74 protein-coding genes and 1 pseudogene are annotated in these 86,191 nt (G+C 58.7%); 36 read left to right on the top strand and 39 right to left on the bottom strand.

Going from position 1 to position 86,191, the window contains the following annotated elements; all coding sequences use genetic code 11:
* The 10 genes and pseudogenes from GH784_RS22365 to GH784_RS22325 form a co-directional block, all read right to left on the bottom strand.
* Positions 1-4,957: DEAD/DEAH box helicase family protein (locus GH784_RS22365; RefSeq protein WP_153793811.1), on the bottom strand; the 4,957-nt coding region annotated here is incomplete at its 3' end.
* 101 nt (positions 4,958-5,058) lie between these two features.
* A complete protein-coding gene (locus GH784_RS22360; protein ID WP_153793810.1) occupies positions 5,059-5,460 on the bottom strand; it encodes a DUF3085 domain-containing protein in 402 nt (133 codons plus the stop codon).
* A 13-nt stretch (positions 5,461-5,473) separates the two neighbouring features.
* Entirely contained in the window at positions 5,474-6,082 is a 609-nt protein-coding gene (locus tag GH784_RS22355) for a DUF1419 domain-containing protein (protein WP_153793809.1), read from the bottom strand.
* A gap of 141 nt (positions 6,083-6,223) precedes the next feature.
* Entirely contained in the window at positions 6,224-7,186 is a 963-nt protein-coding gene (locus tag GH784_RS22350; protein ID WP_153793808.1) for a DUF3991 and toprim domain-containing protein, read from the bottom strand.
* 211 nt (positions 7,187-7,397) lie between these two features.
* Positions 7,398-7,574, bottom strand: coding sequence for a hypothetical protein (locus GH784_RS27220; RefSeq protein ID WP_165422072.1), 177 nt, complete (start codon positions 7,572-7,574; stop codon positions 7,398-7,400).
* A gap of 473 nt (positions 7,575-8,047) precedes the next feature.
* A complete protein-coding gene (locus tag GH784_RS22345) occupies positions 8,048-8,692 on the bottom strand; it encodes an SOS response-associated peptidase (protein WP_153793807.1) in 645 nt (214 codons plus the stop codon).
* Between the two features lie 42 nt (positions 8,693-8,734).
* Positions 8,735-9,400, bottom strand: coding sequence for an SOS response-associated peptidase family protein (locus GH784_RS22340; RefSeq protein ID WP_323131490.1), 666 nt, complete (start codon positions 9,398-9,400; stop codon positions 8,735-8,737).
* A 10-nt stretch (positions 9,401-9,410) separates the two neighbouring features.
* Positions 9,411-12,677, bottom strand: a complete 3,267-nt coding sequence (locus GH784_RS22335) for an error-prone DNA polymerase (RefSeq protein WP_153793806.1) — start codon at positions 12,675-12,677, stop codon at positions 9,411-9,413.
* Positions 12,674-14,189 (bottom strand): annotated as a pseudogene (locus GH784_RS22330) (Y-family DNA polymerase). Before GH784_RS22330 ends, GH784_RS22335 begins: the two are co-directional and overlap by 4 nt.
* On the bottom strand, positions 14,107-14,865 hold the full coding sequence (locus GH784_RS22325) for an ImuA family protein (protein ID WP_153793805.1): 759 nt from the start codon (positions 14,863-14,865) through the stop codon (positions 14,107-14,109). The pseudogene GH784_RS22330 and the gene GH784_RS22325 overlap by 83 nt, the downstream one beginning before the upstream one ends.
* Before the next feature lie 242 nt (positions 14,866-15,107).
* Here GH784_RS22325 and GH784_RS22320 point away from each other — a divergent pair, with 242 nt between their 5' ends.
* On the top strand, positions 15,108-15,893 hold the full coding sequence (locus GH784_RS22320; protein ID WP_153793804.1) for a tetratricopeptide repeat protein: 786 nt from the start codon (positions 15,108-15,110) through the stop codon (positions 15,891-15,893).
* A 131-nt stretch (positions 15,894-16,024) separates the two neighbouring features.
* On the opposite strand, the gene GH784_RS22315 is transcribed toward GH784_RS22320, so the two are convergent.
* Positions 16,025-16,333: a hypothetical protein gene (locus tag GH784_RS22315; protein ID WP_153793803.1), complete on the bottom strand. Its 309-nt coding sequence runs from the start codon at positions 16,331-16,333 to the stop codon at positions 16,025-16,027.
* A gap of 35 nt (positions 16,334-16,368) precedes the next feature.
* Positions 16,369-17,235 (bottom strand): hypothetical protein, encoded by an 867-nt coding sequence (locus GH784_RS22310; protein ID WP_153793802.1) that lies wholly within the window; start codon positions 17,233-17,235, stop codon positions 16,369-16,371.
* A 273-nt stretch (positions 17,236-17,508) separates the two neighbouring features.
* On the opposite strand from GH784_RS22310, the gene ligD (GH784_RS22305) reads away from it, so the two are divergent.
* A complete protein-coding gene (ligD, locus tag GH784_RS22305; RefSeq protein WP_153793801.1) occupies positions 17,509-20,187 on the top strand; it encodes a DNA ligase D in 2,679 nt (892 codons plus the stop codon).
* On the opposite strand, the gene GH784_RS22300 is transcribed toward ligD (GH784_RS22305), so the two are convergent.
* The 6 genes from GH784_RS22300 to ku (GH784_RS22275) form a co-directional block, all read right to left on the bottom strand.
* Positions 20,175-20,450, bottom strand: a complete 276-nt coding sequence (locus GH784_RS22300; protein ID WP_153793800.1) for a hypothetical protein — start codon at positions 20,448-20,450, stop codon at positions 20,175-20,177. The two genes, ligD (GH784_RS22305) and GH784_RS22300, sit on opposite strands and share 13 nt — an antisense overlap.
* A 10-nt stretch (positions 20,451-20,460) precedes the next feature.
* Positions 20,461-20,760, bottom strand: coding sequence for a DUF982 domain-containing protein (locus tag GH784_RS22295; RefSeq protein WP_153793799.1), 300 nt, complete (start codon positions 20,758-20,760; stop codon positions 20,461-20,463).
* Between the two features lie 73 nt (positions 20,761-20,833).
* Positions 20,834-21,310 (bottom strand): Hsp20 family protein, encoded by a 477-nt coding sequence (locus tag GH784_RS22290; RefSeq protein WP_153793798.1) that lies wholly within the window; start codon positions 21,308-21,310, stop codon positions 20,834-20,836.
* Positions 21,311-21,485: 175 nt separating this feature from the next.
* The gene (ligD, locus tag GH784_RS22285; protein ID WP_153793797.1) at positions 21,486-22,517 is read right to left on the bottom strand and encodes a non-homologous end-joining DNA ligase; all 1,032 of its coding nucleotides are present in this window, start codon (positions 22,515-22,517) and stop codon (positions 21,486-21,488) included.
* The gene (gene ku / locus GH784_RS22280; protein WP_153793796.1) at positions 22,514-23,326 is read right to left on the bottom strand and encodes a non-homologous end joining protein Ku; all 813 of its coding nucleotides are present in this window, start codon (positions 23,324-23,326) and stop codon (positions 22,514-22,516) included. Before ku (GH784_RS22280) ends, ligD (GH784_RS22285) begins: the two co-directional genes overlap by 4 nt.
* Before the next feature lie 12 nt (positions 23,327-23,338).
* Positions 23,339-24,238 (bottom strand): non-homologous end joining protein Ku, encoded by a 900-nt coding sequence (ku, locus tag GH784_RS22275; protein WP_153793795.1) that lies wholly within the window; start codon positions 24,236-24,238, stop codon positions 23,339-23,341.
* Between the two features lie 199 nt (positions 24,239-24,437).
* Here ku (GH784_RS22275) and GH784_RS22270 point away from each other — a divergent pair, with 199 nt between their 5' ends.
* From GH784_RS22270 to GH784_RS22240, 7 genes are all read left to right on the top strand, one after another.
* A complete protein-coding gene (locus tag GH784_RS22270) occupies positions 24,438-24,614 on the top strand; it encodes a hypothetical protein (protein WP_010974312.1) in 177 nt (58 codons plus the stop codon).
* Between the two features lie 11 nt (positions 24,615-24,625).
* Complete coding sequence (gene xth / locus GH784_RS22265; protein ID WP_323131489.1) at positions 24,626-25,402, top strand: exodeoxyribonuclease III; 777 nt, start codon at positions 24,626-24,628, stop codon at positions 25,400-25,402.
* Positions 25,403-25,485: 83 nt separating this feature from the next.
* A complete protein-coding gene (locus tag GH784_RS22260; protein ID WP_153793793.1) occupies positions 25,486-25,722 on the top strand; it encodes a hypothetical protein in 237 nt (78 codons plus the stop codon).
* A gap of 15 nt (positions 25,723-25,737) precedes the next feature.
* Positions 25,738-25,983: a hypothetical protein gene (locus GH784_RS27215; RefSeq protein WP_194842990.1), complete on the top strand. Its 246-nt coding sequence runs from the start codon at positions 25,738-25,740 to the stop codon at positions 25,981-25,983.
* 3 nt (positions 25,984-25,986) lie between these two features.
* Positions 25,987-26,253 carry a hypothetical protein gene (locus tag GH784_RS22250; protein ID WP_153793792.1) on the top strand — a complete coding sequence of 89 codons (267 nt, stop codon included), beginning with the start codon at positions 25,987-25,989 and terminating at the stop codon, positions 26,251-26,253.
* 172 nt (positions 26,254-26,425) lie between these two features.
* Positions 26,426-27,166 carry a DUF6088 family protein gene (locus GH784_RS22245; RefSeq protein ID WP_153793815.1) on the top strand — a complete coding sequence of 247 codons (741 nt, stop codon included), beginning with the start codon at positions 26,426-26,428 and terminating at the stop codon, positions 27,164-27,166.
* A complete protein-coding gene (locus GH784_RS22240) occupies positions 27,147-28,253 on the top strand; it encodes a nucleotidyl transferase AbiEii/AbiGii toxin family protein (RefSeq protein WP_153793791.1) in 1,107 nt (368 codons plus the stop codon). The genes GH784_RS22245 and GH784_RS22240 overlap by 20 nt, the downstream gene beginning before the upstream one ends.
* A 117-nt stretch (positions 28,254-28,370) precedes the next feature.
* On the opposite strand, the gene GH784_RS22235 is transcribed toward GH784_RS22240, so the two are convergent.
* Positions 28,371-28,757, bottom strand: coding sequence for a limonene-1,2-epoxide hydrolase (locus tag GH784_RS22235; RefSeq protein ID WP_153793790.1), 387 nt, complete (start codon positions 28,755-28,757; stop codon positions 28,371-28,373).
* Positions 28,758-28,913: 156 nt separating this feature from the next.
* Here GH784_RS22235 and GH784_RS22230 point away from each other — a divergent pair, with 156 nt between their 5' ends.
* Entirely contained in the window at positions 28,914-29,831 is a 918-nt protein-coding gene (locus GH784_RS22230) for an AraC family transcriptional regulator (protein ID WP_153793789.1), read from the top strand.
* Here GH784_RS22230 and GH784_RS22225 read toward each other — a convergent pair.
* Positions 29,788-30,456, bottom strand: coding sequence for a glutathione S-transferase family protein (locus GH784_RS22225; protein ID WP_153793788.1), 669 nt, complete (start codon positions 30,454-30,456; stop codon positions 29,788-29,790). The genes GH784_RS22230 and GH784_RS22225 overlap by 44 nt on opposite strands.
* 29 nt (positions 30,457-30,485) lie before the next feature.
* Positions 30,486-31,244 (bottom strand): SDR family NAD(P)-dependent oxidoreductase, encoded by a 759-nt coding sequence (locus tag GH784_RS22220; RefSeq protein WP_153793787.1) that lies wholly within the window; start codon positions 31,242-31,244, stop codon positions 30,486-30,488.
* Between the two features lie 167 nt (positions 31,245-31,411).
* On the opposite strand from GH784_RS22220, the gene GH784_RS22215 reads away from it, so the two are divergent.
* The 7 genes from GH784_RS22215 (at position 31,412) to GH784_RS22180 (ending at position 43,599) form a co-directional block, all read left to right on the top strand.
* Positions 31,412-32,308 carry an AraC family transcriptional regulator gene (locus GH784_RS22215; RefSeq protein ID WP_003585094.1) on the top strand — a complete coding sequence of 299 codons (897 nt, stop codon included), beginning with the start codon at positions 31,412-31,414 and terminating at the stop codon, positions 32,306-32,308.
* A gap of 311 nt (positions 32,309-32,619) precedes the next feature.
* Positions 32,620-34,200, top strand: coding sequence for an ATPase domain-containing protein (locus tag GH784_RS22210; RefSeq protein ID WP_153793786.1), 1,581 nt, complete (start codon positions 32,620-32,622; stop codon positions 34,198-34,200).
* Between the two features lies 1 nt (position 34,201).
* Positions 34,202-36,265: a hybrid sensor histidine kinase/response regulator gene (locus tag GH784_RS22205; RefSeq protein WP_323131488.1), complete on the top strand. Its 2,064-nt coding sequence runs from the start codon at positions 34,202-34,204 to the stop codon at positions 36,263-36,265.
* Positions 36,266-36,707: 442 nt separating this feature from the next.
* On the top strand, positions 36,708-39,440 hold the full coding sequence (locus tag GH784_RS27305) for a GAF domain-containing hybrid sensor histidine kinase/response regulator (protein WP_210251786.1): 2,733 nt from the start codon (positions 36,708-36,710) through the stop codon (positions 39,438-39,440).
* Positions 39,410-39,736 (top strand): response regulator, encoded by a 327-nt coding sequence (locus GH784_RS27300; RefSeq protein WP_210251785.1) that lies wholly within the window; start codon positions 39,410-39,412, stop codon positions 39,734-39,736. The genes GH784_RS27305 and GH784_RS27300 overlap by 31 nt, the downstream gene beginning before the upstream one ends.
* 368 nt (positions 39,737-40,104) lie before the next feature.
* Positions 40,105-41,115, top strand: a complete 1,011-nt coding sequence (locus GH784_RS22185) for an AAA family ATPase (protein ID WP_153793785.1) — start codon at positions 40,105-40,107, stop codon at positions 41,113-41,115.
* 3 nt (positions 41,116-41,118) lie between these two features.
* Positions 41,119-43,599 carry a S8 family peptidase gene (locus GH784_RS22180; RefSeq protein WP_153793784.1) on the top strand — a complete coding sequence of 827 codons (2,481 nt, stop codon included), beginning with the start codon at positions 41,119-41,121 and terminating at the stop codon, positions 43,597-43,599.
* A gap of 212 nt (positions 43,600-43,811) precedes the next feature.
* Here GH784_RS22180 and GH784_RS22175 read toward each other — a convergent pair whose 3' ends face one another.
* Positions 43,812-44,837, bottom strand: a complete 1,026-nt coding sequence (locus GH784_RS22175; protein WP_174073215.1) for a DUF2971 domain-containing protein — start codon at positions 44,835-44,837, stop codon at positions 43,812-43,814.
* Between the two features lie 104 nt (positions 44,838-44,941).
* On the opposite strand from GH784_RS22175, the gene GH784_RS22170 reads away from it, so the two are divergent.
* Together GH784_RS22170 and GH784_RS22165 are read left to right on the top strand one after the other, a co-directional pair.
* Positions 44,942-48,238, top strand: a complete 3,297-nt coding sequence (locus GH784_RS22170) for a DEAD/DEAH box helicase (protein WP_153793782.1) — start codon at positions 44,942-44,944, stop codon at positions 48,236-48,238.
* Positions 48,239-48,329: 91 nt separating this feature from the next.
* Positions 48,330-49,859 carry an LA2681 family HEPN domain-containing protein gene (locus GH784_RS22165; RefSeq protein ID WP_153793781.1) on the top strand — a complete coding sequence of 510 codons (1,530 nt, stop codon included), beginning with the start codon at positions 48,330-48,332 and terminating at the stop codon, positions 49,857-49,859.
* Positions 49,860-50,026: 167 nt separating this feature from the next.
* Here GH784_RS22165 and GH784_RS22160 read toward each other — a convergent pair whose 3' ends face one another.
* The 5 genes from GH784_RS22160 to GH784_RS22140 all read right to left on the bottom strand — a co-directional run bounded on the left by GH784_RS22160 (position 50,027) and on the right by GH784_RS22140 (position 58,034).
* Positions 50,027-51,232, bottom strand: coding sequence for an XRE family transcriptional regulator (locus GH784_RS22160; protein ID WP_153793780.1), 1,206 nt, complete (start codon positions 51,230-51,232; stop codon positions 50,027-50,029).
* On the bottom strand, positions 51,225-51,920 hold the full coding sequence (locus tag GH784_RS22155) for a hypothetical protein (protein ID WP_153793779.1): 696 nt from the start codon (positions 51,918-51,920) through the stop codon (positions 51,225-51,227). The genes GH784_RS22160 and GH784_RS22155 overlap by 8 nt, the downstream gene beginning before the upstream one ends.
* Positions 51,921-52,089: 169 nt before the next feature.
* Positions 52,090-53,688 carry a hypothetical protein gene (locus GH784_RS22150; RefSeq protein ID WP_153793778.1) on the bottom strand — a complete coding sequence of 533 codons (1,599 nt, stop codon included), beginning with the start codon at positions 53,686-53,688 and terminating at the stop codon, positions 52,090-52,092.
* Positions 53,679-56,645: an AAA family ATPase gene (locus GH784_RS22145; protein WP_153793777.1), complete on the bottom strand. Its 2,967-nt coding sequence runs from the start codon at positions 56,643-56,645 to the stop codon at positions 53,679-53,681. The genes GH784_RS22150 and GH784_RS22145 overlap by 10 nt, the downstream gene beginning before the upstream one ends.
* A gap of 249 nt (positions 56,646-56,894) precedes the next feature.
* The gene (locus GH784_RS22140; protein ID WP_174073234.1) at positions 56,895-58,034 is read right to left on the bottom strand and encodes an RHE_PE00001 family protein; all 1,140 of its coding nucleotides are present in this window, start codon (positions 58,032-58,034) and stop codon (positions 56,895-56,897) included.
* Between the two features lie 512 nt (positions 58,035-58,546).
* Between GH784_RS22140 and GH784_RS22135 the strand changes: the two genes are divergently transcribed.
* Positions 58,547-59,464, top strand: coding sequence for a recombinase family protein (locus tag GH784_RS22135; protein WP_153793775.1), 918 nt, complete (start codon positions 58,547-58,549; stop codon positions 59,462-59,464).
* Here GH784_RS22135 and GH784_RS22130 read toward each other — a convergent pair.
* From GH784_RS22130 to GH784_RS22110, 5 genes are all read right to left on the bottom strand, one after another.
* Complete coding sequence (locus GH784_RS22130) at positions 59,451-60,506, bottom strand: TniQ family protein (RefSeq protein WP_153793774.1); 1,056 nt, start codon at positions 60,504-60,506, stop codon at positions 59,451-59,453. The two genes, GH784_RS22135 and GH784_RS22130, sit on opposite strands and share 14 nt — an antisense overlap.
* Positions 60,507-60,654: 148 nt before the next feature.
* Complete coding sequence (locus GH784_RS22125) at positions 60,655-61,428, bottom strand: TniB family NTP-binding protein (RefSeq protein ID WP_246670477.1); 774 nt, start codon at positions 61,426-61,428, stop codon at positions 60,655-60,657.
* Positions 61,425-63,062: a Mu transposase C-terminal domain-containing protein gene (locus tag GH784_RS22120; RefSeq protein ID WP_153793773.1), complete on the bottom strand. Its 1,638-nt coding sequence runs from the start codon at positions 63,060-63,062 to the stop codon at positions 61,425-61,427. The genes GH784_RS22125 and GH784_RS22120 overlap by 4 nt, the downstream gene beginning before the upstream one ends.
* A gap of 151 nt (positions 63,063-63,213) precedes the next feature.
* The gene (locus tag GH784_RS22115; protein WP_153793772.1) at positions 63,214-63,834 is read right to left on the bottom strand and encodes a nitroreductase family protein; all 621 of its coding nucleotides are present in this window, start codon (positions 63,832-63,834) and stop codon (positions 63,214-63,216) included.
* 96 nt (positions 63,835-63,930) lie between these two features.
* Positions 63,931-64,743 (bottom strand): oxidoreductase, encoded by an 813-nt coding sequence (locus GH784_RS22110; protein WP_153793813.1) that lies wholly within the window; start codon positions 64,741-64,743, stop codon positions 63,931-63,933.
* Positions 64,744-64,829: 86 nt separating this feature from the next.
* Between GH784_RS22110 and GH784_RS22105 the strand changes: the two genes are divergently transcribed.
* The 3 genes from GH784_RS22105 to GH784_RS22095 all read left to right on the top strand — a co-directional run bounded on the left by GH784_RS22105 (position 64,830) and on the right by GH784_RS22095 (position 66,902).
* The gene (locus GH784_RS22105) at positions 64,830-65,252 is read left to right on the top strand and encodes a winged helix-turn-helix transcriptional regulator (protein ID WP_153793771.1); all 423 of its coding nucleotides are present in this window, start codon (positions 64,830-64,832) and stop codon (positions 65,250-65,252) included.
* A 208-nt stretch (positions 65,253-65,460) separates the two neighbouring features.
* On the top strand, positions 65,461-65,748 hold the full coding sequence (locus GH784_RS22100) for a DUF7673 family protein (protein ID WP_153793770.1): 288 nt from the start codon (positions 65,461-65,463) through the stop codon (positions 65,746-65,748).
* Positions 65,748-66,902 (top strand): site-specific integrase, encoded by a 1,155-nt coding sequence (locus GH784_RS22095; protein WP_153793769.1) that lies wholly within the window; start codon positions 65,748-65,750, stop codon positions 66,900-66,902. The genes GH784_RS22100 and GH784_RS22095 overlap by 1 nt, the downstream gene beginning before the upstream one ends.
* A gap of 2 nt (positions 66,903-66,904) precedes the next feature.
* Here GH784_RS22095 and GH784_RS22090 read toward each other — a convergent pair whose 3' ends face one another.
* The 4 genes from GH784_RS22090 to GH784_RS22075 form a co-directional block, all read right to left on the bottom strand.
* Positions 66,905-68,023: a hypothetical protein gene (locus GH784_RS22090; RefSeq protein WP_153793768.1), complete on the bottom strand. Its 1,119-nt coding sequence runs from the start codon at positions 68,021-68,023 to the stop codon at positions 66,905-66,907.
* Positions 67,935-68,948, bottom strand: coding sequence for a KAP family P-loop NTPase fold protein (locus GH784_RS22085; protein ID WP_153793767.1), 1,014 nt, complete (start codon positions 68,946-68,948; stop codon positions 67,935-67,937). Before GH784_RS22085 ends, GH784_RS22090 begins: the two co-directional genes overlap by 89 nt.
* Positions 68,903-69,148 carry a P-loop NTPase fold protein gene (locus tag GH784_RS27630; protein WP_153793766.1) on the bottom strand — a complete coding sequence of 82 codons (246 nt, stop codon included), beginning with the start codon at positions 69,146-69,148 and terminating at the stop codon, positions 68,903-68,905. The genes GH784_RS22085 and GH784_RS27630 overlap by 46 nt, the downstream gene beginning before the upstream one ends.
* 732 nt (positions 69,149-69,880) lie before the next feature.
* Positions 69,881-70,696: a restriction endonuclease gene (locus tag GH784_RS22075; protein ID WP_153793765.1), complete on the bottom strand. Its 816-nt coding sequence runs from the start codon at positions 70,694-70,696 to the stop codon at positions 69,881-69,883.
* Between the two features lie 263 nt (positions 70,697-70,959).
* Here GH784_RS22075 and GH784_RS22070 point away from each other — a divergent pair, with 263 nt between their 5' ends.
* Entirely contained in the window at positions 70,960-71,490 is a 531-nt protein-coding gene (locus GH784_RS22070) for an esterase/lipase family protein (RefSeq protein WP_246670476.1), read from the top strand.
* A 244-nt stretch (positions 71,491-71,734) separates the two neighbouring features.
* On the opposite strand, the gene repC is transcribed toward GH784_RS22070, so the two are convergent.
* The 3 genes from repC to repA all read right to left on the bottom strand — a co-directional run bounded on the left by repC (position 71,735) and on the right by repA (position 75,406).
* On the bottom strand, positions 71,735-72,979 hold the full coding sequence (repC, locus tag GH784_RS22065) for a plasmid replication protein RepC (RefSeq protein WP_153793764.1): 1,245 nt from the start codon (positions 72,977-72,979) through the stop codon (positions 71,735-71,737).
* Positions 72,980-73,135: 156 nt separating this feature from the next.
* Positions 73,136-74,131 (bottom strand): plasmid partitioning protein RepB, encoded by a 996-nt coding sequence (gene repB / locus GH784_RS22060; RefSeq protein WP_153793763.1) that lies wholly within the window; start codon positions 74,129-74,131, stop codon positions 73,136-73,138.
* An 84-nt stretch (positions 74,132-74,215) separates the two neighbouring features.
* Positions 74,216-75,406, bottom strand: a complete 1,191-nt coding sequence (repA, locus tag GH784_RS22055) for a plasmid partitioning protein RepA (RefSeq protein WP_153793762.1) — start codon at positions 75,404-75,406, stop codon at positions 74,216-74,218.
* 376 nt (positions 75,407-75,782) lie between these two features.
* Between repA and traI the strand changes: the two genes are divergently transcribed.
* The 12 genes from traI to trbI are packed head-to-tail and all read left to right on the top strand — an operon-like array spanning position 75,783 to position 86,092.
* Complete coding sequence (gene traI, locus GH784_RS22050; protein ID WP_153793761.1) at positions 75,783-76,421, top strand: acyl-homoserine-lactone synthase; 639 nt, start codon at positions 75,783-75,785, stop codon at positions 76,419-76,421.
* The gene (gene trbB, locus GH784_RS22045) at positions 76,418-77,389 is read left to right on the top strand and encodes a P-type conjugative transfer ATPase TrbB (protein ID WP_323131487.1); all 972 of its coding nucleotides are present in this window, start codon (positions 76,418-76,420) and stop codon (positions 77,387-77,389) included. Before traI ends, trbB begins: the two co-directional genes overlap by 4 nt.
* On the top strand, positions 77,379-77,789 hold the full coding sequence (gene trbC / locus GH784_RS22040) for a conjugal transfer pilin TrbC (RefSeq protein WP_153793760.1): 411 nt from the start codon (positions 77,379-77,381) through the stop codon (positions 77,787-77,789). Before trbB ends, trbC begins: the two co-directional genes overlap by 11 nt.
* Positions 77,782-78,081: a conjugal transfer protein TrbD gene (locus tag GH784_RS22035; RefSeq protein ID WP_046634572.1), complete on the top strand. Its 300-nt coding sequence runs from the start codon at positions 77,782-77,784 to the stop codon at positions 78,079-78,081. The genes trbC and GH784_RS22035 overlap by 8 nt, the downstream gene beginning before the upstream one ends.
* 11 nt (positions 78,082-78,092) lie before the next feature.
* Positions 78,093-80,555, top strand: a complete 2,463-nt coding sequence (locus GH784_RS22030; protein WP_153793759.1) for a conjugal transfer protein TrbE — start codon at positions 78,093-78,095, stop codon at positions 80,553-80,555.
* Entirely contained in the window at positions 80,527-81,336 is an 810-nt protein-coding gene (gene trbJ / locus GH784_RS22025; protein ID WP_153793758.1) for a P-type conjugative transfer protein TrbJ, read from the top strand. Before GH784_RS22030 ends, trbJ begins: the two co-directional genes overlap by 29 nt.
* A 20-nt stretch (positions 81,337-81,356) precedes the next feature.
* Entirely contained in the window at positions 81,357-81,566 is a 210-nt protein-coding gene (trbK, locus tag GH784_RS22020; RefSeq protein WP_153793757.1) for an entry exclusion protein TrbK, read from the top strand.
* On the top strand, positions 81,560-82,750 hold the full coding sequence (gene trbL / locus GH784_RS22015) for a P-type conjugative transfer protein TrbL (RefSeq protein WP_153793756.1): 1,191 nt from the start codon (positions 81,560-81,562) through the stop codon (positions 82,748-82,750). Before trbK ends, trbL begins: the two co-directional genes overlap by 7 nt.
* A gap of 15 nt (positions 82,751-82,765) precedes the next feature.
* Positions 82,766-83,428 carry a conjugal transfer protein TrbF gene (locus tag GH784_RS22010; protein WP_153793755.1) on the top strand — a complete coding sequence of 221 codons (663 nt, stop codon included), beginning with the start codon at positions 82,766-82,768 and terminating at the stop codon, positions 83,426-83,428.
* A gap of 50 nt (positions 83,429-83,478) precedes the next feature.
* Positions 83,479-84,297: a P-type conjugative transfer protein TrbG gene (gene trbG, locus GH784_RS22005; protein WP_194842991.1), complete on the top strand. Its 819-nt coding sequence runs from the start codon at positions 83,479-83,481 to the stop codon at positions 84,295-84,297.
* Positions 84,297-84,779 (top strand): conjugal transfer protein TrbH, encoded by a 483-nt coding sequence (gene trbH, locus GH784_RS22000; RefSeq protein WP_153793753.1) that lies wholly within the window; start codon positions 84,297-84,299, stop codon positions 84,777-84,779. Before trbG ends, trbH begins: the two co-directional genes overlap by 1 nt.
* An 11-nt stretch (positions 84,780-84,790) precedes the next feature.
* Positions 84,791-86,092, top strand: a complete 1,302-nt coding sequence (trbI, locus tag GH784_RS21995) for an IncP-type conjugal transfer protein TrbI (protein WP_153793752.1) — start codon at positions 84,791-84,793, stop codon at positions 86,090-86,092.
* Positions 86,093-86,191 lie beyond the last annotated feature (99 nt).

Below are 86,191 nucleotides of genomic sequence, written 5' to 3'. Positions count from 1 at the left end.
CTTCCAGACGCCGGCGATACTGCCGCTGTTCGTCGTCGAAGCCTTCAAGAGCATGCTCCAAACGCGAGATGGCGCCGAGCGGCGTAACCGTGATCGCCAGATCGATCTCGTAGTCTGCGCCGGTTCGCTGGAGGAGGGTCTCGTAACGATAGCCGTCGCCCTTGCCGAACCGCTCACCCTCATAGACCAGATCGAAGCCGCCGATCGTCGCCAGATGCACCTCACCTTCTTGCCGCAACTGCAGGAGCGTAAGGATCTCCTTCATCAGTGCGCGCCCGGCATCCTTGCGCTCGGCAAATTCCTGACCGAGCAACATCATCTTGAAGGAATCGCCGCCTGTCGGCTTAAGCCGCACCATGTCTTGGCCGACCTCACCGACGCGCCGGGTTGAGACCTCGATCTCACGCTCGGCATCGCGAATCTGCCGACGGACCGCATACTGATCGTCTTCATGGGCAGCCCGCAGCCGCTCGAGGCGGGCAATATCGGCCTCCAAGCCAGCCTTCTGCATAAGCCGCTCGTCGCCAGAGGCGATCGCCTTCGCCATGGCGAACTGATTGGCAGCACCTTCACCGACATCCTCCAGTCGCCGGATCGAGGTATCCCCAGAGAGGGCGGCAGCAATGAACCGGGCCTTGCGCTCGTTGTTCTGCCACATCGAAGCGTCAAGTGAACCTTGCGTGGCATAGGCGAAGATGTCGACCTCGTCATGCTGATTGCCCTGGCGCACGATCCGCCCCTCCCGCTGCTCGATCTGCGACGGCAGCCACGGGACGTCGAGATGGTGCAGCGCCTTGAGCCGAAGCTGCGCGTTCACGCCAGTGCCCATAGTCTCCGACGAGCCGATCAGGAAGCGGACCTTTCCGGCGCGGACATCGCCGAAGAGACGCTGCTTGGCCTCGGTTTTCTTGTAGTCCTGCATGAAGGCGATTTGCGACGCCGGCACACCAAGCCGGATCAGCTCGTCGCGGATGAAGCGATAGGCGGAGAAGCCTCGTGATTTCTCGACATTGATCGTGCCGAGGTCGGAAAAAATCATCTGGGCAGCGCCCGCCAGCTCAAAGTCCTTTCCGTCAGGACGCCGATAGATGGCGCCACCGGTCTCCTTCCAAATTCGGTAGGCATTGCGAACCAGCAGATTGAGCTTGTTGTCCTCTTCGTTATCGGCCGCAGGCATGACGAAACGAAGATCGATGGCCGCATGGCGCCCATCGGTGATGACCGAGAGCAGGATGTCGTCGCCCGGCTTGGCCGGTCCCTCCCTCTGTTCGATCGCCTTGATGCGCGAGTCGAGCACCTGCTGATAGGTCTTGAACAGAGCCGTCGGCTTGGCCGTCAAGATCTGGCGGCGGCCGGTCGAGACGTTGGGCACCCTCACATATTGACGAAGATCCTCCGGCATCACGACATCGGCAAACGAGCGGAACATGGCGATCAGTTCCGGGACATTGACGAAGGAAGCGAACCGCGACACTGGCTTGTATTTCCCTGAGGGCTGGATTTCGAGTTCGGTGGTGGTATCGCCGAAGCAGGACGCCCAGGCATCGAATTCGTGCAGCCCGCGCTCGGCAAGTGCGGTATGGCCGAGCAGGCGCTGGATCGAGAACATCTCGCCGAGCGTATTGGTGATCGGGGTTCCCGACGCGAGCACCAGCGCCCGGCCGGGGTTCTTCGTCTCGATATAGCGGGATTTGACATAGAGATCCCAGGCGCGCTGCGATCCATTCGGATCGATGCCCTTCAGCGTCGACATGTTGGTGGCGAAGGAAAGCTTGCGGAACTCCTGCGCCTCGTCGACGACGATCTGGTCCACGCCGATCTCCGAGATGGTGAGAAGATCGTCCTTGCGCGTCGCGAGCCCTTCGAGCCGCTCCTGCAATCCCTCCTTCAGACGCTCGAGGCGCTTGCGCGAGACGCGGTCCTCGCTGTCGACCTTGGTCAGCAGGTCCTCGTAGAGCTGCAACTCATCCTGGATCATCTCCTGTTCAAAGGCCGCCGGCACGGCGATGAAGCGAAACGCAGAATGCGTGATGATGATCGCATCCCAGGTCGTGGTGGCAGCGCGCGACAGGAAGCGAGCCCGCTTGTCCTTGGTGAAGTTGGTTTCGTCGGCGACGAGGATCCTCGCGTTCGGGTAAAGCGCCAGGAATTCGCGTGCGGCCTGGGCCAGGCAATGGCCGGGCACGACAAGCATCGCTTTGGCGATCAGGCCGAGCCTCCGCTGTTCCATGATGGCCGCCGCCATGGTCATCGTCTTGCCGGCGCCCACGGCGTGCGCCAGATAGGTCGAGCCATCGGCGATGATCCGCCAGATGCCGCGTTTCTGGTGCCCATACAAAATAAAGGCGCCAGAGGCGCCGGGAAGTTTGAGATGGGAGCCGTCGAATTTGCGCGGCGCAATATTGTTGAAGCGGTCATTATAATCCCGCGCCAGCCGGTCGGTGCGATCCGGATCGGTCCACACCCAATCCTGGAAAGCCTGCTTGATCCGCTGCAGCTTGTCGCGGGCAGCTTCGGTATCGACGACATTCAATACACGCCGCTCGCCATCGACATCCTTGAAGATGTCGAAGATTTGCGGAACACGGCTGTTGAGCGCATCGGCGAGGAGCTCGCCGGCATGCCGGCGGCTGGTGCCCCATTCCGATGTGCCCGCTGCGGAGTAACCAAGCTGGCGCGCTTCCACAGTCCAGGAGCCGAGTTCCGGCATGTGATGAATCCGGATATCCGCCTCCATCCTCTCTTTCACAAAGGCAACGACATCGGCCGCCGGGATCCATGGGGCGCCGAGACGGGCGGTAATGTCGGACGGACGAAGATCGGCCGGCTGGACATCCTCAAGCGCGCGCACGTTCCGCTCGTAGATCGGATCAAGCTCCGCCGCCGCCTGCGCGGCAATGAGCTTGGTGCGAACCGAGCCGGAAAGGTAGGCGTCCGAGGTCTGCCATCTGCCGCTGACCGGATCCTGAAACACCTCATCGCCGAGGGCGTCGATAACAGTCGCCACGTCAAGATGCAGCAGCTCGGCGATATGATCGAGATCGACATGACCACGCTCGTTGAGGACGACCGCCAGCGCGTCGGCCGCATTGGTGATGACGGGCGACATCGGCGGAGCGATCACACGGCTGCTGAATATCGGACCGGGCTTTGCCGTGTCGGTCTCGATGTCATAGTCCTCGATCGACGCAACCAGCCAGCAATCCGGATCATCGCGGAACGGCGACAGGTTCGGCTGGCGATGGGTTTCCTTGATCTCACCGGTCCCCGGATCCTCCTGGACCGACACGGTTGTGTGGTTGATCGGGCCGAAGTCGCGGACGAAGGCCGACCAGGCAATGCGCAGACGCACTTGTAGATCGCGCCACGGCCGGTCGGTCTCTTGCGCCTTCAACACCTCGCGCACCGCGTCGCGGATTGGGATGAGCTTCGAGATGATCCGGATATGCTTTTCCGGGATGCCATCGCCGGAGCGGCCCTTGCGCACGACGACGGGCACGGCCGAACCGTCGAGCATCTGCATCAGGCCCTTGGCGCGGTCGACGAAGAAACTGCCTTCGCGAACCGGGCTATCGTTCCGCCGGAGATCGACGATCTCGGCAAGTTCGTCCTCCAGATCGATATCGACGGGAGTCGGCTCGCCGTCATAGAGGTCAGTCGGCAGGAGATTGATTGCTGAGGTGAGGGCCGCGTCGAGATCGTCTCCGGCGCGGGGCCGGCATGTATAGGTCTCGCCGAACGGTCCAGAGGTCGTCGCATGGGTGCCGAGGACGAAATCGGGGTGCCGGGCAAACCACCAGTTGACGCGGATCGGACCTTCGTCATCCGTGGCCGGTATGACCTCATCGACATCGAGCCATAAGTGATCGCCTTCCGGTTCACCGGGCTTACGCTTGCGGAAGAACAGGATGTCGACGACGACATCCGTGCCGGCGTCCCGGCGAAAGCTGCCTTCGGGCAGCCGGATGGCGGCGATCAGGTCAGCCGACTTGGCGATATGCTCCCGCGCCGTCGTATCGGCCTTGTCCATCGTACCATGAGAGGTCACGAAAGCGGCGAGCGCGCCGGGCTTCAGAAGGTCGATCGACCGGGCGATGAAGTAGTCGTGCAATCGCAGGCCGAGTGACCGATAGTTTCGGTCTGAGCGGACGGTGCGATCGGAGAAGGGCGGATTGCCGATGGCGAGATCGTAGACCGATGAAAGGTCCGTGCGGGAAAAGTCGCGCTCGATAATCAGTGCTTTCGGCTGCAGCAGCTTGACAATCCGCGCGGTGACCGGATCGAGCTCGATCCCGGTCACATAAGCGGTGTCGCGATACGTCTTCGGCATAAGCGCGGGGAAGAGGCCTGTACCGATGCCTGGCTCCAGCACCCGGCCGCCGCGCCAGCCAAGCCTCTCGATACCCGCCCAGATCGCCCGGATGATGAATTCCGGGGTGAAGTGGGCATATTGGGTGCAGCGGGCAAGCGACGCATAATCGGCCTCGGAGACGGCGGTCTCGAGCGAGGAGCCGATCTCATCCCAGCCCTGCCGGAAATCGTTTTCACCCGGCCGTCGGAATACGCCGTTGGCCAGCTCGCCGGCGCCGAAGCCGGTGAAACGGATCAGCTCCGCCTGCTCCTCTGGCGTCGCCGGCTGGTCCTGCCTGGAGATATCATTGGCGACGAGGATCGCCGCAACGTTGGCGCGGGCACGATCCTTCCAGGAGGAAGGTAAGCCGCGGTCACCCTCGAGATAGAAGTTTTCCCGAAGCCTCTCGGCTCGGGAGGGTGCGGCCGCCTTCGGAAGTACGGTTGCCGGCGTTGGCGCCGGCGGCGTGGGATCCGGATCGTCGTCATTGGCAGGTACAATGACCGCCTCGGGCGCGAAGCTCCCAAAGGCCGTGACGCCCAGGCCAAAGCCGGACGAAAGTGCGGTATTGCCGAACATGTCGAGCGTGAAGGGATCGTTGCTCATGATAAAAATCTCCTTTTGGAAGCGCGCGTCATCGTTCCGCCGTGACGATTGGCGGCGAAGGGACACTGGTTGAGGTTGGGAATCCCGCTGAGGCGGGAGCGTTACGACCACTCGATGATGAAGAGTTCCATCGAGTCTTCGTCAAAGGTGATACCGAGATGCCTGGCATTGGGGGCGGCGGCGATCATTGCTTCCAGCTGCACGGCGTCGATGAACTCGACACCGTCATCTCCGCCAAAGGTCTTCCGCTTCACCTCGAACCAGTCGCCGTTCGTGCGGGGATCGCATTCGAGTGCATAAGCAACGAACGGCTTTTCTCCATCCGGCAAATTGCCGTTCGAGCAAAGGTAGACACCGTGATCGCCCACGAGCCATACACCCGGCAGCTCGTCGCGACCGGGGTGGAGGCCGTAATGGGGATTGCGATAGCCGCCGTTCGCTTCGGCGTCGGCGCGGCCACGGGCGATCACCGCCCGCACGGATTCAATCGGAAAGGAAAGCATGGAAATTTCCTCCTCACGCTGCGACTGCAGTATCAGGGAGATGGCGCAGTTGGACGGGCAACTTGATGGCGATCTCGTCGTCGGTCAGGTCGTCGAGCAGCTTCAACCTGGCCGATCCAGCCCCGGTGTAGAGAGCGATGACGCGCTCGCCCGGCAGAAATTGCGGCGTGGTTTCATCCGAGTAGCCCCGATAGGCGTCCGCCGTGGCACTCCAGATATGCTCAAGACGTTCATCCCGCGTCATCGCTCGCACCGGCCGCGTCTCCCGCTCGATGATCGCCAGCCGCATGTCTTCCACCGAACGACCGTCGGAGAGATCACAATATCCATGGAAGTGGCGGATGATCCCGTCGATCCGCAACGTGAAGAAAACCGATGTGACGGATTGCGTCAGGAATTCGCGCATTGCGAACATCGAGCCCCGGATCCACAATGGCGGGAGGATCTCGAACATATAATCATGCTCACGCTCGGTGATTTCGAACCATTCACCAGCATAAAGCGCGCTCGCGTCATCGTCGAAACGTTGAGGACGCTGTGCATGCCGATCGAACAGCCGGAACATCTGATGGCGCTCAGCGATGCTCTGGTAGACTTTACGGATTGCGGAAGGGGTGCTCATTGACGGCTCCTCTGGCCCTGTCCGAACCGAAGCGCGGTGGTGCCTGCTGGCTCACCATCCTCTTCAGTCCTTCATGACCCCTCCCCTCACGCCGCCTCTCCGTCCGGGCGGGTCAAGGGCCGCTCTTGAGCGGGCGAAGCTTCACCCTTGACGCGGCCGGCGGGTATGCGGCAGGCCCTGGCTTGTTTCCATTCTTCTCTCCCTCCTTTCTTTTTCCCGCGCTTTCAGCGCTTCATTCCAGTCCTCCGCCAGCGGCTTCAGGCGCAACCAGTCGCAGCCGACCTCATCGGCAATGGCACGGAGGCGGCCGGCAAAGGTCTCGCCCTGGCTATTGGCGTCGGTGGCAGCGACCAGAACAGTACCGGGACGCGCGGCCAGTGTGCGGACGGCGGCGTCCGTGGTTGGCGACCACCCACCGCCGGTGCTGAGATAGAGGCTGCCCTCGCGAAGCCCCTCGAATGCCGCAAGGCTCATGGCGTCGATCGCCGCTTCAGTGACGCAAAGACGCTTGGCGTCGGTAGAGCCAAAGCGAAAGAGAATTTTAGAACCGCCTGCCGAAAAGCCGCGCCAATCGGGACCGCGCTCCTCCCAGCCAGTAACAACACCATCGTCATTGACATGCGCGGCCCACATGCTGCCATAAGGGCCTTCCCGAAGGACATCACTTTGGATGGCCTCCCGGATGATCGTTGCCGGTAGGCAGCGCTCGCTGCGCAGATAGCGCCAGGTCATTGATCCCTGCCACGGCCTACGTCGTGTTGCCCAGCGTTCAGAGATGGAACTGCTGTGAGCGGTCTTTCCGGCCGGTCGAGACCAGGCAGGATCCCTGGCGACGATGCCGACAAGAGCGGCCACCCGGTCGAGTGCCTCGACGAAGCTCACGCCGTCCAGATGCTCCGCGAGACCGAAGACGTCGCCTTTCGCATCCGACAGTGGATCGAACCATCCCCGCCCCCCATGGATAACGATGACGATTTCCGCACCGCGTCTGTACTTCAACGCTTTGCGGGTGCTTTCCTTGACGTCGATGGCAAAACCGGCCTGTTCCAGCACTGCTGCGCACGGGACGCGGTCCCGAAGTTCCTCCAGTTTCTGTTTTTCCATTATTTTTCTCGGCGCTTGGCGCCGCCCTTCTCTCCAGATTCATGTCTCCCGCAGTTTGCGGGACCGTTTGCGGCGGTCCGCGAAGAGCAAAGGAGGCAAGGGCGCGGCTGGCAATCTGCAGATTTGCACCCGCTCCAGATGACATACCAGCAGCGGCGAAGCGTCCCTTGCCGCCTGCCGCTCGCAAGCGGCACCCAGGAGGTGAAGGGTCTCAATGAGACCCACCCGGAACGTACTCATGCACGATCTCCAGATCGTCTTCGTCATCGAGTTCGTCGCTCGGCAGAACGCCGAACTCGTCGCCGGACCTGAACAGCGTGACTGGAACCATCAGGGTGCGGGAAAGCTGGAAGGCGTGGTTCTGCGCAAGCGAAAGATCGGTGTTCATCTGAGGCTCCATCTTTGGAGCGGGCCATTCCCGCTCGATGGCAACCGTCAGTGTCCGGAACCGGTCGCGATCACCGTGGAGGCGCAGCCGGAGCGGCCGCAGCTTGCTAGCGGACCCCGTCAGCGGGTTGATCGACGGAGATCCGGGGCTGGACCAGGAAGCCATCCATCAAGAGCGGGTTTGGCAAGCCTCCATAGGTCACCTCCGAGAAACAATGATAATGCTGATGCGGATCTTATCGTCGTCCCTATCCCTCGGCTGTTTGTTCAGCCTTCAATCAGGTCCGAGGACGAACTCGCCTGCTGGGACCGTGTCCGACGTGATTTGACGATAGCTCGACCACTCGTGTGACTATGATCGAGGACGCATGGACCCATCGTGATGCCCGGGCGACCTATGGAAAGTTCTCGCGCACACCTTGATGATTGACATCGCATGATGACAATCCCAGGATCGACAGGAAGAAGCTGCCACTAAAGCAGCAGGGGCGCCTCGGATGCAGCCTTCTTCTTCGCCCATAGCTCCGTTGTCCGCTCCATCGTCACCAACTCGGACGGAAATGTCCGCTTCTGGAATGCGAGCGCATCATCGAAGCTGCCATGGAGCCACTGGTCGTACTCATCTGGATGTAACAAGACGGGCATCCGGTTGTGCACGGGCTGGATCGCCTCATTGGCGTCCGTCATGACACCGGAATAGACCGGACCCCATTCGTCGCTAATGCGCCACAGCCCTGCCCAGGCAAAAATCGGCTGGTCCTTCAGGGAAAACCAGGTCCGTGTCATCCTACCCTTTTCACCCTCAGCTTCGGCAAAACCCGTTACGGGGATCAGACAACGCCATTGCGGTTTACGTGCCAGGCCGATCCACATGCCTTTCGAAAGGTCCGCGATGTTATTGACAGGCTTTGGCTTCGCTTCCGGTTTCATACCTTTCAGGCGTAGCGGAAAACCCCAGACCATCGAGCGGAGCTCGCGAACACCTTCGTTTTCCGTCACCACCATCCCGGGCGTGCCAGGATAGACTTCCTCGGGAGCGTTCGATTGCATAGGGTTCGGCACGCGAAAATGCGCAGCCACTTCCGCGGCGGAAAGACGGACGGTGTACAAATTGCACATATGACAGGCCTTTCAACAGGAAACTCCAACACGAAACCTAGGTTACATAAGCATGTTGTCCCGACGCGGTGAAGCCTTGGAGGGCGAAACGCCGCTTTGCCAGCGATCGCGCGTATGCAGGATTTCGAAGTCATCGGATGACGGTGGATCACGAAACTGGAAGGCGATGACGTCTTCAATCGAACCATGAAGCCAACGATCGTATTCGTCTGGCTCGAGCAGAACCGGCATGCGGTCGTTGAACGGCCTGATCTTCTCATTGGCGGTCATGGTCATGCCTGCGAACACAGGGCCGAAGTCCGGGGTATTCTTGCAGAACCCCGCCCACGCCATCAATGGTTGGCGGTTTTTCGAAAACCACGATCGGGTTTTTGCCCCTTTGACACCGTCGGGATTTGCGAAGTGCGTCAGAGGGATCAGGCAACGATATCTGGGATGCACGACGATGCGGTCCCAGAGCGGGTTGGTGAGATCGGCGACCAGACCTATTCTGCTCGGGGGCTCGCCCTCACGTCGCATGTCCCGGGTCTGCCGCGGAAAGCCCCACGGGATTGACTTCAACAGCCTCAACCCATCTTTCTCAAGAACGATCAGTCCGGGGGTGCCTTCGATAGTTTCGCTCGGCACCTCGATCGCCGGCGCCATGTCGACCGCGAATTGCGCGACAATCTCGTCCAGGCTTTTGGTGACTGCAAACAGGCGTGACACACCGGTCTCCTCAGTGGAAGTTTCTGGATTTGATCTTCAGATTATCGATGTGCAGGTCTGGAATATAGATATCCCTGACTTGCGTAGCGGGCTTCGGATTATCACGCGGATCCGGCCCTCCTCCGTGCTTGACCTGGTCGCCGCGACCATGGGGCAGGGGGAAGTCACCGAGTCCGCCGTCACGGTTCCCAACGCTTGCCAGGTCAGTCGAGAAATCGAACAGGCGCTGGGCAACGAGGTGAACGACCTCACCTTCCCGCTGGATGCGGCCGTTGATCGCCATCATGCTCGCCGTCATAAGGACCCGCCGCTGGCGCTCGAACAGCGATGGCCAGACCACCGCATTGACGATACCCGTCTCGTCTTCCAGCGTGAGAAACATCACGCCCTTCGCCGATCCCGGCCGCTGTCGCACGAGAACCAGGCCGGCGGTCCAAAGCCATTTTCCGTCGCGCTGTCCCATCGCCTCGGCGCAGGTGACGATGCCTTTGCGGTCGAGGTCTTTTCGGAGAAACGAAACCGGATGGGCTCGCAGCGTAAGACCGGTGTGTGAGTAGTCCTCGACGACCTCCCTGCCCTCGGTCATGGATTTCAACGCGACTTCGGGCTCCTGCATCTCGGCGATCACCTTGGCTTCGCGCTCAGCGGCCGCCGCCCAAAGCTCCAAGGGTTCATTACGGAGCGCCTTGATATCCCAGAGTGCCTGACGTCGTTCCAGTTGCAGCGATGGCAGGAAAGCATCCGCTTCGGCAAGCTTGACCAGCGAGGACGGTGAAACACCGGAGCGTCGCCACATGTCGTCGGCCGAGACAAATGGATGCTCTGCGCGCGCCAGGATAATTCGTGCGGCGTCGTTGGTGGACAATCCCTTCACGACACGCATTCCGAGACGAACAGCAAACCGGTCGGAATTGCCGATCCGCTCCATCGTGCAGTCCCAGCGGGAGCGGTTTACACATACAGGTCGAACTTCGACATCGTGGTTTCGAGCGTCCTGGACAATCTGGGCAACACTGTAGAAGCCCATGGGCTGACTGTTGAGCAAGGCTGCACAAAAAACGTCTGGGTGGTGGCATTTCACCCATGAACTCGCATAGGCGATCAACGCGAAGCTGGCGGCATGACTTTCGGGAAAGCCATAGGAGCCGAAGCCTTCGAGTTGGGTGAAGGTTCTTTCCGCAAACTCCCGGCTGTAGCCGTTCTTGACCATGCCCTCGACGAGCTTGTCCTTGAACTTGCTGACTCCGCCGGTGAACTTGAACGTTGCCATGGCGCGCCTGAGTTGGTCCGCCTCACCGGCAGTAAAACCCGCGCAGGTCATCGCAACCTTCATCGCGCTCTCCTGAAACAGGGGAACGCCGAGCGTTTTGCCGAGAACGGCTTCAAGCTCGGGGGTCGGATACTCAACCTTCTCCTTGCCCTCCCGCCGCCTCAGATACGGATGCACCATGTCGCCCTGGATGGGGCCAGGCCGAACGATGGCGACCTGCACGACGAGGTCATAAAATGTCCGGGGTTTTAGCCGCGGCAACATCGCCATCTGGGCGCGGCTTTCGATCTGGAACGTGCCGAGCGTATCGGCCTTGCGGATCATCGCGTAGGTCGCCGGGTCCTCCTGTTCGACATCGGACAGGCCCATCGGAATGTTCTTGTGTTCCTTCAGCAGTTCGAACGATTTCGCCATGCAGGTCAGCATGCCGAGTGCCAGGACGTCGACCTTCATGAATTTGAGGGCCTCGATGTCGTCCTTGTCCCATTCCACCACCTGGCGATCCTTCATGGTCGCCGGTTCGATCGGTACCAGATCGTCCAACCTGTCCTGGGTCAGAACGAAACCGCCCGGATGCTGACCGAGATGCCGGGGCGCGCCCATCAGCTGGGAGCTGAGATCCAGCGCCAGCTTCAAGCGGTAATCCCCGATGTTCATGTTGTTGTCCTTGAGTTGCTTCTCACCGACACCTTCCGACCATCCCCAGACGCCGGAGGAAAGCTGTGTAATCAGGTCTTCCGGCAACCCTAAGGCTTTACCGACATCACGCAGCGCGCCTTTGGCACGGTAGCGGGTGACGGTGGAACAGAGGGCGGAGCGGGAGCGTCCGTAAGTCTCGTAGATCCATTGAATAACTTCTTCGCGGCGGGCGTGTTCGAAATCAACGTCGATATCCGGAGGCTCGTCGCGCTCCATCGAGACGAACCGCTCGAATAGCAGGTCGCCCGTCTCCGGGTTAATGCTGGTGATGCCGAGGCAGTAACAAACGGCCGAGTTTGCCGCAGACCCCCTGCCCTGGCAGAGAATGCCTTGCGAGCGGGCAAACCGGACGATGCTGTAGACGGTGAGGAAGTACGGTGCGTATCTCATCACCCTGATCAGCTCAAGCTCGTGCAGGATTGCCTTGCGGACCTTGTCCGGGATTCCCTCCGGGTATCGGGTGGCAGCCCCTTCCCAGGCAAACTTGGTCAGCGACTGCTGGGCATCAAGGCCTGGCACGAGCGCCTCTTCCGGATACTGATATTGCAACTCGCTCATGTCGAACCGACAGCGCTCGACGATTTCGCGCGTTCGAGCCAGCGCTTCCGGATATTCCGAAAAAAGCCGGTGCATTTCTTCCGTTGCTTTCAAGAACCGATCGGCATGCCGCTCGCGATCGAAGCCGACGCTGTCTATGGTGGTGCGGTTGCGAATGCAGGTGACGATGTCCTGCAGCTGCCGGCGGCTGGGATCATGAAACTGCACATCATTGGTGACGACCGTTTTGACCTTGTGTCTCACCGCCATGTTGGAAAGATTGTGAAGCCGCAGGCGATCGTTCGGACGACGGCGCAGGCATAGCGAAACGTAGGCCCTGTCGCCGAACATCGCGGCGATCTTCCTGAGCTGGCCCGCGGTGGTCTCATCGGCCTCATCCGGGACAAGGACGGCAATCAGGCCAGCGCTATAGGCTTCGACATCAGACAGATCGAGGATGCACTTGCCTTTACCTCCCCGGCTTTTGCCGAGAGACAGCAGCCGCGTCAGTCTCGAATAGGCTGACCGATCGGTCGGGTAGACCAGGATCGACATGCCGTCGGAAAGATCTAGACGGCAGCCCACGACCAGCCTCACGCCTGTGGATTTTGCCGCCTCCCATGCCCGCACGATCCCGGCAAGCGAGTTGCGATCGACCACTCCAAGGGCGTCGATGCCGAGGGCTGCTGCGGTGGCGAACAGTTCCTCCGCGGAACTGGCACCGCGCAGGAACGAGAAATGCGTGGTGACCTGAAGTTCAGCATATCTCATCCGAACACCCCATGCAGAAACCAAAGGTGCGACCCTGTGTCGGCATCCACGCCGTCACCGGCGCGATAAACCCAGTAGCGTTCCCCTGCCTCGTCCTCGACGACAAAATAGTCGCGAACGGCGGCATGTTCTTTCGGACGAAGCCACCATTCGCCGAATATCCGCTCCGGTCCGTCTGCCCGCTTCACACGGCGGCGCTTGCCGCGCCAGGTGAACACGGCGGGCGGCTGGTCGGGGAGCAGAGCGGTTACGTCGATCCGTTCGGGGTTTGCCAGTAGCCGCGACGGCCTTGGCCATTTCGCGGCCCATGTCGCTCTGGTTTCGTCGGCCGTCGGCCCAATCCGCTTCACCGACCGCTCGGGAACGTCGGAGGCGACGGGCGTCACGCGGTAAAGCCGCTGGCCACGATTGCCGAGAATGTCGACAAGCGGTGTGACGTCGACCACGGTTTCTTCGATCAGAGAGGATGCAGCCTGTCGCTCCTCGAGTGGTTCTGCCATGATGGCGGACAAGCACCAGCCGCTCTATGCCGAAGCCCGGATCGATTTTCTCGATCCGGTCGCAGAGAAGCTTTGACAGCCGGGCGGGGTCACGTACCGGTTTTGCCAGTCCGGCTCGAATGCACTGCCGCGTGTTGTCGACACGGTAGATGACAAGATCGGAACGCCTGACGCCGAGGCCGCGTGTCTCCAGCTTGACCGTGAGTTCGCCGACCAGTCGACGCACATATTTGGCGATCGTCTCGGCCGCGCCGATCGGCTCCTGGAAGTTCTTCGCTGCCTCGACCAACTCCGGAGTGCGCAGCGGTTCGATCGGTTCTGCCATTCGCCCAAACAGTTGATCCAGCCGCCGGCCAACTTCGGGCCCATATCTGAGCGTCAAGGGTGCGCGCGGCATGGCAGAGAGTTCACCGACGGTCTCGACGCCCATCACCCGCAGTCCGTGGATTGTGTCAGCTGGAAGACGCAGACAGTGGATCGGCAAGTCGGTCACCGCTTTCGCAACGCCGCCGACCGGGACGACCGTCGTTTCAGCCGGCGTCACGCGGGTGATCGCATGCGCTGCTCCCCAGGTATCGGCGACGGCAGCACGTGCGGTCAGGCCTCGTCCTCTCAACCCGTTGACCAACCCGGAGATCAGCAGATCTTCGCCGCCTTGCAAGTGGTCGGCCCCTTCCGTGTCCAAGACGATACCGTCCGCGCCATCGACGGTGACGACCGGGCTATATTGCCGGAGCGCCCATAGCGCGAGGCGCTCGATGGCTGCAGCGTCGGCACTAGGATCAGCATCGACCATTGTGAGGTTGGCGACTACGGCCTGGGCTTTGCTCGCGGGCATGCCGACCTTGAGTCCCAGTTTTCGCGCGGCGGTGTCGGCAGCCGAGATCCACCGCTTCGACCCTGACCTGGAGATGACGACGAGCGGCTGGTCAGCTGGCACGGCTCCCTCTCCATGTCGACGTATCCGGTCTGTTGGCAGAGTGGGGAAGTAAACACACACGACCCTTGGCATCACAGGCTCCTAATTCGAACTCAGCACACTCGCCTGCTTTCACACGCATCAATTCCAGCAGCCATCGGGCCCGACCGACCCCTGCCACTGGCAGCTGCTCCGACGGAAGCACGCTCACTCTCCATCGTGTCGTTGACGCGGTCGGATTGCCGAAGTCCGACGCTTCCGTTTGCCGCCGCCATCTGCGGACGACGAGCCCCATGGTCCCTGTTTTTTCGCAAGCCAACTGCAGCCGCCGGGATGCGACCATCGGCAATCGAACCAGTTCACCGACCACCGCTGCTAAACCACCGAAGGAGAGCCCTTCTTCCATAGACGCCAGGACGTCCTCCTCCTTATCGCCTTCGCAGAAAATCACGCGGTCGGGATGCAAGCCTGCCTGGGCGATGGCGGGGAAAAACAGGTCAGGTCTCGTCAGGCACCAGAGGACCTTGCCTTTAGAGCGTGCGGCAATGCCAGCAGCAAACAATGCTGCAGCCGCGCCATCGACCGTGCCGGCTCCGCCGCCTGCTATCTCGTGAAGAGCGCCGTACGATAGCCCACCACCCGGCAATCGCTCGTCCATCTCGCGGACGCCGAATGGCAGTACGACGGCCTTCTTCGCCGTACTGCCTTCCAGGTGGGAAATACGGTCTCTGAGTTCCTCGATGACCCGAGGATTATGGGCGCGCGACATCGTTCACAGACCTCCTCAGGTTCGCGTTGCATGGACTTCATGTCCCCGAAAAATTGGTGACGTTCCTCTTTTGTTCCGTCGCTTGCAAAGAGTCAAGAGATTCAAAAATGGCAATTTGGCCCAAACTTACACACCGGAAAAAATGCCGAGACGAATCAAGACTCTAACTATTTTGACTTTCGCAATTGTTTTTACGGTGTGATGATCGGCCCGGTACCCCTCTGAATTAACGTCGGATCATAATGCTCTTTCGATCCTTTGCCGCATTTGCCATCGCCGCAGTTTGCCTCGTGATCGTCGCAAGCGGTTCTCATTCGCAGCCAATGCCGCCAGTTGCGACGATGTCCAAGCCAGAGCTTCGGCGGCTCTGCCGTGCGGGAAGTGCAGAAGCGTCCGTGCTGCCTGAAGCCGACGCAAATTCGATCCTTCAAGATTATGAGCAGTCACGGGCGGCCTGCGACCGGCTGGTGGAGGCCTCAGGCCTTCAGGGCGACGCACTGGTTGACGCGCTACTCGACCGCGCGGACTTTGAGGCGCCAGGGCAAGACGACAAATACGAACGGGCCTTGGCCGACTATGCCCGCGCGATCGAGCTATCCCCCGGCTCCGCTGATGCTTACTGGCGGCGAGGCAAGGCAAACCTTCTCTATGCGCGTAATCTCCCGACTGCCTTAAAGGATCTCGATGAGGCCATTCGCATCGACACATCCCAAGCGGAGTTCTTTGTTACCCGTGCCTCGATCCTAAGCTGGCTTGGGGAGCCGGCACGGGCCCTGGTCGATCTTAATCAAGCGCTTGGGCACGATCCTCATTCGGTACATGCGTTGACCAACCGCGGCCTTGCTTACTTCAACGATGGCGACACCTCTCGGGCCATTGTTGACTTCGACGCCGCCATAAAACTTTCTCCGAATGATTCAGGACTCTATGGCTTTCGCGCCGCAGCCCGGCGGGCGTCCGGCAACAACACGGGGGCAAAGGCGGATGATGCGAAGATGACTGAGCTGATGTTTAAACAAGCTCAGTAAGGACAAGTGCGGCGGCTCTTGCCGCCCGCCTTTATTATTACGTGTGACCTCGAAAAAGCATCACGTGACTGCCAGATCAAAGACGATAACGGTCGCGCGGACGGTGCGCTGCCCGGAGTCTTCCGTCCTTCTCACCCCTTCGAAACTCTCATTGCCCCGACATCGCCGAAAATGCGTTGAACGGCCGCGATTTGATCCGCAGCGATGTCGACAGAGACCTCAATGTCGCCGTCGAGGGCGCCGTCATGGCGGGTCCCATCGGCGTGCGAGGCGTCTCCGCCGGATGCGCGCGAACCGGATGTGTTTTCACTCGTGGCCGGCTGTACGAAGATGTCGGGCCGCGATACGCCCTGCTGTTGAACGAGATGCTCGACCGCCAGGTCGGCCGCCTCACGCGTTGAGAAACTCGCGCGGATGGTAACGGTGCTGTCGTCTGCCATGATAATCTCCTTTGGCTTTGATGAAAGTGAAACTCTCAGGGTGCGCCGTTGTTGCGAAGTTTTCTGTCTTCTCCCCGGCGAGCGGCCCGCCGGACTGGTCGAAGCTCTTCTAAAGTCGGCTGCCACCACTCAGCGCCTTCCGCGTGTGCTACCTTCGCAGGCCATGTGCGTACGAGTTCGTCCAACCTCGGCTTGCGCCACAGCCCCCAGACGTGATCTTCCGTGACGCCCGGATAGAATTCTGCCATCGCCTCTGGATCGACAAGTTCCCCGGTGATCTCAGTGAAGATTACCAGGCCATATTGAATGCCGACGACACGGTCCAAAGGAGGAAGGTCTTCGCTTGCGAGAGGGTATCGCCGCCTTTTCCGCTCAGCCGAGCGTCGTTTCGACTTCGCCTCCTCTTCCGAGCCTTTCCGGGCTTCAGCTCGACGCCGCCGTTCCTCAGGCTCATTCCTTCTCGCCGCCCCCTCGATTGCCGGCCAGTGGCTGCGAAGCTCTTCATATGAACGGTAGGGGACATGCCAGATCTTCTGGTCACCATCCCACCGCGAATAGGGGATCTCGCGCAGTTCGTCGACGACCGTGCGCGAATAAGGTGTCCTGATCAGGAAGCCCGCTTTTCCGAGTACAAGATAGCAGCTCTCGATCGGGTCGAACTCGAATGCATCCCTGCCCTTTGCGTCGGCGAACACATCAGCCTCTGCTTCGAGTTCGGCAAGCCACCGCCCAACACGTCGTGCGGCAGTCTTGCCTGGCACGAACCATGCCTTCCGGGTGTCGCTCCATCGCGCCCTGGGGAAACGCGCCCGAAATTGCTCGACAGTCATGCGGTCGAACGGAAAGGACACCGTCTCTCCTGGCGCGGCTTCGACATTCTCCGTTGTTTGCTCGTCGCTCATGCTGTGGAAACGGCTATGTTGACCGACAGTTTCAATCTTCCACGAAAAGGCTCAGCCGCATACGGTGTTGGTTGGAACTAAATTACGGCTGGACTCTTCTCAGTGTCGAGGTTCCAGGCCGTGTCAACCGGACGTGGCAGGGATGACGAACGCGGTGGTTTTTCCAGTTTCTCATCGCGGCCAACGAAACGGCAGTCGAGCGTCCAACCTGTCCGGCCGGGCCTCATCCCGCTTTCATTGGAGGCGGGAGGCGGAGTTGTACCGGGGACTGCCATGGCCAGCGACAAGCTTTCGACCTACAAGCAGAAACGCGATTTCCAGAAGACGCAGGAGCCGAGCGGCGCAGCGAAGCTGAAGGCGTCCAACCGCAGGCGCTTCGTAATTCAGAAACATGACGCAACGCGGCTGCATTACGACTTGCGGCTCGAACTCGATAGCGTCTTCAAATCTTGGGCTGTCACCAAGGGACCTTCGCTTGATCCGCACGACAAGCGCTTGGCCGTCGAGGTCGAAGACCATCCGTTGGACTATGGCGACTTCGAGGGGACTATTCCGAAAGGCCAATATGGCGGCGGAACTGTCATGCTCTGGGATCGCGGCTATTGGGAGCCGGAAGGCAACAAGACGCCGGAGCAGGCTCTCGCCAAAGGGGATTTCAAGTTCACGCTGGAGGGAGAGCGGCTGCATGGCAGCTTCGTGCTGGTGCGGATGCGCAATGACCGCGACGGGAGCAAGCGGACGAATTGGCTGCTGATCAAGCATCACGACGATTTCTCGGTCGAGGAAAACGGCGCGGCCGTGCTTGAGGAAAACGCCACATCTGTGGCCTCGGGCCGAACCATGGATGCGATCGCCGCCGGCAAGGGCAGGAAGCCAAAACCGTTCATGGTGCAGAGCGGCGACGTTCAGGCGGATGCCGTTTGGGATAGCAATCACGGGCTGGCGGCGGAGGAACGTGCCGCGGACACGAAGACAAAGCGCAAGCCGGCGCCGAAAAAGCCGGCAAAGTCCGCGATGCCGGAGTTCATACCGCCGCAGCTTTGCGAAACGCTGGAACGCCCGCCCTCAGCCAATGGCTGGATCCACGAGATCAAATTTGACGGCTACCGCATCCAGGCGCGCATCGAAGACGGCGAGGTGACGCTGAAGACCCGCAAGGGCCTGGACTGGACGGGCAAATATCCGGCGATTGCGACATCGGCCTCAAACTTGCCTGACGCCATCATCGACGGCGAGATCTGCGCCCTCGACGAAAACGGCGCGCCGGACTTCGCAGCACTTCAGGCGGCGCTGTCGGAAGGCAAGACCGACGAACTGGTCTATTTCGCGTTCGACCTGTTGTTCGAGGGCGGTGACGACCTGCGGCAACTGCCGCTCACCGAGCGGAAGGAACGCCTGCAGACACTACTTGATGATGCCGGTGAGGATCCACGCTTGCGTTTCGTCGAACATTTCGAAACCGGTGGCGACGCGGTCCTGAAATCGGCTTGCAAACTGTCGCTTGAAGGCATTGTCTCGAAACAGGCCGACGCGCCCTATCAATCGGGCCGCACCGACACCTGGGCGAAATCCAAGTGCCGCGCTGGCCATGAGGTCGTGATTGGCGCCTATGCCAAGACCAACGGCAAGTTTCGTTCCCTGTTGGTCGGTGTCTTCCGGGGTGATCACTTCGTCTATGTCGGCCGGGTCGGGACGGGCTACGGTGCCAAAACGGTCGATACGATCTTGCCGAGGCTCAAGAAACTGGAAACCTCAAAGTCGCCCTTTACCGGGATCGGCGCCCCAAAGAAGGTTCCCAACGTGGTCTGGGTCAAACCCGAACTGGTCGCCGAAATCCAGTTCGCCGGCTGGACTGCGGATGGCCTCGTCCGCCAGGCGGCGTTCAAGGGATTGCGCGAGGACAAGCCTGCACACGAAGTCGAGGCAGAAAAGCCGGCATCGCCGGCAAAGACTGATACCCCGACGCCGGCCAAGTCAAAGCCATCAAGGCCGGCACGCGGCAAAAACGCCAAGGCCGAGGTGATGGGCGTGATGATATCCAGCCCGGACAAGGCGCTCTGGCCCGATGCCAACGACGGAGAGCCGGTGACGAAGGAAGATCTTGCCCGCTATCACGAAGCCGTTGGTCCATGGCTGATCGACCATATCAAGGGACGGCCATGCTCGATCATCCGTGCGCCGGATGGCATCGGCGGCGAGCAGTTTTTTCAGCGACATGCAATGCCGGGAACCTCGAACCTGCTCGAACTGGTCAAGGTGTTTGGAGACAAGAAGCCGTATCTGCAGATTGATCGGGTGGAGGGCCTTGCCGCCATTGCCCAGATCGGCGGCGTCGAGCTGCATCCGTGGAATTGCGAACCGCGCCAGCCGGAGGTGCCAGGCCGCCTTGTCTTCGACCTCGATCCCGGTCCAGACGTGCCCTTCTCGACCGTGGTCGAAGCCGCCCGGGAAATGCGCGACCGGCTTGAGGAACTTGGCCTTGTCAGCTTCTGCAAGACCACTGGCGGCAAGGGCCTGCACGTCGTCACGCCGCTCGCGGTAGCGAAGGGCAAGAAGCTGTCCTGGCCCGAGGCAAAGGGTTTTGCACACGATGTCTGCCAACAAATGGCACGCGAGAACGCGGACCTCTACCTTATCAAGATGGCCAAGAACCAACGCAATGGCCGCATCTTCCTCGACTACCTGCGCAATGACCGGATGGCGACGGCGGTTGCACCCTTGTCACCACGCGCAAGGCCCGGCGCCACCGTGTCGATGCCTCTCACGTGGAGCCAGGTGAAGACCGATCTCGACCCGAAACGCTTCACCATCCGCACCGTGCCAGCGCTCCTCCAGAAGACCAGCGCCTGGCAGGATTATTGCGATGGCCAGCGTTCGTTGGAGCAGGCCATCAAACGATTGGCGAAGTCGATGAAACAGGCGGCCAGAGATCGCTGTCGTCAGAAGCCATAGCGCTGGTCAAGTTCTCGAAGGGCAGCCTGAAGCTCATCGATGGAAACCGGCTTCGGCGTTCCGGGAATATGGCGGAACGCCGGCGTCGAATCCAACGCGTAGTAATCCGAAGCCCATGCCGCCAGTATGGTCCGTCTGTCGTCCACGGTGAGACCCGTCGCTTTCACCACATCAAGCGGCCGCTCAATCCGCATGCCCTGAAGCAGGATAGTCGGACCCATCGCCGCGGCATTGCTCGCGGCCTGCTGCAAAATCTGGTCCATGTCGGCCTCCCTAGCGAACGTGCGGATCTTTGTCGTGCCGGCGACCGGAAGCGGCGATGGTATCAATCTCCGGTGCCAGCAGATCGTGCTTCTCGGCGAAGGCTGCGAACAGGCCGCGTGCGGTCTCTGCCTCGATCTCGCCGCGCAGTGCTGCGCCACAGGCCTTCAGCGCCACCGAATAAGCCGTGTCGCGCATTGATACTGGCCATTCGACGAGATGCCGGCAGGCGTCCATAACTGTTCGGACCTTAGCGGGAAAGCCAAGGCCGACAAGGATGATCACAGGTTCTCTGAACATATCGGGTTTCATTGTCTCTCTCCTTCCCAACCCGGAATGTGCGATAGGGCGCCGCGGCCAGCAGCGCCCTTCTCCAAATTTTCAGTCAGGCGGCCTTTTGCGCTTCGATCTGTACCGGGGCGGTCGACTGCACAAGGGCCGGATCCGTCTGGATGTCGATCTTCCGCGGCTTCAACGCCTCCGGAATCTCACGAACGAGATCGATCGACAAAAGACCATTGTTTAAATCGGCGCCATTTACCCTGACATGGTCGGCAAGCTCGAACCGGTGTTCGAACGGACGTCCGGCAATGCCGCGATGCAGGTAGCCTTCGGATGCCGTCTCCTGCTTCTTGCCAGTGACCGTCAGCAGATTGGACTGGAAGGTGATGTCGAGATCATCTCGGGCAAAACCTGCGACCGCGATCGAAATCCGGTAGCTGTCATCGCCGGTCTTGGCGATGTCATAGGGCGGCCAATCACTGATCGAGCGCGCGCGCTGGGCATTTTCGAGGAGATTGAAGACCCGGTCGAAGCCGACGCTCGAGCGAAAAAGAGGTGCGTAGTCGTAAGATGTTGCCATAGCCATATCCTCCTTGAAGCAACATGGGTACAGAAGCGCCGAAAGTCGGTGCTCCCAGCAAAGCCAGCCCTGACTTCAGCGGCTGGCGGCAATCGATTTGGTTTTTGAGAATTTAGGATTCAAGAGCACCGGCCGAAAAAACTTAAGTCCTCGCCGACGGGCTGAAACCCATTGCTCAGTCGAGTCCATAAACAGCGGCATTGTCCTGGATCTCGCGCAACCCTTTGTAAGAAGCGTGCCGCAGATTGCCGTCGTCGGTCCAGCCGCGGAATTCAATTTCCGCGATCAAGGTCGGCTGCGCGAAGACGTAATTCTTGCCTTTGAGCGGCACGACCGGTGTCCTGGTCTTCAGCATGTCGAGCGTCTTTTTCAGATAGGCCGCATCTTTTTCCTTGAAGCCCGTTCCGACGGCGCCAACATAGACCCAATCCTGTCCACGTCTCGCAGCCAGCAGCAGACTGCCAATCCCGCCGCGCGCGACCGCGGACTGCTCATAGCCGACGATCATGAAGCTCTCACTCTGCACGCACTTGATTTTAAGCCAGTCGCCCGTCCGGCCGGATCGGTATGGACGGTCCCGGTGTTTGGCGATAATTCCTTCCAGCCCGAGAGAACAGGCGGTCTCTAGGAGTTCGCCGCCGTCACCCTCTACCTCCTCGGAAAGCTGGATCGCTCCAACCGCACCATCCAACAGATCTGTCAAAAGATGTCGGCGGACTGACAGCTCGGTCTTCGTCAGATCGTGCCCGTCGAAATATAACAGGTCGAAGGCGAAGAGGACGGATTCGCTCGAAGCTCGTTTGCCGCCGCGTCCGCCAAGCGAGCGTTGCAGCGCTCCGAAGTCGGACCTCCCCTGCGCATCGAGCACAACAGCTTCGCCATCCAGAATGGCAGTCCCGACTCCCAGCTCTTTGGCAGCTGCCACGATCGCAGGAAACCGGTGTGTCCAGTCATGGCCGCCGCGGGTAATAATTCGCACGCCTTTCGGCTCGATGTGGACGGCCAGCCGATAGCCGTCCCACTTGATCTCAAAAGCCCAATCCGGACCGATCGGTGGAGCTGCCTTGAGCAAGGCCAGGCATGGCTCAACCCGATCGGGCATCGGATCGAATGGAAGGTTCGGCTGCGCCGGATCGCGCTTGCGGCGCGGCTGCGATTTCGCAGACAGCCCGTCGTCCTGTAGGAGCGGTTTGGCGCGTCGCTTCATTTGCTGGACCGGGTCTCAGCGGCGACCGACTTTTTCAGAGCGTCCATGATGTTGATGACATTGCTCGGCGTTGACTTTGCTGGCGCGGACGGTTTCGCCCTGGCCGGCTTTTTCAGCGCCTTCTTCTTGGCGGCAATGATGTCGAGAAGCCGGTCCTGCACCGGGTCAATGACCATCTTCGGGTCCCAGTGCTGCGTCTGCTTCTTGATGAGTTGCTGTACCAGGGGCATCATCTCGCTGTCCGCCGTCTCGTCGTCGTCGATGCCCGCAAAATACGAGTCTTCATCGCGGACTTCATCCCCGTAGCGCAAAGTCCAAAGGACAATACCCCTGCCACGTGGCTCCAGCATGACGGCGCGTTCGCGGCGCGAGATCACCAGCCGCGAGATACCAACCATGTCCTGGGCCTCCATCGCATCGCGAATGACGGAGAACGCCTCCTGTCCGACCGGATCGTTGGGCGATAGGTAATACGGCGTGTCGAGCCAGATCCATTCAACGCTGTCGCGCGGGGTGAATGTGGAAATGTCGATCGTCTTGGTACTGTCGAGCGCAACGTTCTCCAGCTCCTCGTCCTCCAGCATGATGTATTCGTTCTCGCCGCGCTGGTAGCCTTTGACCTCATCTTCGTCTTTGACCTCTTTGCCGGTGACGCTGTCGACATAGTGGCTGACGACGCGGTTCTGGGTCTCGCGATTGAGCGTGTGGAAACGGACCTTCTCGCTTTCGGAGGTCGCCGGCATCATCTGCACCGGGCACGTGACGAGCGATAGCTTGAGGTAGCCTTTCCAATAGGGACGGACAGCCATGTTCTCCTCCGATCAACCGGCGCGGCGGGTCTGCGACGCCGCGGACTTGGTTTTGGCAGCGGCAGGTTTGGCGGCTTTCTGGCGCGCCGTGCCCTTGTTGGCATTGGCCGCACTCCGTTTCGGCTCCGCCTTCTTTCCACCAATGCCGGCACTTTCTCTGAGTGCCTGCAGAAGATCGCTCGGCTTTGATGCGGCCGGCGCCTTCTTCTTCGGAAGCGCCCTACCCTCGATCTTCGCCTTCACCAGCTCCGCGACGGCAGCCTCGTAGCGGTCGTCGAACGCGCTGGCATCGAAGCTGCCCTTCTTGGTGCCAATGATGTGCTCGGCCAAATCCAGCATTTCGCCTTCGATCTTCAGATCGGGTAGTTCCTCGAACGCCTCTTGAGAGGAGCGCACCTCGTAATCGAAGTTCAGCGTTGTGGCGATCAGCCCTTTGCCATGCGGACGGATGAGGACGGTTCGAACGCGGCGAAAGAGAACGGTCCGGGCAATCGCGGCCACCTTGGCTTTCTTCATGCCGTCGCGCAAAAGCAAGAAAGCATCCGTGCCCATCTTGTCCGGCGCCAGATAGTACGGCTTGTCAAAATAGACGTCGTCGATCTCGTGGCAGGGGATGAAGGCATCGATCTTGAGCGTCTTGTCGCTGTCAGGAACTGCGGCCGCGACCTCCTCGGGCTCAAGGATGATGTATTGGCCGTTTTCGACCTCGTATCCTTTGACCTGCTCGTCACGTTCGACCGGATCGCCGGTCTCGCTGTCAACGAACTCGCGCTTGACCCGGTTTCCGGTCTTGCGGTTCAGCGTATTGAAAGCGATCCTTTCCGAAGATGATGCTGCGGTGTACAGCGCCACCGGACAAGCGACCTCTCCGTATTTGATGAAGCCTTTCCAATTGGCTCTCGGGGCAACCATGACGCAAAACTCCTGACACAACCAATGCGATTCAAGCGAATCAGCATGTAATTGTTCCGAGTCGAAACGAATCAATTTTCAAGGACTTAGCGCGATCATGCCCACTCGTTTTGCGAGTCTGCGCTAGTCTCTTGATTCCCGTGCATCTTTTCCTGGTCACACGCGTTTCTTCGTGGAGCAATCCTGAAGGAGTCCTGCCATGAGCAAGCGCGAACTGATCGATACCGGAACTGACAAGCGTTATGTCCGCCGTGACAAGGAGGGGAAATTCAAAGAGAGTGTCGACGTCTCCCGCTCGCTGTCGGCCGATGCTCGCCACGACGCGAAGCATGATGCGAAACCGGGTCAGGGCGACAAGGGCGATCGAAAGCACTGACGGAAACGCTGGTGAAGCTCGCTACCTACAACGTCAACGGCATCAACGGCCGGCTGGAGGTTTTGCTCCGCTGGCTCGCCGAGGCAAAGCCTGATGTCGTGTGCCTGCAGGAATTGAAGGCGCCAAACGATAAATTCCCGCGCCGCGAGATCGAGCGCGCGGGCTACGGTGCGATCTGGCACGGCCAGAAATCCTGGAATGGTGTGGCAATCCTTGCCAGGGATCAGGAGCCGCGCGAGACACGACGCGGACTGCCGGGAGATCCCGACGACAGTCACAGCCGCTATATCGAGGCTGCCATCGATGGCATCGTCATCGGCTGCCTGTATCTCCCGAATGGCAATCCAGCACCTGGGCCGAAATTCGACTACAAACTCCGCTGGTTTGAGCGACTGCATTCCTACGCCGAGGAACTCTTCGAACTCGACGTTCCTGTGGCTCTGGTCGGCGATTTCAATGTGATGCCGACCGATCTCGATGTCTACAAACCGGAGCGCTGGCGGGACGACGCCCTGTTTCGCCCTGAGGTGCGCGCTGCTTATGCCGAACTCATTGCCATGGGCTGGACGGACGCCGTCAGGCTGCTGCATCCGGAAGAGCGGATCTATACGTTTTGGAAGTATTTCCGCAACGCCTTCGCTCGCGATGCCGGGCTGCGCATCGATCATTTCCTGCTGAGCCCATCGCTACAGGAAAGACTGCAGACCTGCAGCGTCGACAAGTTCGCGCGGGCCTGGGAGCACACCAGCGATCACGCGCCGGTCTGGATTGAACTGGATAATGAATAGCATATCTCAGGGACAATTGGTGCGGTCGTTTCTAGGCTCGTCAACCATGGCGATGGCCGATGAAGAAACAAAGGAGTGACGGCATGCAAGATTTCGACGCCGTGGAGTTCGCAGACCGTCTGGCGGCGATGACAGACGAGGAAGTGTTTGGGCTGATGGAGCGGCTTGAGGAAGCAAGCGAGAGCATTCGTCCTGAAGATCGCGATGACAGCGATGTGTTCGCCCAAATCGCCATGGTGGAGACGGCGATCGAGGATCGGTTTCCGGGCCAGCTTATGGCGCCATACAAGGATTGGCAGCAGCGCCGGGTCGGTGGCTGATCAGGAGGATTTTTGATGAGTGAGAGATCTGAAAATCAGGAACGACTGTTTCAGCAGTTGGATGATGCCGTCGCTGAGATCATCGATCGTTTCGCAAATGAGGGACACGGAACAGCGCGTGTCATAGAGACGCTTCAGGACGTTCTGGCAAAGCGACAGCTCGCCTATGATCGCGACCCTGATCCCGCGGATGAACCGATAGAAGAACCGGCCAACGAGTGGCCCGCAGCCGATAACCCGTCGAACAGAAATGGGGGGTGATCAATGAACAATACGGCAGACCATCCCGCCGCCGTCGAGGCAATATGCAGTCTGACTCGGACGCAAGAAGAAGCGCTTCGAGCAATTGCTTTCTTCCGGCGACAGAGGAAAGTGGGCAGGGGTTGGCTGGTCGGTGACAAGCGGCTGTCGGAGAAGCTTGTCGAGCGACTGGAAAAGATGGAACTCGTCGAGGAGAGCTTCATCCGCGGCGAACCGGTGCTGCAGTTGACCATTGTCGGACAGGCGATCAAGGCGCAGCTACTTCAATAGTCTGCCTGCTCCGGCATCGCATGCGTTGGAAAGACATTCACCTCACTACCTGAAAGCCTAGCCGGGTGACGCTACTGACCAATTTTCTGATATAAAAATTGGTCAGTAGCGGGAGAGTTGCCATTGGTGACCAAATTTTGTATATAATTTTTGGACACAATGTAGGATGACTATGCCGGATCCCACATCTGACACTCTGGAACGCATTCAAAAACGGATCGCCGACGCGGCGCCTTCCGGGGTTTGGTCGCGCTCCGACTTCTTGGATATCGCAACACCGAACGCCGTCGAAAAGGCGCTGCAGAGGCTGACCAATCGCGGCGACATCCGCCGCCCTCATCGTGGTCTTTACGACAAGCCAGCTGTCAGCCAACTGACAGGCACGATGGTGTTTCCGCCACGGGCCTCGTTCATCGATGCAATCGCGCGGCGTGACAAACTTCGTGTTTGCGTCGATGGCATGACGGCTGCCAATGATCTTGGCCTGACGACGGCCGTCCCCGCCAGGTCAACAATCTATGCGGACACATATCCCCGAACCATCGAGATCGAGGCCAATGCCGGGGATGCGGAGGCCACGAAGCCCGTGATCTACATCTTGGACTTCAAGCGTATCTCAGCAAAGACCGCTTTTTGGGCGGGCCGGCCGGCAATGCGAGTGATTCAGGCCCTCCACTGGTTTCGCGACGAGCGATCCAATCTGGAGACCGTTGTCGATGGTATCGTCCGCTACCTGGCACGAAGCCATCATAGGCAGCCGATCGTCGAAGATCTGCGCGAAAACATTCACGCCATCCCAGCCTGGATGTACCGGGCTGTCGAGACGATAACCGCCGATCCGCCACTTCAGGAAGACGGAAACACTCCGCCGGGCCGCGGGGGAATGGATGAACATGCACCAGAGTTTCATTGATATCATCCGCTCAAGCGCTGACGAGCGGCGAGCACTGTTCTCCGCCGCTGCTTCCGAGCTGGAGACGCGAGCCGAGAATGTTGAGAAGGATCTATACGTCTGCTGGGTGCTGGACTTCCTGTTCAACCGCCGCAAAGACGATGCTATCGGTCTCTACTTTAAGGGCGGCACCAGCCTCAGCAAGACATATGGCCTTATAAAGCGTTTTTCTGAAGATATCGACATCGGCATCTACAAGGCAGATCTAAAAGTTCCGCTCGAGGCCGATATCGCAGCACTTCCCTCCGTCAATCAACAGCAAAAGGCTCTGGCCGAGCAGGTGGACGAGGCAGCGCGCCATTATATGTCCGGACCGCTCAAGAGTTTGCTCGATGAGGAAATCGCTGCGGTCGAGGGAGAGACCGGACAATCGGGGCATTTTTCGCTCGACTTCGGATATGATCTCTACCGAAAGAAGGAGGCGCTTGACGTACTCGTTCTGGGATACAAAAGCGTCTTTGACACGAGCGGCGGTTATGTCGAGGCCGCAGTGCGCATCGAAGGCGGGGCACGCCCGGATCCGGTTCCGGCCGAGACGCGAGAGATCATTCCATACGTCGCCTCGGAAATGCCAAAGGGCACTGACCTGACGGTCCAGAATGTAACGACCGTCAAGCCGGAGCGCACTTTCTGGGAGAAAGTTCTGATCCTTCACGCTATGACCGAGATGACCGAAAAACGAAGCATGCCGGATAGTCCCGCGCTGAAAGTTCCAGACCTCAATCGATACTCGCGCCATTATTACGATGTTCATCAAATCTGGACGAATCCCGGCTACGGCAAGGCCACGGCATTGATGCTTGACCTTGCTGAGGCTTGCCGCCGGCATAAGGAGCTGATGTTTCGCGCGCCGGACCATCGATATGATCGAGCCGTTCCCGGTAGTTTTCGGCTGGTGCCGACGCCCGAGATGCGCAAAAAACTCGCATCAGACTACGAGAGAATGTCCGCCATGATATTTGGGACGCCGCCCGAATTTGGGTCTGTCATGGCCAGCATTGAAGAGTTGGAGTCCTTTCTCAACTCAATCGCGGAGCCCTCGATTTGAAGGCAAATGCGAGAGCTAGCCGATCATGAAGTGCCCTGATTGGATCTGAACCAGCCACCCTGTTGGGACAATTCAGTGCGTGGGAGAGGGCTCCGAGCCACACACCAAAGCTGCTTCTCAGCTGGCAGAAAACTTCTGGACAGCGGTGACGTCGAAATAATCGCGCCACTCAACGATCTTGTCCCCTTCTACCTCGAAAATCCCCATGATCATCACACGGCCGATTTCGCTGCCATCGGCGCGCTCAAACCTGTCTAGCCGCTCGGTGAGAACGCGAGATCCATCGGCGGCAATCGCGAGCATGTCGATATGTACCGTGGCGATGCCCATTGATGCTTCCAATCCATCGATCATCGCAATGGCCTCGTCGGCTCCAGTCGTTATTGATACGCCTTCGTTGACCCAGCGCGTGGCGGGTGTGAACCAGTGGCGGACGGCTGGTCTTCCACCGTCTTCAACGAACGCGGTGCAAAATGCCGAAACGGTTTCAATTGGGGTGAGCATGATGGGTTCTCCGAGGCCGTCAGAAGCCCCGATGGCCTCTGTCTTGGCCCGATAATAGGATTTGAACCCCAGGGCCACGATGCCGAAACTTCCGTTACTCTTGCCTGATCTTCCGGAAAGCTTGATAGAACCGGGCAATCTGGTTACGGTGGAACCATGAGCGAACTCGACAAGATACGGACAATCGCAATGCGTCACGCCGGACGTTCGAACCCTAAATTGCCGAGACTGTTTGCCTATACCCTCGACCATACGACCGAGATCGACCCGCTGATTTATGATCCTGCAGCATCTCTGGTGATCCAGGGCACCCAGCGCATGTTCATCGGCGACAAGATGTTCGAGTACGGCCCAGGTCAAAGCATGATCGTAGCGGCCGAGATCGCCGCGCTGGGTCAGGTTTGCGAGGCTTCGCAAGATAGTCCGTTTGTCGCGGTCGGTCTGTTTCTGGATCCGGCTCTGCTGTCCGATCTCGTCCTAGAGATGGCGGCGATGCCGGAGTTGCCGATCGAATCCGGGTACGGCGTGAGTACCGCGAGCGCGTCGCTTCTGGGCGCTTGGGGCAGAATGATGGAACTGCTGGATCGCTCAGCCGAAATTCCGGTCATGGCACAGTCTCTGGAGCATGAACTGATGTTTCGGCTGCTGATGGGGCCGCATGGCGGATTGCTGCGACAGATTGCGGGATCTGACTCGCGCCTGATGCACATTCGAAAAGCAATGGCCTGGATCCGCGACCATTACACCGAGCGTCTCGACTTCAAGGAAACCGCGGCGCGCGCAGGCATGAGCGTCTCCGTCTTTTACGACCGTTTCAAAGCCGTCGCCGCGGTCAGTCCGCTTCAGTATCAGAAGTATATCCGGCTCCACGAGGCGCGCCGACGCATGATCGCGACCCAGGCAGGTGCGGCAGAAGTTGCCTTTGCGGTCGGCTACGAGAGTGCCTCCCAATTCAGCCGGGAGTACAGGCGTCTGTTCGGAGCACCTCCGGGTCTAGACACCAAACGGGCGAAGGCTGGCCTAGGGAGCATCAATTCGCCAAAAGCGCCTGGTGCGCGGTCAGATGTTGCTTGAACCGTCGCTCATAGTCTTGGCCAACCGCCGCGATAACGCTCTCTCGTAGGGACAAAGCCTCGCGCCATCGGCCTAAACGCGGGAGACCCTGAAACATCGTCTGCGTTACAGCCGGGTCGATAAGGCCGAAATACCGGAACACCGGCGCAAACACCACATCGACCATACTGAACATCGAACCAGCGAAGTACGGCCCCTGCCTCACGAGTTCCTCCAGCCTCTCAAGTCGATCCCGCAAGGCAGCACCCTTGGAGTCTGCGGTCACCCGGTCCTTGGCATTCAGGAATTGCCAGGCATCGGTGAGTGTTGCCGTGCCGAACTCGACCCAGCCCCGTTGCAGAGCACGCGGCAGGGCATCGACAGGATAGAGTTTCGCCCCATGCTGCGATTCCTCGAGATATTCGCAGATCACCATGCTTTCGAAGAGGATGACGTCTGGCTCGTTCGCACGGCCTACCCTCAGCAGCGGCACCTTTCCGGTCGGCGATAGCGCCAGAAACCATTCTGGCTTCCAAGCAAGGTCAACATCGATCCTGTCGAAGGGCACGCCCTTTTCCAGAAGCACGATGGCCGCCCTCTGAACGAACGGGCACAGCGGATGGCTGATGAGGGTGAGATGTGGCATGGGTGAATCCTTGAGGTGCTCGGGACGACTTACAGCAACTGCCCCCCCGAGATGTCGAAGGTCGTCCCGTTCGCCCATGCCAGGTCGTCGGACAGAATGGCGGCCACCGCACTGCCTATATCGTCGGGCAAGCCGACACGCCCCAAAGCAATGCCCTGCGCTATATAAGCGTTTACACCTTCGTTGTCGCGCACTGCACCGCCGCCAAAGTCAGTGGCGATGGCGCCTGGCGCGATTGCATTGACGCGGATGCCACGAGCCCCAAGCTCGACGGCCATAAACCGGGTAAGGACCTCTACGGCAGCCTTCGCAGCAGCATAGAGGCTGTAACCGGGCAGTGTGAAACGAACAAAACCCGACGAGACGTTGAGAATCCGCCCGCCGTCCTCGATATGAGGCAGCAGCTTTTGTGTCAGGAAGATAGGTCCGCGCAAATGCGTTGCCATCAGCGAGTCGAATTGATCTTCGGTAGCGTCAGTGAAGTTGGCGAACAGGCCGTTGCCAGCATTGTTGACAAGGACGTCGAACCGGTCACGGCCGAAGTCGGATTTGAGGGTTTCGGCAACATTTTCAGCGAAATTCGGGAAGCTTGCCGTATCCGTTACATCGAGCGCCAACATCTCAATCTTGCCTCCCAGCTCCTCGACTTCCCGGCGCAGAGCGTCCGCCCCCCCCAAACCGCTGCGGTAAGTGCCGATGATGTGAACACCGCGTTTAGCGAGGTGAAGCGCCATGTTGCGGCCGAGCCCGCGGCTAGCTCCGGTGATGAGTGCGATCTTGCTGGTCATGAATGGCTTCCTGGTATTGTCGTGTATGGGAGCTGCGATATTGCAGCCCCTTTCGATGTCTCCAGGATAATGAATGCGGAAGATCATTCTCCACCTGATACGCTCAGCTTCTTGCCTGATTGTCTCAATGGCTTTACGTGACCGCCATAGGGTGCCATAGTTTATCGATGACAAACGAACTCCAGGCCCATCTCGACATTGCCTTACGCCATGCGCCGGCGGGGCTGACCATCACGCCTATCCCTCGGCTGGAAATCAGCGTGGGGCAGGCTACCCCCGGCAAGGCACCCTGTCTTTACCGCTCGATGATCTGTTTCATCCTGCAGGGAAAGAAGGATGTCGCTATCAACGATAGTCTCCTGAGCTACGATCCCGCGCATTACCTGATCAGCGCACTCGATCTGCCGTTGACAGGGCAGATATTTGATCGTGACGACGGCCAGCCCTATGTCGCAGTTTCACTGGTCTTGGACCCGGCGCTGCTTGCCGATGTAGCGGCAACAATTCCACCGGTTCGCGACAACATCCCTCAAGGCGTAGGCATTGCAATCAATCCCGTGACGGCTCAAATGCGCGACACCCTGCTGCGCCTTCTGTCGTTGCTGGACACTCCAGACGACATCGGTGCTCTTGCCCCGATGGCTGAGCGCGAATTGCTCTATCGTCTCCTTCAGGGTCCGCAGGGCCGGCTCTTGCGTCAGATTGCGCAGCCTGAAGGTGCGCTTGGTCGCATTCGTCGCGCCGTGGCCTGGATCAGGGACAATCGCGATACGCAACTGCATATTGAGGCGTTATGCGACGCGAGTGGCATGAGCCGGGCGAGCCTGCATCGCCATTTCCTGGCGATGACAGGGCTTAGTCCGCTACAATATCAGAAGCAGCTTCGGCTCCAGGAAGCACGGCAATTGCTTCTTGCCGGCGATAGCAGCGCATCCGCCGTCGCATTCGCGGTCGGTTACGAGAGCGCTTCGCAATTCAGCCGGGAATATCTTCGCCAGTTCGGCGCGCCGCCTGCGCGAGACATCCGGCAGATACGGGAGTCTATGGCAAGTCCTGCGCTTTGAGCTATCGCCATGGAACTTTTCGTAAAAACATTGGCCGACATCTCAGATCACATGCAACATTTCGCCGAAAACACAGAATAATCGACAACTGGGCTCTACGTCATCAGTTAACATGTCCGCTTTATCCGATGGCGCGCCACTGCTTCAAAACCGTGAAAGCCTGGAAAGGATGTGAACTGTCGGCCCTGTGCTTGATGCCGGAAATCAAGATGACTTTTCAAAATGAGATCGTTGGCAGAGAGGGCTGGTGTCCAAATGGCAGAGGCACTCAGACGCCAACATAGAGACTGAACGTTCGCTACGCGCCGGACATGTCGAATTTTATTACGCTTTCCGAGAGCTACGCCTATATATGGGCGAACAAACACAAGCACGCGCCTGCTAAGAGGCCGTCGCACTCGGAGGATGTTTCCATTACCAACCAGATTCCCACCGGCAATACAGGTCTCGATGTCATCCTGCACGGAGGCCTGCCTGCCGATCGGCTTTATCTGCTTGAGGGCGCTCCAGGAACAGGCAAGACTACGCTGGCGCTGCAGTTTCTCCGTGAAGGGGTCAAGCGCGGTGAGCGGGCACTTTATATCACCCTGTCCGAGACCAAGGAAGAGCTCGCGGCGGTCGCTGAATCCCATGGCTTCAGTATCGACGAGTTCGACGTCTTCGAGCTGTCTGCAGCCGAGGAGGCGCTTGGCGAAAGCCGGCAACAATCTGTGTTTCACGCCTGGGAAGTCGAACTGTCTGAGACGGTCAAGCTCATTCAGGCCGAGGTCGAGCGGGTCCAACCAACTCGTATCGTTTTCGACAGCCTGTCGGAGATGCGGCTTCTGGCGCAGGACTCGCTGCGCTACCGGCGCCAGGTTCTGGCCCTGAAACAGTATTTCTCGCCGCGTAAGTCAACAGTCCTTATGATTGATGACATGACCGCGTCGGGAGACGGGCGCGACGCCCACCTTCATAGCTTGTGCCATGGCGTCATCACTCTGGAACGACTCACGCTGGATTTCGGGGCATCCCGGCGACGCATGCAGGTTCAAAAGCTGCGTGGTATAGACTTTGTTGCGGGCTACCATGATATGAAGATCCGTAAAGGCGGTCTCGATATCTTCCCAAGATTGATCGCGTCCGATCATCACACTCCCTTCGTCGGCGAGCCAGTCGAGAGCCGCGTCAGCGAACTCGATGCTCTGATGAGCGGCGGTCCTCTTCGAGGAACCAGCACGCTAATCTCCGGTCCGGCAGGCACAGGCAAGACAACGATTGTTCTCCAATATATCTACGCAGCCTGCGAGCGTGGCGAGCCGGCAACGCTTTACGAATTCGACGAGCGCGCCGGCACGATGATGGTGCGCGCCGCTGCGTTCAATCTAGACCTGCAGAAACACATCGACAGCGGCATGCTTGTCATCCGGCAGATCGATCCGGCTGAGGTATCACCGGGAGAGTTCGCAGCACTTGTCCGAAGTGAGGTCGAGGATCGCTCGGCACGACTGATTGCCATCGACAGCCTGAACGGCTACATGGCCGCCATGCCGCAGGAACAGCAGCTCATTTTGCAGATACACGAGCTGCTTGCCTATCTGAACCAACAGGGTGTCGTCAGTTTCCTTATCAACCCGCAGCAAGGTCTCCTCGGCAGCATGTCGACAACCTTGAACATCTCCTACGTCGCAGACGCCGTCATCCTGCTGCGCTTCTTCGAGGCCAATGGCCGCATTCGAAAGGCGATCTCTGTTCTTAAAAACCGCGCCGGACAGCATGAGGATGCGATCCGGGAATTGCGGATCGATGCCAAAGGCATTCGTGTCGGCGAGCCTCTCGTCAACTTCAGGGGCGTCCTGACTGGTACGCCCGAATATGTTGGCGAGCGCGGACCGCTGATGGAAGACCGGTAACGTGGATCATAAGACAGCCAACGAAGGCTACCGCGTCCTCATCGTCGCACCCTATGGCCGCGATGCGGAAAGCATCTCCGCTCTGTTGACCACGCACGGATACCGCACAGGGGTAATCTCGTCTGCATCGGAACTGATCCCACAGCTCGACGAGCGCATCGGCGTCATCATCATGACCCAGGAGGCCCTGGCGGGCGAGATGGGTGGATTTGACGAAGTATTGTCAAACCAGCCCATCTGGTCTGACATCCCCTTCATTCTGCTCGCGGCACAGAGTACCGCGCGCTCCGGAGCCAAAGCTCATGCAGCCCGAATGCAACTGTTCGACCGGTTCAACAATGCCGTGGTTCTCGAAAGGCCGATCGGCATTCCCTCGCTGCTCAGCGCGACGAAGTCGGCGATGCGATCGCGTCAGCGTCAGTTCCAGATGCGCCGCAGGCTAATCGAGCTCGAGCAGAGCCGCGAAGCACTTGTCGCCAGCGAATTGGAACTGCGTTTGGTTGCCGACTCACTGCCGGTGCTGATCGGCTTTATCGGTCGTGATTTGCGTTACCGTTTCGCCAATGCAGCCTATGCCGACTGGTTCTACCGCCCACCCGAAGACGTTATCGGTAAACATGTGCGCGAGATCGTCGGAGACGAAGGCTTCGCCAAACGCGAGGATGCGATCCTTAGAGCCTTGGGTGGAGAAGAAACACGGATCGAAATGTCCTGGCCGCATCGCGACGGGCGGCAACGGGAGGCCGAGATCCGTTATCTGCCGCGTCGGGCCAAAACAGGTGAAGTGGATGGCTTCTATATCTTCAGCATCGACATTACCGATCGCAAGCAGACCGAACATCAACTCGAAGCCATGGTTGGCGAGCGGACCGCAGCTCTCACGTCGGAGATGCAGGCGCGTGAGGCATCGGAGACTGCCCTGCGCCAGAGTCAGAAGATGGAAGCGGTCGGACAGCTCACCGGCGGTATTGCCCACGACTTCAACAACATGCTGACGGGAGTGCTTGGCGCGCTGAGCATCATCAAGCGGCGTATTGCAAGCGGAAAACTAGATGATCTTGACCGCTTCATCGACGCAGCATCGACCTCCGCCCAGCGCGCCGCGGCGTTGACCGCACGCCTTTTATCCTTCTCGCGTCGTCAGTCCCTCGATGCCAAGCCGATCGACGTGACCGAGCTTCTTGCATCGCTTGACGATCTGCTGCGCCGCAGCGTGCGCGAAAATATTGCCTTGCGCGTTGTCGCAGCGGCAGACCTCTCCCTGGCCGTCGCCGACGCGAACCAGCTGGAAAATGCGATCCTCAATCTCGTCATTAATGCACGCGACGCCATGCCCGACGGCGGTCAGCTGACGGTCGAGACGAAAGCGGTCGAACTGGATGCGATCTACATCAAAACCCGACCTGGCATCAAACCAGGCTCTTACGTCATGGTTTCAGTCAGCGACACTGGCGTCGGCATGCCGAAGGAACTGCTGGAGAAGGTCTTCGATCCGTTCTTCACGACGAAGCCGCAAGGGCAAGGAACCGGTCTCGGTCTCTCAATGGTCTACGGATTTGCACGTCAGTCCAATGGCCAGGTGCGGATCCATAGCGAACCTGGGATAGGAACGACCGTTTCGATCTACCTGCCTGTCGGCGTAGCTCCCCACGCAGCAGTTGATGACCACAGCGATCAACCCGTCCCCGAGGGTCGCGGCCAGACAGTTTTGCTGGTGGAAGATGATCCGTCAGTTCGACTGCTCATTCTCGAGGTTCTGAAGGATCTTGGATATGAAGCGCTTGAGGCTGAGGATTCCAACGTTGCCGTCACGATCCTGGAAACTGGCCAGCCGATCGACTTGATGGTTTCTGACGTCGGTCTGCCGGGCATGAACGGGAGGCAGCTGGCCGAGGTTGCGAGGCAGCATTACCCTGATCTACCGATCCTGTTTGTCACAGGCTATGCCGAGAACGCGGCTATTCGAGCCGGCTTTCTCGGGACCAACATGGCGATGATCACCAAGCCCTTCGTTATGGACGTTTTGGCTGAGAAGATTTCGGAAATGTTACCCAAGCAGTCGTGAAGATAGTCAATCTCGGAGGCGGAATTGGACGCATACGTATTTTCCACGGACCACGCCGGGTCTTATCCGCCATACCTTTTCGTAGCCGACCAGAATTCTTCAAGGCCGGGTCATCCTGGAGGAAAGTCTTGGGTTCCCTGGAAGGCCGTGAAGCTGGAGACAGATAAGACGGGCGCTAAACCAAGCGCTGTTGCCAGTGCCGTTACGGCAGATGGCTATCACATATCTGATGAGATGGATCCTCAGGAACAGGATTGAATGAGGGAACTCTGCTGACCGGCCTGGATTCTTCGCGCGCTCCACCTGAACGGGATGATGGATAACGACAAGCGGATCGGATCTGGGTTGGTCCTCGGTGGTTTGCTCAAAGGTATTCAGTCCCCAGGAAAACCGCTAGTTCAGTGTGGCCGTACGAAAGGCATTGCACATGGGGAGGTCGGAATTGCACACGCCAAGCGAAAGCGCGCTGAGTTTTAGAAGCGACCCTCGAGCGGACGCTGCAAAGCTATTTGCTGGCCCCGGTGAAGTGCGTTCTTTCGCGCGCGATCTTGATTGGTCCGACACCGTCCTCGGGCCAACCACAGACTGGTCACCGTCGGTGCGAACCATGGTGCGGTCGATGTTCGACTCTCCCTTCCCGATTTGTCTCTGGACCGGTCAGCATTACGCCCTGATTTACAATGACCCCTACCGCCGCATTTTGGCGGCCAAGCACCCTGCAGCCCTCGGTCAACCCGGTGCGAAAGTCTGGGCCGAGATTTGGGAAGAACTTCAGCCTCAATTCGATGGTGTGCGGGCGGGTGGTGAACCGATCTATTTCGAGGACGCTCCATTTGTCATGGCACGACTTGAAGGCGGAGGTTCCGAGACCGCCTGGTTCAACTACTCGCTGTCGGCACTCCGCGAAGAGGATGGCGACGTCGCCGCGGTTTTCAACATCACACCCGAAACGACGCGCCGCGTGTTGCTTGAGCAACGCCTTCACGAGGATCAGCTGGCGTTAGGGGTGAGTGAGGAACGCTTGCGCCTTGCCGTCGACAATGCCGACGTCGGCTTCTGGGATGTCGACCTCATCGCCGACACACTGACTTGGCCGCCGCTGACCAAGGCGATGTTCGGCATATCTCCCGACATCCCGGTGACGATGCACGATTTTTACAACGGTCTCCATCCGGATGATCGCGCAGCGACGACGGCCGCCTTTCTCGCTGCTGCCGACCCCGCTCAGCGTGCCGTATACGATGTCGAATATCGCACGACCGGCAAGGAAGACGGTATCGAGCGGTGGGTTGCGGCGAAAGGCCGTGGCGTATTCGACAAGGAAGGACGCTGCCTTCGCGTGACGGGCACGGCGCTCGAGATTACTGCTCGAAAGATCGCAGAGATCCGCCGAAATGCCATCATCGAGCTCACGAGAGCTCTTCGAGACCTCCAGGATCCCGCCGAGATCGCCTTCGTCGCTTCGGAAATGCTTGGGCGGATGCTGGGTGCCAGCCGGGTCGGCTATTCGGCGATAAACCCCGACACCGACACGCTTCACACTGATCGCGATTGGACCGCCCAAGGGGTGGACACACTCGCCGGTAGCTTGCCGCTGCGGGCCTATGGCTCTTTCGTCGACAGTTTGAAAAGTGGTGAGTTCATCGCCATAAACGACACCCGCAACGATCCTCGAACCGCCGGCGCCGCGGCAGACGCTTTGGAGAGCAAGAGTACCCGGTCGTTCGTGAATGCACCAATTCTTGAGAAAGGCCGACTGGCTGCTGTCTTCTTCGTCAATCATGCGGGTGTCCGTAACTGGAGCGACGGCGATCTCGGCATGATCAAGGAATTCGCCGAGCGCACGCGCAACGCGGTCGAGCGCGCCCGGGGCGAGAATGCGTTGCGGGAGAGCGAGGCGCAGTTACGCGAATTGAACGAGACGCTGGAAGCTCAGGTCGCGGCGCGCTCCGGGGAACGCGATCGCCTGTGGAACTTGTCCGAGGACATGCTGGCCCGGGCCGACTATACTGGCATGATGTCGGCGGTCAGCCCTGCCTGGACACGGGTTCTCGGATGGACGGAACGTGAGCTGCTGACACGTGGCTATGCCACCTTTATGCATGCCGACGATGAACCTCCGACGCTCGAAGCCATCGGACGGATGGCTGAAACTGGTTCGCCAGCCCGTTTCGAAAACCGCATCAGCGCAAGTGACGGTTCCTGGAAACATATTGAGTGGACCGTCGCCCCGGAATCGGATGGCAAAAACTTCATCGCGGTCGGACGCGACCTGAGCGAAGTCAAGGCGCGCGAATTGGAGTTGGAGCAGGCCCAAGAGGCACTGCGGCAAAGCCAGAAGATGGAGGCAGTGGGCCAGCTGACCGGCGGGCTTGCCCATGATTTCAACAACATCCTTGCCGGTATCAGCGGCAGCCTGGAAATCATTTCCAAGCGGCTGGCACAAGGCCGCCTCAGCGATGTTGACCGCTATGTCGGCGAAGCGCAGGGATCAGCCAAGCGTGCCGCCAATCTGACGAACAGGCTTCTCGCCTTCTCGCGTCGCCAGACACTCATCCCAACCCCAGCCAAACTGGATGCATTGGTGAACGGAATGCTCGACCTTGTCAGCCGAAGCGTGGGGCCTCAAATCCGTATTGAGACCATAAACGCGGCTGCAATCTGGAGCACCTATGCCGATGTTGGCCAAATCGAGAATGCACTGCTCAACCTTTGCATCAATGCCCGGGACGCCATGCCGGACGGCGGCACCATTCGGATCGCCACGGACAACGCGGAAATCGCCAACAGCGAAAGACGTGCGCTTCCGCTTGAGCCCGGTCAATATGTTCGGCTGACTGTTAGGGACGACGGCGCTGGCATGTCAAAGTCCGTGCTTGCGCGGGCCACCGAGCCATTCTTCACAACCAAGCCAATCGGCCAGGGAACGGGTTTGGGACTTTCGATGGTCTATGGCTTTGCCGCGCAATCCGGAGGTGCCGTTGCCATTGAATCGGAGGTTGGCACCGGCACCACGGTCAGCATCTACCTGCCGCGATACGGTGGAGACATGCCCACGAACGTTGAAGAGGATGTTGCTACACCCGTCTTGCCGACCGAGGTCAAAAAACAATCCTGCTGGTGGACGACGAGGTTCTCATTCGCATGGTCGTTGCCGATCAATTGGACGAATTAGGATATGTGGTCATCGAAGCCGGCGACGCAACGCAGGCGCTGAAGCTGTTCAACGATGTCGCCAAAATTGATCTCCTGCTGACTGACGTTGGCCTCCCAAACGGCATGAATGGGCGTCAGTTGGCCGATGCGGTTCTGCAGCAGAGACCGGGACTGCCGGTCGTATTCATAACCGGGTACGCAGAAAAGGCGGTTCTCAATGACAAAGATCTGTCGGCCGGTATGAGGGTGCTGACGAAACCGTTTGCCACAGAAGCGCTCGCTCAGCTCGTCCAGAACGTCTTAGAAAGGGTTTAGCTATTGATCCTCGATGTCGCCGCGTGACGGAAAAGACATATTGACCGTGGCAAACAGCCGTCGCACGCCTTGAGGAGATTCGAACCTTCGACCCGGTAGTACGTTAAACCAAAGGCGCTGATTGTAATTGTAAAAAGAGATTCACTTGCGCGACCATCATGTTACCGTATGTTCTGAGATCAGTTTTCAGGATGTAGACTTTGTGTCTTGAGCGCGATGCTGGATTTTCGGCCGCTGCTTCCACGAACGTGATAGGAGCGAGTAATGAAATATTGTAGCTTCCGACGCACGATCCCAGTGTGGATGACCTCCGCCACCGCCTTATATTGCCGCCCCGTTTTGTATTAGAATGGCTCAACGAAGAGAGAATGACCGTGTCGAACGCCAAGCAAATCCTTGCCATGTTGCGAAGTCGCGCTGAGGGCGACGATGACCTGTTTTTCTCGATTGCTCTCCAGATCGCCGCATCCGAAGCCCGTCAGGGACACAGGACTACGGCTGATGAAATGCGAGCCGAGGTTGACAAGGCCCGGGCCCGCAAATCCCGAGGAGCAAGTGTTGCCATTCCTCTCGGGGCGCCTCGAGGCGACCTCGAAGGACTTCTCGAGCTTCGCGAGCCACGCTTCAAGCTAAAGGACATGGTTTTGGCGCCGGGATTGCTCGACAGTCTCGAGGATATGATCCGGCAGCAGAGGAAGCGTGACTGGCTGCGGGAACATGGCCGCACTCCTAATCGCCGGGTTTTGTTTGTCGGGCCGCCTGGTTCGGGCAAGACGATGTCCTCGGAAGCGCTGGCTGGCGAGCTCAACCTGCCATATTACGTGATCCGGCTGGAAGGGCTTATAACACGCTATATGGGTGAGACCGCAGCAAAGCTCAGGCTAGTTTTCGACGAAACCGCAAAGCGCCGCGGCGTCTACCTCTTTGACGAATTCGACGCGGTTGGCGCGCATAGAACGTCGACGAACGATGTCGCCGAGATGCGCCGAGTCCTCAACTCATTCCTGCAGTTCATGGAAGAGGGCAATTCGACAGACAGCCTCATTGTTTGTTCGACCAATCACCCCTCGCTTCTCGATCGAGCGCTGTTGCGTCGATACGATCTCGTCCTCGAGTTTGAAGCGCCGACGGCCGACCAGATCAAGCAAATCATCGTCAACAACCTCAAGCCGATGTCATCAGCCAGGCTCGGCTGGACGAAAATCGTCAAGGCAGCCGACGGTCTCAGCCAATCCGAAATCGTCCGCGCGGCCGATGATGCAGTCAAAACCGCGATCCTTGATGAACGGAGGACGATTGCAACTGAGGACGTCGTGCAACGTCTTAACCAGCGTCGGGAGATGCGCGATGCTTTCCTCGATGAGAAGCGTGTACACTGACCGATGGCAGGCCGATTCACGCTTCCGCACATTGATGTTTCGGCGCTCCATACCGCAAGCCCCTATACCGGCACAGGAAGCGGTGGTTCAAGCGTCCCGCGCATCCGTGCGGAGCATGGACGCAAACTCAGCCACGAACTGGATGTCGCGCTCGCCGCAATTACTGAACTCAGGGGTGCAGATCCTAGACTGGAACCTGCCGCAGGCGGATACATCGAAGTTGAATTGCGGGCCGGCGCCAGTGCCGACGTTTTAGAATGGAAGAAGCAGGGCATACGCCCAGGGGCGACTAAGGACCGCGACAACGTGCGCACGGTGGCGCTCTATGTTCCGGATAATGCGCGAGAAGCCATCCAGCAGATCCTCGATGATTATCTGTCAGGTCCCCTCTCCCAGAAGGGTAATCCCCCAAATGCCAGTCGCGTAGAGAAAATCGAGGAGATCAGGCGCGCACGCCTTGAAGTCTTCTGGACCGACGACCCTAGTGCTCTGCCCGACAACCCTCAGCATCTGATGTGGTGGGCTATCTGGGCGCATCGCGATAATGAAGCGGCCGTTGAGGACGTTTGCCGCCGGCTCTCTCTGCGTGCCGCCTCCGCCGATCGCCGGCTGTATTTCCCGGAGGCGGTTGTGATCCCCGTTCTCGCGCGCCGCGCAGCGATCGAGTTGATGACCTTCGCAACCGGGCTCGTCAGCGAGCTTCGACGCGCGAGCGACAATCCGGTGTTCTTCCTTGAAGACGCCCAGGAAAGCCAAAACGAATGGGTCGACGATCTCGCCGGACGTATCATATGGCCTGGAAACGAGGTACCTGCCGTCTGCGTCTTGGATACGGGAGTCAATCGCGGCCACTCGCTGATTGAGCCGGCCCTCGCTGCAGCCGACCAGCACGCAATCGACCGTGACTGGGGCGTCGATGATCATCATAGCCACGGTACGGCTATGGCAGGCTTGGCCCTGCACGGGGATTTGACGGCCGCACTATCCGATCGGTCCGAGCGACGGCTGAACCATCGGCTGGAATCGGTGAAGCTCTTGCCGCCGCAGGATATGGACCCGAACGATCCCCACTCCTACGGCGTGATCACCCAGACCGCGGTATCGCTGGCGGAGATCGCTGCACCCGAGAGAAGCCGAATATTCTGTATGGCGGTGACTAACGACAATGTTTCCGGTGCCCGCCCATCAACTTGGAGCGCTGCGATCGACCAAGCCGCGGCCGGCACGATGAATGGAGACGACGACGAAGCTCCGAAAAGGTTATTCGTCATTTCTGCCGGCAATGTCCCAGCCGAGATTGAATACGCTCGGATTTTCCGGCAGGACGATTACCCGGCCGAAGATCCGAGTCAGGCTTGGAACGCCATCACCGTCGGCGGATACACCGATCTCAATCAGATCTCCGACGTGGGCTACGAAGATTGGTCGTGCCTTGCCGGCCCCGGAGAACTCAGCCCTTACAGCCGCACGAGCGTCAATTGGGCTCACGCCCGCGCGCCGATCAAGCCGGAAGTGGTCCTGGAGGCCGGTAATCGCGCACTCAGCCCGGCCCGCCGAGAGGTTCTCAGCCTCGACTCACTGTCACTTCTAACCACATCGCCGACGACCGGCGCAAACGCCGTTACCGCGTTTCAGGCGACGAGCGCTGCGACCGCACAAGCCGCGCGCATGGTCGCAAGGCTCACGGCCGAGCACCCAACCTATTGGCCGGAGACAATCAGGGCGCTTGTCATTCATAGCGCCGAATGGACCGAACCAATGCTTGAGCAGTTGAACAGTCCTGCGGGAAAGAAGGACCGGTACCCGCTGATGAGGCGGTTCGGCTATGGGGTACCTGATTTCGACCGCGCGTCTGCTTCGGCGCAGGACCATCTGGCGCTGGTCGCCCAGGTTGCTATCCAGCCGTTTCGTCTGAAAGGGCAGCGTGAATTCAACGAGTGCCACTATTATCAACTCCCGCTTCCAGCTGCGATCTTGGAGGACCTACAGAACACCGTAGTCGAGCTGAAGGTCACGCTGTCGTACTTCGTGGATCCCAATCCGGGGTTTTCGGCCAATGTCGATCCACAGCGCTACCAATCGTTCGGCCTGCGCTTCGACTTACAGCGCCGGGGCGAGCTTGCCGAACGCTTTAAGCAGCGGGTCAATGCCGCAGAGCGCGAGGATGGCGTGCGGGCACCAAGTCATGCCGACGATGCCCGATGGATGTTTGGCCCGGGCAGCATTTCGGCAGGCTCCCTGCATTGCGACGTCTGGTCAGGGCCCGCAATCGAACTATTGAGCCGTGAGCTGCTGTGTGTGAAGCCAGTCGTAGGCTGGTGGCGCAATCGAGCTGCCAAGAACATCGTCAATCGCGAGACACGCTATTCGTTGGTCGTGACGTTGAAAGCCCCAGGCGTCGAGGTTGATCTCTATAGTGGCGTGATCGCCGCTAAGGCTCGCATTGAGACGGCGGTTGCAGCAGAAACAGATATTCTGGTCTAGTCTCGCGAAAGGGGCCGTGACGACAGACGGCGGCTCCTGAAGGGATTTGAACCGGCGACCCGGGAGATCTTGACGCACTAAGTCTCTGAAACAGCGATGGAAGGTGGCCTAACGGCAATTTGTCTGATGAGCGCGTTGCAATTGACAAAGCCAAAACATGCTACCGAAATATATCGGCCTGATAACCACCGTTGTCGCAATCGACCATGATTTCACTTATAGGGGGGCCGCGGCCTCGTGGGATATCCTTCAACATATTCCTCAAGCAACCCGAAATGGTCAAGGATCCTGAAAGGATTGTTTGACGCAGCCTCTAACCGCTGAGCGTCATCAATAGAGCACCACGGACATAAATCGCGGTTGTCTCTTAGAGGCTCCGTGCATTCTGCACATTTCGCAATCGGAGGCGCGATGTCCCCATCCGCAAATACTCTGCCGTCACCTTCGCCGGTGATCAGATAAGGCTTAGGATAGCTGCGACCTATTTTACCGACATAGAAATCGGCGCCAAGCTCTTCCGCCGCTTCCATAAGAGCATCTTTCGTCTGCGGCGAAGATTTTGCGCCGGAGATTAACGCCGCGACACAGCGTTGGGGTACGTAGAGAATTTTGTGGCCGCCGACGTCATCGATATAGTCTTCGAAATTCACAGCGCGGACTTCCTGCTCGTAGCTCCACTCCAGATATTTAGAGAAGTAGCCCTGATAAATGATGGCGTCACGGAGGGCCATCGCGTCTCTTGGCTTTCTCCGGCGCGCAGCCATCTGCGCGAAGGAGACTAGTGTCTCACTTGGTCGCTCTCGATATGAGATCTCGCGCACTAAGAGGTCGGGGAAAACGCTTTGCAGCTCGGCAACATCGAACCCGATTACGAAACCTTTGTGATTGTTTCCATAGTGCGCCCACATCGGGGTCACGACGGGTGATTTAGAGAAACAGGTAGTCAGCAGCGACGGAATTTCCTGGACCACCTCGCTGTACGTCGCAAGTAGGTCAGATTCTTGCTCAAGGTCTACGCCGAGGAAAAGTTCGAATGGGTCGTTGTAATGTTCTGGCAAGCTACACTTGAAACCGACATGGCCATCACGAACAAAAACATGTTCAAGGACGCTCTCAGAAAAGTACTTGAAGATCAGTTTCATCAGGTCGGTCGCACCATGTTCCACGCTCCTGATACCCCAGCAAGGCTGGTAAAAGGCGTCACCGGATCGCTTTGCAAAATCCTGTTTATTACTCATGCACAACCTGACGCAATACTTGATGCGTCGACTATTCGACATCATCGTGTTTACGATCTTTAATCGCATTTCAAAGCTGGAACTCAACCTTACCGAAAGTCACAATGAGCCTATTTGCTACATGGCGCGGCAAACTTGATCTCCCGTCACTTCCCGAACGTACCTTGAAGATCGGCGGAAATCGCATCGTCCAGCACGTGTTCGGCGGTGCACGAACTCAAGCTGAGATCTCGCCCTCGGAGTTCAAGGGACACGACATCATCGTGACGAAGCTCAATCCACCGTATCGCGAGATACTTCTGCGCCACAAGGGCGCTCGCCGAGTAGAAACAATAATGCCGGTGGTGGTCGCGCCTAATGCAAATGATCCCGATGCACTTCCCAAGGAATTAGAAATTCAATGGGACTCGTTTGGCGAGCTGGCGACATATGCTGATACGCCGGAAAAGGTAATAGGCTCTTGGGCCAACGGATTTGACTTTCGTACGGAGGATGAGAAGCATAATCTTCCTGGCCTCCGGGTGCCGCAAATTGGCGCTCTACATGCGATTTCCGCCCACTTTTCGGTCGGCAAGCACTTCGAACCGGCTACAGTCGTCCTTCCGACGGGTACGGGCAAGACTGAGACGATGCTTGCAACGCTCGTGTATCGTCGCCTTGGTCGCACACTGGTTCTCGTGCCAACCGATGCGCTACGAAGTCAGATAGCCCGCAAATTCATAGGTCTCGGCGTTTTGCCTGAAGCACAGGTAATAAGCCTCGATCTCCCCAAGCCACGCGTCGCGGTGATCACCACGGGCATCCGTTCCATCGAAGATTTGGAGTCAATTGTTCGTAATGCGAACGTCATCATAGCCCTGCCGAACGTCCTGGAAGCCTCGGATCCGGCCGTGGTCCGCCGACTTGCGGAGGCATGCTCGGACCTCATCGTCGACGAAGCCCACCACATCACCGCGAAAACGTGGCACGGCGTCCGTGAGCATTTTTTGGGAAAAAGGATTCTTCAATTTACAGCGACGCCATTTCGTCGCGACGGTAAGCGCATCGATGGCAAGATCATTTTCAACTACAAGCTCGGAGACGCTCAGGCCGCTGACTACTACCGACCCATCAATTTGAAGACGATCGAAGAATATGGTGACGAAGAGGCACGAGACGTCGCTATAGCCAAGGAAGCGATCGCCGCTCTCCGCCACGATAGGGACGGGCTGAAGCTTGATCATCTGATGATGGCGCGAACACTCTCCAAGGATCGCGCAGAAACGATTGGCCGAATCTACCAACGTCTTGCACCGGATCTCAAACCAGTGATCGTCTACTCCGGCCCCGGACGCACAGTCGCCAATCGAGAAGCCATGACACAGCTATTCGATCGCGGAGCGGACGGCGCGAGAATCGTAATCTGTGTGGATATGTTGGGGGAAGGTTTCGACCTACCCAATTTGAAGGTCGCAGCACTCCACGACACACATAAATCTCTCGCCGTAACCCTACAGTTTATCGGCCGCTTCACCCGCAAAGGTGCAAAGGGAAAGATTGGCGAGGCCTCAGTTGTTATAAACATTGCAGATCCTGATGCAGAGTCGAGGCTCGCTGACCTCTATGCTGAGGGTGCCGACTGGGACCAAATAATAAAGCGGTTGAGCGAGGACAGGATTGATCAGGAATTACGCCTTCAGGACGTTGTTCTCGCGCTTAAGGAAACAGGCAACCTCCATTCGAATCTTTCACTTTGGAATCTCCGGCCGGCACTCTCGGCGCAGCTCTTCCGTACGAAATGTGTTGAGTGGAATCCTTTGGCTTTCGAGTCAGTTCTCCCGAAAGGATCCGAGACTTGGTATGCCTTCAGTGAGCACGACAATGTACTGGTTGCCGTGGTTCGGCGGGCAAGCGACGTCTCATGGGGCAACTACCAGAATGTGTTCGACACCATCTATGACCTACTGATTATCAAGTGGGACAAGGTTGCAGGTTCTCTCTGCCTCTTTGCCAGCGACTATGATGCCCTGCGATCAGAAAAGCTTGCCAAAGCGGTTACGGACGACGAGACCACGCTGGTTTCAGGGACCCCAATCTTCAATATCCTGAACAATGTCGAACTCCCGCTCGTGAAGAGCCTGGGCTCATCGCGCATCGGCGCAATCAGCTTCACCTCCTATTTCGGACCGAACGTCACGGAAGGACTCGCCAGCATTGAGAAGGCCGAGTCCTCTCTCAACAACCTCGCTTGTTTGGGATACGAAGACGGAGAACGAGTTCTATGGGCTGGAACTCAGCGTCGCGGTAAGGTCTGGCGACAGAAGGCCGGATCGATATCCGACTGGATAGAATGGACATCAGCGACATGGGCGAAGGTCACGTCGGACGTCGAGAGCGATAGCAACATCGTGCGCGATTTTTTGCGCCCGGAAAGAATGACGAAGCCACATGGGGCGTGGCCTATTGCGGCCCAATGGGGTGAGCAAGCGCAAACTCGCTTCAACGACAAGCAGTATGTCGTCTTCGGATCCTCGGAGGTCCCGGTGTTCGCTGTTGACTTGAATCTAGGGGATGTCGGTCCGGATGGAGTGATAGTCTTTCGTATCGAATGTGACGCGACAACCTCCGAATACCGCCTCGTCATCAGCGACGAAATGCCCGGTGGCTATTGCCACGAACACATATCCGGCCCGGCGGTCTCCTTCCGATACGGAACGCAGCCAGCAGTTCCGTTGGACGAATACCTCCAGAAGGATCCGTTCATCGTTCGCTATTCGGATGGCACCTCTTCTTACAATTGCTACCACATTCCGATGAAGCTCGAGGCAGGCCTCTACCAGCGGGAAAGGCTCGAAGGCTGGAACTGGGACGGCATCGAGCTGAATAAGGAGTCGATGCACAAGATCGGCGATCAGCGGACAATCCAATTCCGGACGTTCGAGCAGATCAAGGGTGAATTCGACGTTATCTTCAACGACGACGGAGCGGGCGAAGCTGCTGACCTCGTTTGCCTAAAGGATGTCGATGAGGCCACCATCCGACTGTGCCTCATCCACTGCAAGGGAGCGCACGAAGGGCGTGTATCCCAAGACATTCGGAATTTTTACGTCGTTTGCGGTCAGGCACAGAAGAGCATAACCGCAAAGCACGCTGGACTCCCGACCCTTTATCAAGATCTGAAGAGGCGTCACGAGATTTGGGGCCGCGAAGGTTACAGCCGTTTTCTCAAGGGCAGCATAAAGGACCTCTCCTATTTCAAGGAGAAGTCGCGTCGCGCGAAACTCGACTTCGAGATGGTTCTCGTGCAGCCGGGAGGCTCAGTCGCTTCAATCACGGACGACGCTCTGCGGCTCCTAGCAACGACGGAACTGTATCTGCTGAAGACTACGCAGGCGAAGTTGCGCGTCGTCCTTTCGCCCTGATTTCGAGCAGCTCCAAACAGGTAATCGAATTGTGTCCAGCAATCTTAACGTCGAAGAGCTCAGCAAAAGGTGCGAGCGAAGCATTGCGAAAATGAGCGATCGCGAAGCCTTCGCACATATCGGCGACCTAATAGACGACGGAGCCGACACCTCGCATGAGCGTGCCGTCAAACGCGGACTTTACTTGCTGGATGACCTATCTAAGCGCGATCTCGTGCCCGCAGATGGAGCGCTTGTAGAGTATTTCCGGGCAAACGCCTGGGCGGCTATGTCTCAGATCTCAAACGCCAGACGTTCCTGGGCATGGGACTCGCCGGAAACGCAGGAAGAGATGCTTGCGCTTTCACGCGCATGCGGCCATCCTGGCTTTCGATCTCTCGACCCGGTTCGCCGATGCCAAATCCTCACCAACCACGCGAACCTCTTGAACGTCGTCGGTCGAACAATCGATGCGATCGCTGGATGGGACGCAGCTCTCAAGATCATCCCTCACTTTGCGGTCGCTCTCGGAAACCGGGGATGCGGGCTTGCCGTCTACGCGCGTCTGATATTCACCGACTGGGAGCGAGCGATTTTGGCGTTGCATGCGTACGACAGCTTCCGATCATCGTTGGCCGAGGATGTGTTCTACGACTCCGGTAATCCGGCTAGACCAATGGCCTTTTTCGACAATCAGGCAGAGGCTCTGGCGAATGCTATTAACCTCGAGGAAGTCAGAGCGAAACAAAATCTCGATATAGGCCGTGAAGGCAAATCCAGAGCTCAGCGAGCCTATCGTCGCTGGTGCCTGAAGCACCGTCTGTTTCTGTGCCCGTTGAATGACCTCGGACCTTATCTCGCAGCAGCAGCTGATGACCTTATGCTGCCGCCGCTCATGGAACGGTTCGATGACCGACCCGATGGGCATCTCCCTCCACCAATTGTTGGCTTCTTCAGTCAGATGAAACAGGAATACGCCTCCGCGCGGTTCATGCTTTTCGAGGGCATGAGTAGCACCAGGATCCACTTCTCTGATCGCGACGCTATCCTCACTGATACACTTGACTACCCCCATTACTCGTTGGCTAGCGAGAGGGTTCGGACAGCCTTTCGCGTCGCGTATTCCCTCCTCGACAAGGTCGCCTTCCTCGTTGATAGGTATTGGAACCTGAAGAAAGTGCCGGAGAGAATTAGCTTCAAGAATGTTTGGATGGTGGAGGGCAAGTCACGTCTACTGCCCAGGTTCGCGGAGCTCGACAACCTACCTCTCCGCGGCTTGTACTGGCTTTCGAAGGAACTCTTTGATGATCAACTGAGGCAGACGACGGCGGCAGATGCCCGTGAGTTGCATGTAATTCGTAACGCCCTCGAACATACATACCTACGTGTAAGTGAAGGCTGGGCCAAGCCGTTAATGCTAGATCGCGCGGACGGTAGTGGCTTCGGGATATCTATTGGAAGTGACGAACTTGAAGCGAAAGCAATCCGTATAATGCAGATGGCCCGATCTGCATTGCTGCATGTGTCCCTAGCGATTGGTGTTGAGGAACGAAAGAGGGAGATAGAGAATCCAGGTAAAATTGGCGGCTCCATGCCACTTTACCTTCTTGCCGAAAAAAGGAAGCGGCCAGATCCTATCTGATCGTACTGGACATAAAAATTTTTCAAATCGGCGGCGTTTGAAATTTCTGGCGCCGTCAAAGATTGTGCTATCGCTACGACTCAAAACTTCACACAGGTTCGCCTCGCCGCCAAACCTCTTGCGAACTCGACAGAATAACCCGACAACCATCAGATGCTATTCCATGCTCAACTCCGAAGTCGCTGTGGAAATCTGACGACCTGCCCTGTCTCCAAATCGGTCGCTTCGACGACCGTTGGCGGTTTGGGAAGATATCCCACCGAGTCAAAGCTTTTCATGCCGGTGTCGGTTAGGCCGACAAGCTGAAGGATTTCCTTCCGAGGCAGTGCCAACATGTGTTCAAGGAAGTCCTGAGAATAGTCGCCCGACGCGACAAGGGCTTCGACACCCCTACGAAGCATCCTTGGACGCTCCATCACCATCACGTCATCGAACGGCTCGGGCTGCCTCCAGTCTCTCCGGTTCATCGAGATGTAAAGCCGCTTTTTTGCCTCGACGTCGATCATACCAAGGTCGAACGCCCGGGCGATCATTGCGGCAATCGACATGCCCCATCTCTTTTTCAAGGCATAAAAATAATCAAGTGACGGTATGGCGACTTCGTCCCAGAAGCTTTCCTTTGGAAAAAGGAAAGCTCCGGCAAACCGATGCGCCTGCTTTTCGATAATCTTGTGTAGGTCGGGATCGCGGTTCTGTTCCGCCGTCACGTTTTTATGCAATACAAGATGCCCAAGCTCGTGGGCCACATCGAACCGAGCTCTTGCGGCTGTTGCGCTGTGGACGTTCACACCGATAAATCCACGCTTGAGCAATGGCGACCGAAAGAAGAAGCCATCCTGCTTTTCGGAAGGGATATCCAGCATTGCGACCGGAATTCCTGCATTCTCAACGCTGAGTACGACATCCCGGATCGGCAGGCTGCGCAGCTGCCATTGCCGGCGTAATTCGCTTGCGCATTTCTCGATCATCACCGGTGATATCAACCGTACGTCACCGGGAAGGTCGACTTCGGGGATTGCCTGCTCAGGAAAATCCAGTTCCTCTTCGAGTGTCCAGAACAATTCGCAGAGCCATTTCATGCGTTGTTCGGTCATCTCACGGGCGGCCTTCGTCTCCGCGACCTGGTCGCGCCAGAAAACCGTTCCCAAACTTTCGGACCAAGCCTTCCGGGTAAAGAATTCGACCGGAAAAGCCAAGGCCATGGCAATAGCCTCAAGATTATCGTGGGTCGGTCTGTCTTGGTTTGCCTCATAGCGGGTTATAGCCATCGACGTCACGCCGATCTTATCTGCGAGCGCATTCTTACGAAGGCCGCTCGCCAGCCGAGCTTCCGTTAGTTTCTCACCCGAAAAATTTGCGACACCCTTAACCATTGGATCGCAACACGCCCTTCCCGTTCTTCCTTCTCACGATAACGCGATCTTCCTGTATGCTGTGGCCGTACTGTGATGCGCCAACATCGGTGCGCACACCTCCAAACATCGCCAGATCATGAAGATCAAGCCTCACAATCCAGTTTTCATAATCGGCGTCAGGGATCGCAAGCATTAATGCGCCAAGTTCGCACTCCCGCTCTCCAAACCTCGATCCACATGCACCGTGGAGTAGAGCCGCAAGGACGCCGTCGGACCAGTCGAGCAATTGGTGCGGACGGTCTCCAAGATCTAGCTCCAGCTGGGTAATGATCCCTGCGTACCGGCTGATTTCTTGTTTGTAGGCAGCAGCCCGCGGTCGGCCGCCGTAGAGAGAATCCATCGGCTCCTGCATTACGATAACCCGCCCGGCCTTCACAAAAAGCTTTCCCTGACCATTACAGGCTAGGCGCTTGATGTCGTATGGAATATCGTGCTTTTGGGCAGCGCGGATCAGCGCTTTAGATATTGCCGTGCCGCGACCCCGGGCAAATTCATAGTATCGCTGATCGGATGACAAGAGTTGATCATCAGCCAGCTTGTCATAGAGTTGTCGATACTCCCAGGCTGCGAAATTCGTCATACTCTCGACGAACGACGGTGTCAGTTCATTGCAGACGACATCTCTGAGTTCGCCACCCGGACGCATGAATCACCTCACATCAGACACATAAAGCCAAATGCACATTTTTTGTGAAAAAGTAAAGTCTATTCCGTCGTGGCCGAGCCTTGATCCCCTGTAACCGAGACTTCGACAACCGAACGGGTCTGCTGAAGTGGCCCCGGAATGCTCGATACATGGCCGATCCTGAAGAAATCTAGGTCCTCAAATTAGCTGTGAGGTTGGGCGAAATAGTATCCAGCAGACCTAGCAGTCGGTGCTTCGCAACTTCTGCATCTCTTGGCCCCGGCGCGAAGATCACGCAATCTGCCGCTCCGGGAAGCACCTCGAAGTCTTTCCAGGATTCGGAAGGGGGAGGAAAAATAACGAACCCGCCCATCGGGTGGCACCTTACTATCCCGCCATCGACGGACCAACCAAGCGTGCGACGATACTTTTCGACCGTTCTGGACTTGGGGTCCTTATGATGGTGCTCCGCGCTCGCTAGAGTGGCGTCGCCGACGACGAGAATACGCTCGTCCCCGACGGTGATCCTGAGGAGGTAGTCCGGAGTGCATTTCTCCTCAAGCCCAAGGAACGGGCGCTCCGGATCCATCTCCTGGTTCAACGCCGCCCACTCCAGGACGGGTACCGTTCGCTCGTGCGGAGGCGGTACCCGGGAATAATCCACGTAGTTAGGCTCCGCCTCGAAATCGAGCTCGATTTGCACATTTCCTTTTTGAAGACGCCACGAACACGCGTCCGGGGCCTTTTTCAGGTCAGTAATGCAATGTCCGGTGAACCCGAGCTCTCGAAACTCCTTCACCAGCCAGACGGCTCCCCAGAATTCCCAGAGCTTGTTCAAGAGAATCGGAGGATAGCGCGATCGCAGCGCCTCGGACTCGGCGATGGCCTCCGACATCAGCGGCGAAAACGCGCGCAGAAGTAACCGGAGACGATAGTCGCGATGAAACAGGGGGGTAGGGTAGACGAGGGTATTTAGTTCCGAGCTGTCATTGGCGAACCTCGCGATGATACTGGTCAGGTCGTCCAGTTCCATCTTTATCGACAAGAGCGTGGCCAGCCTTTCTTCTATTCGCTCCCTTCGCTTTTCGGCGTGGCCGCGTGTCGCCCGGTCTTCCAGCGATTGGATCTCTTCCTTACAGACGACCGCGCAATCGCGCAGCTGGGCGCATCTCCTCGCTGCCCAATGCGACACGATCGCGTTCTCCGGTAGAGGGAGGTTTCGTCTGGAGCGAGGACCCAGCTCGATGAAAGGCTCTCGTCGGAGAGACTTGGCCGCAACCAGCTCTTCGGTTGCTTCCCGGATGAGCTCAAACGCGGTTATTGAACCCCTCCGATCGGTTCCCCGGCTCCACGACCTCTCCGGCTTCGGGCTATCGACATCCCAAGCAGCAACTATCCCGAGTTCGCTCTCGATATCCTCGACCATGGCTATGACATCCCGTAGGTCTAGCAATAGGGTCGGTACTATGTAGCAGCGTAAGGTCGAGTCTTTCGGAACCTTGAGTTCAAGATTGATCTCACCGAAACGGCGATGCCTCGCGAGATAGGTTTCGAGGTCCCATCTCTGCCATCGGGCTCCGTCTTCTCGGCTCTCCTTCAAGTCACTGAGATTCGATTCGTCTTTCCTGTCCACTCGGGCGCTGAGCATCGGCCCGCGGATGAGTAGATCAAGGAAGGGCTTGTCGTCCCGGATTAAATATCGGGTCGCCGGGTTCCACGGAAGCTCCCTGTAGACCCCGTCGGCGTCCGCGACCCGAACAGCTATGATCGATGGAGCGCCTACTGCCAAGGCGATATGAACCCGAGACGCGCCTGATGTCGGGCGAGCCTCAACCGAGCCTTGGTTCTTACCAGTTCGTCCAGGCCGTTGGTCGCTTTCTCCATCGCGTCAAGCGCGGGCAGCACCTGGTCGATCGCGCCGGATAGCTTAACAAGAACGCGGCTTGCGACGATCCGGTCCACGAGCTCGCCGCGGTCCAGCAGGCCCTTGGCCTGCAGATCCAGTTGATGATGTAGGTTGAGTATCGCCCTGATGTCCCCCAGCACGCGGCGGGAAGGAAGCAGGTCATGGCGGAGGCCGTGTTCATGAACCGCTACGTGAAGCGCGTTGAGGATTTTCTCGATGCGCTCGTCCTTGCCAGCCCCACCATGGCTCACCACCGGGAGACCGGGTAGGGGATCGATATTTCCGAAGTCCACCATCCCGTCTGATTCCATGTCCCAAGGGATTTGGGAAAGCTCCAGGAGAAAGCAGCGGTCGATGACCTTAGGCGACGGGGGTCGGGAGAAGTCATCGACATTCATCGTTCCAAGTATCCGGCACGGCGCGATGCTGAGACCGCTTTCGATATGTCCATGACCGCCATCCAAAGCGTGGAAAAAGCGCGAAAGATAGTATTCGGGACGGGTTAGGTTGAATTCGTCGAAAAGGATCAGGTGCTGATCCGAAGTCTTGCCGAGCATAGGGCGAAGGAGGCCGGTTTCCCCGAAGAGGACGCTGTCATTTTCCCAGTGTGCTTGGACCGCGATCTCGTGGAAGGTCTCGCCGCGCGTCGTGCCTAGCATACGAGCGATCATCCGCACCAAAGATGACTTCCCGCAACCGGGAGGGCCGGCGAGCAGCACGACAGGTCGGACGGCCATTGCCAGCAACGTTACGACGATGTCATCGAAATGAAACGCCGGCGTATTTCGGATCACCGCTTCCTTGAGGGATAGCAGTGCGTTCGAGAAAACGGTCTCCGGCACCCGGTTTCCCCAATCGTGATGAACACTGTCGGCACGATCGGCCCCGTTTATCGGGGCGGTCGCGTTCCTCAGAGCGGGCTGGAGGAGTGAAGAGGCGGCGGCGTCTTGCGGCCGTGCAGTATCCGAATTTGAGGCCACCTCGACGTGCTCGTCACGTCGCTTTCCCGCTGTCTCCTGTGGTTCCGCGAGTGGTTGATCGTCGATTGAATCCACGAGTTCTGATGTGGACACAGTGACAGTCGCCGGAATTGCGTCGTCGCCAGAGGCCGTTCCGGTGCCGTCGTGCATCAGACGCTCGAGTTCGTTGGCTGAAGTCCTGCCGCGCTGGGCAGTCATTACGACGATCTTGGACATGCCAAGGTCCAGAATAACGTCGTCCGCGCCATCAATGGCGAGATCACCTGTCTCCAGCTCGCCTTCAAACGGCTCCAAAGCGGGTTCCGAGCGTTTTCGGAAATCCTTGCCCTCGATCCAGAGATACGCGACGCCGTCGATCTGGTCAGAGACGATGAAGGCTTTTTCCTCGTCGGGGTCCCACTTCAAGGACATCTTGCCGGGCGACTGTCTCACGTCCATGGCCTTGAACGGGCGTCCTTGGCGCGCGGACAATCCCGCTCCCAGCCCTGGAACCAGGCGCATTTTGGGATGAGAACCCGCCGCGAGGGCAGGCAGCCCCTCGATCGGCCTTATACCGCCGTCATCCACGAACGGATCGTTCGCATCGAGCACCACTATGCGCTGCTCCAATTGGCCGGGCTGCTTGATGCCGAGCAGAAGGGAATCGGGAAGCGTGGACTCAAGGGGAGCGGAGCGAACCTCGGTGTTGTCTGCCCGGCGGCTGCGAAGCCGGGGAGGATCGTAGTTCTGTAGGATATGGGCGAGACCTCCGGCTGCCGCGGCTATGGCGAAGGAGCTACCCACCCTGAGGACCTTAGGTTGTTCACCCTCCGGGAAGAGTGTTTCCATCATCGCTTCGTCGAAACCCGGCAGAAGGCTTGTGCCGCCTGCGAGGAGCACTGTGTCGATCAAACGATAGGCTTCCTGCGGTGACTTGACGCCCAGTTCCTGCATTCGATCCGCGCTCAACCGCTTTGCCTCGATCGAAGACGTCTGGTTTTCGTAGAGCCGCTCGCAAAGCTTTTCGAAAAGCGGACGGAGGTGAAACCACAGTTCCTTTGAGACCGACGACAATGCCTTCCGCGTCAATGACGACGGCTTTGTCGTGGTACCGCTTTCGAACGTGGTCGATTTTCCGCTCAGGCTGACCTTTATCTTGGCACTTTCGACCGCGCGCAATGCTTCCGCGGTCTCGGGCATCCCGAGCATATCGGCAAGACGGATATCTACCCAACGCCCTGCGTTACCAACGCTGTCGCCTCGAAGCGCTCGAAGCCGAAGGTCGCGTTGACTTCCCTTTTTGCCCGCAGAAACGATCTTCTGGTCACGTCGACTTACAATCAGGGTCATGTTCGCAGTAGAAGCGCCCACATCGACCACCAGGATGACGTTGTTTCTACGCTCCTCCAGCTCGAGCGTGCCTTTTACCAGGCGGAAGTATTCCGCCACCATCTCCGGCTCAGGGAGCAAGGTTATACCCGGTATCGCCGCTTCGACGGCTTCTTTGTATCGCGTGCGGGTCTTCTCCTCCGCGATTGACGGCATGAGCGCGTGCTTGCGATGCGATTGATACTCAGGCGGAAGACGATCCAGAAGCTTCCTGAGGTAAGCCCTGAAAACCTCGTCGCGATTGAGGGTTCGGAAGGGCGTGAAGCGGTCGCTACGGTCGAAGATCATTTGACGGGTGTCTTTTTCCCCGTGCAGCATCCAGTCCTTGATGTCGTCGATGCGATGGACCCAGCGCTCGCCGACAGGCTCATCGAGTTCCACCGACCACTGATCCTTTTCTGCCGCGGCCGGGTCGGCGACGACAAAGCATCGTGAGGGAAAGTAAGGCTCACCGTCTTCTTGAAGAAGAAATTTGAAAGCGTTGTCGAACATCTACCGGGCGGCCCCTCCAAGACATACACTCGTGAAGGAATTTGGATATACCAGGGCGGGTACTATGGCGACATGCAAGACGCGCCCGCGTTGTGCAAATCAGTGACTATCCACAGGTCCGCTAACGTTCACGCGTCTCCGGGGATGGCGCAGATTTTCAATGGACAGGTCGACTGCTTTGCGCTGATCTGTCAGAGAAAAACCTCTAAGTTGCCGGAGCAGATCAAACGCGAACTCCGAGGCCGTAAATCACAAAACCCCCCACGCCCGAAACCTCCCCCTGCCCGTCATCTCGCGCAGGCCGAGCTCCAAAACGATCCGCCGCGCCGCCTGCGGCGTCACATCCAACGTTTTGGCCACCATCCCGGCCGAAACAAGCGGCTTCGCCATCACAAGCTCGACCAGTTCCGGCAGTTTTGACGACGTACGGCGTCCCTCGAGTTTCCGCTCGAAAAGCTTCCGCGCCAATGCCAGACGGTCATGCTCTTTCATGCCGATCTCGGCGGCCGCCAAAAGTCCGTGGGCAATTGCAAGCAGTCGCGTCTCCTGATCGCGATGCCGGCGCCGATCGACGGGAATAGTTTTGAGGCCGAGATTGATGGAGGCCAAATGAGTGCCTGTGGTGGTGCCGGCTTCCCGAAGCAACGACGCAGCCAGCAGTCGGCCGAGCCAGGGGGCATGCTGCAGCACGGACAGCTCGTTCCAGGCATCGAGGGCGACGATGGCCTGTAGCAACGCCGGCAGATGTTCGGCCTGACGCACTACACCACGCCATTCCTCCAGCCGCTCGTCCTCATCCCAGTCGAGTTCATAGATCATCGGATTTTTTTCGGCTCCGCCGCCACGGCCGGGCCGGGTTGCGTTCTCGATCGCAGCCTCCGATCGGGCCAGTAGCGCGTCGATGGCGGCATAGTCGACGCCAGGGAGATTTCCAACGTCGTCACCTTCCTCCCCCTCCCCTTCCGCTTCGATCGCGGCCGCCGGCCGAATAACTTCGGCCGTCGTCGCCTCGTCCCCGCCGCCCGACCCGATCTCCGAGGTTTTCCGCAGCGTGCGCAAACCATCGGGGGAAAGCGCCCAGTCGGGTATTTGGGTTGCGATGCGCCGGCGGGTGCGCAGCACATCGCGGGCAATTGTCAGCTCATGAGTCGGTGTGCGGATATCACGGGTGGCGTCGTGGAGGACGAGGTCTTCGAGGTGAACGAGTTCGCCGTCGATCCACAGCGAGGCGCAGGCGTCGGCGAAATTTAGCCGCTCAAGGAAGCCGGCGCCAACTGGCGAGCGGGCGACGCGCTCGTCGAGACGGGTCAGCGCGACACCGGCGTCGAAAGCCGGCCGCATCAGAGCTGTCATGCTGATTTCTGATACATCGTAAGCCATTGATATTATGGTAAACGAAGTCTTATAAGAACTCTATGGGAAAGTTTTGGTTCCTCACATCGTATGTTTGCCAGACAGGCCTATAACCATCGATAAGTATGCCTTATCGATGGTTGTTGATATCAAGCCCCAAATCAGACTTGTCGGTCGCCCCGGATGAGTGGAAACGCCCGGTTTTCCGGTCTTTCGGGCAGATTTCAGCGAGGATCGGCGGAATAGCTGCCGCTATGAGAGCCACGGTGAGCTCCCCTTCCTCCCGAGCGAAATCGGATATTGCCGTAATCTCCTGCCCTGGCAGCGCTTATTACCTCCTCACCTCCCCTGAACTCCTTGGTTTCAGCCATTTTCGCCGCAGATGTCCACCAGAGCGCGTTTCACGCAGGCAATGACCCGATGCTCATTCTAAGTCCCATTCCGAGTCTGGCGGAGCTGTATTTAGACCATAAAACACGCTTGCAACTGTTCATTTTCTCGCGCATTCATTATCTGTACAAAGCACCTGAAAAACGCGTGAGAAAACCATGGCAAAACGGCAAGCTGCCAATCAGTCGCCGGCCCCGAAACGTCTTATCGGCTACGCGCGCGTCTCGACCGACGATCAGGTCCATGACGCGCAGATGGACGAGCTGCGCGCCGCCGGCTGCGAGCGGATTTTTCAGGAGCACGGGTCGGGTGCATCGCGCGCTCGGCCGGTGTTGACGAGACTGCTCGGCGAGCTCACCGGTGGCGATGTGCTTGTCGTTGTCCGGCTGGATCGCCTCGCCCGTTCCGTCAGCCACCTGTTGCAGGTGATTGAGGACCTTGAAGAGCGCGGCGTTCATTTCCGATCGATCCGCGATCCCATCGACACCTCCACGCCACAGGGGATGTTTTCTCTCCAGGTGCTCGGCGCCGTCGCACAGCTCGAACGAGCTCTGATTGCCGAACGAACCAAAGCTGGCATCAAGGCGGCAAAAGCGCGTGGCAAGCTGCCGGGCAATCCGGGACTCCGAGAGCGGCGACCAGAGGCGATCAAGGCGGTGTCGAAGGCACGAGAAAAACTCTATCTCGACGAGCTGATCTCCTCCGCCCAAACCTGGCTGCCGATGGTGCGGCAGCTACGGCCCCAACACAGCTGGGACAATGTGGTCCGGGTACTCAATCGCCGGGGCCATGACTGGACAGTAGAACGCCTGCGCCGAGCGGTGCATAGAATGGTCCGGGAGAAGCTTGCCGACCCTGAGCTCTTGGCCCGCTCGCCACGTCGTGCCCCAGAAGACCACCTGATGAAGCTTGTTGCAGCGATCGCCATTGCTGATCCCAGCCTGTCGCTGCGCGATATTGCCGCCCAACTGGATCAGATGGGTGAGCGACCGGCGCGCGGCGGGCGCAAATGGCAACCTTCCTCCGTTCGCCACCTGCTGGATGAGGCACATCGGTTTGGCCTCATTCGTTATTGAGGGCGCTTAGCATCAGCTTGCCGATTGCCCGGTTTCTTGCTCGCCCTGGCTTGGCTGGCAGAGATTTCCAGCCTTCGCTTTGGATGATGTCACGTGCCAACTGCCGGTATTCGGCTTCCGCACGGACATTTAGGACTGACGCGGCCAGCCTTTGAGGAGGCGCCTGATGATACACGGGGACCGGCCCGCGCTCGAATTGCCGGAAGGCTTCACGGAAAGAGGCCGAGAGTAGAGGCTTCTTGGCGGTTTCCTCAAAGAGGAGGTCGGAAATAGCCGTAATGGTCACGGCTCGCCATGCCGGTGGAAGGCTGGCCAGCGGTGCCGCGCCTGCCGTGACTGATGGCCGTTGACCATAAGGCAGCGATAAGCCCAGCTCGGCGATGTATGGCATCCCCTCCGGTCGCGGCGACCAGAGAAACCGGCTTGCCGTTTCAATGCGTTCAAACTCCAACCCGCCCTTGCCGATGGCCTCGCCGAGAAACGAGGCAACCTGCAGCAGGTCTGTTTGATCGCGGCGTCGAAACCTCCGCGCCGAGACAATGGTATCGCAATCACGGCAAAACAGTCTGACAACGCCGGCAGGTGTGGACCGGAACTGAAACAGACCAGTGCGGAAACAGCCGCCGCAGTTAATCTCGAGGCCAATCTTGTGCCGGGTGCAGACAATTGCTTCGACGCATACCCAAGATCGTCGGCAATAGTGGTCCCTCCCCTTCTCTGCATCTTCATCCAGGCATGTCGGGCAAACGCCTCGATGGGCGGGATCGTAAACGAAAGACGCCCCGCTGCGCCCGGTATTGTGCAGAGACAGACGCTCCACATCTGCTTGCTTCAGGCGACAGGCCAGGGCCCATAAGCGGGTTGTGGATTGTTCGGCCGGGATATCATCACTGAGGAGATGCGGCTTCGAGACGTCCCAAGAGCCACGTATCCAGTTCTCGATCTGCCGTGGCGAGCTTGAGTACTGGCTCGCGACCCGCCAACGCCAACTGCTTAGAAGTTCATCCTCAAAGGGTCGTGGGGCGATCGCCAGCAGCCGCACCGGTCTCACGAGCTTGCATGTCGCCGCAGGCGCCCTTCAGTGCGCCGCGCCATCGCGACCAAAGGTAGGACAAGGTTGTCCGCGTCGAAGCTCTCCAAGGTAATCTTCTCATTCCCATTCCGGACGGCTTCGACCGCTACCGTCTCGATCAGGCGAAATATTCGAACCGAACGCCGTCGGTCATATCCAGCACCTTGCAGCGCACCGCTGCGGTGCCAAGCTGGGATGGCTCGCGCAGAGGCAGGATACTCCCGAGACTTGCGAGCAATTGGGCGAGCTGCTGCGTGTTGGACCAGCGCTTCAGGTGGATGGCCTCGAACCTTTCGGCAAGCTGCGGATCCGTCAACAAAGCCTGCCGGGCGAGATCGGTGCCGGCGCAGATCAACGGCACTTTCAGATCATTCGCCAGAAAGCGGATGACGTTGAGGAAGACCCGTTGCTGCCGATATGTCCCGGTCAACATGGCATGGATCTCATCGATGATCAGCATCCGTACCCCCATCCTTCGCATCAGGGTCCGGCACGTAGTCTTCAGTCGGTAGGTCGCGTCTCCGCTTGGACCCGGTGCACTTAATGCATTGAGGAGTTCACCGTAGACATCGCGCTCGACGGGTTCGGCGGGCATCTGCATCGCCACGACCGGCATACTCGTCACACCCGTTCCACGATCGAAGACGGGCTGGTGATTCCGGAGAAACTTTCGGATGATCTTGGTCTTTCCCATACCGGTATCGCCGTAGAGAAGCAGACAGGGCATTCGATCCCGTGGCGGATAGGAGAGCAGATCCTCAAGCCTCGCCAGCGCAGCCCTCGCATCGGCTGTTTCAAACCAACGATCTGCACGGATCCAGGCGATCCGTTCTTCAATCTCCATCTCGGCATACTGGCGATAGGCAGGCAGCAGATGGGAATATACCGTCATGACCATTCCTCCACCGACAACGGTGCCAAATCGAAGAAATCATCTCCGTCTACATCATCGGTGATTTCCGCCTGCTGCCGATCGGTCGCCGCCAGTGCCCTCAACTGCCGCTCGGCTCCCCGGCGGACGCTCCGCGTTTGACGACCTGCCATCTCGACAATCCGTCGCTGGGCTTCGATGGTCTCGAAGATCAGGTGATCATCAACCGATTGCAGACCACGAGCCCTCAAAGCGGCCACGGCCTGCCGGTGCTCCCCGAGCGTGACCCGCGGCCGGCCGAGGTCTGCGAACCGTACCGGCCAGCTCTCGCCGTTTGGCCCGTCGACGAACACGCAGGAAATATCGCGAGGATCGTAACGAACCCGCATCTTGTCCGGCGCACCGGTCCAGGGGCTCAGGATATCGTCCCAATATTTGAGGCCGAATAAATGCAGTCCGTCGCGGCGGACGACACGTTCCTCAAACGGTAGGAAATCCAGGACGAAACGGTGTTCGTCGTAGGGAAGCCTCAAAGGCTCCCGACGCGCAAGGACGCTATCTTCCCAAGCCAGGCGTGGTGGAATTTTCAGCGCACGGTGAATATCGGCGTGATAGCGGCCGACGATCTCGAGGGTGAGCCATCGCTCCAGCTCGTCAAAGGTCATGACAGCATGTTTTTGGGGGTCGTAGTCGCCACGAGCGCTTATATCACTCGAGGTTGAACCGGGCAGAAAGTGAACGGCTCCCATCATCGTACCGATAAGCCGCTCGATGTGACCACCGTAATGTGGGCGAGCAACCGGTCGATGAATGAGGTTGATGCCGTGCTCGGCAGCTCCCCAGTCGAGCGCTTTTCCCCGAAACTCTCGAGCATTGTCGAGATGAATGGCGGTAGGCAAACCATGCACGGGCCAGTCGCCGACCACGTTCCGCTCCGCAAGCCACGAAGCCTTCGGCAAAACCATGTGCCGAATGGCCAAGGCGACGGATGTTGACGATGGGTGCTCAAGGCTCAGGTAGAAGCCGGCCACCGTGCGGCTGGCGATGTCGATTGCCAAGGTCAGCCAGGGACGCTGTAGCGGCTGGCGGTTTACAGCATCAACGACGAAAAGATCGACCAACGTGTGATCGATCTGCACAATCTCCATCGCATGCTCTGCAGAATATTCACCGACGACGGCGGAGAAGCGCTGACGTGCGGCCGGTGCGCCCTCTCGGGCTTTGATCAGCTTTTGCCGATCGGCCTGATCGATGCGAGCCTTGACCGCCTTCCAGGAGGGGGCCGGCAGGTTTCGCTCGCGGCAAACTAATCGAACATGGTCGTGGACGGCGGTGACTGTCGGCCGCTCACGGCAGCAATAGGTTTCCTGGATGGCATGAGTGACAGCCGCTTCTTGTTCTGGAGATAGCAGCCGCCTCCCCTTCTTAGGGCCCGGCGTCTCATCCAGCAACGAACTGGTGACAGGCTTTCGCCGAAATTGGCTAAGTAACTGATATAATCGCGATGGTCTGATACCCAATTGCCTGCACGCGGAAGATCTCTCCGAGACGCTCAGCGCCCCGCCGAAAGCGAGAGGACGAATGACAGCCTCGCGAGCCAACGCCTTCTGCCAAGCCGTCTCGCTGATAGGAACCCCTTTGGGTGTCTGCGCCATTGAGACCTCCCAGGCGAAAATTGGCTTGGCCAATATCAATCGCAGCAGATCTCAGAATGCTCGTCGAGCATGACAGTAGGAAGACACTGCGTAGCGAAGTGCGCAGCAACACGCCTACCGCGCATTTGTAAGCCGCATAAATCGAAATGCATTAGCCCAAGGCTTTCCGCTGGAAACTGTCCCTCACAAGCACTTCCTCGATAGGCAATTGTCCACCCCGTGGCCAAGCTTCGGCAACAGGCTTTCCAATGGCCACGAACATTGAGATGGCATGATCGTCAGGCAGGTTGATGAGCTTGCCGACGGCATCAAGATCGATGCCTCCCATCGGGCAGGAACTATAGCCCAGTTCTTGCGCGGCCAGCATCAGCGTCATGGCGGCAAGACCTGAGGATTTCATGGCGTCGTCACGTTGGAGCCATTCACGACCGATGTAGAACTGCATCATCGAATTTGCCAGCTTCTCCGCCATCTCCGGTCCGGCAGAGCGGGCATAGCGGGTCGGCTCGGTTTTCCACCCCGAAAGATCCGCTGTCATGATCACAAGCAGGGATGAATCCGTGACCTGCGCTTGATCGTAGGACGCTGCCCGGATTTGGCTGAGCAGATCCTTGTCGCGAACGACGACGAAGCGCCAGGGCTGGGTGTTGCCGGGCGTTGGCGACAGCATGGCGAGCGAGATCAATCGCTCGATCTCCGCCTCAGTGATTTCATGGTTTGGATCGAACTGGCGGAACGACCGGCGAGTTTCAATGGCGGAAATGACGTTCATGGGGCTTCTCTTTGGACAACAGGCGTGCGCATAGGCACAAGCGCCGGGTTGCGGGCCTGGTTCGGGAGTGATTGAGGCGGGGTTCTCGTCTTGAGCCTAAGAGGCGAAGCCGTTGAACCTGCGTAGGATGCCGTCGATCACCCGTTCTGGAAGGTAACGGCGAAGGGTGCGTACCTGGCCGGATTGCTTGCCAGCGGAATAACGCAACTTCGGCTTCTTCGCCGTGGCAGCCTTTACGACCGTGTCGGCGACGACTTGGGGATCATCACCTTTTTCAACCCACGTGCGCATCAAGTTTTCGCTACGGATCCGCTCGGACTGATAGACAGGAAGCGGCTGATCTGCGCGTGTCAGATTTTCTTCGAACGAGGTGCGTGTCACGCCAGGCTGCACGAGCACGACACGGATGCCGAAGCTGCGCACCTCATGATCAAGCGATTCCGAATAGCCTTCGATTGCGTGCTTGGTCGAGGCGTAGAAGGCGTTGTACGGTGATGGGATAAGCCCAAGGATCGAGCTCATGTTGACGATGCGCCCGCTTTTCTGCTTGCGCATAACTGGCAGCACTGCGTTGACGACACGGGCGACGCCGAAGACGTTAACGTCGAACAGACGCTGAGCCTGAGTGATGGAGGACTCTTCCGCGCCGCCGAGCAGGCCTACCCCTGCATTGTTGACGACAAGGTCGATGCGGCCGGCCAGTTTGATGATCTCGGCAATCAGGGCCTGTACCGAGGCTTCGTCCGTCACGTCGCAGATGAGCATTGTGATGCCCTGCGGATTGGCCACCGGCTTGCGGCTGGTGCCGAACACACGATAGCCGGCCTGGACCAAGGATTTGGCCGTTACAAGCCCTATACCGGAGGAGGCGCCGGTCACCAGGGCAACGCCGTTGTTTCTGTTAGTCATGTCGTCAGCTTTCATTAAGTGTGGATCATCGTCTGAACCTGTGTTACTATCTTTTCGATATCGTGTCACTATCGAAAAGATACTAAATGAAAAATAGTTCGATTCCACAATGCCCCGTTGCCCGCGGCCTCGATTCTGTCGGCGACGCATGGAGCATTCTTGTACTCAGGGACGCCCATGCAGGCCTAACCCGTTTCGACCAGTTCCGGAAAAGCCTCGGCATCGTACCGACCATGCTAACGAAACGGCTCAAAGCGCTGACGGAGGATGGCTTGCTTGAAAAACGGCTCTATTCGGAAAAACCCCCGCGCGACGAATACATCCTTACGGATGCAGGCCGGGATTTCTTGCCGGTGCTGATGATGATCGGGGCGTGGGCGCACCGGCATTGCGGCGGCGACCTCGCCCGCTATGTCGATGTCGAAACAGGCGTCGAGATCGAGCCGATCGGAATAGATGCCGTGACAGGCGCGCAGCTCGGAACCCGGGCATTACGGATGAGCACTTGAAATGACGACTAAAGGCTTGTGCTACGCCCGTCGAATTCGGGTTTAGTTGCATTAAGGGACCGCGATGGGCACTTTCCAGTCATTCAGGAAGATTCCGGCGATCATGGAAAACTAAACGGCCAATCTATACAGTGAAAGTGATCACGCCCAATCAAGCCGATCGACACATCTAATCTGGGCCAAATCACGCTCAAAAGAGGCATTTCCCATGGAAGATCGCGTCCGTTTCGCCCTCGAAAAGCTGCTCAACATCGCCCATCAGGATACCGGCCAAGGCCGCCGCGTCGCCAACTTTTTGCTCGCCTGGTGGAACGCCGACGTGCATGGCGGCTTTGATCTGACCGATCTGGCCAATGTCGATCGCGAGGTGTCCGAGGATATGGCGACCATCTTCACGTGGCTGGCGCGAGAAGAGGACGTCGAATACCCCTACGACTATCGCAGCGAGATCGAACAGATCATCGCACGCTGGCGGCCGAAGGCTGAAACGGCCTGATGGCTTCCGCCAGAAAGACAGCGAGCCTGACCGGTGTCGAGCGTCGGGCCGTGGAACTCGACACCATCGCCTCCGTCCTACCGATCGATCGTCGCGACGAGCTTGCCGAGCTTCTCACCGACAAGGACATCGACACTCTCCGGCATCTGGTCAACGAAGGCATGGGCGCCAACACGCTGCGCGCCATCACCTCCGACCTCGCCTATATCGAAGCGTGGGCGCTCGCCGCCACAAAACGATCGCTGCCTTGGCCAGCCCCCGAGGCACTGCTTTTGAAATTTGTCGCGCAGCATTTGTGGGATCCGCAAAAGCGGGCCAGCGATCCCGACCATGGGATGCCAGCAGATGTCGACGAGAACCTGCGCAGCCAAGGTTTTCTGAAATCGACCGGGCCGCATGCGCCGTCGACGGTGCGCCGGCGGCTGGCGAATTGGTCGACGCTGACAAAATGGCGCGGCCTCGATGGCGCCTTCGTCTCCCCTCCCCTCAAGTCGGCGATCCGGCTGGCCGTGCGTGCCGTGCCGCGGAAGCGGAGCCGCAAGAGTGCCAAGGCGGTCACGGGCGATGTCCTTGCAAAACTGCTGGCGACCTGCGCCACCGAAAACCTGCGAGATCTGCGTGACCGGGCCATCCTGATGGTCGCCTTCGCCTCCGGCGGCCGCCGGCGCAGCGAGATCGCCGGATTGCGGGTCGAGCAGCTGACCGAGGAGACGCCGATCGAGGTTCCGGGTGGCCCTCCCCTCCCCTCTCTCGCGATCCATCTCGGCCGGACCAAAACGACCAACGGCGAGCAGGACGATGTCGTCTATCTGACCGGCCGTCCGGTGGAGGCGCTGACGGCATGGATGATTGCGGCCAAGATCGACAGCGGGAGCGTGTTTCGGAGAATCGGGCGCTGGGGCACTGTCTCGCGGCGCGAGCTCGACCCGCAGTCGATCAATCTGATCGTCAAGCAGCGGGCGGAGATGGCTGGGTTGGAGCCTGGAGAGTTTTCCGCGCATGGCCTGAGGTCAGGGTATTTGACCGAGGCAGCGAATAGAGGGATACCTCTCGCCGAAGCGATGGAGCAATCACGCCACCAATCGATCCAGCAAGCATCGAAGTATTACAATAATTCGACCCGTCGCAGCGGACGGGCGGCGAGATTACTTTAAGATCATTCTGCGTCGGCGTCGTCACTTTCCCGTTCGAGCTGGCTTTCCGGTAGACTGGTACCCGCTTCCCAGTCCGTGAAGATGGCCTCGATTTCATCTTCATCCGCATGGTTGTTAGCAAGGAAGGAACTGATGATGTCCCTCGCCTGCTCGTTGCCACTGCGAGCCAGAGAAAACACTTGGCGGATAACGGCGACAGGGGACGCAAAGAAAGTTTCCACTGCCCCACGTGATAGAGTTGACCTTGGCCCATAGAGTGATTGAAGGAACCGGAGGAGCCAAGTTTCGTTGTTGGCCCGCGCGGCGACCTTCTGCATCACTTCGTCCCGAGCTCCGCCCTGGGACCAAGCAAGCATTAACGATGCATATGGGCTTGGCTCGATACCGTCGATGTCAAGCTTGGAGTATCGCCGCAACATGATAATGCGAGCAGCCTCGTAAGCCTCGGCCGTCATCAGTCGATCATAAGGGCTCGCCCTGTCACCGTAATATCCATGCCCGAACGTTTCCCGCCGGAAAATCTCGGTGAGAAAACCCATCGACGCGCCTGTTTCGAACACCGACGCAAGCGCCGCATCGTACCGAGCAGGCGTCGCAGCCTGGATCTGCCTTAGGACCTTTTGCATCAGGAACCAGATATGCGGCTGGCCCCATTCCCGCCCGCTCTTGTCCTCTGCGAGGTCATCCGCCGCGTCTACCATGCCTTCAATTAGAGTTTCCACTGGCCAGGCTTTGAGCAATTCGAGGGGGGTGAAGCGGAGTTGATCGACCAAGCGTTCTGCTTTAGAGGCGCCCGCATCACCTTTGTGACGATCGCTTTCGACAAGAAATGCCGCGACTTCCGCCCTCCCCTTGCCCGCCGCTTCGATCAACCTGTCGGCGTCGAGCTCGGAAACGCCGTCGATCGGAGGGACCAGCGTAAAGTAAATACGCGCATGGCTTGGGCTGGCAAGTCGCTTGTATCTGGCGGCTTGGGCCAAGCCACCGCGATCATCCGGTGAGAAGATCCGAGTATCCTTCTCCTCTCTGAAATTATAAAGGTCGATACCTGGAAGATGTCGATCCAGCTCGTACTGCATCGCCTCCCATGTCGAGCCGTCCCTTTCCAGTGCCGCATCCATCGCTTGCGTCTGAGCGAGCCGTTCTTCGTCCGAAACGCGACTCCGGCCGCTGCTCAAAGCCGCAAACTCGACCAGGTACTCCTCGACCCAGCGGTAAAAAGGGAGACCCGACTGCAATAAGCCGAAGCCAGACAAGATCCGGCGTATCAACGCGTTCGGCCAAGCTCGGCCAGAAGACCCTGAGGCTGTCGAGAACGCGGATGACCGCACGCGGGTTCTTGAATACGCGGCCACCCGTCTCGTCGATAACCTGCTGCAGATCCGAGACCCGCGATTCATCGCAGGTCATGAAGGTCTGAAGCTCCTTGGTGAACCAACGTCTGAGAGCAAAGGATTCTGGCCTCGGCACGGCGACTTCGGTCTGGACGATTTTCTCCAAGTAAGCCGTGCCGCTTGAGACGCCTGTGCCAGTTTCGATCGCATGGGCGAGTGTGACCCCATCATAGCAGAGGAGGTAGGAGACACTGGGGAAGTCGGCGACAGAACGAACAAGCCGCAACAATTCGGCGACTTCCGCCGGCTCGAGACGATCGACATCATCGATCGCGACGACGATCCGGCAGTCGAGATCGAGCAAGGCTGAAGCCAGCTTCTCCTTCTGCGCGACCAAGGTCGGCGCTTGCGTCTGCTCGGAAGCCGCAGCGGCAATAGTTTCCAATATGCTCCCAGCTGCGGATGCCCCGGGAAGAACGAGGCCGGCCAATCCGGCAAGCTTCCCAACCGGGCCTAGATGCCGGGCGAAACTGCGCACCTGATCAACGACATCGCCGGCGGCGCGCTTGTTAACGCCGCTGGCGTCACCGCGGGCCTTTTGGAGTTCGGCAATGGCCTTGGCCAGGTCTTCGAATAAAGCCGTCAACAATTGATCGCGGTCACCGATCAACCACGGCCTGAACTCGACGGCCGCGACCTTAGCCCGATCCATCCGCGGAGCTTGGCCAATGTCAGCGCGAGCAAGCTCGATTTGCCGGAGCCCCACCTTCCCTCAAGGCCCAACACGAAGCCCTTGTATGCCGCTTGCGAGGTCAGAGATGCGGCGATGCGTTCGGCAAGCGCTGCAAATCCAAACTGGTCTTCACTTGGGGACTGGATCGGCCGATCGCCGTTAAAAATTAGTTCGCTCATGGCAGCATAATGGATCGTCGTTCGAACAAAGGCGAGCCAGCTTGCCCTTCAAACGACCGAATTTTGACAGTCATCAACACAGAAAAGGCTGTCGCATCCTGCCATAGGAAAGATGGAAAATTACCTAAATCACGCTGGCTCTCGGCTGCAGCGTCCGTGTTGACCAAAGCCGGTCCAATCCCCTCCTGAGACTAACACGCCTGGAGATCACACTTCCGACTTGACCGGTCGTCCGGGAACGCGGTGATCACCCCACTTCCATTCGGGAAATTTCCAGTTCGGAACGCCGAGCATAACACCGGCTAGGGCTTCTTCGAATTCCATAGCCTTGTGAAACGCACCTCTGCCAAAGTAAGCCTCAACGTAGGATTCCGCCCCCGTCCGCAAACGACCCATATAACAACCCAACACGGCGAAGTGGACGGGCGGCGAGGCTCTTATAGAGGTCGAAGCCTGGGTCAGGTTTGCCGAGGTGGGACACGGTCTTATGTTTCGGCGCGACTGGCCAAGGGGAGACCGTCGAATTCGCGTGCTGAACGAATGCGACATAGCGCGGCTGGACAACCGCATTGCAATGGCCGCAGCAGATCGGGTCAATCTCGGCAAAAATCGGGCTTGCCTAAAAGTTCTTCGGTCATTCCATCAATTTGCGCGAGGCATAGCTCCTCAGCGGAGGGACGTGCCAGCTTTCAGGGACTTAGCGCGCCCCACCTTCTCGCTTTGGCACGCAGTTTAGACAGGCGTCGATTTGGAACTTCTCATGATGCGTTCTTGGAGAAGCCCTGTTTGAGAATGATTGTTACGTTGAAGGATTTTAAGCAGTCTCTTTGCTCCTTGCAGGGCATGAGCGCGCTCCGCAGCTAGAAAACTCCGTAAACAATTTGCATGGACAACTTCTGTCGGAAGAAACTCATGCTCGTCGGGAAACTCAGCGAGTGGCAGAGAAGGCACATGATCTGATTTGACCCACCGTCGAGCCTCAGCTTGACCAAGCACGTAGGCGGCGAAACCGAGATACTCGTCGCAAAGGGCTACGACAACATCTTTGTCTTCGCCGCAGACCTGTCTTGCAAAATCCTCGCCATCGTCGGCCGAGGAAAAGAAGATCACCAGTTCCAGGATCTCTTCAGCCTCTTTAACCCACTGGTGCCGCATCCATATCGGAGCAAATATCTCCTGAAACCTCTCCCAGGTGACAAGCTCTATATTCGTATATTGGGCTGCCGGGCCCGCGCCGGACTGAAATCCCGCCGGCGCGACGATGTAGCCGATGTTCGCGCCGATATCCGCCATCACCGTTCGGAAGCCGTGGATCACGTTTTTAGGAACTCCCGTTTTCCAGTATTTGCATTCGCAAAGTATTACGTTTTTGCGTCCCTGGAGATCCTCTTCGGCATGCACGTCTACTTCCACCGTTCCGCGAGCTGTCTCAACGGTGAACGGCTCATAGACCGAGAATCCACACTCACGGAGAATGCGTGCGGACTCTCGTTGTAGTTCCTTCCAATTTCGAAGTGGACGACTGGTGATGATCGCAGATTTTGTCATGGGGCCAAGCAACAATTAAAGTTTTAGCTTACATCAGCAGCCTTGAAGCATTCCCTAACGTCTTCCTGCGGTTCGCATCACGCCGAAGTAACTCGAAGATTGGCCATTGGTCGTAAGCTCTGCCGTCGCTCATCACCCTCTTCATTGTTATGTTGAACGATCCTGCAGCGCTGCAGGATCGTTCAACCTGAAAGCGTGCAAGCCGGAGTAGTCATCGTGTGTTGGCGAACTGTTCGCCAAGCGACACCTGAAGGAGTCATCCAATGTCCAGTTTCTTCGAACTGCTTGCGTCGGGCGTGATGCTTGCCGCAACCATGGGAGAAATGGCAGCCGATAGCACACAGAAATCCATCGTTCTCGTCCCCGGCGGCTTCATCGATGGTTCGGGCTGGGAAGGCGTTTACGACATCCTCAAGAGGGACGGTTACGATGTCACCATCGTCCATGACCCGACTATCGCCCTGGAGGATGACGTCGCTGTCGCGAAACGCACGATCGCTGCGTGGACCAGCGATGTGGTCCTGGTCGGCCACTCCTACGGTGGTGTCGTCATCTTCGAGGCCGGATTCGACCCCAAGGTCAAGTCGCTCGTCTATATTGCCACCTTCGCGCACGGCGCAGGTGAATCTGTCTCCAGCCTGATCGCCAATCCCGTACCCGGCACTACTGCACCCCCGATCCTTCCGACAGTCGACGGTTTCCTGTTCCTCGATAAGGCGAAGTTCGCACAATCGTTCGCCGCCGATGTCCGTCCCGACCTCGCCGCCTTCCTGGCTACCTCCCAGGTACCTTGAGGCGCCGGCGCTCTCGATGGTCGGGTCACCGTGCCCACCTGGAAAGCAAAGCCAAACTGGTATCTTGTCGCGACCGATGAGACACCCGAGGCGCTTAACCAACCGCCGTGAGAAGTCGGCCTTCAAAACCAGTAAAACCCTGTATCATAACAGGAAATCGCGAAAAAAAACTGCTGACAATTCGACTGCAAGCAGAGAGCTCATAGGCCGATCTCTTCCTATCAACCCCGGCGCTGTACTGACATCAAGCAGTCCTTCGACTTCCCGAGCCATTCGCCTTCGTAAGAGCCATCAGCATCGGCCCAAGCGAAAACTCCCCGCGCTCAGAGCGCCTGGTGAGATCCCGCAGATAGCCTCCGGCCGACGTTATGAAATTTGACCGCTCGAGAATGCAGGCCATAGCCACCGCGGCATTTTCTGGCCCCATGGCGTTGCACGCCTCCTCGTAGGCAGAGGGGCTGACGCCAAGCATCGAGCGCACTACGACGGCCGCCTTCATGAGCTCGCGCCAGTGTTCGATGCGCCCGTCAGGCCCATAATCGGAGATCTGGGGGCATGCACGAAGGACCATTCCGAGCGGGAACGCCTTGATCGGCTCGCGTTTCGTCTTTTGTTTTTCCTTCGGCTCATCCCTCGTCAGAGGTTTGTCCGCCAAGTTTTCGCCCTGCTCTCTTTCGGAGCTAGGTTCAAGTTCATTTATGGATTCGGTGTTTGAATTCTGTATGTGGCGGTCATCCTGAATGGCATTGCCATGCATTTCTCGCGTTTTAAGCTGAATTTCCAGAATGTTGAGTACCTCTTCCCGCAGAAGCTCCATTTCATCGAGCGTAGTCTCGACCTGAGAGCGGTTCGGGTGGCGAGGGTGGCGAGCGAGAATGCTGACATATTCGGACTCCACATGGTCCCAGTTGCCGGCCGCGCCCTCTTCCACGGCGGACGAGATCAACTTGCGCACATCGCGACGGCAGATCGTCAGCGCTTCCCTTGCACGGCGGAAGCGCGCGCGCTCGGCGGCGACGTCCTGCGCCATCAGGGCGAGTTCAGTGGCCCGAGCCAGCAGCGGCGTCAGGTCAAACCCATAGGCCTGTTCGACCTCGCCATCCCGGTTGCGGTGTGCATAACGTTTGCCGTTCGGGCTGTCGCGCCGGAGAATAAGGCCCGCGTCAACCAGCGCGGCGAGTTGCCTTCGCAGGGTCGTCTCGGTGATCCCGTGGGCCCGAACGGACAGCTGGGCGTTGGATGGGAAGACGACCAGACACTGGCTCGGGTCGAGCTGCGCGTGAGGGTGAAACGTCAGGAGGGCATCAAGGATGGCAAGTGCCCGGTCCTGAATTCCCAGGCGTTCCCGTGCCTCGCATACGTCTCGAAAGACTTTCCACTTCTCGATGCGCGTTTCCGGTCGCGGATTCTCGATCGCCATCTGGCTTCGTACCAGGGCGAGCGACATCGGCCGCCGCCCAAAGGGCGTCGTCACATGTCCCGTCTGCATTTTTCTTTCACCTTGCTTCAGGCAAAGGAAATCCGCTCACCAAATCGGCGCCAAGACTCTTGACTGTGATTCCGGGAAATGCGATTCTCGATCCTGCTAGAGATGACGAGAGAGGCTTCCACGGTTCGCCGTTTGGGGGCCTTTTTCTTTTGCGGTTCAGTCTCCGTTCGTTTCAGTTTTCGATCCTTTGTACTCCTCGTACAAACGACCCATGTGTGAAGACAGCCATTGGCTGAACGGCCTGGCTTCAGCATTGGTAAGCTCGATGGCAACCTTCCTTGCCTTCGCATTTATCACCATGTTCAACGCGCGATCGGTCGAGGTCCAGTCCCGGACAGCAGGCTCAGCCTTCGGCTTCCTGGCGGCTGACCTGGCCTTGTATCGCTTCAGGTGATCATGGAGTTTGTCGAAGCGGTCGCCTTCAGGGTGCGTCTGGAAGTCGGCAGACTCCACGTGCTCGATCGCAACCTTGGACAGGGCAGGGGAAAGGACAAGCTGGCGGAGGCTCAGCCACCGGTCGCGCCCGATTTTCTTGGACGCGCCCAAGGCCGTTATAACAGATGCCGGCACTGCTTCGACGACCGCGAGCATCTTCGAGAGCATAGCCTCGTCAATGGCAAGCGAAGAACGAACTGTCTCCTTGGTCATTCCCGACGCAATCAGGTTCTGCGCGAAATAGGCGCGCTCGATGAAGGAAAGGTTTGACCGAGCCGCGTTTTCTTGGCCCTGAACAATTGCGGAGGTGGTGTCGTCCAACTTCTTGACGATTGCCTTGACCTGAACGCCAAGCTCACGGGCGACCCTGAGGCGACGATGGCCGAACACGACCATATATCGCTTGGCGTCCGTCGAGCTCGGGCGAACCAGAATAGGTGTCGTCTGACCCGATTCCCTGATCGCCTGGAGCAGTTCCTGGAACTCCTCCCCATCGTCGGACAGGCGGTCGGTAACGAAGGAGGCATCGATCAACTGCGGATCAAGCTCGACGATCACCTCGCCTTCCATGAGCTTCTTGGTGTTCTCGGCCATATCCTCGATGGAGCGGACAACCGTCTTTGCCGCTCCTGTCATGCCGTAGCCCGGCTTGGTTGGCGTCTGGCTCGCCGAGATGGCAGCCATGTCCAGCTTGGCGAATGGATTTTCACGCGACATGGCCGGTCTCCAGATGAGCGTTCAACTGCGACAAGCCATTCATCGCGCTTTCAAAAACGGCAAAAAAAACGGCTGACAAGTCTCTCATTTTCGCCCCCATACACCATGGATGAGATCGACGATTTCCGCGTTGGCGGCATTGAGACTTTCCATTGCCCGGTCGTAGGTCGCGCGGACGAACTCGCCCCGCTCGACCTCGTAAAGGGTTTGCTTCTTGATCGACGCGTCGGAAATAGCCGTGGATTTTACCACATGGTTTCTCAACATCTGCTGTGCGAACATCGACTGCATGAACCCTACCATCTGCGTCTGGGGAATATCCGTGGGCTCAAAGCGCGTGATCAGATAGCGGAACCACTGCACCCGCATCTCCGCCCCGGCCTCTGCAACCGGTCCCATGATCCCCCCGAGCATCATGAGAAACTGGCTCATCGACATGATGTCCAGCATCTGCGGATGGATGGTGATGAGGATGCCTGTCGAGGCCATGAGTGCGGTGATCGTCAAGTACCCGAGCTGAGGAGGGCAGTCGATGACGACAACATCATACTTGTCGTCGACCTGCTTCAAGGCACTGGCGATCCGCATGTAAAACAGCCGGCCGTCCTCGCCCTTCCTGGACGAGATCGCTAGCGGCACGTCATATTCGTATTCCTGGAGAACCAGGTTTGCCGGGACCACATCCAGTCCCGGGATGTTGGTCGGCTGGATGACGTCCGCGATCGACTTGCGTTCGTCGTCGAAGCGAAGAGCCTCATAGAGAGAGGCAGTATCGTCAAGCTCCGGCTGGATCCCGAAGAGGGAGGTGAGCGAGGCCTGCGGATCGAGATCGACCGCCAGTACCCGATGGCCAGTGAGAGCAAGATACTGCGCAAGGTGTGCCGCCGTGGTGGTCTTGCCGCTGCCCCCCTTGAAATTGACGACCGAGACAACCTGCATCGGTTCGCCCTCGCGGCGTCTTGGCACGTAGTACCGCTTGTCGGACTTCTTGTTTGCCTCGAGATAATCCCGAAGCTCCAACATCTGGTCTGCCGTATAATACCGGCGTCCGCTGACCGACTCGATCTCCGGCCCCTTGCCATCGGAATGGAGTTGCCTCAGATGCGTCTGCGTCACCCCCATGAAATCGGCGACTTCCGCAAGTTGGAACTTGCGCAATCCCTTGCGAGCGTCCGGCGGGTATTGCTGGCTGCGCAACATATGCAACGCGCTTGAGATCTTCGACCCCTGCTGGGCGATCTCGATATCAAACCTGTTCTGCAGCTCAGTGCTCATTTTGCGAACTTTTTCCCGGGGGTCTTCACTTTCGAAAAAATGGCTTTGCGGCCATCATTTGCGAAACTATCATCCGATTCCCATCGCGCCGCAAGACATTTAAGGTTAACAAGAAGTTAACGGAATGTGCGTGAATCGCGGCCGCTCGGTGAATCGGCGATATCTTTCCGCAAGTTAGCCAGATTCCATTGGTCGCGTATAGTCGGTGGAAACTGCAGATCTGCAGAAATCTAACCCATTTTGCACACCCCGCGTTGGCTTGATTCACAACTCGATTACCCCGACTCACCAGAATCACCGCCTGCAGATCTGCAGATGGCCAACCGTGGATTGAGATGATCTTCATCACGCTGACGAAGTTCACGCGGAGATAAGGATGCAGGTTCTCACCATCTCGCCCGACCGATATGTCGAGCATCAGACTCTTCTCAAACAGATGTACGGGCTGCGCGCTAACGTATTCGGCGGGCGGCTCGAATGGGATGTCGCCATTACTGATGGTAACGAGCGGGATCAGTACGACGACCTGAACCCGACTTACATCCTCGCTGTCTCCGGTGAGAACAAGTTGATAGGATGCGCACGCCTCCTTCCGGCGGTAGGCCCAACTATGCTTGAGCTGACATTTCCGCAACTGTTGGCGGACGGTTCGCTCAACGCGACCAGTACCATGATCGAAAGTTCGCGCTTCTGCGTTGATACGACCTTGCCTGCCGGAAGGGGAGGGGGCCAACTCCACCTTGCGACACTGACCATGTTCGCTGGAATCATCGAATGGTCGATGGCGAACGGCTACGACAGGATCGTTACCGCTACTGATCTTCGCTTCGAGCGCATCCTGAACCGGGCAGGCTGGCCAATGGCGCGGTTGGGTGAACCGGTGGCAATTGGCAACACTGTCGCCATCGCCGGCACACTTCCAGCGGATCAGGAGAGCTTAGATCAGGTTCGCCCATCGAACTATCGGTCCGCTCTCTCTCGTACTGATGATCATTCGGAGAGGAGCGCAGCGTGACCCAGCTTCGCTCCCATCCAAGACTTGTCCGCAAGCTCCAGGATGCGCTCGGCGACCAGCTCTGCGTAGCGCTTGACGATGCGACAGTCGTCGAGATCATGCTCAACCCTGACGGCCGACTGTTCATCGAACGGCTCGGTCATGGTGTAGTCGAAGCCGGCGGGATGAGTGCCGCAGCCGCCGAGGTCGTCATCGGCAGCGTCGCCCACGCGTTGCAGTCGGAGGCAGATGACGAGCGCCCGATCATCTCCGGCGAACTTCCCATTGGTGGTCATCGTTTCGAGGGCCTGCTTCCGCCGATCGTCTCCAGCCCTGCCTTCACAATCCGTCGGCGAGCTTCACGACTAATCCCGCTCGACGACTATGTGACCTCAAAGGTGATGACCGAAGCCCAGGCGTCAGCCATTCGCAGCGCGATTGACGCTCGAATGAACATCGTCATTTCCGGGGGTACTGGCTCCGGCAAGACGACACTCGCCAACGCAATAATCGCCGAGATCGTTTTGAGCGCACCGGACGATCGCATGGTGATCCTCGAAGATACTGCCGAAATCCAGTGCGCTGCCGAAAACGCGGTCTGCCTGCATACCAGCGATACCATCGATATGGCGCGGTTGCTAAAAAGCACCATGCGGCTGCGTCCAGACCGCATCATTGTCGGCGAGGTCCGTGACGGTGCAGCCCTGACCCTCCTAAAAGCCTGGAACACCGGCCACCCGGGCGGCGTCACCACAATCCACTCCAACACCGCGATGTCGGCCTTGCGCCGGCTCGAACAACTGACCGCCGAGGCCAGCCAGCAGCCTATGCAGGAGGTGATCGGCGAGGCGGTCGATCTCGTCGTCTCGATCGAGCGGACGGGAAAGGGGAGGCGTATCCGCGAGGTGATCCACATCGAAGGATACCGAAACAACCACTACCAGACCGAACACTATGCCCAGATCGACGAGGACAGCCATGTCGCGTAAGCCCCATTCTATTCTCGCAGTGATTATGTTTGCTGCCATCTCCTTCAGCCTCTCGGAGCCTGCACTGGCGTCCTCAGGTGGCGGCGGTCTTCCGTGGGAGTCGCCACTGCAGCAGATCCAGCAATCGATCACCGGACCCGTCGCCGGGTTCATTGCCCTTGCCGCAGTCGCAATCGCAGGCGCCATGCTGATTTTCGGCGGAGAACTCAACGATTTTGCCCGTCGACTTTGCTACGTCGCTCTGGTCGGCGGCGTTCTCCTCGGCGCCACCCAGATCGTCGCTCTGTTCGGCGCAACTGGTGCATCGATCGGTGAGGTCCACGCCGAGGCAGATGTTGCTCCAGCCTTTCCTGCGGCTGTGATGACGCCGTCAGCAGTCGGGGAGGGGGCTCGTGGCTGAAGCCGGCTCCAACCTTATCCGGTCGCGGGTGCATCGGGCGCTGTCACGTCCCAACCTGTTGATGGGCGCTGATCGTGAGCTTGTCCTGGTGACAGCGCTCGCCGCCGTCATCCTGATATTCGTTGTGCTCACCTGGTATGCGGCGCTGTTCGGCGTTGCGATCTGGCTGGTCGCGGTCGCAGCCCTTCGTATGATGGCCAAAGCCGATCCGCTGATGCGAAGGGTCTATATCAGGCATATCTCCTACAAGACCTTCTACCGCGCGACGTCGTCGCCGTGGCGCCGGTATTAAGGGAGTTCGGCATGGTTGCGCTTAAATCCTTCCGCCATTCCGGTCCGTCCTTTGCCGATCTCGTTCCCTATGCCGGGCTGGTCGACAACGGCGTCCTTCTCCTGAAGGACGGCTCACTGATGGCGGGCTGGTACTTTGCCGGACCCGATAGCGAAAGCTCGACCGATGCCGAGCGAAACGAGGTGTCACGGCAGATCAATGCCATCCTGTCGCGCCTCGGTTCCGGCTGGATGATCCAGGTCGAGGCTGTCCGGGTGCCCACGGGGGATTATCCAACGGAGGAAGCAAGCCATTTCCCCGATCCGGTCACCCGCGCCATCGATGCGGAGCGGCGGGCGCATTTCCAGAAGGAGAGGGGGCATTACGAAAGCCGTCATGCCCTGATCCTCACCTGGCGCCCACCGGAACCGCGACGGTCCGGACTGACGCGCTATGTTTATTCCGACGTTGCCAGCCGATCTGCCACTTATGCCGACAAAGCACTTGAAACCTTTCTGACCTCGATCCGTGAGGTCGAACAGTATCTCGCCAATGTCGTGTCGATCCAGCGGATGATGACACGCGAAACGTCGGAGCGCGGTGGTCATCGTGTCGCCCGCTACGACGAGCTCTTCCAGTTCATCCGCTTCTGCATCACCGGGGAAAATCATCCGGTGCGCCTGCCAGATATCCCCATGTATCTCGACTGGCTGGCGACGGCCGAGCTGCAGCACGGCCTGACGCCACTTGTTGAGAACCGGTTTCTCGGCGTGGTGGCGATCGATGGCCTGCCCGCCGAAAGCTGGCCGGGAATCCTCAATAGTCTCGACGTGATGCCGCTCACCTATCGCTGGTCCTCCCGCTTCATCTTCCTCGACGCCGAGGAGGCACGCGCAAGGCTCGAGCGTACCCGCAAGAAGTGGCAGCAGAAGGTCAGGCCATTCTTCGATCAGCTCTTCCAGACGCAGTCGCGGTCGCTCGACCAGGACGCGATGCTGATGGTGGCCGAAACCGAAGACGCGATCGCCGAAGCCTCGTCGCAGCTTGTGGCCTATGGCTACTATACGCCGGTCATCGTTCTCTTTGATCAGGACCAGCAAAGCCTGCAGGAGAAGTGTGAGGCGGTCCGGCGCCTGATCCAGGCCGAAGGCTTTGGTGCTCGTATCGAGACGATCAACGCCACCGATGCATTTCTCGGCAGCCTGCCGGGCGTGTCCTACGCCAATATCCGTGAGCCGTTGATCAGCACCCGCAATCTCGCCGACCTGATACCGCTTAATTCGGTATGGTCTGGAAGCCCCGTAGCACCGTGCCCGTTCTATCCGGCCGGATCGCCGCCGTTAATGCAGGTTGCCAGCGGATCGACACCCTTCCGGCTGAACCTGCATGTCGACGATGTCGGCCACACCTTGATCTTCGGCCCGACCGGATCCGGCAAATCAACGCTGCTCTCATTGATCGCCGCCCACTTCCGACGCTATGCCGGTGCGCAGATCTTCGCGTTCGACAAGGGGGGCTCGATGCTGCCGCTGACACTGGGGCTCGGTGGCGATCATTATGAGATTGGTGGCGATGCTCAGGAAGCAGGGGAGGGACGGGCACTCTCTTTCTGCCCATTGGCCGAGCTCTCGACTGATGGCGACCGAGCATGGGCGTCCGAGTGGATCGAGATGCTGATCGCGCTGCAGGGTGTGACGATCACCCCGGACTACCGTAATGCCATTTCACGGCAGGTTGGACTGATGGCCGAGTCCCGCGGCCGCTCGCTCTCCGACTTCGTCTCGGGTGTCCAGATGCGGGAGATCAAGGACGCCCTGCATCACTATACCGTCGATGGTCCGATGGGGCAGCTTCTCGATGCCGAGGAAGACGGTCTGGCGCTTGGCGCCTTCCAGTGCTTCGAGATCGAGGAACTGATGAACATGGGCGAGCGAAATCTCGTCCCCGTACTCACCTATCTCTTCCGACGCATCGAAAAGCGGCTCACCGGTGCACCGAGTCTGGTCATCCTTGACGAGGCCTGGCTGATGCTCGGCCACCCGGTCTTCCGCGACAAGATCCGGGAATGGCTGAAGGTACTACGCAAGGCCAATTGCGCCGTGGTGCTGGCCACCCAATCTATCTCTGATGCCGAACGGTCTGGCATCATCGATGTGCTTAAGGAATCCTGCCCGACCAAGATCTGCCTACCCAACGGAGCGGCGCGGGAGCCGGGCACGCGCGAGTTCTACGAGCGCATCGGCTTCAACGAACGGCAGATCGAGATCGTCGCGACCGCGATCCCGAAGCGGGACTATTACGTCGTGTCGCCAGAAGGCCGCCGCCTCTTCGACATGGCCCTTGGTCCTGTTGCGCTCTCCTTTGTCGGAGCGTCCGGAAAGGAAGACCTCAAGCGCATCCGCGCCCTGCGTCTTGAACATGGGGCCGCCTGGCCTCTCCATTGGCTCCAGCAAAGGGGGATCGCCCATGCCCACACGCTCTTCCCAACCGAATAGTATATCGCACCCCGCAATTGCTGCGGCCGTCGCACTCTTGACCGCACTCGCTCTCCCGGTGCAAGCCGGCGGTGTCACCGGACAGGCAACCGAGTGGACCCAGCTTGCCAACAATACTGAACTGATCAGCCTCGTCGGCAAGTCCGCTGAGCAGGTGAACAACCAGATTACCCAGATCTCGCAGCTGGCCGAGCAGATTCAAAATCAGCTCAACATCTATAAGAACATGCTACAAAACACCGCGCAGCTTCCAAACCACATATGGGGCCAGGTCGAAAGCGATCTGAAGAACCTCCAAAGCATCGTCAACCAAGGCCAGGGCGTCGCATTCTCCATGGGCAATGTCGACGATGTGCTGAAGCAGCGCTTCCAGAGCTTCGCCGACATGAAGAGCAACCTGCCTGACGGCGCGAGCTTCTCCACGACCTATCAGAACTGGTCCGACACCAATCGCGACACGATTGCCGGCACGTTGAAGGCCGCCAATCTCACGGCGGAACAGTTCTCCAGCGAGGAGAATACCATGTCCTCGATGCGATCGATGTCGGAAACAGCAGATGGCCAGATGAAGGCTTTGCAGGTCGGCCACGAGCTCGCAGCGCAGCAGATCGCCCAGATGCAGAAACTTCGCGGTCTCGTCTCCCAGCAGATGACAATGATGGGGACCTGGTACCAGTCTGAGCAGGCGCAGAAGGATCTGGCGCAAGCACGGCGTGAACAGTTCTTCAGCGGAACCGAGCGTGACATCAGGGGCGGCCAGACCATGGAGCCGCGCTGGTGAGCCCGCGTCTGTTCCTCCTTATGGCCCTAGTAGCGACCGGTTCCGCGGCCGGTGCGAGCGTCATGAACTGGATCGTCGTCCAGTCGCAGGCCACGCCAGTCTCCGGGTTGGGCACCGCTGCCATGAATTCTTCCGCCAATGAAGAACAGCGCCGATATCGCGAAGAGTTCTTTGGCGGGAATTCCGACCGCGACATCCGCGGCGGCCAGGAGATGAAGCCCCGATGGTAGCGATTCCCTCTTCCCGCGCGCTCGAAAGGGTGTTTATCGCGACGGCGGTCGTTCTTCTGGCGACCACGCCCGCGCTGGCGCAACAGGGCCAGGTGTTGACCACACTCGAAAATTCCGTCGTCACCGCTGCCAAGGGTTGGGAGACGACGGTGATGAGTGCAGCCCGCTCGCTGTTCTGGATCCTTGCCGGCATCGAGGTGGGGATTGCTGCCGTATGGCTGGCAGTCAATGCCGCCTCGCTCGACAGCTGGTTCGCCGAACTCGTCAAACGCATCATGTTCATCGGTTTGTTCGCCTTCATACTCGATAGAGGACCGGAGTTTGCGAAGGCCGTAGTCGACAGTCTCTACCAGATCGGCGCGGGTGGTGGCTCCGCCTCTCCCGCTAACATTTTTGACGCCGGCATTCGTGTCGCGACGAAGATGTCGGAACAGGCGAAATTCGGCCTCTGGGAGGATAATGCGCTGGCGATCGCCGCCGTCTTCGCCATGGTCGTGGTCGTCGTGTCGTTCAGCCTGGTCGCTGCGATCTTCGTGGCCGTCATGGTCGAGATGTATGTGGGCCTGCTCGCCGGCATGATCATGCTTGGGCTCGGTGGCTCGTCCCACACCAAGGATTTTGCGATCAAGTATCTGGTCTATGCCTTTTCCGTTGGCATGAAGCTGATGGCCCTGGTGATGATCGCCAAGATCGGCTCCGACATCCTTCTCGGACTGGCAGAAGCGCCCACGGCGACCTCGGAACAGTTCATCACAACGCTGGCGATTGCCGGCATCTCGGTCGTTGTCTTCGTCATCGCCATGTATGTGCCGCCCATCCTGCAGGGCGTGGTCCAGGGCGCATCGGTTGGCGGCGGCATGGAAGCGATCCGCCACGGCGGACAGGCTGCCTCCTTTGCCGCGGGCGCCGGCTTTTTGGCAACAGGCGCGGCGAGCAGAGGCTTTGGTGCCGCCAGCGCCGCGAGGGCAGGGGGCTCGTCCCTGGCAGGTGCTGCGTTACGCGGCATGCAAGCTGGGATTGGGGGAGCCGCTGGTGCGGTCGGTTCGGCTGCCAAAGAGAAGGCCATCGGTTCACCGGGAGCCTACGCCGGATCTATGCTCGGCCTTGCCAACGCAAAGCTGGATCAGCAGCCAGGCCGGCCAGGTTCATCACCGCCCCCTCCTCCGATCAACGATAGCAAATGACGGGACGCTGAAAAAATGGCCGGACAGAATATTCCCGATAATCCCTACATCGCCGCACGCAGCGAATGGAACGAGCGCTACGGTTCCTATGTAAAAGCCGCCGCCGCATGGCGCATTGTCGGCATTGCCGGCATGACCATGGCCGTCATCGGTTTTGGTTACGCGCTCTACCAGAGCACCCAGGTGAAGTTGATCCCTTATATCGTCGAGGTCGACAAGCTTGGCACTGCCGTCAATGCGGGTTTCCCGCAGCAAATCGAATACGCCGATCCCAGAGTAGTGCGCGCGACACTCGGCAGTTTCGTTTCGAACTTCCGATCCGTCACGCCGGATGCGGTCGTGCAGAAGCAGTACATCGACCGGACCTATGGGCTGCTGCGCACCTCCGATCCAGCAACGGAAAAGGTCAATGCCTGGTTTCGCTCGAATTCGCCCTTCGAGAAGGCGAAGACCGCGACGGTGGCGATCGAGGTCAACAACATCGTCGCGCTTTCGAACCAGAGCTACCAGATCGACTGGACCGAGTTTGAACGGGACCGCCGCGGCAAGGAGACCGCCACCCGCCGCTTCCGCGGCATCGCCACCGTGACACTGACGCCGCCCCAGGACGAGGGCATCATCCGCCTCAATCCCATCGGTCTCTATCTCCGCGACTTCGACTGGACTGCACAGCTTTGAAAGGCATGGCCCCGAACATGAACAGATCAAACGAACTATCGCGGGTCACGATGGGCGCCGGCATCATTGCTATCGCCGTTGCTGCCTCCTTCACCTTCCCTTCTGTTTCTCTCGCCGCCGATGGTGTCACCGCCAACGAGGCGAAAGGCATGGGGATTTCGACACAATGGCGAGGAAGCCGAGGGCTGGTGACGAAAGGCCCCGATGGAAAGGTGATTTTTCTCTATGGGGAGGTACAGCCATCCGTCGTCTGCTCTCCGCTGCAGGTCTGTGACATTGAGCTTCAGGGTGGCGAGGTGGTGCGCGATGTGCTGGTCGGCGATACGGTCCGCTGGAAAGTAGAGCCGGCGACATCGGGTGCGGCCGGTGGGCAAGCGATCCACCTGATCGTCAAGCCGTCGGAACCGGGTATGGTCACTTCGATGGTCGTGACCACGTCACGGCGGACCTATCATATCCAGCTGAAATCGCATCCGACCCGGTATATGGCCCGTGTCGGGTTCGAATATCCCGAAGACGTTTCGGCGAAGCTTGCCGATGTCAAGGCGCGGCTGGAAGCCAGCACCATTCCAGGTGCCGGCGTTCCCGCCGAGCAATTGAGCTTTGCCTATTCCGTCTCGGGCAGTGCCGGCTGGCGTCCGACCCGTGTCTACTCGGATGGACAAAAGACCTACATCCAGTTTCCACGCTCGATCTCCGGTCAGGATGCGCCGGTTCTGTTCGTCGTCTCCGGCGGCCAGAACCGCATCGTGAACTATCGCATGAAGAGCACCATGATGGTGGTCGACTACAACATCGATCGTGCTGTCCTGGTCTCAGGCGTTGGCTGGAAACAGCAGAAGGTAACGATCAGCAGGGGAGGGCGGTGATGCTGAACATTTTTCGCAGCAACGCGCACAGCCTCGGCCGCATCCGCTGCCTCGCCATAGCCAGTGGCCTCGCCATCCTCCTTTCCGGTTGCCAGTCAAAAACGGAAACCGGCAGTCTTGCCACGAGCGCTGCACCTCCAGAGATCTCCGGAAAGGCGGCAGGCGCCATCGCCGGCGACATGGTCAGCCGTCTCGCCGAGCAGATCGGACAGGGGAAGGCAACCGTTGCGCTCAAACAGGATGGCTCTCCCTTCGGCCAGGCACTTGAAACAGCGCTGAAAGGATGGGGTTATGCCGTGGTGACCGACCAGAAGACGGATAGCGGCTCGACCGTCATTGCGCTCGCCTATGTCATCGTCCCCTATGACGGCCAGGTGCTGGCACGGCTTTCGACGAGCAGTGTCGAACTCGCCCGGGCCTACACAGTGACGAAATTGGATGCGACACCTGCAAGCGCCCTGTCCGTCATGCGGCGCGGGTGAGGGAGGATATTATGGTGCAGTCTCTCAAGCTCGGTGGTGCCGCCAATGGTCAGGATGCCGGCATCAAGCGGGTGAATCGCGTGCCGGTCTTCGTCGTGATCGTGCTGTTGGTCTCCTTTCTTGGCATCATCTTCTTAGGGCTCGCCTCGCGCGGGCTTTACTTTGGCAAGGATAGCGGCCCGGACACCAGTTCCGGCAATCCCGCCTCGACCTATGCCGACCAGATCAAGCGAGGCGTCACCGACGGCATCATTGGTGAGCCACAGCCGCAAACGACGTTCCAGCCGACGCCGGTCGAGACGACGCAGGCCGAACAGAAGGCGGCCAACCCATTCACGCAACCCGAACCGAGACAAGAACAACGGAAAGGATCGGAACTGGAGCCGGAAGAGGTTTGGCGCGCGCGACTCGCCCGCGAGCAACAGGAACAGGTTCTGCGCGAGCAGCAACGTCAGCGCATGACTCGAATTCAGGCGCGGGACTCCGCCTATGACGCGCCGCTCGCTATCGATCGCGGCAAGCTGGAAGCGCGGTCGGAAAAAGATGAGAGCGCCGGAGGCCGGACGACGACAGCCGCTGCGAACGGAAACGCATCCGATCTTTACGCCGCGGCCTTGCGCGCCGGTCTCGGTGGGCAGAATGTCGATCCCAACGGACAGAACTCCAAGGAAGATTTCTTCAATGCCGATCTCAAGGATCTCGGATATCTGCCGAACCGTGTCGTGCCGCAGCAGTCTCTCTACGAACTGAAACGAGGCTCGGTTATCCCGGCGACATTGATAACCGGAATTAATTCCGATCTTCCGGGGCGCATCACCGCTCAGGTCAGCCAGAATGTCTACGACAGCGCAACAGGCCATCGCCTGCTGATACCGCAGGGCACAAAACTGCTCGGTCGCTATGACAGCAAGGTTTCGTTCGGTCAAAGCCGTGTCCTCGTCGTCTGGTCCGACATCATCTTTCCGAGCGGATCGACGCTGCAGATCGGCGGCATGGCCGGCACGGACGCGGAAGGCTATGGCGGCTTCAGAGATAAGGTGAACAACCACTATCTCAAAACCTTCGGCTCGGCGGTCATGATTGCGCTGATCGGAACGGGCATCGACATGGCGGTGCCCGAGAGTTCCTCGCTCGCCACACAGGATACGGCGTCCGATGCCGCACGGCGGAATTTCGCCGAGACATTCGGGCGCGTGGCCGAACGGACCATTAATCGGAATATGGACGTGCAACCGACGTTGCAGATCCGACCGGGCTACAAGCTGAATGTCCTGGTAGATCAGGACATTGTATTTCCGGGTCAATTTCGCTGAGATGAGGGACTATTTTCAATTTTGCTAAGACGCATTGACAGACTCTAAGGACCAGCAGGGCCGTACACACCCATGATCAATTTCAGATTGTATTTATAT

The sequence above is a fragment of the Agrobacterium tumefaciens genome, from assembly GCF_009649785.1.
Lineage (GTDB): Bacteria > Pseudomonadota > Alphaproteobacteria > Rhizobiales > Rhizobiaceae > Agrobacterium > Agrobacterium tumefaciens.
This window is presented reverse-complemented; position numbering and strand designations above follow the sequence as displayed.

Excerpts from the sequence above, each read along its gene's own strand:
- GH784_RS22360 (WP_153793810.1), bottom strand. The coding sequence starts at position 5,460 with ATGCTTTCCTTTCCGATTGAATCCGTGCGGGCGGTGATCGCCCGTGGC.
- GH784_RS22355 (WP_153793809.1), bottom strand. The coding sequence starts at position 6,082 with ATGAGCACCCCTTCCGCAATCCGTAAAGTCTACCAGAGCATCGCTGAG.
- GH784_RS22350 (WP_153793808.1), bottom strand. The coding sequence starts at position 7,186 with ATGGAAAAACAGAAACTGGAGGAACTTCGGGACCGCGTCCCGTGCGCA.
- GH784_RS27220 (WP_165422072.1), bottom strand. The coding sequence starts at position 7,574 with ATGAACACCGATCTTTCGCTTGCGCAGAACCACGCCTTCCAGCTTTCC.
- GH784_RS22345 (WP_153793807.1), bottom strand. The coding sequence starts at position 8,692 with ATGTGCAATTTGTACACCGTCCGTCTTTCCGCCGCGGAAGTGGCTGCG.
- GH784_RS22335 (WP_153793806.1), bottom strand. The coding sequence starts at position 12,677 with ATGAGATATGCTGAACTTCAGGTCACCACGCATTTCTCGTTCCTGCGC.
- GH784_RS22325 (WP_153793805.1), bottom strand. The coding sequence starts at position 14,865 with ATGTCGCGCGCCCATAATCCTCGGGTCATCGAGGAACTCAGAGACCGT.
- GH784_RS22320 (WP_153793804.1), top strand. The coding sequence starts at position 15,108 with ATGCTCTTTCGATCCTTTGCCGCATTTGCCATCGCCGCAGTTTGCCTC.
- GH784_RS22315 (WP_153793803.1), bottom strand. The coding sequence starts at position 16,333 with ATGGCAGACGACAGCACCGTTACCATCCGCGCGAGTTTCTCAACGCGT.
- GH784_RS22310 (WP_153793802.1), bottom strand. The coding sequence starts at position 17,235 with ATGAGCGACGAGCAAACAACGGAGAATGTCGAAGCCGCGCCAGGAGAG.
- ligD (WP_153793801.1), top strand. The coding sequence starts at position 17,509 with ATGGCCAGCGACAAGCTTTCGACCTACAAGCAGAAACGCGATTTCCAG.
- GH784_RS22300 (WP_153793800.1), bottom strand. The coding sequence starts at position 20,450 with ATGGACCAGATTTTGCAGCAGGCCGCGAGCAATGCCGCGGCGATGGGT.
- GH784_RS22295 (WP_153793799.1), bottom strand. The coding sequence starts at position 20,760 with ATGAAACCCGATATGTTCAGAGAACCTGTGATCATCCTTGTCGGCCTT.
- GH784_RS22290 (WP_153793798.1), bottom strand. The coding sequence starts at position 21,310 with ATGGCAACATCTTACGACTACGCACCTCTTTTTCGCTCGAGCGTCGGC.
- ligD (WP_153793797.1), bottom strand. The coding sequence starts at position 22,517 with ATGAAGCGACGCGCCAAACCGCTCCTACAGGACGACGGGCTGTCTGCG.
- ku (WP_153793796.1), bottom strand. The coding sequence starts at position 23,326 with ATGGCTGTCCGTCCCTATTGGAAAGGCTACCTCAAGCTATCGCTCGTC.
- ku (WP_153793795.1), bottom strand. The coding sequence starts at position 24,238 with ATGGTTGCCCCGAGAGCCAATTGGAAAGGCTTCATCAAATACGGAGAG.
- GH784_RS22270 (WP_010974312.1), top strand. The coding sequence starts at position 24,438 with ATGAGCAAGCGCGAACTGATCGATACCGGAACTGACAAGCGTTATGTC.
- GH784_RS22260 (WP_153793793.1), top strand. The coding sequence starts at position 25,486 with ATGCAAGATTTCGACGCCGTGGAGTTCGCAGACCGTCTGGCGGCGATG.
- GH784_RS27215 (WP_194842990.1), top strand. The coding sequence starts at position 25,738 with ATGAGTGAGAGATCTGAAAATCAGGAACGACTGTTTCAGCAGTTGGAT.
- GH784_RS22250 (WP_153793792.1), top strand. The coding sequence starts at position 25,987 with ATGAACAATACGGCAGACCATCCCGCCGCCGTCGAGGCAATATGCAGT.
- GH784_RS22245 (WP_153793815.1), top strand. The coding sequence starts at position 26,426 with ATGCCGGATCCCACATCTGACACTCTGGAACGCATTCAAAAACGGATC.
- GH784_RS22240 (WP_153793791.1), top strand. The coding sequence starts at position 27,147 with ATGCACCAGAGTTTCATTGATATCATCCGCTCAAGCGCTGACGAGCGG.
- GH784_RS22235 (WP_153793790.1), bottom strand. The coding sequence starts at position 28,757 with ATGCTCACCCCAATTGAAACCGTTTCGGCATTTTGCACCGCGTTCGTT.
- GH784_RS22230 (WP_153793789.1), top strand. The coding sequence starts at position 28,914 with ATGAGCGAACTCGACAAGATACGGACAATCGCAATGCGTCACGCCGGA.
- GH784_RS22225 (WP_153793788.1), bottom strand. The coding sequence starts at position 30,456 with ATGCCACATCTCACCCTCATCAGCCATCCGCTGTGCCCGTTCGTTCAG.
- GH784_RS22220 (WP_153793787.1), bottom strand. The coding sequence starts at position 31,244 with ATGACCAGCAAGATCGCACTCATCACCGGAGCTAGCCGCGGGCTCGGC.
- GH784_RS22215 (WP_003585094.1), top strand. The coding sequence starts at position 31,412 with ATGACAAACGAACTCCAGGCCCATCTCGACATTGCCTTACGCCATGCG.
- GH784_RS22210 (WP_153793786.1), top strand. The coding sequence starts at position 32,620 with ATGTCGAATTTTATTACGCTTTCCGAGAGCTACGCCTATATATGGGCG.
- GH784_RS27300 (WP_210251785.1), top strand. The coding sequence starts at position 39,410 with ATGGTCGTTGCCGATCAATTGGACGAATTAGGATATGTGGTCATCGAA.
- GH784_RS22185 (WP_153793785.1), top strand. The coding sequence starts at position 40,105 with ATGACCGTGTCGAACGCCAAGCAAATCCTTGCCATGTTGCGAAGTCGC.
- GH784_RS22180 (WP_153793784.1), top strand. The coding sequence starts at position 41,119 with ATGGCAGGCCGATTCACGCTTCCGCACATTGATGTTTCGGCGCTCCAT.
- GH784_RS22175 (WP_174073215.1), bottom strand. The coding sequence starts at position 44,837 with ATGAGTAATAAACAGGATTTTGCAAAGCGATCCGGTGACGCCTTTTAC.
- GH784_RS22170 (WP_153793782.1), top strand. The coding sequence starts at position 44,942 with ATGAGCCTATTTGCTACATGGCGCGGCAAACTTGATCTCCCGTCACTT.
- GH784_RS22165 (WP_153793781.1), top strand. The coding sequence starts at position 48,330 with ATGAGCGATCGCGAAGCCTTCGCACATATCGGCGACCTAATAGACGAC.
- GH784_RS22160 (WP_153793780.1), bottom strand. The coding sequence starts at position 51,232 with ATGGTTAAGGGTGTCGCAAATTTTTCGGGTGAGAAACTAACGGAAGCT.
- GH784_RS22155 (WP_153793779.1), bottom strand. The coding sequence starts at position 51,920 with ATGCGTCCGGGTGGCGAACTCAGAGATGTCGTCTGCAATGAACTGACA.
- GH784_RS22145 (WP_153793777.1), bottom strand. The coding sequence starts at position 56,645 with ATGTTCGACAACGCTTTCAAATTTCTTCTTCAAGAAGACGGTGAGCCT.
- GH784_RS22135 (WP_153793775.1), top strand. The coding sequence starts at position 58,547 with ATGGCAAAACGGCAAGCTGCCAATCAGTCGCCGGCCCCGAAACGTCTT.
- GH784_RS22125 (WP_246670477.1), bottom strand. The coding sequence starts at position 61,428 with ATGACGGTATATTCCCATCTGCTGCCTGCCTATCGCCAGTATGCCGAG.
- GH784_RS22120 (WP_153793773.1), bottom strand. The coding sequence starts at position 63,062 with ATGGCGCAGACACCCAAAGGGGTTCCTATCAGCGAGACGGCTTGGCAG.
- GH784_RS22115 (WP_153793772.1), bottom strand. The coding sequence starts at position 63,834 with ATGAACGTCATTTCCGCCATTGAAACTCGCCGGTCGTTCCGCCAGTTC.
- GH784_RS22110 (WP_153793813.1), bottom strand. The coding sequence starts at position 64,743 with ATGACTAACAGAAACAACGGCGTTGCCCTGGTGACCGGCGCCTCCTCC.
- GH784_RS22105 (WP_153793771.1), top strand. The coding sequence starts at position 64,830 with ATGAAAAATAGTTCGATTCCACAATGCCCCGTTGCCCGCGGCCTCGAT.
- GH784_RS22100 (WP_153793770.1), top strand. The coding sequence starts at position 65,461 with ATGGAAGATCGCGTCCGTTTCGCCCTCGAAAAGCTGCTCAACATCGCC.
- GH784_RS22095 (WP_153793769.1), top strand. The coding sequence starts at position 65,748 with ATGGCTTCCGCCAGAAAGACAGCGAGCCTGACCGGTGTCGAGCGTCGG.
- GH784_RS22090 (WP_153793768.1), bottom strand. The coding sequence starts at position 68,023 with ATGGATGCGGCACTGGAAAGGGACGGCTCGACATGGGAGGCGATGCAG.
- GH784_RS22085 (WP_153793767.1), bottom strand. The coding sequence starts at position 68,948 with ATGGATCGGGCTAAGGTCGCGGCCGTCGAGTTCAGGCCGTGGTTGATC.
- GH784_RS27630 (WP_153793766.1), bottom strand. The coding sequence starts at position 69,148 with ATGAGCGAACTAATTTTTAACGGCGATCGGCCGATCCAGTCCCCAAGT.
- GH784_RS22075 (WP_153793765.1), bottom strand. The coding sequence starts at position 70,696 with ATGACAAAATCTGCGATCATCACCAGTCGTCCACTTCGAAATTGGAAG.
- GH784_RS22070 (WP_246670476.1), top strand. The coding sequence starts at position 70,960 with ATGTCCAGTTTCTTCGAACTGCTTGCGTCGGGCGTGATGCTTGCCGCA.
- repC (WP_153793764.1), bottom strand. The coding sequence starts at position 72,979 with ATGCAGACGGGACATGTGACGACGCCCTTTGGGCGGCGGCCGATGTCG.
- repB (WP_153793763.1), bottom strand. The coding sequence starts at position 74,131 with ATGTCGCGTGAAAATCCATTCGCCAAGCTGGACATGGCTGCCATCTCG.
- repA (WP_153793762.1), bottom strand. The coding sequence starts at position 75,406 with ATGAGCACTGAGCTGCAGAACAGGTTTGATATCGAGATCGCCCAGCAG.
- traI (WP_153793761.1), top strand. The coding sequence starts at position 75,783 with ATGCAGGTTCTCACCATCTCGCCCGACCGATATGTCGAGCATCAGACT.
- trbC (WP_153793760.1), top strand. The coding sequence starts at position 77,379 with ATGTCGCGTAAGCCCCATTCTATTCTCGCAGTGATTATGTTTGCTGCC.
- GH784_RS22030 (WP_153793759.1), top strand. The coding sequence starts at position 78,093 with ATGGTTGCGCTTAAATCCTTCCGCCATTCCGGTCCGTCCTTTGCCGAT.
- trbJ (WP_153793758.1), top strand. The coding sequence starts at position 80,527 with ATGCCCACACGCTCTTCCCAACCGAATAGTATATCGCACCCCGCAATT.
- trbK (WP_153793757.1), top strand. The coding sequence starts at position 81,357 with ATGGCCCTAGTAGCGACCGGTTCCGCGGCCGGTGCGAGCGTCATGAAC.
- trbL (WP_153793756.1), top strand. The coding sequence starts at position 81,560 with ATGGTAGCGATTCCCTCTTCCCGCGCGCTCGAAAGGGTGTTTATCGCG.
- GH784_RS22010 (WP_153793755.1), top strand. The coding sequence starts at position 82,766 with ATGGCCGGACAGAATATTCCCGATAATCCCTACATCGCCGCACGCAGC.
- trbG (WP_194842991.1), top strand. The coding sequence starts at position 83,479 with ATGGGCGCCGGCATCATTGCTATCGCCGTTGCTGCCTCCTTCACCTTC.
- trbH (WP_153793753.1), top strand. The coding sequence starts at position 84,297 with ATGCTGAACATTTTTCGCAGCAACGCGCACAGCCTCGGCCGCATCCGC.
- trbI (WP_153793752.1), top strand. The coding sequence starts at position 84,791 with ATGGTGCAGTCTCTCAAGCTCGGTGGTGCCGCCAATGGTCAGGATGCC.